This window comes from Leucobacter sp. Ag1 (assembly GCF_000980875.1).
GTDB classification, from domain to species: Bacteria; Actinomycetota; Actinomycetes; order Actinomycetales; family Microbacteriaceae; genus Leucobacter; species Leucobacter iarius.
On record NZ_LAYO01000109.1, the window covers coordinates 1 to 115,343 of the forward strand.

97 protein-coding genes and 1 riboswitch (1 of these 98 running past the window's edge) are annotated in these 115,343 nt (G+C 71.0%); of the genes, 45 read left to right on the forward strand and 52 right to left on the reverse strand.

Features of this window, described 5'->3' with window-relative positions; genetic code table 11:
* Positions 1-224: 224 nt before the first annotated feature.
* Positions 225-692 (reverse strand): hypothetical protein, encoded by a 468-nt coding sequence (locus XM48_RS14260; RefSeq protein ID WP_046456516.1) that lies wholly within the window; start codon positions 690-692, stop codon positions 225-227.
* A gap of 135 nt (positions 693-827) precedes the next feature.
* Positions 828-1,826 (reverse strand): GNAT family N-acetyltransferase, encoded by a 999-nt coding sequence (locus tag XM48_RS17140; RefSeq protein WP_052961542.1) that lies wholly within the window; start codon positions 1,824-1,826, stop codon positions 828-830.
* A 179-nt stretch (positions 1,827-2,005) separates the two neighbouring features.
* Here XM48_RS17140 and XM48_RS14270 point away from each other — a divergent pair, with 179 nt between their 5' ends.
* The gene (locus XM48_RS14270) at positions 2,006-2,404 is read left to right on the forward strand and encodes a nuclear transport factor 2 family protein (protein ID WP_046456517.1); all 399 of its coding nucleotides are present in this window, start codon (positions 2,006-2,008) and stop codon (positions 2,402-2,404) included.
* Positions 2,401-3,552 (forward strand): P1 family peptidase, encoded by a 1,152-nt coding sequence (locus XM48_RS14275; protein ID WP_197074223.1) that lies wholly within the window; start codon positions 2,401-2,403, stop codon positions 3,550-3,552. The genes XM48_RS14270 and XM48_RS14275 overlap by 4 nt, the downstream gene beginning before the upstream one ends.
* 63 nt (positions 3,553-3,615) lie before the next feature.
* Here XM48_RS14275 and XM48_RS14280 read toward each other — a convergent pair whose 3' ends face one another.
* The 3 genes from XM48_RS14280 to XM48_RS14290 are packed head-to-tail and all read right to left on the reverse strand — an operon-like array spanning position 3,616 to position 7,271.
* Positions 3,616-5,370, reverse strand: coding sequence for an ABC transporter ATP-binding protein (locus XM48_RS14280; protein WP_046456518.1), 1,755 nt, complete (start codon positions 5,368-5,370; stop codon positions 3,616-3,618).
* 2 nt (positions 5,371-5,372) lie between these two features.
* A complete protein-coding gene (locus tag XM48_RS14285) occupies positions 5,373-6,251 on the reverse strand; it encodes an ABC transporter permease (protein WP_084821204.1) in 879 nt (292 codons plus the stop codon).
* A gap of 9 nt (positions 6,252-6,260) precedes the next feature.
* Entirely contained in the window at positions 6,261-7,271 is a 1,011-nt protein-coding gene (locus tag XM48_RS14290) for an ABC transporter permease (RefSeq protein ID WP_231580897.1), read from the reverse strand.
* A 263-nt stretch (positions 7,272-7,534) separates the two neighbouring features.
* On the opposite strand from XM48_RS14290, the gene XM48_RS14295 reads away from it, so the two are divergent.
* The 4 genes from XM48_RS14295 to XM48_RS14310 all read left to right on the forward strand — a co-directional run bounded on the left by XM48_RS14295 (position 7,535) and on the right by XM48_RS14310 (position 11,780).
* A complete protein-coding gene (locus XM48_RS14295) occupies positions 7,535-8,407 on the forward strand; it encodes an AraC family transcriptional regulator (RefSeq protein ID WP_046456519.1) in 873 nt (290 codons plus the stop codon).
* Positions 8,397-10,049: an amidohydrolase gene (locus tag XM48_RS14300; RefSeq protein ID WP_046456520.1), complete on the forward strand. Its 1,653-nt coding sequence runs from the start codon at positions 8,397-8,399 to the stop codon at positions 10,047-10,049. The genes XM48_RS14295 and XM48_RS14300 overlap by 11 nt, the downstream gene beginning before the upstream one ends.
* Complete coding sequence (locus XM48_RS14305) at positions 10,039-11,238, forward strand: multidrug effflux MFS transporter (RefSeq protein WP_231580898.1); 1,200 nt, start codon at positions 10,039-10,041, stop codon at positions 11,236-11,238. The genes XM48_RS14300 and XM48_RS14305 overlap by 11 nt, the downstream gene beginning before the upstream one ends.
* A gap of 86 nt (positions 11,239-11,324) precedes the next feature.
* Positions 11,325-11,780, forward strand: a complete 456-nt coding sequence (locus XM48_RS14310) for a hypothetical protein (RefSeq protein WP_197074224.1) — start codon at positions 11,325-11,327, stop codon at positions 11,778-11,780.
* Positions 11,781-11,950: 170 nt separating this feature from the next.
* On the opposite strand, the gene XM48_RS14315 is transcribed toward XM48_RS14310, so the two are convergent.
* A complete protein-coding gene (locus XM48_RS14315) occupies positions 11,951-13,483 on the reverse strand; it encodes an ABC transporter substrate-binding protein (RefSeq protein ID WP_046456521.1) in 1,533 nt (510 codons plus the stop codon).
* Between the two features lie 271 nt (positions 13,484-13,754).
* Positions 13,755-14,219, reverse strand: a complete 465-nt coding sequence (locus XM48_RS14320) for a hypothetical protein (protein WP_231580899.1) — start codon at positions 14,217-14,219, stop codon at positions 13,755-13,757.
* 210 nt (positions 14,220-14,429) lie between these two features.
* Between XM48_RS14320 and XM48_RS14325 the strand changes: the two genes are divergently transcribed.
* Positions 14,430-15,026: a TetR/AcrR family transcriptional regulator gene (locus XM48_RS14325; protein WP_046456522.1), complete on the forward strand. Its 597-nt coding sequence runs from the start codon at positions 14,430-14,432 to the stop codon at positions 15,024-15,026.
* Between the two features lie 53 nt (positions 15,027-15,079).
* On the opposite strand, the gene XM48_RS14330 is transcribed toward XM48_RS14325, so the two are convergent.
* From XM48_RS14330 to XM48_RS14340, 3 genes are read right to left on the reverse strand one after another with little or no spacing between them, the layout of a single operon-like run.
* Complete coding sequence (locus XM48_RS14330) at positions 15,080-16,198, reverse strand: phosphotriesterase (protein ID WP_046456523.1); 1,119 nt, start codon at positions 16,196-16,198, stop codon at positions 15,080-15,082.
* Entirely contained in the window at positions 16,195-17,415 is a 1,221-nt protein-coding gene (locus XM48_RS14335; RefSeq protein WP_046456524.1) for a hypothetical protein, read from the reverse strand. Before XM48_RS14335 ends, XM48_RS14330 begins: the two co-directional genes overlap by 4 nt.
* 2 nt (positions 17,416-17,417) lie before the next feature.
* On the reverse strand, positions 17,418-18,392 hold the full coding sequence (locus XM48_RS14340) for a methyltransferase dimerization domain-containing protein (protein ID WP_046456525.1): 975 nt from the start codon (positions 18,390-18,392) through the stop codon (positions 17,418-17,420).
* 226 nt (positions 18,393-18,618) lie between these two features.
* On the opposite strand from XM48_RS14340, the gene XM48_RS14345 reads away from it, so the two are divergent.
* Together XM48_RS14345 and XM48_RS14350 are read left to right on the forward strand one after the other, a co-directional pair.
* Positions 18,619-19,356 (forward strand): alpha/beta fold hydrolase, encoded by a 738-nt coding sequence (locus tag XM48_RS14345; protein WP_046456526.1) that lies wholly within the window; start codon positions 18,619-18,621, stop codon positions 19,354-19,356.
* 28 nt (positions 19,357-19,384) lie between these two features.
* Positions 19,385-20,056 carry a hypothetical protein gene (locus tag XM48_RS14350; protein ID WP_046456527.1) on the forward strand — a complete coding sequence of 224 codons (672 nt, stop codon included), beginning with the start codon at positions 19,385-19,387 and terminating at the stop codon, positions 20,054-20,056.
* Positions 20,057-20,090: 34 nt separating this feature from the next.
* Here the strand turns inward: XM48_RS14350 and XM48_RS14355 are convergent, their stop codons facing one another.
* Positions 20,091-21,083, reverse strand: coding sequence for an aldo/keto reductase (locus tag XM48_RS14355; protein WP_046456528.1), 993 nt, complete (start codon positions 21,081-21,083; stop codon positions 20,091-20,093).
* A 148-nt stretch (positions 21,084-21,231) separates the two neighbouring features.
* Here XM48_RS14355 and XM48_RS14360 point away from each other — a divergent pair, with 148 nt between their 5' ends.
* Complete coding sequence (locus XM48_RS14360; protein ID WP_046456529.1) at positions 21,232-21,972, forward strand: SDR family NAD(P)-dependent oxidoreductase; 741 nt, start codon at positions 21,232-21,234, stop codon at positions 21,970-21,972.
* Positions 21,973-22,718: 746 nt separating this feature from the next.
* Here the strand turns inward: XM48_RS14360 and XM48_RS14365 are convergent.
* Complete coding sequence (locus XM48_RS14365) at positions 22,719-24,119, reverse strand: amidohydrolase (RefSeq protein WP_046456530.1); 1,401 nt, start codon at positions 24,117-24,119, stop codon at positions 22,719-22,721.
* Positions 24,120-24,254: 135 nt separating this feature from the next.
* Here XM48_RS14365 and XM48_RS14370 point away from each other — a divergent pair, with 135 nt between their 5' ends.
* The 5 genes from XM48_RS14370 to XM48_RS14390 are packed head-to-tail and all read left to right on the forward strand — an operon-like array spanning position 24,255 to position 29,689.
* The gene (locus tag XM48_RS14370) at positions 24,255-25,394 is read left to right on the forward strand and encodes a zinc-binding dehydrogenase (RefSeq protein WP_046456531.1); all 1,140 of its coding nucleotides are present in this window, start codon (positions 24,255-24,257) and stop codon (positions 25,392-25,394) included.
* Positions 25,395-25,420: 26 nt separating this feature from the next.
* The gene (locus XM48_RS14375) at positions 25,421-26,389 is read left to right on the forward strand and encodes an aldo/keto reductase (RefSeq protein ID WP_046456532.1); all 969 of its coding nucleotides are present in this window, start codon (positions 25,421-25,423) and stop codon (positions 26,387-26,389) included.
* A 2-nt stretch (positions 26,390-26,391) separates the two neighbouring features.
* On the forward strand, positions 26,392-27,435 hold the full coding sequence (locus XM48_RS14380) for an alpha/beta hydrolase (RefSeq protein ID WP_046456533.1): 1,044 nt from the start codon (positions 26,392-26,394) through the stop codon (positions 27,433-27,435).
* Positions 27,432-28,439 carry an alpha/beta hydrolase gene (locus tag XM48_RS14385; protein WP_046456534.1) on the forward strand — a complete coding sequence of 336 codons (1,008 nt, stop codon included), beginning with the start codon at positions 27,432-27,434 and terminating at the stop codon, positions 28,437-28,439. The genes XM48_RS14380 and XM48_RS14385 overlap by 4 nt, the downstream gene beginning before the upstream one ends.
* Positions 28,436-29,689 carry a multidrug effflux MFS transporter gene (locus XM48_RS14390; protein ID WP_231580900.1) on the forward strand — a complete coding sequence of 418 codons (1,254 nt, stop codon included), beginning with the start codon at positions 28,436-28,438 and terminating at the stop codon, positions 29,687-29,689. The genes XM48_RS14385 and XM48_RS14390 overlap by 4 nt, the downstream gene beginning before the upstream one ends.
* An 86-nt stretch (positions 29,690-29,775) precedes the next feature.
* Here the strand turns inward: XM48_RS14390 and XM48_RS14395 are convergent, their stop codons facing one another.
* The 5 genes from XM48_RS14395 to XM48_RS14415 form a co-directional block, all read right to left on the reverse strand.
* Positions 29,776-30,216 (reverse strand): MepB family protein, encoded by a 441-nt coding sequence (locus XM48_RS14395; RefSeq protein WP_046456535.1) that lies wholly within the window; start codon positions 30,214-30,216, stop codon positions 29,776-29,778.
* A gap of 37 nt (positions 30,217-30,253) precedes the next feature.
* Positions 30,254-31,090 carry an ABC transporter ATP-binding protein gene (locus XM48_RS14400; protein WP_046456536.1) on the reverse strand — a complete coding sequence of 279 codons (837 nt, stop codon included), beginning with the start codon at positions 31,088-31,090 and terminating at the stop codon, positions 30,254-30,256.
* Positions 31,087-32,970, reverse strand: a complete 1,884-nt coding sequence (locus XM48_RS14405) for a dipeptide/oligopeptide/nickel ABC transporter permease/ATP-binding protein (protein ID WP_046456537.1) — start codon at positions 32,968-32,970, stop codon at positions 31,087-31,089. Before XM48_RS14405 ends, XM48_RS14400 begins: the two co-directional genes overlap by 4 nt.
* The gene (locus XM48_RS14410; protein WP_231580901.1) at positions 32,967-33,896 is read right to left on the reverse strand and encodes an ABC transporter permease; all 930 of its coding nucleotides are present in this window, start codon (positions 33,894-33,896) and stop codon (positions 32,967-32,969) included. Before XM48_RS14410 ends, XM48_RS14405 begins: the two co-directional genes overlap by 4 nt.
* A 97-nt stretch (positions 33,897-33,993) precedes the next feature.
* Positions 33,994-35,526: an ABC transporter substrate-binding protein gene (locus XM48_RS14415; protein WP_052961543.1), complete on the reverse strand. Its 1,533-nt coding sequence runs from the start codon at positions 35,524-35,526 to the stop codon at positions 33,994-33,996.
* A 274-nt stretch (positions 35,527-35,800) separates the two neighbouring features.
* Here XM48_RS14415 and hpaH point away from each other — a divergent pair, with 274 nt between their 5' ends.
* From hpaH to hpaD, 6 genes are all read left to right on the forward strand, one after another.
* Positions 35,801-36,586 (forward strand): 2-oxo-hept-4-ene-1,7-dioate hydratase, encoded by a 786-nt coding sequence (gene hpaH / locus XM48_RS14420; protein ID WP_046456539.1) that lies wholly within the window; start codon positions 35,801-35,803, stop codon positions 36,584-36,586.
* Positions 36,571-37,380 (forward strand): HpcH/HpaI aldolase/citrate lyase family protein, encoded by an 810-nt coding sequence (locus tag XM48_RS14425; protein ID WP_046456540.1) that lies wholly within the window; start codon positions 36,571-36,573, stop codon positions 37,378-37,380. Before hpaH ends, XM48_RS14425 begins: the two co-directional genes overlap by 16 nt.
* A gap of 230 nt (positions 37,381-37,610) precedes the next feature.
* Positions 37,611-39,107 (forward strand): fumarylacetoacetate hydrolase family protein, encoded by a 1,497-nt coding sequence (locus XM48_RS14430; RefSeq protein ID WP_046456541.1) that lies wholly within the window; start codon positions 37,611-37,613, stop codon positions 39,105-39,107.
* Between the two features lies 1 nt (position 39,108).
* Complete coding sequence (locus XM48_RS14435; RefSeq protein ID WP_046456542.1) at positions 39,109-39,783, forward strand: GntR family transcriptional regulator; 675 nt, start codon at positions 39,109-39,111, stop codon at positions 39,781-39,783.
* A complete protein-coding gene (gene hpaE / locus XM48_RS14440; protein WP_046456543.1) occupies positions 39,780-41,276 on the forward strand; it encodes a 5-carboxymethyl-2-hydroxymuconate semialdehyde dehydrogenase in 1,497 nt (498 codons plus the stop codon). Before XM48_RS14435 ends, hpaE begins: the two co-directional genes overlap by 4 nt.
* 115 nt (positions 41,277-41,391) lie before the next feature.
* Positions 41,392-42,534, forward strand: coding sequence for a 3,4-dihydroxyphenylacetate 2,3-dioxygenase (gene hpaD, locus XM48_RS14445; protein ID WP_046456544.1), 1,143 nt, complete (start codon positions 41,392-41,394; stop codon positions 42,532-42,534).
* Positions 42,535-42,624: 90 nt separating this feature from the next.
* On the opposite strand, the gene XM48_RS14450 is transcribed toward hpaD, so the two are convergent.
* Both XM48_RS14450 and XM48_RS14455 read right to left on the reverse strand, forming a co-directional pair.
* Positions 42,625-43,248, reverse strand: a complete 624-nt coding sequence (locus tag XM48_RS14450) for a hypothetical protein (protein WP_046456545.1) — start codon at positions 43,246-43,248, stop codon at positions 42,625-42,627.
* 9 nt (positions 43,249-43,257) lie between these two features.
* Complete coding sequence (locus XM48_RS14455; protein WP_046456546.1) at positions 43,258-44,790, reverse strand: APC family permease; 1,533 nt, start codon at positions 44,788-44,790, stop codon at positions 43,258-43,260.
* Positions 44,791-44,905: 115 nt separating this feature from the next.
* Here XM48_RS14455 and XM48_RS14460 point away from each other — a divergent pair, with 115 nt between their 5' ends.
* The 5 genes from XM48_RS14460 to solA all read left to right on the forward strand — a co-directional run bounded on the left by XM48_RS14460 (position 44,906) and on the right by solA (position 50,954).
* Positions 44,906-46,063, forward strand: a complete 1,158-nt coding sequence (locus tag XM48_RS14460) for a P1 family peptidase (protein ID WP_046456547.1) — start codon at positions 44,906-44,908, stop codon at positions 46,061-46,063.
* Positions 46,064-46,264: 201 nt separating this feature from the next.
* Positions 46,265-47,800, forward strand: coding sequence for an APC family permease (locus tag XM48_RS14465; protein ID WP_046456548.1), 1,536 nt, complete (start codon positions 46,265-46,267; stop codon positions 47,798-47,800).
* A 100-nt stretch (positions 47,801-47,900) separates the two neighbouring features.
* Positions 47,901-48,440 (forward strand): TetR/AcrR family transcriptional regulator, encoded by a 540-nt coding sequence (locus tag XM48_RS14470; RefSeq protein WP_046456549.1) that lies wholly within the window; start codon positions 47,901-47,903, stop codon positions 48,438-48,440.
* A gap of 149 nt (positions 48,441-48,589) precedes the next feature.
* Entirely contained in the window at positions 48,590-49,720 is a 1,131-nt protein-coding gene (locus tag XM48_RS14475) for a tyramine oxidase subunit B (RefSeq protein WP_084821205.1), read from the forward strand.
* 52 nt (positions 49,721-49,772) lie between these two features.
* Entirely contained in the window at positions 49,773-50,954 is a 1,182-nt protein-coding gene (gene solA, locus XM48_RS14480) for an N-methyl-L-tryptophan oxidase (RefSeq protein ID WP_046456550.1), read from the forward strand.
* Positions 50,955-50,967: 13 nt separating this feature from the next.
* On the opposite strand, the gene XM48_RS14485 is transcribed toward solA, so the two are convergent.
* Both XM48_RS14485 and XM48_RS14490 read right to left on the reverse strand, forming a co-directional pair.
* Positions 50,968-51,669 (reverse strand): uracil-DNA glycosylase, encoded by a 702-nt coding sequence (locus XM48_RS14485; protein WP_046456551.1) that lies wholly within the window; start codon positions 51,667-51,669, stop codon positions 50,968-50,970.
* Positions 51,670-51,671: 2 nt separating this feature from the next.
* Positions 51,672-52,469: an SDR family NAD(P)-dependent oxidoreductase gene (locus XM48_RS14490; protein WP_046456552.1), complete on the reverse strand. Its 798-nt coding sequence runs from the start codon at positions 52,467-52,469 to the stop codon at positions 51,672-51,674.
* A gap of 139 nt (positions 52,470-52,608) precedes the next feature.
* On the opposite strand from XM48_RS14490, the gene XM48_RS14495 reads away from it, so the two are divergent.
* From XM48_RS14495 to XM48_RS14515, 5 genes are all read left to right on the forward strand, one after another.
* Entirely contained in the window at positions 52,609-53,937 is a 1,329-nt protein-coding gene (locus XM48_RS14495; protein WP_046456553.1) for a bifunctional o-acetylhomoserine/o-acetylserine sulfhydrylase, read from the forward strand.
* A 251-nt stretch (positions 53,938-54,188) separates the two neighbouring features.
* Entirely contained in the window at positions 54,189-55,241 is a 1,053-nt protein-coding gene (locus tag XM48_RS14500; protein ID WP_197074225.1) for a hypothetical protein, read from the forward strand.
* 2 nt (positions 55,242-55,243) lie between these two features.
* Complete coding sequence (locus XM48_RS14505) at positions 55,244-56,857, forward strand: hypothetical protein (protein ID WP_231580902.1); 1,614 nt, start codon at positions 55,244-55,246, stop codon at positions 56,855-56,857.
* A complete protein-coding gene (locus tag XM48_RS14510) occupies positions 56,854-57,648 on the forward strand; it encodes an ABC transporter ATP-binding protein (RefSeq protein WP_369699858.1) in 795 nt (264 codons plus the stop codon). Before XM48_RS14505 ends, XM48_RS14510 begins: the two co-directional genes overlap by 4 nt.
* Positions 57,645-58,952, forward strand: a complete 1,308-nt coding sequence (locus XM48_RS14515) for an ABC transporter permease (protein WP_231580903.1) — start codon at positions 57,645-57,647, stop codon at positions 58,950-58,952. Before XM48_RS14510 ends, XM48_RS14515 begins: the two co-directional genes overlap by 4 nt.
* A 3-nt stretch (positions 58,953-58,955) precedes the next feature.
* On the opposite strand, the gene XM48_RS14520 is transcribed toward XM48_RS14515, so the two are convergent.
* Positions 58,956-59,627 (reverse strand): DNA alkylation repair protein, encoded by a 672-nt coding sequence (locus XM48_RS14520; RefSeq protein ID WP_046456555.1) that lies wholly within the window; start codon positions 59,625-59,627, stop codon positions 58,956-58,958.
* 61 nt (positions 59,628-59,688) lie between these two features.
* Here XM48_RS14520 and XM48_RS14525 point away from each other — a divergent pair, with 61 nt between their 5' ends.
* Both XM48_RS14525 and XM48_RS14530 read left to right on the forward strand, forming a co-directional pair.
* The gene (locus XM48_RS14525) at positions 59,689-60,894 is read left to right on the forward strand and encodes a homoserine O-acetyltransferase (protein ID WP_046456556.1); all 1,206 of its coding nucleotides are present in this window, start codon (positions 59,689-59,691) and stop codon (positions 60,892-60,894) included.
* Positions 60,895-61,010: 116 nt separating this feature from the next.
* The gene (locus tag XM48_RS14530; RefSeq protein WP_046456557.1) at positions 61,011-61,604 is read left to right on the forward strand and encodes a hypothetical protein; all 594 of its coding nucleotides are present in this window, start codon (positions 61,011-61,013) and stop codon (positions 61,602-61,604) included.
* On the opposite strand, the gene XM48_RS14535 is transcribed toward XM48_RS14530, so the two are convergent.
* Complete coding sequence (locus tag XM48_RS14535) at positions 61,586-62,635, reverse strand: hemolysin family protein (RefSeq protein ID WP_046456558.1); 1,050 nt, start codon at positions 62,633-62,635, stop codon at positions 61,586-61,588. The two genes, XM48_RS14530 and XM48_RS14535, sit on opposite strands and share 19 nt — an antisense overlap.
* Positions 62,632-63,975, reverse strand: coding sequence for a hemolysin family protein (locus tag XM48_RS14540; RefSeq protein WP_046456559.1), 1,344 nt, complete (start codon positions 63,973-63,975; stop codon positions 62,632-62,634). The genes XM48_RS14535 and XM48_RS14540 overlap by 4 nt, the downstream gene beginning before the upstream one ends.
* Positions 63,976-64,249: 274 nt before the next feature.
* Between XM48_RS14540 and XM48_RS14545 the strand changes: the two genes are divergently transcribed.
* A complete protein-coding gene (locus XM48_RS14545) occupies positions 64,250-67,969 on the forward strand; it encodes a multifunctional oxoglutarate decarboxylase/oxoglutarate dehydrogenase thiamine pyrophosphate-binding subunit/dihydrolipoyllysine-residue succinyltransferase subunit (protein WP_231580904.1) in 3,720 nt (1,239 codons plus the stop codon).
* Between the two features lie 276 nt (positions 67,970-68,245).
* On the opposite strand, the gene XM48_RS14550 is transcribed toward XM48_RS14545, so the two are convergent.
* The 4 genes from XM48_RS14550 to XM48_RS14565 form a co-directional block, all read right to left on the reverse strand.
* Positions 68,246-68,452, reverse strand: coding sequence for a hypothetical protein (locus tag XM48_RS14550; RefSeq protein WP_046456560.1), 207 nt, complete (start codon positions 68,450-68,452; stop codon positions 68,246-68,248).
* Between the two features lie 170 nt (positions 68,453-68,622).
* Entirely contained in the window at positions 68,623-69,507 is an 885-nt protein-coding gene (locus XM48_RS18340) for a CE1759 family FMN reductase (RefSeq protein WP_052961544.1), read from the reverse strand.
* A gap of 16 nt (positions 69,508-69,523) precedes the next feature.
* Positions 69,524-69,967, reverse strand: coding sequence for a MarR family winged helix-turn-helix transcriptional regulator (locus XM48_RS14560; RefSeq protein ID WP_052961545.1), 444 nt, complete (start codon positions 69,965-69,967; stop codon positions 69,524-69,526).
* A complete protein-coding gene (locus XM48_RS14565; RefSeq protein ID WP_046456561.1) occupies positions 69,964-71,109 on the reverse strand; it encodes an LLM class flavin-dependent oxidoreductase in 1,146 nt (381 codons plus the stop codon). Before XM48_RS14565 ends, XM48_RS14560 begins: the two co-directional genes overlap by 4 nt.
* 227 nt (positions 71,110-71,336) lie before the next feature.
* Between XM48_RS14565 and XM48_RS14570 the strand changes: the two genes are divergently transcribed.
* Both XM48_RS14570 and XM48_RS14575 read left to right on the forward strand, forming a co-directional pair.
* A complete protein-coding gene (locus XM48_RS14570) occupies positions 71,337-72,362 on the forward strand; it encodes an agmatine/peptidylarginine deiminase (RefSeq protein ID WP_046456562.1) in 1,026 nt (341 codons plus the stop codon).
* 112 nt (positions 72,363-72,474) lie between these two features.
* A complete protein-coding gene (locus XM48_RS14575) occupies positions 72,475-74,238 on the forward strand; it encodes a bifunctional 3'-5' exonuclease/DNA polymerase (RefSeq protein WP_046456614.1) in 1,764 nt (587 codons plus the stop codon).
* 76 nt (positions 74,239-74,314) lie between these two features.
* Here the strand turns inward: XM48_RS14575 and XM48_RS14580 are convergent, their stop codons facing one another.
* The gene (locus tag XM48_RS14580; protein WP_046456563.1) at positions 74,315-76,180 is read right to left on the reverse strand and encodes a VCBS repeat-containing protein; all 1,866 of its coding nucleotides are present in this window, start codon (positions 76,178-76,180) and stop codon (positions 74,315-74,317) included.
* A 340-nt stretch (positions 76,181-76,520) separates the two neighbouring features.
* Here XM48_RS14580 and XM48_RS14585 point away from each other — a divergent pair, with 340 nt between their 5' ends.
* Positions 76,521-78,035 carry an aldehyde dehydrogenase (NADP(+)) gene (locus tag XM48_RS14585; protein WP_046456564.1) on the forward strand — a complete coding sequence of 505 codons (1,515 nt, stop codon included), beginning with the start codon at positions 76,521-76,523 and terminating at the stop codon, positions 78,033-78,035.
* 75 nt (positions 78,036-78,110) lie between these two features.
* Here the strand turns inward: XM48_RS14585 and XM48_RS14590 are convergent, their stop codons facing one another.
* From XM48_RS14590 to purN, 5 genes are all read right to left on the reverse strand, one after another.
* Positions 78,111-78,464, reverse strand: coding sequence for a hypothetical protein (locus XM48_RS14590; protein ID WP_046456615.1), 354 nt, complete (start codon positions 78,462-78,464; stop codon positions 78,111-78,113).
* A gap of 110 nt (positions 78,465-78,574) precedes the next feature.
* Positions 78,575-79,990, reverse strand: coding sequence for an FtsX-like permease family protein (locus XM48_RS14595; RefSeq protein ID WP_046456565.1), 1,416 nt, complete (start codon positions 79,988-79,990; stop codon positions 78,575-78,577).
* On the reverse strand, positions 79,987-80,760 hold the full coding sequence (locus XM48_RS14600) for an ABC transporter ATP-binding protein (protein WP_046456566.1): 774 nt from the start codon (positions 80,758-80,760) through the stop codon (positions 79,987-79,989). Before XM48_RS14600 ends, XM48_RS14595 begins: the two co-directional genes overlap by 4 nt.
* Before the next feature lie 168 nt (positions 80,761-80,928).
* Positions 80,929-82,689: a bifunctional phosphoribosylaminoimidazolecarboxamide formyltransferase/IMP cyclohydrolase gene (gene purH / locus XM48_RS14605; RefSeq protein WP_046456567.1), complete on the reverse strand. Its 1,761-nt coding sequence runs from the start codon at positions 82,687-82,689 to the stop codon at positions 80,929-80,931.
* Positions 82,690-82,702: 13 nt separating this feature from the next.
* Complete coding sequence (gene purN / locus XM48_RS14610; RefSeq protein ID WP_046456568.1) at positions 82,703-83,311, reverse strand: phosphoribosylglycinamide formyltransferase; 609 nt, start codon at positions 83,309-83,311, stop codon at positions 82,703-82,705.
* Positions 83,312-83,415: 104 nt separating this feature from the next.
* On the opposite strand from purN, the gene XM48_RS14615 reads away from it, so the two are divergent.
* Complete coding sequence (locus XM48_RS14615; protein ID WP_052961546.1) at positions 83,416-83,856, forward strand: VanZ family protein; 441 nt, start codon at positions 83,416-83,418, stop codon at positions 83,854-83,856.
* Positions 83,857-83,940: 84 nt separating this feature from the next.
* Positions 83,941-85,437, forward strand: coding sequence for an amino acid permease (locus tag XM48_RS14620; protein ID WP_231580905.1), 1,497 nt, complete (start codon positions 83,941-83,943; stop codon positions 85,435-85,437).
* Between the two features lie 537 nt (positions 85,438-85,974).
* On the opposite strand, the gene XM48_RS14625 is transcribed toward XM48_RS14620, so the two are convergent.
* Genes XM48_RS14625 through XM48_RS14640 form a run of 4 tightly spaced genes read right to left on the reverse strand, consistent with a single transcriptional unit; the run spans position 85,975 to position 90,084 of the window.
* Positions 85,975-86,616, reverse strand: coding sequence for a hypothetical protein (locus XM48_RS14625; RefSeq protein WP_231580906.1), 642 nt, complete (start codon positions 86,614-86,616; stop codon positions 85,975-85,977).
* Positions 86,613-87,323, reverse strand: a complete 711-nt coding sequence (locus XM48_RS14630; protein WP_046456619.1) for an ABC transporter ATP-binding protein — start codon at positions 87,321-87,323, stop codon at positions 86,613-86,615. The genes XM48_RS14625 and XM48_RS14630 overlap by 4 nt, the downstream gene beginning before the upstream one ends.
* Positions 87,324-87,343: 20 nt before the next feature.
* Positions 87,344-89,077, reverse strand: a complete 1,734-nt coding sequence (locus XM48_RS14635; protein WP_231580907.1) for an iron ABC transporter permease — start codon at positions 89,075-89,077, stop codon at positions 87,344-87,346.
* Complete coding sequence (locus tag XM48_RS14640) at positions 89,053-90,084, reverse strand: thiamine ABC transporter substrate binding subunit (RefSeq protein WP_231580908.1); 1,032 nt, start codon at positions 90,082-90,084, stop codon at positions 89,053-89,055. The genes XM48_RS14635 and XM48_RS14640 overlap by 25 nt, the downstream gene beginning before the upstream one ends.
* 18 nt (positions 90,085-90,102) lie before the next feature.
* Positions 90,103-90,211, reverse strand: a riboswitch (TPP riboswitch).
* Positions 90,212-90,262: 51 nt separating this feature from the next.
* Between XM48_RS14640 and XM48_RS14645 the strand changes: the two genes are divergently transcribed.
* Positions 90,263-91,099, forward strand: coding sequence for a LuxR C-terminal-related transcriptional regulator (locus XM48_RS14645; protein ID WP_046456570.1), 837 nt, complete (start codon positions 90,263-90,265; stop codon positions 91,097-91,099).
* A gap of 117 nt (positions 91,100-91,216) precedes the next feature.
* A complete protein-coding gene (fdhA, locus tag XM48_RS14650; protein ID WP_046456571.1) occupies positions 91,217-92,434 on the forward strand; it encodes a formaldehyde dehydrogenase, glutathione-independent in 1,218 nt (405 codons plus the stop codon).
* Positions 92,435-92,486: 52 nt separating this feature from the next.
* Here the strand turns inward: fdhA and XM48_RS14655 are convergent, their stop codons facing one another.
* The 6 genes from XM48_RS14655 to XM48_RS14680 all read right to left on the reverse strand — a co-directional run bounded on the left by XM48_RS14655 (position 92,487) and on the right by XM48_RS14680 (position 101,582).
* Positions 92,487-93,551, reverse strand: a complete 1,065-nt coding sequence (locus XM48_RS14655) for a hypothetical protein (RefSeq protein WP_046456572.1) — start codon at positions 93,549-93,551, stop codon at positions 92,487-92,489.
* 72 nt (positions 93,552-93,623) lie between these two features.
* A complete protein-coding gene (locus tag XM48_RS14660; protein ID WP_046456573.1) occupies positions 93,624-95,555 on the reverse strand; it encodes a DUF6350 family protein in 1,932 nt (643 codons plus the stop codon).
* A gap of 72 nt (positions 95,556-95,627) precedes the next feature.
* Complete coding sequence (locus XM48_RS14665; protein ID WP_046456574.1) at positions 95,628-97,913, reverse strand: glycoside hydrolase family 3 C-terminal domain-containing protein; 2,286 nt, start codon at positions 97,911-97,913, stop codon at positions 95,628-95,630.
* 42 nt (positions 97,914-97,955) lie between these two features.
* Positions 97,956-98,705 (reverse strand): phosphatase PAP2 family protein, encoded by a 750-nt coding sequence (locus XM48_RS14670; RefSeq protein ID WP_052961548.1) that lies wholly within the window; start codon positions 98,703-98,705, stop codon positions 97,956-97,958.
* On the reverse strand, positions 98,702-100,216 hold the full coding sequence (locus tag XM48_RS14675; RefSeq protein WP_046456575.1) for a carboxylesterase/lipase family protein: 1,515 nt from the start codon (positions 100,214-100,216) through the stop codon (positions 98,702-98,704). The genes XM48_RS14670 and XM48_RS14675 overlap by 4 nt, the downstream gene beginning before the upstream one ends.
* A 58-nt stretch (positions 100,217-100,274) precedes the next feature.
* On the reverse strand, positions 100,275-101,582 hold the full coding sequence (locus tag XM48_RS14680) for an MFS transporter (RefSeq protein ID WP_046456576.1): 1,308 nt from the start codon (positions 101,580-101,582) through the stop codon (positions 100,275-100,277).
* A gap of 175 nt (positions 101,583-101,757) precedes the next feature.
* Here XM48_RS14680 and XM48_RS14685 point away from each other — a divergent pair, with 175 nt between their 5' ends.
* Entirely contained in the window at positions 101,758-102,348 is a 591-nt protein-coding gene (locus tag XM48_RS14685) for a TetR/AcrR family transcriptional regulator (protein ID WP_046456577.1), read from the forward strand.
* A gap of 67 nt (positions 102,349-102,415) precedes the next feature.
* On the opposite strand, the gene sucD is transcribed toward XM48_RS14685, so the two are convergent.
* The 5 genes from sucD to XM48_RS14710 form a co-directional block, all read right to left on the reverse strand.
* A complete protein-coding gene (gene sucD, locus XM48_RS14690; RefSeq protein WP_046456578.1) occupies positions 102,416-103,318 on the reverse strand; it encodes a succinate--CoA ligase subunit alpha in 903 nt (300 codons plus the stop codon).
* A gap of 33 nt (positions 103,319-103,351) precedes the next feature.
* Entirely contained in the window at positions 103,352-104,518 is a 1,167-nt protein-coding gene (gene sucC, locus XM48_RS14695; protein ID WP_046456579.1) for an ADP-forming succinate--CoA ligase subunit beta, read from the reverse strand.
* A 170-nt stretch (positions 104,519-104,688) separates the two neighbouring features.
* Complete coding sequence (locus tag XM48_RS14700) at positions 104,689-106,263, reverse strand: coenzyme F390 synthetase (protein WP_046456580.1); 1,575 nt, start codon at positions 106,261-106,263, stop codon at positions 104,689-104,691.
* Positions 106,260-107,345 (reverse strand): hypothetical protein, encoded by a 1,086-nt coding sequence (locus XM48_RS14705; RefSeq protein ID WP_046456581.1) that lies wholly within the window; start codon positions 107,343-107,345, stop codon positions 106,260-106,262. Before XM48_RS14705 ends, XM48_RS14700 begins: the two co-directional genes overlap by 4 nt.
* A gap of 155 nt (positions 107,346-107,500) precedes the next feature.
* A complete protein-coding gene (locus XM48_RS14710; protein WP_046456582.1) occupies positions 107,501-110,113 on the reverse strand; it encodes an ATP-dependent helicase in 2,613 nt (870 codons plus the stop codon).
* A 97-nt stretch (positions 110,114-110,210) separates the two neighbouring features.
* Here XM48_RS14710 and XM48_RS14715 point away from each other — a divergent pair, with 97 nt between their 5' ends.
* On the forward strand, positions 110,211-111,224 hold the full coding sequence (locus XM48_RS14715; protein ID WP_046456583.1) for an asparaginase domain-containing protein: 1,014 nt from the start codon (positions 110,211-110,213) through the stop codon (positions 111,222-111,224).
* On the opposite strand, the gene XM48_RS14720 is transcribed toward XM48_RS14715, so the two are convergent.
* The gene (locus tag XM48_RS14720; protein ID WP_046456622.1) at positions 111,217-112,269 is read right to left on the reverse strand and encodes a glycerophosphodiester phosphodiesterase family protein; all 1,053 of its coding nucleotides are present in this window, start codon (positions 112,267-112,269) and stop codon (positions 111,217-111,219) included. The two genes, XM48_RS14715 and XM48_RS14720, sit on opposite strands and share 8 nt — an antisense overlap.
* 145 nt (positions 112,270-112,414) lie before the next feature.
* On the opposite strand from XM48_RS14720, the gene XM48_RS14725 reads away from it, so the two are divergent.
* Complete coding sequence (locus XM48_RS14725) at positions 112,415-113,278, forward strand: Bax inhibitor-1/YccA family protein (RefSeq protein ID WP_046456584.1); 864 nt, start codon at positions 112,415-112,417, stop codon at positions 113,276-113,278.
* Between the two features lie 86 nt (positions 113,279-113,364).
* Here the strand turns inward: XM48_RS14725 and XM48_RS14730 are convergent, their stop codons facing one another.
* On the reverse strand, positions 113,365-114,093 hold the full coding sequence (locus XM48_RS14730; RefSeq protein WP_046456585.1) for a GTP pyrophosphokinase family protein: 729 nt from the start codon (positions 114,091-114,093) through the stop codon (positions 113,365-113,367).
* A 159-nt stretch (positions 114,094-114,252) separates the two neighbouring features.
* On the opposite strand from XM48_RS14730, the gene XM48_RS14735 reads away from it, so the two are divergent.
* Complete coding sequence (locus XM48_RS14735) at positions 114,253-114,879, forward strand: 1-acyl-sn-glycerol-3-phosphate acyltransferase (RefSeq protein WP_046456586.1); 627 nt, start codon at positions 114,253-114,255, stop codon at positions 114,877-114,879.
* Positions 114,880-114,997: 118 nt separating this feature from the next.
* Here the strand turns inward: XM48_RS14735 and guaA are convergent, their stop codons facing one another.
* On the reverse strand, positions 114,998-115,343 hold the final stretch of the coding sequence (guaA, locus tag XM48_RS14740; RefSeq protein WP_046456587.1) for a glutamine-hydrolyzing GMP synthase. The gene runs 1,238 nt beyond the window's last position; 346 of the gene's 1,584 nt are visible here — the last part of the coding sequence; its start codon lies off the right edge, out of view — the gene reads right to left on this strand; its stop codon occupies positions 114,998-115,000.

Consider the following 115,343-nt stretch of genomic DNA (forward strand, 5'->3'; position numbering starts at 1 on the left):
GGCCCGCACTCCGATCGGAGTGCGGGCCCTGCTCGTGCGTCTGCGGTCCCGCTGGGCGGCATGAGGCGCCCGGTGCGGGTGCCAGATTTCGGAGATCCACCCGATTTCGGAGCGCCAGTGGCAGGCCCGTCCGAATGCCCGCAGATCTCCGCGGCCGTTCAACCGCCCGGAGACGTGAAAGGGGCCCGGGATCGACGATCCCGGGCCCCCTTCGCGGGTGCGCGCTACGCAGCCTGCGCGGCGTCCTTGTTGCTCGTGTACTTCGGCGCGAGCGAGAGCGCGCTGAAGCGGAACGGACGATCGACCCGCACGAAGTCGAGCGGGCAGTGCACCGTGCCGGCCGGGATGTAGACCGAGCCGGAGGTCGTGATGGTGTGCTTCTCGCCGTCGATCTCCATCGTGATCTCAGCGCCGAGATCGCGAGGATCGTCCGGGTTCGAGCCCGTCCAGATCAGGATCTCGTCGTAGTCGTGGGTGTGCGGGTTCACCCAGTGCACCGGCTCCGAGATCTCGTGCACCCAGATGTGGGTCATGTTGATCTGGCTCTCGGGCACCAGCTTGCTGTGCATCAGCCAGAAGCCGTCGCCCAGGTTCTTCGGCTGCTCGAGACCGGCGGCCTCGCCCTCGTTGTCCATCTCGCCGACGATCACCGGCATGTCGCGCACGAAGAGGCGCTCGTACTGATTCCCCATGGTTGCTTCCTTCCCGGGCATCCACGCCGATGCCCGTCTTCGACGCTACGGACCCGGCACGGTGCCGGGCAACGCTCTCCGCGAGCCTCTGCTCGCCGGGTCAAATCTCCTGCGCGAACTGGAGAAGCGCCGCGGTCAGCGGCGCGCGAGCAGCGCCGGACGGCGCTGCCATGTGTTCCAGAGCGGCCGGTACCCCATGCGGCACCAGAACGGACCCGAGCGCGGGTTGAGCGCCGCGTAGTCGAGCAGGATCCGGTCGAAGCCCGCCCCCTCCAGGTGCCCGTGCCCGAACTCGACGACGGCCTCGCCGAGCCCGCCGCCGCGCACTCCGGGCCGCAGAAACATGGCCTGGATGAACGCGATGCTCCCGCCCGGGGCGAGCCGCTCGCGGTGCCGGTCCTTGCCGGTCTCGATGCTCAGGTACCCCGCGGGGGCGCCGTCCTGCTCGAGGATCCAGGTCCACTCGGGATCCGCGGCGAGGCGCTGGGCGATCCCGTCGCGCAGAATCCCGGTCGCGCCCGGGCGCGGGGTCACCCCGCCGTGCTGCGCGTCGTGCGCCAGGAGCTCGGTGTCGAGCTCGGCCAGCAGATCCAGGTCGGCCGGCCCCGCCGGGCGCACCGAGACCCCCGCGGCCCGCAGACGTTCCGCGGCGCCAGCCGCGTCCGCGCCCCGCGCCCCGATCCGGATCCCCTCGACCCCCGTGACCGCGAAACCCCGGGACAGCATCGGCCGCACCAGCGCCGAATCCCGGCTCGGCAGCCGCAGCGACAGCGACGAGTCCCAGTCGCCGGCGCCGGAATCAGCACCGGCATCGGCACCGGCGAGCTCCGGGCCGGCCTCCGCGATCCAGTCGTCGAGCAGCTCCCCGACACCCGCTTCATCGCCGTCCCAGCGCAGCTCGAGGGAGGCGCGGCGTGCCGCACCCCAGATCGCGCCGGGATCGCCCGGCCGCAGGATCTCGACCGTCGACGCGCCCGCCGCCCGGACCGCGCCGCCGTGCTCGGAGACGAGCAGCCGCGCGGACGCATCGAACGAACGATCGGGCAGTTGCGGATCGAGCGCCCGGTCCCGCCGATTCATCGCGTCGAGCGCCGCGGTGATGCCCGAAGTGCCGGTGATTCTGCTGCTGGTCATGCGTCCGCCCCATCGTCCGATTCGCGTTCCGCCTCGAGGCTAGCCCGCACCGGGAGCCCGCCGATTGACTCTGCCGGTAGAACTGTTGCGCGCATCGGCACGGAACCGGAGGACCCTTGAGCCCGGCCCCCCGGCTGCCCGAGACTCGGAGCACACCCACCGTTCGAAAGGATGCGGCAGTGACCCATCGAGACATCGTCGCCGCGCACTACGCGGCCGGAGCACGCGGCGACCTCGCCGGCATGCTCGCCGACTTCGCCCCCGACATCAGCTGGACCGAGTCCGCAGGCTTCCCGCTGGCGGGCACCTACGTCGGCCCCGACGAGATCCGCGACCGCGTGCTCGGCCCCATCGCCGCCGAATGGGACGGCTTCGGCATGCGGGTCGACGAACTCGTCGGCGACGCCGGCACCGTCATAGCCGTCGGGCGCTACGTCGGCACCCACCGCCGCACCGGCCGCCCCCTCGACGCACGCACCGTGCACATCTGGCGCCTCGACGGCGACCAGATCACCGGCTTCGAGCAGATCACCGACACGCGCCTCGTCGCGCTCGCCGCCGAGGGGGACGACGCGTGACCGGGCAGCAGGGCGATGCATTCGCCGGAACGCCGTCGGGGCGCAAGGCCCGTGATCTCGGTCTGCGGATGGGCGCGCTGCCGAGCGGCCCGCGCAACGCGATCACCGACGTCGCGGGCGTCCGGGTCGGCCACACCACCCTCGTCTCGGGCGAGGGCGAGCTCGTGCCCGGTGAGGGGCCCGTGCGCACGGGTGTCACCGTGATCGTCCCGAACGACGCCCCATGGAAGCAGCCGCTGTATGCGGCACCGCACCGGCTCAACGGCAACGGCGAGATGACGGGCCTCGAGTGGGTGCGCGAATCGGGCACCCTCACGAGCTACATCGGCCTCACCAACACGCACAGCGTCGGCGTCGTGCGCGACGCGCTCGTCGCGCACGAGGGATCGACCCGTCCCCCGGGCGAGGACTACTGGTCGCTTCCCGTGGTCGGCGAGACCTGGGACGGCGCGCTCAACGATCTGAACGGGTTCCACGTGCGCCCGGAGCACGTGCGCGAGGCGATCGCTTCAGCGCACGACGGCCACGTGCCCGAGGGCAGCGTCGGCGGCGGCACCGGCATGATCGCCCACGGGTTCAAGGGCGGCATCGGCACGGCATCGCGCGTGGTCGCCGAGGCCGACGGCGGCTACACGGTCGGCGTGCTGGTGCAGGCGAACCACGGCCGCCGCGAGCGCCTGAGCATCGACGGGAAGCTGGTCGGCCCGTCGATCGAGCTGCCCGGCGACGCCGACGGCAGCGCGACGGCGGGCAGCGCGCTGCCCGAGGGGAGCGGATCCATCATCGTGATCGTCGCCACCGACGCGCCCCTGCTCCCCCACCAGTGCGCCCGCCTCGCGCAGCGCTCCGCGCTCGGCATCGCCCGCGTCGGCGGCGCCGGCGAGAACGGCAGCGGCGACCTCGCTTTCTGCTTCTCGACCGGCAACTCGGGGATCCCGGCGGGCTTCGATCCCGGCGCACCCATCGAGTACACCGTCTCGGCGGTCGCGAACGATCGCATCGACCCGCTCTTCTACGCCACCATCGAGGCCACCGAGGAGGCGATCGTCAACGCGATGCTCGCGTCCGACACGATGGTCGGCAAGGGCGGGACCGTGCGTTACGGGCTGCCCCACGACCAGCTGCTGGGGTTGCTCGGGATCGCGTAGCTCGGCGCAGGCGAACGCGGAAGGGCGGGCCCGAATGAGATCCGGGCCCGCCCTTCCGCGTGCTCAGGCCGCCGACAGGTCGAGCGTGTCGGCGAGCAGCCCCTGCGTGTAGAGATCGCGCGGGTGATCGAGCACGCGATCGACGCGCCCCTGCTCGACGATCTCGCCCCGGTTGAGCACGGCGACCGAGTCGGCGATGCTGCGCACCACGGCCAGGTTGTGCGTCACGAAGATCATGCTGAGCCCGTCCTGCAGGAGCCCGCGCAGCAGCTCGACGACCGAGGCCTGCACCGAGACGTCGAGCGCCGAGGTCACCTCGTCGCAGATGAGCACGCTGGGGTCGGCGAGCAGCGCCCGGGCGATCGCGACGCGCTGCCGCTGCCCGCCCGACAGCTCCGACGGGTACAGCTCGGCCATGCGCGCCGGGATCTCGACCCGCTCCAGCGCCTCGCCGACGCGGCGGCGCACCTCGGCGCCGCTCGGGCGCTCGAAGTGGCGCAGGGGTGCGGCGAGGCTCGTGCCGACGTCGAGGCGGGGGTTCAGCGAGCCGTAGGGGTTCTGGAAGATGTACTGCATCCGTCGGCGCGCGGCGGAGCTGCGCTTCGCCGCCGACCGCGCCAGCGATTCGCCGTCGAGCAGCAGTTCGCCCTCCCACTCGGTGTGCAGGCCGATGAGGCAGCGCGACAGGGTGCTCTTGCCCGAGCCCGATTCGCCGACGATCGCGAGGCATTCCCCGGCCCGCACGTCGAGGTCGATGCCGTGCAGCACCTCGACGTGGCCGTAGGAGGCGCGGAGATCCGCGACGCGGAGCACCGAGTCGGGGCGATCCTCGAAGTCGCCGACGGGCGCGACCGAGACGGTGGCCGGCGGGCGCTGCCCGATCTCGACGTGCCGGATGCAGCGCACGAGGCCGTCACCCGAGGGCTCCAGCGGCGGCACCGCCGAGCGGCAGGCGTCGGTCGCGAACGCGCAGCGCGCCGCGAACACGCAGCCCGTCGGCCGGTCGCCGATGCTGGGCGCGCGCCCGGGGATCGGCACGAGCATGTGCCGGTCCTGCGTCGACGGTAGCGCCTGCAGCAGCGCGCGGGTGTAGGGGTGCGCCGGGGCCTGCAGCACCGATGCGGTCGAGCCGGTTTCGACGACCTGACCGCCGTACATCACAGTCACACGGTCGGCGACCTCGGCGACGACCGCGAGGTCGTGCGTCACGTAGATCGCGGCGATCCGGTACTCGGCGCAGAGCCGCTTCACCAGCTCGAGCACCTTCATCTGCGTCGACACGTCGAGTCCGGTGGTCGGCTCGTCGAGCACGATCAATCGCGGCTGCGCGACGACCGCCATGGCGATCGCGATGCGCTGCTGCTGCCCGCCCGACAGCTCGCTCGCGCGCCGCTTCAGGAACGCGTCGTCCGCCGGCAGACCGACGGCCTCGAGCACCTCGCGGATCCGGGCCATCGACTGCTCCCTCGAGCCGTCGATGGCTTCGAGGAGCTGCGTGCGCAGCCGCATCGAGGGGTTCAGCGCCGTTGCGGGATCCTGCGCGACATAGCTCACCAGCCCGCGCCGGGCGGCGCGGAGACCGGCGGCGTCGAGCCGCAGCAGATCGGTCCCCTCGATGTCGACGGATCCGGCACGGATCTCGCCGCCCGAGCGCGCGTACCCGAGCAGCGCGAGCGCGAGCGTGCTCTTGCCCGATCCGGACTCTCCGACGATCCCCATGACCTCGCTCGAACCGAGCTCGAGCGAGACGTCCTCGATGATCGTGGTGTCCTTGCCCGTCAGGCCGACCGTGAGACCGGTCACCGTGATTGCGGCCATGGTTACTTCCCTTCCGTGCGGGCGATGACGCGTGCGCCGCCCTCGGCGATGAGGTTGCCGCCGACCGTGAACAGCACGATCATGACGATCGGCGCGAGCACGGCCCACGGCTGCGTGGCGAGACCGGTGCGGTTCTCGCTCACCATGAGCCCCCAGTCGGGAGTCGGCGGCTGGATCCCGTATCCGATGAAGCTGATCGAGGCGAGGATGCCGACCGCCCACATGAGACGGACGCCCAGCTCGACGAGCAGCGGCGAGGTGATGTTCGGCAGCACCTCGCGCACGATCATGCGCCGGCCGGGGATCCCCACCGAACGGGCCCAGAGCACGAACTCGCGGTCGCAGATGGGGCGAGCGGCGCCGCGGATCACGCGGGCGACGCCGGGGATCAGCGCGAGCACGACGAGCGTGACGAGCAGCCACGGCGACGGACCGAACACGGACACGAACATGAGCGCCATGAGGATGCCCGGGAACGCCAGCAGCACGTCCATCGCCCGCATCAGGATCGTCTCGGTCCAGCCGGCGTAGAAGGCGGCCGCGAGCCCGACCGCCGCGCCGACCGCGACGCTGAGCACCGCGCTCAACGGAGCCATCCACGCGAGCGAGACGCCGCCGGCGAGCACGCGCGACAGCACATCGCGGCCGAGCTGGTCGGAGCCGAGCAGCAGGCCCCCGCCCGGCGGGGCGTACGGCGTCGTGATGGGGTCGGTCGGCGAGTACGGGGCGAGCAGGCCGCCGAAGCAGGCGAGCAGCGTGGTGAGCACCACGAGGCCGATCCCCCAGCGCACCTGGTTCGAGGCGAGGAACCGCGCGAGCACGCGGGACCGCGGTCGGGAGTCGGGCGCCGATGCCGGCAGCACGTCGTTCTGCTGAGTCATGGATCCCACCTATTCCTTGCGACGGCCGGCGCCCGCGTCCGAGAGCAGGTCGGCGATGAAGTTGAAGACGAAGTATGCGGAGGCGATGATCAGCACGACCGCCTGGATCAGCGGCAGGTCCCGGTTGCCCACGGATTCCACGAGCGTGAGCCCGATGCCCGGGTACGAGAACAGGTACTCGACCACGACGGTGCCGCCGATGAGGAACGCCGCGACGAGCGACGCCGCCGGGATGATCGGCGCGAGCGCGTTCGGCAGCGCGTGCCGGTACAGGATCCGGCGGGTGCTCAGCCCCTTGAGCTGGGCCGTCTGGATGAACTCGCTGTTCATCACGTCGATGAACGAGACGCGCACGAGCCGCGACAGGTAGGCGACGCCGCCGATGACGAGCGTCGTCACGGGCAGCACGAGCGCGAGCGGGTGCCACCACGGCATATCGGCGGGCGGGATCAGCGAGACCGGCGGGAAGATCCGGAACACGGTCGTGCCGAACAGCGCGATGAGCACCGTGCCGAGCACGAACTCGGGAACCGCGTTGACCACCATCGACCCGCCCATGAACAGCTTGTCGAAGACGCGGTCCTTGCGCTGCGCCGCGATGACGCCGATCACGAGCGAGATCGGCAGCATGATGATGAGGGCGAGCGCGCCGAGCGTCAGCGAGTTGCGCAGCCGGAGCGACAGCGTGTCCGCCACGGGCGCGCCGTTGGTGAGCGAGACACCCCAGTCGCCGCGCAGGATCCCGCCGAGCCACGTGAGGTACTGCTGCAGCAGCGGCGCATCGAGCCCCAGCTCCTTGCGGAGGGTGGCGAGCCGCTCGGGGGTCGCGTTCACGCCGAGGATCACCTTGGCGACGTCGCCCGGCATCGCCTGCGTGGCGAAGAAGATGAGCAGCGAGACCAGCAGCAGCGTGATGACGCCCTGCAGGAGCTTGCCGCCCCAGCGCATCATCGTGCGCCGCCGTCGGCGTCGCACCGCTCCGCTGCCCCGCTCCCGCGAGAGCGCGATCATCTCGGTCATGGTGGTGGTTCCTTCCGCATCGCGTGCAGCGATGACGACGGGAACCCCGTTCCTGCGTCATCACAGGGCATCTCGACCGAACGAGACATCTCTTGAATGTCTCCATCGTGGGCACCCGCGGCGGGCGGCACAATCGCGCCGCGCCCATTCCTGCTCCCGCCGTCAATCTGCATGCTCCGGATGACAAACCGACCCGCCGTACGGGCGGCAAGACTGAAACGGACAGCCGGTGGACACCGGGCCGATGGAGCGATGGAGGACGCATGCAGACCGCGACGGCGCCGATCTTCCCGGTGCACGACATCGTCCCGCGCGAGGGATCCGCGTGCGGATCGTTCCTCGTCGTCGAGGACATCGACGACCGCGCAGCGTTCCGCTCGCCGCATCGCCACGCCTTCACCCAGCTGGTGCTCGTCGAGGCCGGGAGCGGGATCCACCGCATCGATTTCTCGCCCGTGCCGATCCGCGCCGGCGAGGTGCACCTGCTGGCACCCGGGCAGGTGCACGAGTGGTGCGCCGACCCGGGGCTGCGCTGCACCGCGGTGATGTTCTCGGAGGACGTGCTCGACTCCGTCGGCGCCCTGCCCGATCGGATGCACGAGCTGCTCCTGCTGGGCGCCGCGCCGCTCGCCCCGTCCGAGGCGGCCGCGGACCGCCTGCGCCGGCTCGTCGATGCGCTGCGCGAGGCCGGATCGCCGGGCGGCACCCGGCACCTGCTCGCGGCGCTGCTGCACGAGTGCGCCGAGGCGATCCCCCAGGCGGACGCCCCGAGCGCCCGCTCGCCTCTCACCCGCGCGTTCCTGCGGGAGGTGCTGCGCGCACCCGACGCGAGCCAGACCGTGTCGAGCTGCGCCCGCGCGCTCGGCGTGACCACCGGATACCTGGCCGAGCAGGTCGCCGCCGATACGGGGACGACGCCGGGGCGGATCCTGCGCACGGCCGTCGCCCGGGAGGCGCAGCGGCTGCTCGGCGGCACCGCGCTCAGCGCGGCGCAGATCTCCTTCCGCCTCGGGTTCACCGAGGCCTCCTACTTCTCGCGCTTCTTCCGCCGCGAGGTCGGCTGCACGCCGACCGAGTACCGGGACCTCGGACTCCGCGGCGAGAATCCCCCACGAAAGGACCGACATGCAAGCTGACCTCCTGTTCGAGCAGGCCACCCTCTTCGACGGCGAGGAGCTGCTGGACGCACCGGTATCGATCGCGGTGGCCGACGGGACCGTCATCGGCATCGGCGCCGACCTCTCCCACCTCGTCGGCCCGGCGACCGTGCGCCGCGATCTGGCCGGGGCGTTCGTGATGCCCGGGCTCGTCGACGTGCACAACCACCACGCCGTCGCGGGACGCGCGGAGCTGTTCGAGCTCGTCGTGCCCATCGGCGCGAGTCTCGACGAGGTGCTGGCCGCCGTGGCCGAGCAGGCCGCGGCCACCCCCGCGGACGGGTGGATCGTGGGCGGCCCGTGGGGTACCAACCTCCTGGGCGAACTGAACTCGTCCGCCGCGCTCGCGCGCCTGGACGAGGCAGCGGGCGGGCGCCCGGTGGTGCTCATCGAGGACAGCCGGCACAACCGCTGGGCCTCGAGCGAGGCGCTGCGCCTCGCGGGGATCCTCGACGGCTCGCACGCGGACGGCGCGGGCAGCGCGGGCGTGCTGCGGGATCCCGTGACCGGATCCCCCACCGGCGTGCTGCTCGAGGGCGCGGGCCTCCGCGTCGAGTACGCGATGGCGGAGGCCGGCGGCTTCACCGAGGAGCAGCACCGGGCCGCGTCCGCCCGCGGCGTCGAGATCCTCAACAGCTTCGGCATCACCGCGTTCCAGGACGCGGCCGCCTCGCTCGACATGCTCCGCGCGCTGCACGGGCTCGACACCGCCGGCGATCTGAACGCCTGGGTCGTGACCTCGATCACCATCAACGACGAGATCTTCGGATTCACCCCGATCGGACAGGAGCTCGTCGACCTGGCCGAGCCGTTCCGCAGCGCGCACCACCGCCCCGACTTCGTGAAGGTGTTCCTCGACGGCGTGCCGCCGGCCCGCACGGCCGCGTTCCTCGAGCCCTACCTGCCCGACGAGGAGCACGGGCACGAGTTCACCGGCGCCATGCTGATCCCGCAGGCCGAGTTCGCCGAACTGATGACGAGCATCGCCGGGCAGGGCCTCGGGCTCAAGGTGCACTGCGCGGGTGACGCGGCGGCCCGCGCCGTGCTCGACGCGACGCAGGCGCTGCGCGAACGCGGCGACACGAGCACCCGCGTGCACATCGCCCACGGCCAGTTCCTCTCGGACGCCGACCTGCCGCGCCTCGCCGAGCTCGACGTCACCGCCGACATGTCGCCGTTCGTGTGGTTCCCCGGAGTGATCCCCCAGGCGCTCTCCGAGGTGCTGCCCCAGCCCCTCGCCGGGAAGATCCAGCCGAACCGCGCCCTCACCGATCTCGGTGCCCGCCTCGCGATGGGTTCCGACTGGCCCGTCAGCCCCACCCCGAACCCCTGGTTCGGGATCCACGGGCTCGTGACCCGCGCCGACCCGTTCCGCCAGACGCCGGGCACCCTGTGGCCCGAGCAGGCGCTGACCCTGCTCGAGGCGCTCCGCGTCTGCACCTCGCGCGGCGCCGAGGCCATCGGGCTCGGCGACGTCACCGGGCGCGTGGCACCGGGATTCTCGGCCGACCTCGTGGTGCTCGACGCCGACCCGTTCGAGCGCGACCCGCTCGAACTGGCCGACACGCAGGTCGTCGAGACCTGGTTCGAGGGCCGGCTCGTGCACTCGCGTGCGGACTGACGCGATTCGGCCGAGCGCCGGACTGATCCTGCTGCTCGGGCTGCTGGAGGCCTTCGGCCCGCTGTCGATGGATCTCTACATGCCCGCGCTGCCCGAGCTCGCGCGCTCGCTCGGCATCGGCGATGCGCTCGCCCAGACCACCATGTCGGTGTGCATGCTCGGACTCGGACTCGGCCAGCTGATCGCCGGCCCCATGAGCGATCGCTTCGGGCGCCGGCTCCCGCTGCTCATCGGCGTCGCCGCGTTCGCGGTGTTCTCGGCCGCCTGCGCCGTCGCGCCCTCGGTCGGCTGGCTGCTGCTGTTCCGCGCGCTCCAGGGCGTGAGCGGCGCGGCCGGCATGGTGGTGACGCTCGCGATCGCGCGCGACATCTTCTCGGGCGCGCGACTCGCGCGCATGCTCTCCTGGCTCGCCCTCGTCGGCGCCGTAGCGCCCGTCGTGGCCCCGATCCTCGGCGGGCAGCTCAGCCGGTTCCTCGACTGGCGCGGGATCTTCTGGGTGCTCGCCGGCATCGGCGTCCTGCTGCTCGCGTCGGCGCTCCGCTGGCTCCCCGAATCGCATCCGCGGGAGCTGCGCAGCACGAGCAGCGGGCCTCTCTCGCTGCTGTCCGACGCCCGCGTGCTGCTCGCCCACCCGACCTACCGGGCCGTGCTCATCATCTCCGCCGTCAGCGGCGCCGCGTTCTTCGCGTACCTCTCGATGTCGAGCTTCGTGCTGCAGAACGGCTTCGGCGTCACCCCCGCGGTATTCGGGATCCTGTTCGCCGCCGGGTCGCTCTGCAACGTCGTCGGCTCCCAGACCAACCGCGTGCTGCTCGCCTCGACCAGCCCGGAGCGGCTCTACCTCGTCGGCATGGTGCTCGCGTTCCTCGGCAGCGCCGCCGCTGCGGCGAGCGCGCTGCTCGGCCTCGGCTTCGCTCCGTTCGTCGCCGGCCTGGCACTCTACCTCGCATCGACCGGGTTCACGATGCCGAACGCGAGCGCGATCGGCCTGACCGCGCACGGGGACCGCGCGGGATCGGCGGCGGCGCTGCTCGGCACGTCCTCGCTGTTCCTGGGCCCGATCGTCGCCCCGCTGGTCTCGCTCTCCGGCGTCACCGCCGCGGTGCTCGGCCTGACGATGCTCGTCGGGTCCGCGCTCATGCTCGCCGTCGGTCTCGCGACGTTCGGCCGGGCGCCGCGACGGCCCTGATCCGCCGGACTGCTGTCGTTCGGCCGCTCTTCTGTTTCCCAATTTCACCGCACACCGCACACTCACCGCACCGAAGGAGCCGCATCATGGCGAAGTACGATCACCTGTTCGTCAAGGACATGCCGAACTGCATGGACGAGATGGTCATGGACGACGAGGAGCAGCTGGAATACCCGCTGCCGAACCTGGGCGAGGGGCTGTGGCTGGTGAACAGCGACCTCGTGCCCGGCGCTCAGGCCAACATGACGCACATCTGGATCCACCCGTCCGACGAACCGCAGCTGTGGGTCAACCCGCACCAGCACGACTACGACGAGATCCTGATCTGGACGGGCGGCAACCCCGACGATCCGCGCGATCTCGGCGCCGAACTGTACATGGAGATCGAGGGCGAGCGGCACGTCATCACGACGTCGGGATCCGTCTACATCCCCGCCGGCACGGTGCACTGCCCGCTCGGCTTCACCCGCATCGACCGCCCGTTCCGCTTCAGCGCGCTCTCGCTCGCGCCGAAGTACCGCGCGCAGGACCACTCGGAGTAGCGGCCGGCACCGAGCACCGCAGAATCGACCGGGCCCGAATCGTCCTTTCTCGCTGAAGAAAGAATGCTTCGGGCCCGGTCGACGTTCGTCCCGGGGCGCAGACGCATGCGCACGCACGAAGGGGTGGGAGCGATCCTTCGCTCCCGCCCCTTCGGCGGTGGACGAGCCCGCTAGCCGACCGTCACGTTGGTCAGCAGGAACGAGGTGCGCCCGTAGAGGTCCTTCTCGAGTCCCTTCACGTTGGCACGGTGCACCGTGATGTTCTGGCCGTAGACCGGCACCAGGTATCCGCCCCGCTCGTACTCGATCGTCTGCAGCTGCTGGATGATCTTGCACTGGGCCGAGGTGTCGGTGGTCTGGTACAGCTCCGCCGCGAGCGAGTTGTACTCGGGATCGTTCATGTGGGTGCCGTTCTCGGATCCACCGGGCAGGAAGTGCCCCTTCGCGGTGATCTCGTACGGGCTGGACGTGTAGCTGATGAACAGCGGCCAGTCGAGCCACCGGTCGAGGAACGTGGCCACGTCGAGCTTGCGCACCGAGATCTTGATCCCGGCCTTGCCCGCATCATCGGCGACGAGCTGGGCCATCTCCATCATGCCGGGGAACGCGCCGTCGGTGACGAGCTCCACCTGGGTGCCCTCGGCGCCGGCCTCCGAGACGAGCTGCTTCGCCTTCGCGAGGTCCTGCGTGCGCTGCGGCAGCTTCGGCGGCTCGCACGAGGAGTTCTTGCCGATGAAGTCGTTCGCCACCGTCGCGTAGCCGCCGAAGGCGTTCTTCACGATCCGCTCGCGGTCGACCGAGAGCCGGATCGCTTCGCGCACCTTCGGGTCGGAGAACGGCTTGTCCTGCATGTTCATCGCGATGAGCGGGTAGCTCGCCGTGTCGCTCACCACGAGCCCGAGGTTCGGATCCCCCTTGAGCGCGGGGACCTCGGGGAACGGGATGCCCTGCGCGACGTCGATCTGACCGCCGCGGATCGCGTTGGTGACCGCGTTCTGCTCGGTGAAGAACGACAGCGTGAGGCTGTCGAGCTTCGGCTTCTCGCCCCAGTAGTCCTTGAACTTCGAGAGCTTCGCCTCCTGGCCCGGGGTGAACGAGTCGATGGTCCAGGGGCCGGTGCCCGCCGGCTTGTCGACCGTGGCGCCGCCGCGGATGCTGCGCATGTTGATGCGCGCCATCGAGAACATCTCGGGGACCAGGCCGAACGGCTTCTTGAGGTTCAGCTTGAGCGTCGTGCCGTCGACGACCTCGATGCCGGCTGCGTCGACGAAGTCGAGGTTGGTCGCGTACGCCCAGGCCTTCTTCGGGTCGATCATCGCCTTGATGCTCTCGGCCGCGTCCTCGGCGTTGAAGGTCTCGCCGTTGTGCAGCTTCACGCCCTTCCGGAGCTTGATGGTCCAGACGTCCTTCGCCGCGTTCGGCTCCATGGACTCGGCGAGAACGTAGACGACCTTGCCCGTGCGGTCGCGGGCGGTGAGCCCCTCGTAGACCTGCTTGAACAGCGCATCGCTCGAGACCGAGCCCTGCTGCTGGTAGGGGTTGACCTCGTCGCTGGTGCTGCCGACCATGCCGACCCGGATCGAGGTCTGGCCGGAGGCCCCGCCCGATGAGGGGGGCGCGCAACCGACGAGCGAGAGCGAGAGCGCGACCGCCGCGACTGCGGCGACCCGGGCTCCAGCGCGTGAGCGGAATCGGAAAGTCATGAGTCCAGTCCTCCTGATGCGTATGCGTGGGGTGGTCGGTCCCGCTGCAGTCGCCCTCCCCGATTTCGGGGACCTGCGGCGGTGCGACCGGCTTGCGCGGCGGCCCTCGCCTTCGAGTTCCGCGCTCCCGGCCTCCGCTCGGTGCGGCGGGTACGGGTGCGCACCCTCATGGTCGAGGGGGGCCGGGCGTGCTGGCAAGGCGGGCCCGGCAGTCTGTACGGCTCGGGACAACTCCTCTGCCGGGAACGACAACTGCGGGGCGGAAGCCGGATCAGCGCTCGGATTCGGGCCGGTAGTGACCGTCGCCGCTCACCGCGACCGCGAGGAAGCGGAAGGGCCGATCGACCCGGTTGAAGCCGAGCGGGCAATGCTTGGTCCCGGCCGGGATGTACACCGAACCGGAGGTCGTGATGAGGTGCCGCTCCCCCTCGATGTCGAGGTACACCTCGGCGCCGAGGTCGTGCGGATCCTCCGGATTCGATCCGGTGAACGCCAGCACCTCGTCGTACTCGTGCTCATGCTCGTGCACCCAGAAGGTCTCCTCCTGCGTCGGGTGCACCCAGCTCATGGTGATGTACGCCTTCGCCTCGGGGACGTCATCCGCGCGCATGATCGCCCACGGCCGGCTGAGGTTGGCGGGGAGGGGCCGGCCGGCCGCCTCCGCCTCGTTGGTCATGTCGTCACGGCAGTCCACGAGATCGCGGACGAAGAGGTGCTCGTACTGGCTCGGTGCCACGGTGTCGATCCTTCGTTCGGGGCGGCCTGCGCCGCTCGTCGGGTTCCGGTCGGCCGTCGGCCGCCGTGCAGCGAGGCTATTGCGCGGAGCGCGGGACCGGCGAGGCACTGGGACGGGGCAGGATGGGACTTTCCACGGGCGTCGAATCCCCCGATCCGCGCGTTTTTCCGTCTACACTGGGTGACGCAACCGAGCCCCGGAAAGGCCCCCATGCCGAAGATCATCGACCACGACCAGCGCCGCGACGAGATCGTCGACGTCACCTGGCAGCTCATCGTCGAGGGCGGGATCGAGGCGGCGACCATGCGCGAGATCGCGTCGCGCGCCGGCTTCGCGAACGGAGCGCTGAAGCACTACTTCACGGGCAAGGATCAGATCATCACCGGCGCGTACGAGCGCTCGCTGAACAGCCTGGGCGATCGCCTCACGGCCTACGTCGCCGGCAAGCGCGGCATCGAGGCGCTCGAGATGTTCATGCGGTACACCCTGCCCGTCGAGCAGGAGGATGCGACCGCCGCCCGGGTGCTGCTGTCGTTCTGGGAGCGCTGCGCGTTCAGCGTCGAGGTGCGCGGCGGCTACGACGCCCACCTCGACACCTGGAAGGCGGGATACCTGCGCTATCTCGCCGAGGGCCGCGAGGACGGGGACATCCGATCCTCGACCCCCGACGATCAGCTCGCCGACGAGATCATCATGATGAACATCGGCGCCACGGTCATCAGGGTCGTGAGCCCCGATCACCTGCACGTGGACGTGCTCGAGCGGCAGGTCACAGACTTCGTCGCCCGGCTGCGCCGGGCGGACTGAGCGGCGCAGGATCGGCCGCCGCGCCGCTGGCCGGCGTGCCGCTGCCGGCGCGCCTACCCCGCGGAGCGCGGCGCGGCGAAGGCGAGCAGCCTCGCCGGGTTGTCGATCATGATCCGATCGAGCGCTTCGGCGCCGACCCCGAACTCGGCGAGCGTTGGCAGGAAGTGCTCGACGACGTAACCGTAGCCGTGCCCGCCGTAGCGGCGCAGCTGCACGCGCTGGCAGACGTCGCCGCCGAGCACGAGCCGGTCGCCCCAGCCGTCGGCGACGAGCTCGGCGAAGCCGCGGGCGACGCCGCGATCGGTGAAGGGGAACAGCGTCCCCCACGGGCTTCCGGTGGTCCCGAGGAAGTCGGCCTCGACCGAGACGCCGCGCGCCAGCAGGCGGCGGGCGAAGTCCAGGTCGTCGCCGATGGTACCGGCGTGCCCGAACACCACGCGTCGCGGATCGGCGCCCTCCTCCTCGAGCGCATCGAGCACGCGCAGCCGCTCCTCGCCGAAGCCGCCCATGTGCAGGGTGATCGGCGCACCGGTGAGCGCCGAGGCGCGGCCGGCGGCGCGCACGCTGCGCATCTCCTGCGGATCGACGGGCGCGCCCTCGGCACCGACCTCCCCGATGATCCCGGAGCGGATCCCGGTGCCGTCCGCGCCGACGACGATGTCGCGCACGATCGCTGCGACCAGCGCCTCCAGCGGAAGCTCCGAGAACCCCGCGGGGTGCAGGTCCTTCTGGTACCAACCGGCGCCCATCACGAGGTGCAGTCCGGACGCGCGACTGAGCCGCGCGAGCGCTCGCGCATCCCGCCCGATCCCGGGCGTCGTGACCTCCACCATCGTGCCGCCGCCCTGCGCGACGAAGTCGCCGACCTCGTCGAGCACGGTCGCGAAGTCGCCGATCAGGTCGTTGTCGGTGTTCGGACGACCGCGGCGCACCGCGGCGAGGTTCCCGAGCCCGAGCGGCTCCTGCGCGTCGTCGTCCCACTCGCCCGGACGCGGGTTCGGGCTGTGCGCGGGCCTGCGGATGTCGAGGAAGAGGTGCTCGTGCATGAGCGTCGTCCCGAGCGCCTCGGGCCGCACGGGTCCGAGCACGGTCTGCACGAGGCCTTCGAGGTTCGGGATCTCGAGGCCGTCGAGGTCCGGGATCGGTGCTGCGGCGTTCGCCTTCGCGGTCATCGGGTCTCCTCCGGAGCGGTTCGGGCGAGGATCCTCGCAGCGTTCGCGCCGCCGACCGCGCGCTGCAGGGCCGGATCTGCGCCGAGCATGCCGAGGTAGGGCAGGAACTGCTCGACGGTGAACTCGAGCCCGTTCCCGCCGAACGCGGTGAGGCGGTGCCGGTTGCGGATCCCGCAGCTGAGCAGGATCCGCTCCTGGGCACCGTGCTCGGCGGCACGCAGGATCACGAGCGCGATGTCGTGATCCGACACGACGGTGCGCACGTTCGGGATCCGTCCCAGGTCGTCGAAGCAGAGCGCGGTCCCGCGATCCAGCAGGGCGTCGAAGCGGGTCCCGTCGATGCCGATCCGACCGGCGACGGCGGTCGCGACGCCGGTCAGCAGCACGCGGTGCCGGGGCAGTCCGGCGGAGTCGACCGCGGTGAGCGCCCGGTCGAGGGCCGGCACGGCGTCGGAGTCGGAATCCGCTGCCGCTGGGCCGGAGGGCGTCCCCGGGCCCGACAGGTCGAGCACGAGCGCTGCCCCGGCCCGCCGGGCGGCATCGGCGGCCGCCCGGATCAGGGCGGAGCGCCGATCCGCCGCACGACGGCCGGTGCCGTCGATGCCGCCGTCCGCGTCCACGTCGCGGACCGGGATCGCCCCGACGATTCCGGCGGGGTGAGCGGGCGCGCTCAGCTCCGCGAGGATCCGGAGCCCCACGCTCTCGGGATCCTCGGGTGCGGTGCGCGCTCCGCCCGAGCAGCCGTCGGCGGATCGTCCTGCGGCGCCCCGTACGATCTCGATGCCCGACGCGGCGCTCACCCGGGCGAGGGCGTCGCCCGTGCCAGCTGCTTCCCGCTCGTCGAGCGAGACGAGCAGGCGGATCCCGCCGCCGTCCGGCGACCGCGGTTTCGATGCCGCGGGGGCCCCGGGAAGCGCGGGTGCCGCCGGTGCGGCGGCCGCGCGGAACCGGAGCAGCGCGGCGGTCGCCTCGGGCTCCCCGATGGTGCGGTCCTCGAGGTTCTCGGCTCCCAAGAGGAGGCGTCCGAGCACGTCGATGGTGACGGGGGCTCGCAGGAACTCCGCGTCGCTCGCGGGGATCCCCGCGTTGCCGCGCGCCGGCACCGGCGCGCGAAGGAGGGACTCGGCGGCGAGCACGACGCCGACGTCGCCGGCGGGAACCGGTCCCCGGACCGCGGTGATCGCGGAGGCGGGCCCGGGCCCGGGAACCGATGCCATGCTCAGACCGCCGTCGCGACCAGCACGCGGGGGCTGCCGGGCAGCGCGACGAGGCGCTCCGACTTCCATCCGGTCTCGGCGAGCCAGGCCTCGACCTGCTCGACGGGGTAGACGACCGTGCCGTCGATGTTGAAGTACTCGCCGGCGTGCAGCGCGTCGATCGGGCGCTGGGTCTCGTCAGCATCGAGGAAGAAGTCGAGCAGCATGAGGGTGGCGCCGGGAGCCGCAGCACCGCGAGAGGCGGCCAGGATCGCGCGGTTCTGCGCCTCGTCGAAGCGGTGCAGCACATGGGTGAGCAGCACGAGGTCGTGGTCGCCTCCGGGCTGCACGGTCTCGGTCGGCGCCTCCTCGATCGAGATGCGGCCGAGGAATCCGGCCTCGGTCGCGGCGTCGGTGATCGAATCGGCGAAGCCGGGCGCGTACACGTAGCGGGTGGTGAGCTCGGGGTTCCGCTGCATCGCGGCGAACGAGAATCCGGCCGCGAGGCCGCCGAAGTCGAGGGCGCTGCGGAAGCCCGAGAAGTCGAACGCCTCGCCGAACTGCTCGGCGTGCAGCGCGTTGTAGGTCATGACGCCCGCGAGGAAGTCGGTCCAGCCCGCCTCGTCGAGGTCGAGCGTTCCCGCTTCGTCGGTGTCGACCGTGCGGTCGTAGCCCAGCCACTGCCGGTAGCTGATGTCGTTCAGGAAGGCGAGGAAGGGGCCGAGGTCGATCTCCCCGGTGCCGGCGAGGTACTTCGCGGAGTCCTCGGCGAGCGAGTACTCCCCCGAGGCGCGGTTCAGCAGGCCGAGTCCGTTCATGGCGTCGGCGAGCGTGCGGACCTGGCGCTCGGAGTGCCCGGTCGCGGTCGCGAGGGCGGCGAGATCCTTGGGGCCGTCGGCGAGCGCCGAGAACAGACCGATCCGGCTGGCGGCGGTCAGCTGCTTCGCGCCCATGAAGCCGATCGCGATGTCGATGATGCGTGCTGGTGAGGCGGTCATTGGGTGTCATCCTTCACAGTTCGTGCCGCCCCGAATCGTTGGGGACGACGGTGTCCGGCCGGTGGCCTGCGCGAAACTCTACAAGCGTAGACAAAAGATGTCCAGCGCTTGTATCCTGTTTTTCCACCCTTGGCGAAAAACTTGTTCGCCGGGGCCGCCCTCCTCCGGGCGCCGCACGATCCACCCGCACGATCCATCCGCACCCTTCACCGCCGAAAGGTCCCCCATGGTCCTCGCCACCCGTTCCTTCCCCGCCGAGCCCGGCACCGGATCCGCGCAGCCGCTCCCCCCGGTCGCCCTGCTGCACGGCTTCGCCGCGAGCGGCGACTCGGACTTCGTCGCGACCGGGTGGCCAGAAGCCCTCGCCGCAGCCGGACGCTCGTCGATCGTGATCGACCTGCCCGGACACGGATCGAGCCCCGCGATCGCGGGCCCCGAGGACGCCCGAACCTCGGCCGTGATCGCCGCGATCCTGGAGGCCATCGCCCTGGCCGAACCCGAGGGCCCGGTCGACGTCATCGGCTACTCCCTCGGCGGGCGCCTCGCCTGGGAGCTGCCCGAGGCGTCGCCCCGCATCCGCCGGCTCGCGCTCGGCGGCGTGAGCCCGATGGAGCCGTTCGCAGCGGTGGATCCGGCCGAGCTCGGCCGGGCGCTCGCGGGCGTCGCACCCGAGAACCCGCTGGTCGGCATGATGGCCGCCATGATCTCGGCACCCGGGGCCGATACCGCGTCGCTCGCGACGCTCATCCCGGGCCTCGCCTCCGAGCCGTTCGCCCCGCAGGCGAGCGCGCCCCGGGTGCCGACCCTGCTCGTCGCGGGCGAGCAGGACCCGATGAGCCAGGGCGTCGAAACGCTGCTGGACGCGCTGCCCGACGGGCGACTCGTCCGCGTGCCCGGCGACCACCGCGGCGCGCTCGACAGCCCCGAGTTCCGCGCGTCCGCGATCGAGTTCCTGGCGGGCTGAGACCCCGCCGGGGTCGTATCGTGGTCGTATGCACCACGACGCCCTCATCACGCACGTCGTCGCCGCTTCTCGAGCCGCGGACGGGGCCGCGATCGCGCGGGCCTGGATCGCGAGCCTCGCGTCCAGGGATATGCGGCGACGCAGCGTCTGGCCGCGGTACGTGTTCCTCCGGCACCTCCCGGAACACGCGTTCGCACCGTCGCGAGTGTTCAACGCGACCCGGTGCGCGGTCTGCGGCCTGCGCGCCGAGGCGGACCTCGTCACGCCCGCCGAGCTCGACGACGATGCGTTCTGGTTCCGCCCTCTGAACGTCCCCTGGGCCGCTGCCGCGGTCGAGCACGTCTCGGGCGCCGACGACCCGGCGGACGTCGATCGGGGCCGCGCCGTCCTGGACGCGCTGGCCGCGCGCGTACGAGCGCTTCCGCCGAGCGCGCAGCTCACCGAACTCGAGAAGAGCATCACGGGCGCACTGCCGTCGAACAAGCTCGAGCGCACCGTGCTGCTCGAGGCGCTCGGCACCGCGGGGATCCTTCGGGTCGGCGAGCACCCGAGCTACGCCGAGGAGTTCATCGCGTACGACGATGCGCAATCCCGTATGCCTGCCGAGCGCAACAAGCAGGAGTGGGCCTATCCGCTCCGGTTCTGGACCGGCGGCGACGGCATCTCGGAGAGCGCGCTCGAACAACTGCGCTCCTCGTGAGAGCGGCGCGACCCGCGGTCGGCGCGCTTCGGGATCAGGCGGGCGCCCACACCCCGTCGGCGCGCACCTCGCGGTCCAGCCAGAGCTCGGCGACCGACTCGCGGATCGCGTCCGCACCGACCGCGTCGAGCAGCGAGATCGCTCCGAGGTTGTCGTCGAACTGCCGCACGCTCGATGCCCCGAAGAGCACGTTGGCGGTCGCCGGATTCGCGAGGCAGAACGCGAGTCCGAGCTGCGCGGGCGTCGCCCCGAACGATCGCGCGATCTCGGCGACCCGTGGGTAGGCCGCCACGATGCGCGCACGGATCCCGCCGACATCGGCGCCGATCTTGCGATTCGGCGACAGCTTCCCGACCAGGATCCCGCCCTCGAACGCGTCGGACGCCTGCAGCGCGAGCGTCCCCTCGCGGAACCATCGGCCGTAGAACTCGCCCTCGGCCATGCTGCGGCGGGCGATGCCGTACTTCAGTTGCGCGAACGAGGGCGGAGTGAGCCCCTCCGCGGCCGCGGTATCGAGCGCGAGCTGCAGCGACTCGGCCGGCCAGTTGTTCACACCCCAGCTCGCGAAGCTGCCCCGGTCGATCTCGGCCTGCACGTCGCGCACCACCTGGGCGATGTCGATGTCGCTCATGAAGTCGCCGACGACGACGGTGTCGAAGGATCCGACCTCGGCGCCGCCGCGCGCGATGCGCTCGAGCGACTCATCCATCTGCCCCGCGAACCCGGTCGCCGGGTACTCCCAGAGCCAGAGCTTGCCGCACAGCCGGTAGTCGGAGCGCGCGAGGCCGAGCTCGTGCAGCGCCTCGCCGAACAGCAGATCGGTGCGCGAGGCCTCGGCGTGCGGACCCATGTTGTAGTACGCGACATCGAAGAAGGCCGAGCCGACTTCGACGGCGCGGGCGATCAGCGCACGTCGCTCCGCGGCCTCCATCCGGTCCCAGATGTTCCACGAGCCGAGCGCGAACACGGGCGCCTCGGGGCCGCCGGGACCCAACCGTCGGATCGGAACCTCACCGCTGAACTTCACAACCGCCTCCTCGCAGCCCCGGGTCCGGCGTTTCGCGTGCGCGAGCCTTCCCCTTTATTTTCTACAATCGTATAATAAAGACTGCGCGGATTCCAGATCGGAGTCCCGAAGGGCCGGACCCGCGGCCCGCACCGACGAAGGAGTCACCGTGACCACACCCCGAACCGTGCTCATCACCGGCGGCGCCGGCGGAATCGGCCAGGGCATCGCCCGCGCCTTCCTCACCGAGGGCGAGCGCGTGATCCTCGCCGACCGCGACCCCGACACCGTCGCATCGGCCGCGGACGCGCTCGGCGCCGACGCGTTGACGCTCGACATCACCGACCCCGCCGCGGTCGCCGCGGCGTTCGCATCGCTCGCCGCCGCCGGCACCGCGGTCGATGTGCTCGTGAACAACGCCGGGATCCTCTCGGTGCACGGCGCCGTCACCGAACTCGCGCCCGAGGCGTACCGTTCGATCCTCGAGGTCAACGTGATCGGCACCTTCGCCGTCACTCAGGCGTTCGCGCACCACCGCATCGCGGCGGGCGGCGGCGGATCCGTCGTCAACATCTCGTCCATCGGCGGTCGCCAGCCCACCCCCGGCATGGGCGCCTACGAATCCAGCAAGGCCGCCGTCGACTCGGTGACCCGCTGGGCCGCGATCGAGCTCGCCGCGCACGGGATCCGCGTCAACGCCGTCGCCCCCGGGCCCGTGCTCACCCCCATGCTCGAGATGGGCATGCCCGAGGGATCCCCCGCGCGGCAGGCGTGGGCGAGCCGGATCCCGCTCGGCGACCTCGCGAAGGTCACCGATATCGCCCCGGCCGTCGTGTTCCTCGCCGGATCCGGCGCCGCGCACATCACGGGCGTCAGCCTCGCGGTCGACGGCGGGCAGCTGCTCACCTGAGCCGCGCGCTTGCGCCCTGCGCCCTGGGCCCTGTGCCCGGCGCCCTGTGCCCTGTGCCCGGCGCCCTTGTGCTCTTGCGAAGGAGATTCGGCGCCGGAAGGACGATTCCGTTCAATTCGTCCTTCCGACGCCGAATCTCCTTCCGAGGTCGGACAACCTCCGCCTCCGGTGCGGAGCCGCGGGCCTGCGGGACTGCTGGACCACGGCCACAGCACCACCGGCCCCGCGATTCCCAGCGCTGGACCCCTGCTCGACGACTGGACGGCGAGTCGCACACCATTTCAGCGTCCACTCGTCGACACGGCGTCCAGTCGTCGACAGGACACCGCTCGTCGGCTCGGTGTCCGATCGTCGGCTCAGTGTCCGATCGTCAGCAAGGCACCCATTCGCCTGTTCAGCGTCCGGTCACCAGCTCAGCGTCTCCTCCTCGAACAGCGGGCATCCACCGAGGCGAACCGAGGCGTCCCGATCCGTCGAAACAGTCCAGCCCGCTCCCTGCCCTGCACCAGTGGACCCCATCCCGACGACTGGACGGCGAGTCGCGCACCAATTCAGCGTCCACTCGTCGACAAGGCATCCACTCGTCAGCAAGAGGTCCGGTCGTCGATTCAACGTCCGACCGAGAGCACGGCGTCCGACCGGCGCCCCAACGCACGACCGTCGCCCCAACGCACGAACGGCACCCGGCACCCCCGGCGCCCGGACACCCCGGACACCCAGCACCCCGGGAACGCCGTCCGCACCCCTCAGCTCTCGCGTTCGAAGACCACGTTCCCGTCGAGCACCGTCAGATCGATCTCGACGCCGGGCAGGCCCGCCGCGCCGACCGCGAACGGGTCCTGCGCGAGCACGACGAGGTCGGCGACCTTGCCCGCCTCGACGGTCCCCTTCCAGTCGGCCGCGCGATCCTGCTGCGCCGGCACTGCGGTGTGCGCCCGCAGCAGGCCGTGCAGCCGGGCCGCCGCCGCGGCGGGATCGGCCGGGGCACCGCCGCGCAGGATCCAGGCTTCGGCGGCCGCGACGGTCTCGCGCCAGTCGGGGGCGAGGATCGGCGCGTCGGAGGAGAGCACGAGCACGCCCGCATCGAGCGCCACGGCATAGGGCCAGGGGGCGACGTCCGCGCCCAGCACGCCGGCCATCCAGTCGGCGGTGGTGACGGCGATGCCCGGCTGCGAGTTGAACCACATGCCGAGCTCCGCGATCCGCGCGACCTGCTCGGGCGTCGCGAGGTCGCCGTGGATCACGTAGTGGCCCAGGTCGCGGGGGTGCGGCGCGCCCGGCTCGTCGGCAGCCGAGGCGACCGCGTCGAGCACGACCTCGATCGTGCGGTCGCCGGTGGCGTGCACGCCGACCTGGAGGCCCGCCCGATGCCCGGCGCGCACCATCTCGCGCAGCGCTTCTGTCTGCACCTCGAGGGTCTCGCCCTCGACGAGCAGGCCGCCGTGGGTGCCGTCGTCGTAGGGGCGCGAACTCCACGCCTGTTTCGAGAGCGGGATCAGGTCGCCGAAGATCTTGATGCCGGCGATGCGCAGCCACTCGGGATCGCTGCCGCCCTGCGCGTCGACGAGCTCGGCGATGCCGGCCGTGACGACGTCGAGCCGGCTGGGCCCGTCGAGTATCCCGTACAGCCCGAGCAGGGTCACCCGCTGCCGCAGCTCCCCCGCCTCGGCGAGTTCGCGGTAGACGTCGAGCACCTCTCCGGCGAAGCAGCCGGTCTCGCCGTCGTCCTCGCCGGGGCCGATGCCCGGCTCGGTGAGGCTCGTGACCCCGAAGCGCGACAGCAGTTCGCCGGCGCGCAGGATCGCGGCGCGGCGGGCCGCCCGGTCGCCGGTGAGCACTCCTTCGATCTGCGCTCCGTCGGCGTGCCCGCCGAAGAAGGTGTGCGGCCAGCGCGCCCCGAGCCAGGTGGCGTGCAGGTGGGAGTCGTTGATGCCGGGGAGCACGGCGCGTCCGTCGAGTTCGATCACCCGGGTGGCCGCTCCGATCAGGGGCGCGACGTCGTCGCGGGTGCCGACGGCGAGGATCCGGCCGCCGGCGACCGCGACCGCGTCCGCGCGACTGCCCGCCGCGTCCATGACCAGCACGGGTCCGCCCTGCAGCACCAGCTCGGCGTGCTCCGCCGATGCGCTCGCACCGATTCCTGTCATTGCTCTCCCTCGAGAACGGGCGGGGCCCGGTTCGGATCGAGGGGCTTCCCGTTTTGGTCAACGTATGTAGAATAAAACCACATTCTCGGCAGCAGAGCAACGACGCCGGCCGAGCCCACCGGAACGGAGCCTTCGATGACGATCCCCACCTCCACCCGCGCCGCCGTGCTCGTCGAGCACGGCGCCCCTCTCGAGCTGCAGGACCTCCCGCTGCCCGAGACGGTCGAGCCCGGCGCCGCCCTCGTGCGCATCACCTGCACCACGCTCTGCGGCACCGACATCGAGATCTGGGAGGGCCGCATGACCTTCCCCGGCATGCTGCCGATGGTGCTCGGCCACGAGATGGTCGGCGAGGTGATCGCCGTGGGCGACGGCACTGTGGACGCGCTCGGCGCACCCATCGAGGTCGGCGACCGCATCGGCTGGTCGGAGTCCGTCTGCGGCGAGTGCTTCGGCTGCACCGTGCTGCGCCAGCCGGTCGCCTGCTCGAAGCGCGGTTACGGGTTCCTGCAGCGCTCCGATGTGCCGCCCTACGCGACCGCCGGCCTCTCCGAGTACGCCTACGTCACGCCGGGTGCGCAGAAGCTGCGCCTGCCCGAGGAGGTCAAGGACACGTGGGCCTCGGCCGCCGGTTGCGCGGCGAAGACCGTGCTGCGGGCGTTCGACCGAGCGGGCGGCGTGCGGCCGGGATCCCGGGTCGTGGTGCAGGGCTCCGGTGCGCTCGGCCTGTTCGCGACCGCCGTCGCGAGCATCTCGGGCGCGGCCCAGGTCATCACCGTCGGAGCCCCCGCCTCCCGGCTCGCGCTCGCAGAGCGATTCGGCGCCACCCACACCGTCGACATCGCCGGAGGGTCGGAGGCGACCATCGCCCGGGTGCAGGACCTGACGGGCGGCCGGGGCGCCGACCTGATCCTCGACTTCGCCGGCGCCCCCTCGATCGGCCCGGAGGCCATCGCGATGGCCGCGCAGCGCGGTGTGTTCGCCGTCGTCGGTTCCACGGGCCCCACCGGAGACCCCTTCCCCATCTCGGCGATCATGGGCAAGGAGCTCACGGTCGTCGGATCGCTCAACGGCGACGTCTCCGATTATTTCCGCTCGATCGAGTTCTTCCGCGCCTTCGCCGACCGCTTCCCCTGGGACGAACTGTTCTCGGAGCCGTGCGGTCTCGCCGAGGCGTCCGAGCGGATCGCGAACATGCACGCGCTCGGCGAGGTCAAGGCCGTGATCGATCCGCGCATCACCGAACGCACCGCCGAGCAGTCGGCCGCGCGCTAGACCGAGCACCCGTCAGAGAGGACACCATGACTTCCGTATCCCCCGTCCCCCGCCGCCGCATCGGCACGAGCGAACTCGAGACCTCGGTCTTCGCGCTCGGCTCGTGGCACGTCTACGACCGCATGCACTTCGAGGACACCGTCGCCCTGCTGCGCACCGCGATCGACCGGGGCATCACCCTGTTCGACGTCGGCGTCTATGCGACCCCCGGGTTCCCGCCGGCGTTCACCGACGTGCTCTTCTCCGCCGCGATCCGCGCCGCGGGCGTCGCCCGCGACGAGTACCTGCTCTCCGAGAAGCTCTGGCTCGAGGGGTGGGACGCGGCGACCGGGTTCCGGGCGCAGCTCGAGGCCGCACTGTTCCGCGTCGACAGCCCGAACGCCGACCTCGTGATCCTCGGCGATCTGCGCCGCGACGATCTCGAACTGCGCGACATCGTGCTCAACCTGGCCTCGCTGCGCGACGCCGGCCTGATCCGCGCCTGGGGCGTGAACAACTGGTCGGCGGGCAACGTGCAGCGCCTCATCGACATCGCCTCCGAGGAGGACGTCGAGGGTCCCGCCATCGCGCAGCTCAAGTACAGCGTCTCGCGCCGCTCGATCCCCGACGGGGCGCCGTTCGCGAAGCTCTGGGAGCAGGGGCTCTCGATGCAGGCGTCCGACGTGATGGAGGGCGGCTATCTCGCGGGCAAGATCACGACCGACCGCGAGGTCGGGCGCGATCCGGGCGGGATCCGGCAGCGGATCATCGACGACGTCCCCGGGTTCGTCGCCCTCGCCGAGGAGCTCGGAGCGACCCCGGCGCAGCTCGCCATCGCGTTCACCCTGACCCACCCCGCGACCGCCACGACCCTGTTCGGGGCGTCGAGCGTCGCACAGCTCGAGGCGAACCTCGGCAGCCTCGAACTGCTCGGCCGCATCGGCGCCGAGACGATCCGCGAGCGTGTCACCCCGTTCTGGGCCGACCGCGACGTCGTCGATCCGGAAGGACCGTGAGCATGACCGTGCCCGCAGCACCAGCAGCACCGGTGGCGCACGGTGCCCCCGGCGTCGCTCCCGTCCCCTTCGCAGCCGAACTGCAGCCGCTCGTCGATGCGATGGCCGCGAACCCGATGCCGCCGCTGACCGAGGAGAACCTGCGCGACGGAGGAACCGCCTTCGGGCCGGGCTTCCCCGACGGTGCGGGCGCGGTCGCCGGCCGCGCCGTCTCGGCCGAGGAGCTCGTGATCCCCGGCCCCGAGGGCTCCCCGGATCTCGAGATCACCGTGTTCCGCCCGACCGTGCCGTCGGCCGGGCCGCTGCCGATCCTGGTCAACTTCCACGGCGGCGGCATGATCGTCGGGCATCGCAGCTGGGAGCACGGCCGTCTCGTCGACCTCGTCGAGACGCACGGCGCGATCGGCGTGAACGTCGAGTACCGGCTCGCGCCGGAGCACCCGTTCCCCGCCGGTGTCGAGGACAACTACGCGGCGACGGTCTGGGTCGCCGAGCGCGCCGCCGAGCTCGGCGGCGATCCGGATCGCCTGATCGTGATGGGCGGCAGCGCCGGGGGCGGCTTCGCGGCCGCCGTCGCGCTGCTCGCCCGCGAGCGCCGGGGTCCGGCCATCGCCGGTCAGCTGCTGCTCTGCCCCATGCTCGACAACACCAACCGCACCGTCTCGTCGCTGCAGTACGACGGGATCGGCACCTGGACCCGCGACGCGAACCTGCTCGCGTGGCGGCTCGTGCTCGGCGAGGAGCTCGCCTACTCGAACGCCGCACCGGCCGCCGCTGCGCCCAGTCGCGAGACCGATCTCTCGGGCCTTCCGCCCGCGTTCATCGAGGTCGGATCGGCCGAGATGTTCCGCGACGAGGACACCGCGTTCGCAAGCCGGATCTGGGCCGCGGGCGGCGAGGCCGAACTGCACGTCTGGTCGGGCGGGTTCCACGGCTTCGACGTGTACGCGCCCGACAGCGAGCTCACCCGCGCGGCGCTCGCCGCTCGGGACTCCTGGCTCGCGCGCGTGCTCGGCGCCGCCGGTTCCGACGGGGCCGTCTCGTGAGCGGCGCGCCCTACCGCGCGACGCCGCCGGATCCGCGCCCGGTGCCCGTGCCCTACGACCCCGCGCTCGAACCCGGCCTCGCGTTCTTCCTCGACCTCGTCGAGCGGATCCCGCTCCGCGCGCACACGATCCTGGAGAACCGCGCGCACTTCGCGACCATCATTCCGCCGATGGAGGCGCAGGTCGAGGGTCGCGCCGTGACAAGTGAGGACCGGTCGATCCCCGGTCCCGAGGGGGCGCCCGAGGTCGAGATCACCATCGTTCGTCCCGCCGGCGCGTTCGACGGGCCCCGCCCGATCGTGCTCGGGATCCACGGAGGCGGCTACGTGCTCGGCACCCGCTTCTTCGAGACGTCCGAGCTCGTCGACCTCGCCGAGCGCTACGGCGCGATCGGCGTCGGCGTCGAGTACCGGCTCGCGCCGGAGCACCCCGCTCCAGCCCAGGCCGAGGACTGCTTCGCGGCGCTCGCCTGGATCGTCGCGCACGCGGCCGAGCTCGGCGGCGATCCCGCGCGGATCGTCGTGACCGGCGCATCGGCCGGGGGCGGGCTCGCCGCGGCCGTTTCGCTCATGGCTCGGGATCGCGGCATCTCGCTCGCCGGCCAGCTGGTCGGTGCACCCATGATCGACGACCGCAACGACACGGTCTCGGCCTGGCAGTACGACGGCATCGGCGCGTGGGACCGCAACAACAACGACACCGGCTGGGACGCGATGCTCGGCGCCGATCGCGGCACCGAGCACGTGCACCCGTACCGGGCGCCCGCGCGCGCGACCGATCTGTCGAGGTTGGCGCCAGCCTTCATCGAGGTCGGCGCCGCCGAGGTGTTCCGCGACGAGGCCGTGTCCTATGCGAGCCGCATCTGGGCGGCCGGCGGCAGCGCCGAGCTGCACGTCTGGGCGGGCGGGTACCACGGCTTCAGCGGGTTCTCGCCCGACGCCGTCGTCTCGCAGGCCGCCGATGCGGCGCGCGACAGCTGGTGGCGCCGGGTGCTCGCACCGTGAGCGCGACGACCGCGGCCGCCCCGCGAGCCGGAGTGAAGCGGCCGATGGGCCTCCTGCGCCTCACCCTCGTGCTCGGGGCGCTGGAGGCCTTCGGGCCGCTGTCGATGGACGTGTACATGCCGCAGCTGCCGCAGCTCGCCGCTCAGCTGCAGACCTCCGACGCGCTCGCGCAGGCGACCATGTCGGTGTGCATGATCGGGCTCGGACTCGGGCAGCTCGTCGCGGGCCCGCTCTCGGACCGCTTCGGGCGCAAGCGCCCGCTCGCCATCGGCGTCGCCTGCTTCGCCCTGCTGTCGGCGCTCTGCGCGATCGCGCCCAGTATCGAGCTGCTGCTCGTCGCGCGGTTCCTCCAGGGGCTCGCCGGCTCGGCGGGGGCCGTGATCAGCCTCGCGGTCGCCCGCGACCTGTTCCAGGGGGTCGCGCTCTCGCGCATGCTCTCGATGCTCGCGATCGTCACCGCGAGCACCCCGATCGTCGCGCCCGTGCTCGGCGGACAGCTCGCCCGGTTCATGGACTGGCGCGGCATCTTCTTCGTGCTCGGCGGGATCGGCGTCGCCCTGCTCGCGGTCGCCGCCTTCGGGCTCCGCGAGACGCTCCCGCCCGAGCGCCGGCACTCGGGCGGGAGCGTCGGGGGCACGGCCTCCCACATGTCGGAGGTGCTGCGCGACCCGCTCTTCACCGCGATCCTCGCGGCGTCCTGCCTCGGCGGGCTGTCGTTCTTCTCGTACCTGTCGATGTCGAGCTTCGTGCTGCAGGACGAGTTCGGGATCACCCCGCAGATCTTCAGCCTACTGTTCGCCGTGAATGCGCTCGCGAACCTGGCCGGGTCCCAGATCAGCCGGCTGCTCGTCGGCCGGCTCGGTCCCACCCGCGTGTACCTCACCGGGCAGATCGGCACCGGCCTCGTGGGCGCGGCGCTCCTCGCGGCGACGCTTCTCGGGCTGCCCGCACCCGTGTATCTCGTGCTGCTGGCGCTGTTCCTCTGCTCGATTGGGCTCGGCGGCCCCAACGGCACCACGCTCGCGCTCAGCGGCCACGGCCGCCACGCGGGCACGGCTTCGGCGCTGCTCGGCACCTCGATGTTCACGGTCGGCGCGCTGCTCGTCCCGGTCGTCTCGGCGCTGTTCGGCACCTCGGCCCTCACGATGGCCGCGACCGTGCTCGCGGGTTCCGGCACCGCCGCCCTCATCGGTGCGCTCTTCGTGCGCCGGCTGGCACCCGCGGAGTTCGGCAGGCCCGTGCGCGGCTGAGGCCGACGGGATCGACCCGGCGGTGCTGAGCCGGAGGGGCGGGCGACGGCGACGTCGCCCGCCCCTGTGCCGTCCGCTCGCCGGGCTCAGTACTCGTCGAAGGCGGGCGCCTGGGCGCGCTGCGTCGCCGTCGCGCTCGGGTTCAGCCCCCCGCACCAGCCCGGGTACACGCGGAAACCGCGCTTGCCCGGGCGGGGGCCGGCGGTGATCCCGAGCGCGGAGAGGTGCTCGGCGGTGAAGCGGAACGCGCCGCGGCGGCCCGCCTGCTCGACGAGCACGATCAGTCCGGCACCGACCGCGTCGGCGGCGAAGGGCGCAGTCCCGCCGGTCCCGTCCCGGCGCCAGAACGCCAGGAACGCGCCGGGCTTGGTGGGCGTGGTCCGCGCGGTGCGCAGGTGCCAGGTCCCGCCGTCGATCTCGACGACGCCCGACTCGTAGTCGCTGTTCTGTTCCTCGGGCCGCACCGCACCGACCGATTCGGGCCGTCCGACGGCGACGGCGTACTCGGCGAAGGCACGGAACTCCATGCGATCCACGCTAGCGCGCCCGGCGCCCCACCGGACCCTACGACGCGACGGCGTCCTCGCGGAGCGCGAGCCACTCCCCGCGACGCTCGGCCTGGAGCACCGGATCGGCGACGGGCGACGCCGCCAGCAGTCGCCTGCTGTACGGGTGCTGCGGGTCCCGGGTGACCTGCTCGCCGTCACCGATCTCGACCAGGTTGCCGCGGTACGTCACGGCGACGCGGTGGCAGATGCGGCGCACGACGCCGAGGTCGTGCGACACGAAGAGGTACGAGACCCCGGTCTCGCGCTGCAGGTCGATGAGCAGGTCGAGCACGGTCGCCTGGGTCGTGAGGTCGAGCGCGCTGACGGGCTCGTCGCAGATGATCAGCCGGGGCCGGCGCACGAGGGCGCGGGCGATCGCGATGCGCTGCCGCTGGCCGCCCGAGAACTCGCTCGGATAGCGGTCGACCACGTTCGCAGGCAGGTTGACGCGCTCGAGCATCTCGCCGACGGTCCGCAGCGCCTCCGCCCGGGTGGCTCCGGCCGCCGAGAGCGGTTCGGAGAGGATCTCGCCCACCGTCATCATGGGGTTCAGCGAGCCGTAGGGATCCTGGAACACCACCTGGATGTCGGAGGCGAGCTCGCGCCGCCCGCGCCCCTTGAGGTGCGTGATGTCGCGGCCGTCGAACTCGATGCGCCCACCGGCGACCGGCACGAGGCCCAGGATCGCCTTGCCGAGCGTCGACTTGCCCGAACCGGACTCGCCGACGAGGCCGACGCACTCGCCCGGGCCGACCTCGAGCGAGACCTCGTGCAGCACCCGGTTCGGGCGCCGCTTCGAGCCGTACTCGACGATCACGTTCTCGGCCCGCAGCAGCGGGGTCGTTGCGGTCATGCTCCGGCCTCCTCGGTCTTCACGCGCGCGGCGAGCGCGGCTCCGCCTCCCGGAGCCCCGGCGCTCGCGAGCGCGGCTTCACGGTCGAGCTCGACACGGCTGGCCGCCCCGTCGAGCGATGCGGCGATGAGCTCGCGGGTGTAGGGGTTCTCCGCGTCGGCGAAGATCGGTCCGACGTCGTCGATCTCGACGATCGATCCGGAGCGCATCACGACGACGCGGTCGCAGATATCGGCGACGACGCCGAAGTTGTGGGTGACGATCACGAGCGCCATCTGGTACTCCTGCTGCAGTTCGCGCAGCAGTTCGAGCACCTCGGCCTGCACGGTCACGTCGAGCGCCGTGGTCGGTTCGTCGGCGACGAGCACGGACGGCTTGCCCGCGATCGCACCGGCGATGAGCACGCGCTGCGCCATGCCGCCCGACAGCTCGTGCGGGTACGACTTCATCACGCGGACCGGATCGACGATCCCGACCCGTTCGAGCATCGCGAACGCGCGCTCGCGGGCTTCGGCGCGACTCATGCCGTGCACCGCGCGCAGCGGCTCGGTGAGCTGCGCGCCGATCGTGTACGAGGGATCGAGGTTCGTCATGGGCTCCTGCGGGATGTACCCGATCTCGGAGCCGAGCAGGCGGGCGCGGTCCTTGCGCGACAGCGTGGTCACGTCCTCGCCGCCGATCCAGATCGCGTCGGCCGTGTAGTAGCCGGACTTCGGCAGCAGGTCGAGCATCGAGAACACGGTCTGGGACTTGCCCGATCCGGATTCGCCGACGATGCCGAGCACCTCGCCCGGGGCGACGTCGAGGGTGATGCCGTGCACCACCTCGACCTCGCCCGCCGCGGTCTCGTAGTTCACCCGCAGGTTCTCGAGCCGCACAGCCGAGTCGACGGCGGCGACCGAGATGGATCCGGTCGTGGTGGACTTCGGCGCGGCGCGGTTCGCGGCGTTCGCCGCCTCGACCGCGCGGCGCTGCTTGCGCGACAGCACCGGCTGCTTCGAGTTGATCACGTCGCCGAGGGTCGACCCGAGCACCGCGAACGCGGCGATCGCGACGCCGAGCGCGATGGACGGCCAGAGCAGCAGGAGCGGCGCGGTGCGCATCACCTGGAAGCCCTCGTTCATCGCGGCGCCCCAGCCGGGGGTCGTGCCGCCGCCGATGCCGAGGAACTGCAGGCCGGCCTGCATGCCCATCGCCATACCGGCGGTGAGCGCCGACTGGATCACGATCGGTGCGATCACCTGGCGGATCACGTGGCGCGACATGATGCGCAGGTCGGTGAGGCCCGCGACCCGCGCAGCGTCGACGTACATCTCGCCGCGCACGGCGAGCACGGTGGAGCGCGTGAGGCGGAAGTAGCCGGGGGCCATGAACACGCCGACGGTGACCATGAGGATCGTGAGGTCGTTGCCCGTGTTCGCGCCGACGATCAGCAGGATGATCATGCCGGGCACCGACTGCAGCGCGTCGCTGATCCAGGTGCCGATGCGATCGGTCGCGCCGCCGAAGTAGCCGGCGGCGAGGCCCGAGGGGACGCCCAGCACGAGCGACGTCAGGATCGAGACGAACGCGCCCCACAGCGTGATCTGGGTGCCCCAGATGAGGCGGCTCAGCACGTCGCGGCCGGTGTTGTCGCCGCCGAGCGGGTGCGCCCAGGTCGGCAGGGCCCGCGCCTGCGACAGGATCACCTCGTTGGGATCATGCGGCGAGATCCACGGAGCGAGGATCGCGACGAGCAGGATGAGCGCGAGGACCGCGAGCGAGACGAGGCCGGCGGGGCGGCGGAGCAGCCGCACGAAGACGGATCCGCGGTCGCCGCCGCGGGTGTCGACCGCGTCGACCGTCGTCGCGTCGAGGATGGGGCCTGCGGAAGTGGTCATTTCACACGCACCTTGGGGTTGATCCAGCCGAGCACGATGTCGAGCAGGAGGTTGACGATGACGACGAAGACGACGGTGAGCACCGTCACCCCGAGCAGGGTCGGGATGTCGCCGTTCTGCGAGGCCGACTGGGTCAGCTCGCCGAGGCCCTTGATGCCGAAGATCTGCTCGACGATGATCGCGCCCGAGAGCAGCCCGACGAACATGAGCGCGAGGACGGTGAGCGAGGCCGGCGCCGAGTTGCGCAGCAGGTGCAGGGCGACGCGCCAGAACGGGAGCCCCCGGCTGCGCAGGGTGCGGGCGTAGTCCTGCGAGTCCGCGTGGATGATGCCGTTGCGCAGCTGCTCGGCGATCATGACGATCGCGCCGAGCGCGAGCGAGACGGCGGGCAGGGTGATGGATCGGAGCCAGCCCTGCAGCGATTCCGACGGCGAGACGTAGCCGATGGCCGGGAACCACTTGAGCTGCACCGCGAAGAGCATGACGAGCGCGACCGCGACCCAGAAGCCGGGCAGCGCGAACAGGATCACGGAGCCCGCCTTGACGGCCTTGTCGATCCAGCTGTGGGATCGCAGGCCCGCGGCGGTGCCGAGCACCGCGCCGAGCACGGCCGAGAGGGCGACCGAGGCGATCACCAGCGACAGGGTGATCGGGAACCGGATCCCGAGGGTCTTGCCGATCGGCAGGCCGTTCTTCCAGGAGGTGCCGAAGTCGCCCTGGAACAGGTGGACGAGCCACTCCTGGTACTGCACCAGGATCGGGCGGTCGGCTCCGATCTTCGCGGTGAGCGCCTGCACCGCGTCCGGGGTCGCGTTGCTGCCGAGCAGCCCGAGCGCCGGGTTCGGGATCGCGGCGTGCGCGAGGAAGAAGGTGCCGCTCGCGACCACGAACAGCAGCACGACTCCGAAGAGGAGTCGTTTGAGCACGAAGGGGATCATCGGGTCTCCCGGGTCGAACGATGAGAAGAGATGGGGAAGCGGGGTCGCGGGTCGGGACCGCCGAGGCGGCCCCGACCCGCGGGGGTCACTTGGTCGAGATCTGCCGGAGCGTCGGGAACATGAGGCCGATGACCGGCTTCACGGTGAATTCCTTCGTGCTCACGTAGGTGTTCTCGTTCTGGCCCCAGACCGCGTTGTAGGCCTGGTCGGTGACGAGCTCGTTGAGCTTCTCGATCTCGGTGTTCTGCGCGTCGCCGGGGGCGGCCGCGAAGACCTTGTCGAGCTGCGCCTGCACGCCGTCGAGGGTGTCGATGCCCGGGTTCGGGTTGTACCACTGCGGCTTGGCGATCTGGCGCTCGACGGTCGCGACCGGGTTCGAGTCCATCGCGATCACCGCGATGTACATCGGGTACTTGCCGGCCTTGCCCATGTAGCTCATGAAGTCGGTCGCGTCCCACTTCACCTTGATGCCGAGCTGCTTGAAGGTCTGCTCGGTGATCGCCTGGTAGGGCTGGAACGGCGGGGCCATCGGCATGCTGATCTCGAAGCCGTTCGGGTAGCCGGCCTCGGCGAGCAGCTGCTTCGCCTTCGCGATGTCGTACTTGTAGCGGTCGTTGAGCGACTTCACGTAGCCCGTCTGGTCGACCGGGAAGAACTGGTTGGTGACGTAGCCCTGTCCCTGCGCGATGGAGGTGTGCATCGCCTGCGTGTCGAAGGCGTAGTTGAGCGCCTGGCGCACCTTCAGCTTGCCGATCGGCGAACCCATGGCGCCCGAGCGGTCGGCGAACTGCAGGCCGGCCCACATCGAGAGGCCCTTGGCGACGTTCCAGTCGTTCTTCTTCGCGGCATCGCTGCCGGTCTTATCGGTGTAGATGAGGTTCAGCTGGCCGGCCTCCATCGCGTTGAGCATGGCGGTGCCGTCGCTCAGCGGAGTGATCTTCAGCGGGTCGAACGGGAACTGCTTCGCGTCCCAGTGGTCCTTCACCTTGTCGAAGTCGTACTCGCTGCCCGGGGTGCTGTTCTCCCCCAGCGTGTAGGGACCGGAACCGACGGGCTTCTCGGAGAGCTTGCCGCCGGAGATCGCCTTCGGCGAAGCGAGGTAGCTGCGCCCGAGGCCCATGAGGTACAGCATCGTGTCGTCGCGCTTCTTCATGTGGAAGACGATCGTGTGGTCGTCGGTCTTCTCGATCGACTCGACGTTCGTGTAGGCCTCCTGCGAGGTCGGCCCCTTCTGCAGGTGCTCGAGGCCCGTCACGGCGGCCGCCGCGTCGAGCTTGGTGCCGTCCGAGAACTTCGCGTCGGTGCGGATGTCGAAGGTGACGGTCTTGAAATCGGACGACACCTCCCACTTCTTGGCGATGCCCGGCTGCGGCTCGCCCTTCTCGTTGGTGGTCAGGAGCGCGTCGTAGACCGCGGACAGATAGGGACCGTCGAAGCCGAGGTCCGCGCTCGCGGGATCCCAGTTGGTGACGTCCAGGAAGTTGCCGATGCTGAGCGGCACGCTCGCACCGGCCGCGGCACCGTTGCCGCCGTCGCCGGAGCCGTCGGACGAGCAGCCGGTGAGCGCGAGCGCGACGGCTGCGAGCGCCGCGACGCCCGTCAGAGTTTTCTTCATCATGTCTACTTCTCTCGGTATTCGGACATGCGGGTAGGTATGGGGTGAGGCTCCGCCTGCGTATCCACCTCGCCTGTCCGGAACTCGAGGTTCCCCGGCTGCGATGGACGCCACGTCGGTGTGCCGTCGCGTTTCATTCTACAAACGTTGACAAAAACCACAAGCGGTCGCGAGATCAATTTTCGGCAACGGTTCGAACGGTCGAAAATCCGACTCGCTGGCCCCGGCCGGGCTGGATCGTATACGATCTGATCGACCCCGACGAAGTGGAGGCTCAATGCTCACCCCCGAAGAGATCGAGACGATCGCAGACGAACTCGTGCGCGCGGATCGCGAACGCACCATCGTGCCGAAGCTCACCACGCGCTACCCCGGCATGACCATCGAGGACTCCTACGCGATCCAGAAGATCTGGACCGACCGCCGCATCGCCGCGGGCCGACGCCTCGTCGGCCACAAGATCGGCCTCACCTCCAAGGTCATGCAGCTCGCGACCGGCATCACCGAACCCGACTACGGCGTGATCCTCGACGACATGGTCATCGAGTCCGGATCCGTCGTCGAGTTCGACCGATTCTCGAACGTGCGCATCGAGGTCGAGCTCGCCTTCGTGCTCGCGAAGCCGCTCGTCGGCCCGAACATCACCATCTTCGACGTGCTCGACGCGACCGCCTACGTGGTGCCCGCGCTCGAGATCCTCAACGCGCACATCGAGCTCGAGGGCCGCACCATCGTCGACACGATCAGCGACAACGCCTCCACCGGCGCGATCGTGCTCGGCGGCCGCCCCGTCCCCGTCGGCGAGCTCGACCTGCGCTGGATCTCGGCTCTGCTCTACCGCAACGAGACCATCGAGGACTCGGGCGTCGCCGGTGCCGTGCTCGGCCACCCCGCCATGGGGATCGCCTGGCTCGCGAACAAGCTCGCGCAGCACGGGCAGTCGCTCGAGGCCGGCGAGATCGTGCTCGCCGGATCCTTCACGAAGCCCATGTGGGTGGAGCGCGGCGACACCGTGCACGCCGAGTACCAGGGACTGGGGTCGGTGACATGCCGGTTCCTCTGACCCTCCCCCCGACGTTCCGGGACCGCCTCGCCGAGGCCGACGGGCGCGCGCTCATCGGCCTCTGGACCTGCGCCGGCAGCCCCGTCACCGCCGAGATCGTCGCGGGCTCCGGCTGCGACTGGGTGCTCCTCGACGCCGAGCACTCCCCCAACGGCCTCGAATCGGTGCTCGCCCAGCTGCACGCCATGTCGGCCTACCCGGCGACCCCGCTCGTGCGCCCGCCGTTCGGCGACACCGTGCTCATCAAGCAGTTCCTCGACCTCGGCGCGCAGAACCTCCTGATCCCGATGGTCGACTCCGCCGAGCAGGCCGAGCAGATCGTGCGCGCCGCGCGCTACCCGCTCGGCGGGGTCCGCGGCGTCGGATCGGCGCTCGCGCGTTCGGCACGCTGGAACCGGGTCGACGGCTACCTCGGCCGTGCGAGCGAGACCATCAGCCTCACCGTGCAGATCGAATCCGCCGCGGCGGTGCAGGACGTCGAGCGCATTGCGGCCGTCGACGGCGTCGACGCGCTCTTCGTCGGCCCGTCCGACCTCGCCGCGTCGATGGGCCACCTCGGCCAGCAGAGCCACCCCGAGGTCGTCGACGCCGTGCTGCGCTCCATCGAAGCGGGCCGCGCCGCGGGCACGCCCGTCGGCGTCAACGCGTTCGTCCCCGCCGACGCGGAGCGCTACATCGCGGCGGGCGCGAGCTTCGTCGCGGTCGGCGCCGATGTCGCGATCCTCGCGCGGCAGACCGAGGCGCTCGTCGATCGTTTCGCGGGTGTCGCCGGCGGCGAGCGCTCGAGCTACTGAGCTCCGGTGGCTGCCCGAGGAACGAGCCTCCGTCATCCTGCGCGAGGGACGAGTCGCAGGATCCATCCGAGATTCTGCGACTCGCAGGCTCGCGCAGAATGACGGGGATCCCAGGCTCGCGCAGAATGACGAGGTCTGCGGGCTCGCGCAGAATGACGGCAGCACCCGCCCCTTCCCGAAGCCCGCAAGATCGTATATGATTTGAGATACAACGAAGTGAGCGAGACACCATGACCTACGGAATCGACACCCCCGGCAAGATCATCGCCGTGCACCTCAACTACCCGTCGAGGATCGCGCAGCGCGGTCGCACGCCCGCGTTCCCCTCCTACTTCTTCAAGCCGGCCTCGTCGCTCGCCCCCACGGGCGGCACCATCGAGCGCCCCGCCGGCACCGAGCTGCTCGCCTTCGAGGGCGAGATCGCCCTCGTCATCGGCGAGCCCGCCCGCTGGGTCTCCCCCGAGGACGGCTGGAAGCACGTCGCGCAGATCACCGCGGCGAACGACTTCGGGCTCTATGACCTCCGCGCCGCCGACAAGGGTTCGAACGTGCGCAACAAGGGCGGCGACGGGTTCACCCCGATCGGCCCGGCCGCGATCCCGACCGCCGGCATCGACCAGGACTCCTGGCGCGTGCGCACCTGGGTCAACGGCGCGCTCGTGCAGGACGACACGAGCGACACGCTCAAGTTCCCCTTCGGCCAGCTCGTCGCCGACCTGTCGCAGCACATGACCCTCGAGACCGGCGACGTGATCCTCACGGGTACGCCCGCCGGCTCCTCCGTCGTGGTCCCCGGCGACGTCGTCGAGGTCGAGGTCGATGCGCCGAACGCGCCCGGAGCTCCCACCACCGGCCGCCTCGTCACGACCGTCACCCAGGGCACCACCGCGTTCGGCGACTTCGGCAACCGTCCGAAGATCGACGACCTGCAGCGCGTCGAGGCCTGGGGCGACGAGGCCGCGCACGCGGCGGCCGTCGCGGCCGGCCGCGCGACCCCGCTCGACGGCCCCTCGGCGGGTCCCCTGACCGACGAGATCCGCGCGCAGCTCGACGGCGTTGCCGTCGCCACGGTCTCGGCGGCCCTGCGCAAGCGCGGCTACGTCGACATCTTCATCGACGGCGTGCACCCGAACCACGAGGGCGACCGGATCCTCGGAACCGCCAAGACCCTCCGCTTCATCCCGTTCCGCCCCGACCTGTTCAAGGAATTCGGCGGCGGCTTCAACGCCCAGAAGCGCGCCTTCGACACGGTCGAGGCCGGCGAGGTGCTCGTGGTCGAAGCCCGTGGGATCCCGAGCACCGGGACGGTCGGCGACGTGCTCGCGCTGCGCGCTCAGGTGCGCGGCGCCGCCGGCATCGTGACCGACGGCGGCGTGCGCGACTTCGCCGCCGTGCAGGAGTTCGACATCCCCGTCTTCTCGCAGGGCGCCCATCCGAGCGTGCTCGGCCGACGCCACGTGCCGTGGGAGGTCGACGTCACCGTCGCCTGCGGCGGTGCCGCGGTGCAGCCCGGCGACATCATCATGGGCGACCGCGACGGCGTCATCGTGATCCCGCCGTTCCTGCTCGCCGAGGTCGCGGCCGAGGCCGCAGCGCAGGAGGAGGCCGACGCGTGGGTCGCCGAGCAGGTCGCCGCCGGCGCGCCCGTCGATGGACTGTTCCCCATGAACGCCGAGTGGCGGGCGAAGTACGACGCCTCGCGCTCCGCGAACGGGACCGGGGCCTGACATGGCCGTCGTCCCCAAGAGCGAGCACGCGTACCGCCTGATCCGCGAGCGCATCGAGAGCGGGCAGTACGTGCCCGGCTACCGCCTGGTGCTCTCGCCCATCGCGACCGAGCTCGGCATGTCGGTGGTGCCCGTGCGCGAGGCGATCCGCCGCCTCGAGGCCGAGGGCTTCGTCACGTTCGAGGCGAACGTCGGCGCGCAGGTCTCCCTCATCAAGGAGACCGAGTACCTGCACACGATGCAGACGCTCGCGCTCGTCGAGGGATCCGCGACCGCGCTGGCCGCGCCCACCGTCTCGGCCGATCAGATCGCCCGGGCGCGCAGGATCAATGCGCAGATGCGCGAGACCCTGACCCGCTTCGACCCGCAGGCGTTCACCGATCTCAACCTCGAACTCCACTCCGTGCTGTTCGAGAGCTGCCCGAACCCGCACATCCTCGACCTCGTGCACCGCGGCTGGAACCGCATGAAGGTGCTGCGGAACTCGTCGTTCAGCTTCGTCCCCGACCGCGCAGCGGCATCGGTCGACGAGCACGAACGGCTGCTCGACCTCATCGAGGACGGGGCGTCGCCGCTCGAGATCGAGCTCGCCGCTCGCAATCACCGACTCGCCACGCTCGACGCAGTGCTGGCGCACCAGGACCAACTCACCCATCAGAGGAGGAAGACCGCATGACCCACCAGAAGCCCGAGGGGCTCCCCGAGAAGATCCAGCTCTTCATCGACGGCGAGTTCGTCGACGCCCAGGACGGCGCGACGTTCGACGTCATCGAGCCCGTGTCGAACGAGGTCTACATCACCGCCGCCTCGGCGGGCAAGGCCGACGTCGACCGCGCCGTCGCCGCGGCGAAGCGCGCTTTCGACGAGGGCCCCTGGCCCAAGATGCTCCCCCGAGAGCGCTCGCGGATCCTGCACCGGGTGGCCGACATCGTCGAGTCCCGCGACGAGCAGCTCGCGCTCCTCGAGAGCTGGGACTCGGGCCTCCCGATCACCCAGGCGAAGGGCCAGGCCCGTCGCGCGGCCGAGAACTTCCGGTTCTTCGCCGACCTCATCGTCGCCGAGCACGACAACGTCACCAAGGTGCCGGGTCGCCAGATCAACTACGTGAACCGCAAGCCCAAGGGCGTCGCAGGCCTCATCACGCCCTGGAACGTCCCGTTCATGCAGGAGTCGTGGAAGCTCGCTCCGGCCATCGCGACCGGCAACACGGTCGTGCTGAAGCCGGCCAGCTACACCCCGCTCTCGGCCGCGCTGTGGCCCGAGATCTTCCGCGAGGCCGGCGTGCCCGAGGGCGTCTTCAACCTGATCCTCGGCTCCGGCGGCGTCGCGGGCGACGCGCTCGTCAAGCACCCTGACGTCCCGCTGATCTCCTTCACCGGCGACAGCTCGACCGGCGCGATGATCTCGACCAACGCGGCGCCGTTCCTCAAGGGCCTGTCCCTCGAGCTCGGCGGCAAGAGCCCCTCGGTCGTCTTCGCCGACGCCGACCTCGAGGAGGCGCTCGACGCCACCGTGTTCAGCGTGTTCAGCTTGAACGGCGAGCGCTGCACCGCCGGCAGCCGCGTGCTCGTCGAGCGCTCGATCTACGACGACTTCGTCGCCCGCTACTCCGAGCGCGCGAAGAACATCGTGATCGGCCTGCCCTCCGACCCGGCCACCGAGGTCGGCGCGCTCGTGCACCCGTCGCACTTCGAGAAGGTCATGAGCTACGTCGAGATCGGCAAGAGCGAGGGCCGCCTCGTCGCCGGCGGCGGACGCCCCGAGGGCTTCCCCGAGGGCAACTACGTCGCCCCGACCGTGTTCGCCGATGTGAAGCCCGACGCCCGGATCTTCCAGGAGGAGATCTTCGGCCCCGTCGTCGCGATCACCCCGTTCGACACGGACGAGGAGGCGCTGGAGCTCGCCAACGACACCAAGTACGGCCTCGCGGCCTACGTCTGGACCTCGAACCTGAAGCGCGCGCACAACTTCGCGCACGGCATCGAGTCGGGCATGGTGTGGCTGAACTCGAACAACGTGCGCGACCTGCGCACACCGTTCGGCGGCGTCAAGGCCTCGGGCCTCGGCCGCGAGGGCGGCTACCGCTCGGTGGACTTCTACACCACCGCGCAGTCGATCCAGATCACCCTCAACGAGGCCCACTCACCCCGCTTCGGCGCGGGCAAGTAATCCGATCCCATCCCCCGCCCTCGTCATCCTGCGCGAGGAACGAGTCGCAGGATCCGTCGGGATCCTGCGACTCCTCCGTCGCTCAGGATGACGAGAACCACGCAAGGAAGCGAACATGGCAAAACTCAACGAAGAAGACAAGCAGTCCGCGGGCTTCTGGGTCACCAAGGAGGCCCCCATCGTGGCGGCCAACCCGATCCCCACCGCCACGTCCGAAGCACCGGACATCCTGCGCTGCGCCTACATGGAGCTCATCGTCACCGACCTCGCCGCGTCGCGCGAGTTCTACGTCGACGTGCTCGGCCTCTACGTCACCACCGAGGACGACGAGGCGATCTACCTCCGCTCGACCGAGGAGTTCATCCACCACAACCTGGTGCTGCGCAAGGGCCCGGTCGCGGCGGTCGCCGCGTTCTCGTACCGCGTGCGCACCCCCGAGGACCTCGACAAGGCCGTCGCCTTCTACGAGGAGCTCGGCTGCGAGGTCCGGCGCAACCCCGACGGCTTCGTGAAGGGCATCGGCGACTCGGTCCGTGTCGTCGACCCGCTGGGCTTCCCCTACGAGTTCTTCTACCAGACCGAGCACACCGAGCGGATGTCGTGGCGCTACGACCTGCACATCCCCGGTGAGCTCGTGCGCCTCGACCACTTCAACCAGGTCACGCCCGACGTGCCGCGCGCCGTCGGGTTCATGCAGAACCTCGGCTTCCGCGTAACCGAGGACATCCAGGACAACGAGGGCACCGTCTACGCCGCGTGGATGCGCCGCAAGCCGACCGTGCACGACACCGCGATGACGGGCGGCGACGGCCCCCGCATGCACCACGTCTGCTTCGCGACGCACGAGAAGCACAACATCCTCGCGATCTGCGACAAGCTCGGCGCCCTGCGCAAGTCGGACAGCATCGAGCGCGGCCCGGGCCGCCACGGCGTCTCGAACGCGTTCTACCTGTACCTGCGCGATCCCGACGGCCACCGCGTCGAGGTCTACACCCAGGACTACTACACGGGCGATCCCGACAACCCGGTCGTCACCTGGGACGTGCACGACAACCAGCGCCGCGACTGGTGGGGCAACCCGGTCGTGCCCTCGTGGTACACGGACGCCTCGCTCGTGCTCGACCTCGACGGCAACCCGCAGCCCGTCGTCGCGCGCACCGACGACAGCGAGATGGCCGTGACCATCGGCGCCGACGGGTTCTCGTACACCCGCGACGACGAGGGCGAGAAGGGCTTCAAGCTCGGCAACACGCTGTAGGCCCGGCGCACGCGGAAGGGGCCGGGACGCAGATGCGTCCCGGCCCCTTCCGCGTGCTCGCGCGAACTGCGCGAGCGACGACCGACGGCCTCAGTCCGCGACGTATCCGGGACGCCGCTCGGGCGGGATCCCCAGCGCGAGCTCGGCGTAGCTCCGCACCGCCTCCCGGCACTCCTCGCGCGGCGTCAGGTCGCCGATGAGCGGGTAGAGGTCGTAGGCGTCCTCGAGCGCGACGAGGTTGCGGGCGATGGTCCCCGGGGGCGAGGCGAGCTCGAACTCCCCGACGCCCGCGCCGATCTCGACGAGGGTGCGGTAGAGCATCACCTGGCGCTCGTTGAGGGCGCGGTGCTCGGCGATGTACTTGGAGTGCTCGGCGAGGATCGCCACGCTCTCGTACACCTGGCGCAGCTCGTCGCTGATGGTGTCGGGCACACCGGCCTCGATCATGGCGTAGATGCGCTCGGTCGCGGTGAGCGGCAGGTCGAGCACGCGTCTGCGCTGCTCGACGAACTCCTCGCGAGCGCCCGCGACCGCGGTCATCTGCAGTTCGTCGAGCGTCGAGAAGTAGTGCAGCACGTTGGCCGGGCTCATCTCGGCCTCGGCCGCGACCGCCCGCACGTTGATCGCGCGACGCGGCCGCGACCGCGCGACGCGCCAGAACGCGCGGATGATCTCATCCCGTCGTTCATGGCGTCGTCGCGCGGTCGCATTCACAGGCCCAGCCTATTGCTCGGAGCGGGCCCCGATGGAATCGCGCTCACCTGCGGACTCCGCGACCTCGTCGACCGGCACGACGCGCACCGACTCGGTGAGCCCGGCGTAGTAGTCGGGCTTGCGGGCCTTCAGCACGAGCGCGACGATGATCCCGCCGATGAAGAGGATGGGGGTGGGCAGCAGGAGGATCTGGTTGATCGGCCCTTCGAGGCTCGTGACCACGTCGAAGTTCGTGGCGATCAGGATGAAGCCGACGACGAGCCCGATCGCCCCGAGGATCGGCGCGACGGTCACGCGCCAGACGCTGTGCCCGCGGCGGTCCTTCACGAAGTACCAGACGACGGCGATGGCGGTCACCGCCTGAGCGAACACGAGTCCCTGCACGCCGGTCGCGTAGGTCCAGAGCGCGAGGCCGAGGAACGGGTCGGCGTTCAGCACGATGGCGATGAGCACGCCGAGCGCCGAGAAGGCGCTCAGGGTCAGGCTCGCCACGGCGGGCGACTGTGTGCTGCGGCTGGTGCGGCCGAGCACGCGCGGCAGCAGCCCCTCGCGACCGAGCGAGAACAGGTAGCGGGTGCAGGCGTTGTGGAACGACAGCACGCAGGCGAAGAAGCTCGTGACGATGAGGATCTTCATGACGAACGCCGCCCACGCCCCGGCCAGGTCACCGGTGCCCTCGATCACCATCGTCTCGAACGCGTCGCTGCGCGCCATCTCGACGACGCCGTTCGCCCCGAATGCGACGGTGAGGATCCAGAAGGTGAAGGCGTAGAAGACGCCGAGGAACGCGACCGCGATGATGGTGGCGCGCGGCACGGTGCGCTCCGGCTGCTTCGCCTCCTCGGCGTAGATGGCGGTGCTCTCGAACCCGAGATAGGCGCCGAAGCCCATCACGAACAGCGCGCCCGCGCCGGTGGCGAAGAACACGTTCTTCGGTTCGAACGAGGCGAGGCTCCACGGCTCGGGGCCGCCGTTCGCCATGGCGGCGAAGGCGAGCACGAGCAGGATCGCGACCTCGAGCGTGAGCAGCACCGCGAGCACCTTCGCCCCGACGTCGATCTTGCGGTAGCCGAGGAACGCGACGATCGCGACGGCGATGAGCGACCAGACGCCCCAGGGCAGGTCGATGTGCAGCAGCTCCTTGAATGTGAACTGCGCGAAGAAGCCGATGAACCCGTAGAACGAGATCACGAGCGAGATGTAGGCGAAGACCGTGACGGAGGAGACGCCGAGACCGAACGGCTTGCCGAGCCCGCGCGAGACGTAGGCGTAGAAGGCGCCCGCGTTGCGCACGCTCTTCGACATGGCGGTGAAGCCCAGCGCGAAGAAGATGAGCACGACCGCGCAGAAGAGGATCGCACCGGGTGCGCCGATGCCGCCCATGCGGAACGAGGTGATCGCGCCGCTGGCGATCACGGTGAGGGGCGCGGCCGCCGAGATCACGAAGAACACGATGTCCCACGTGCCGAGGCGGCCGGTCGCGAGACGCCCGCCCGACCCCGCCTCCGGGGCCTGCGACGAGTGCGATGTTGAGGCGGTCATGAGGGCGACTCCTTTGTCCGATGCTGCGAGATCCGCGAGTTGCTGAACGTTGATCAGAACTTTTCCGATTCGTGAATCCTTTGGGTAGTGTAAACACAAACGAGAGGATTGAACAATGTTTGAAGACTCGCTCAGCGCTGACGAGCAAGCCGGCATCGCGATCCGCGCACGGGACCTGGGTGTCCCGTTCGACGGCGAACCCGGCCGATGGAACGCGATCACCGACGTTCCCGGCCTCGAGGTCGGCTTCAGCACGATCGTGTCCGACGGACCGGCGCCCGCCCGCACCGGGGTGACGGCGATCCTCCCCCGCGGGCGCGAGCACGCGGGCCTCCCCTGCGCGGCGGGTGTCGCGGTGCTCAACGGCAACGGCGAGCTCACCGGCCGCAGCTGGATCGAGGAGTCCGGTCAGTTCCAGACCCCGATCGGGATCACCAACTCGCACTCCGTCGGTGCCGTGCACTCCGGGATCGATCGCTGGATGGCCGAGCACCACCCGAGCAGCGCCGCGGCGTGGATGCTCCCCGTCGTCGGCGAGACCTGGGACGGCTACCTCAACTCGATCAACGCCGAGCATGTGCGCCCCGAGCACGCGACGGCGGCGCTCGACGCGGCGAGCGGCGGCCCGGTCGCCGAGGGCAACGTCGGCGGCGGGACGGGCATGAACTGCTACGGCTTCAAGGGCGGCACCGGCACCTCCTCGCGCGTGGTGCGGATCGGCGATCGGCGCTGGACGGTCGGCGTGCTGCTGCAGGCGAACTTCGGCAGCCGCTCGGAGCTCCGCATTGCAGGCCGCCCGCTCGGCCGGGACTCGCAGGCGCCGAACCCGATGGAGACGAGCGGCTGGTTCGAGCGCGAGGCCGGTCCCGGCGCCCGCGCGGTCGCCGGCGCGGGCAGCGTCATCGCGATCGTCGCGACCGACGCCCCGCTCCTCCCGGACCAGTGCGCGGCGCTCGCGCGCCGGGTCCCGCTCGGTCTCGCGCGCACCGGCACCACGGGCAGCCACTTCTCGGGCGACATCTTCCTCGCGTTCTCGACGGCGAACGCGGGGGCCCTCGGCTCGCGCATGAGCACCGCCGGGCCCGACGTCGAAGAGCTCTCGCACCTCGCCTGGGGGCGGATCGACCCCTTCTACGCGGCCGTCGTCGAGGCGACCGAGGAGGCCGTGCTCAACGCGCTGGCGGCCGCCGAGGACACCGTCGGGCGAGACGGGCACGAGAGCTTCGCCCTGCCCCACGACGAGGTGCGCGCGGCGTTCGCGGCGAGCGCCTGAGCCGCCCCGGCCGCCCCGCGGAGCACCGTCAGACGGCCGGGAACCGGATTACTTGAAGCTGAGCGCTTTCGGACATGGCCTGTGCGCGCAGCGACCAGGCCATGCCTTCGCGCCCTTCCTAGACTCGGGGGCACTCGAACCTCATCGGCGACGACGCCGGCGCGCGACGAAGACGCTGCGCGCGGGAAGGATGACCTGCTCATGACCGCTTCAACCACCGACGCCCCGGCGACGCACGATCCGGGGCTCAGCCGCCGGACGCTCGGCGTCCCATCGATCACGCTGATGATCATCGCCGCGTCCGCACCGCTCACCGTGGTCGCGGGCGGCGTCACCACCTCCTTCGCGGTGACCGGCTCCCTCGGCGTCCCGCTCGGCTTCGTCGTGATCGCAGTGATCCTCACCGTGTTCGCGGTCGGCTACACCGCCATGGGCCGCTACATCACCAACGCGGGCGCGTTCTACGCCTACATCTCGCAGGGCCTCGGCCGCCCGATCGGCGTCGGCGCCTCGCTCATCGCGCTCGTCTCGTACAACGCGATGCAGATCGGCGTGTACGGACTCTTCGGATTCCAGCTCTCGATGTTCCTCGAGGCCAAGTTCGGCTTCTCGTCGCCCTGGTGGCTGTGGATCCTGCTCTGCATCGTGGTCGTCGGCGTGCTCGGCGTGAACCGCATCGACTTCTCGGCGAAGGTGCTCGGCGTGCTCGTCGCCCTCGAGTTCCTGGTCGTGATCGTGTTCGACGTCGTCTCGCTCGCCGTCGCGCCCGAGGGCGTCACTGCGACCACGCTGAACCCGGCGGAGCTCTTCGGCCCCTCGCTCGGCATCGTGCTCGTCTTCGGCGTAGCCGCGTTCATGGGCTTCGAGGGCGCCGCGATCTACGGCGAGGAGGCGAAGGACCCGAAGCGCACCGTGCCGCGGGCGACCTACGCCGCCGTCGCGATCATCGGTCTCTTCTACGCGTTCAGCGCGTGGGCGTTCTCGGTCGGCATCGGCCCGTCGAACATCGTCGCGAAGTCGCAGGAGTCGGGCCCCGACCTGATGTTCGTGTTCATGAACAGCCACGTCAGCGTGATCTTCGTCGACATCATGAACATCCTGTTCCTCACGAGCCTCTTCGCCTCGCTGCAGTCGTTCCACAACGCGGTCGCCCGCTACTTCTTCTCGCTCGGCCGCGAGGGCGTGCTGCCCACCTGGTTCGCGGGAACCTCGAAGCACGGCGCTCCCTGGGCCGGCTCGGTCGCGCAGACCGTCATCGCACTCGTCGTCACGATCGGCTTCATCTTCTCGGGCGAGGTGTTCGGCGGCGCCGCGGCGCTCGGCGAGCAGAGCTTCCTCTACCCGGTGCTCACCATGTTCACCTGGCTCACCAACACGGGCGCCATGGGCCTCGTGCTCCTCATGGCGGTCATCGCGGCCGCGGTCATCGGCTTCTTCCGCAGGGATCGCCGCGGGCTCGGCGCGTGGACGACGGTCGTGGCGCCGCTCGTCTCGGGCCTCCTGCTCGCCTGGGTGTTCGTCATGATCATCGCGAACTTCCACGTGCAGCTCGGGCAGAAGGAGCCCACGTTCGGCACCTACGTCCTGCCGATCATCGTGGTCCTGGCCGGCATCGTCGGCGTCGCCTGGGGCCTGTCCCTGCGGCGCCGCAAGCCCGAGATCTACCGCCAGATCGGCCACGGCACCGAGCCGGGTGCCTACGGCACCGAGCTCATCGGCGTCGTCGACGAGCGCTGAGCTCCGCGCCCCTCGTCGTCCTGCTCGAGGGACGGGTCGCAGGACCCTGCGACTCGTCCCTCGAGCAGGACGACGTCGTGCCACCGCTACGCTCGAACGCATGAACGACGCCTCCGGCCGCACCGCCCTGCTGCACGCCACCATCGTGGTGGTCGCCTCGGGCGGCCTGCGCGCGCTCACCTATCGCGCCGTCGCGGCCGAGGCGGGGGTGTCGCACGGCCTGGTCCGGCACCACTTCGGCAGCCGCGATCAACTCATCGCCGAGGCCATGGAGTTCGCGATCGACGAGAGCCTGCGTGGCTCGAACATGCTCGAGAGCGGGCTCACCGTCGACGCGTTCGCCGCCGGCATCGAGTCGCTGGCCGACCGCGACAGCGAGATCCAGTCGTTCCAGTACGAGCTCCTGCTCGAGTCGCGCAGGCGCCCCGAGCTTCGCTCGCTCGCGGAACGCCACTACGGCGCCTACCACGACGCGATCACGCGCCAGCTGGCGCGGCTCGGCGTCGAGGATCCCGAGCTCGCCGAACTGATCTGGTTCGCGCTCGACGGCATCGTCTTCAAGCAGCTGGTGCTGCCCGAGAACGCCGGTGCGGCGCTGAGCCGGATCCGCGCGCTGATCGCCGACGCAGCGCAGCGCTGAGCCGCAGCCGGATCCCGCGGATTCCCAGCCCGAATCCGCACGCGCACCCTTGACTATCCAATTGGATAGTCTTAGGCTGAAGCGCCTCCGTCGCCGCTCGGGCACCGCCCGGCGGGACATCGAGACCAGACCCGAAGGGACACACCGCCGTGCCGAACACCGCCATCGAATTCCTCTACCTGTCGGAACCCGACATGATCGCCGCCGGCGTGACCGACATGGCCGCGTGCGTCGACACCATGAGCGAGATGCTCGTCGAGTTCAAGCGCGGCGACTACCGCATGGCCGGCGTCGAGAACGACCTGCACGGCGCCCAGATCTACTTCCCCAAGGAGTCGCCCTTCGCGGGGATGCCCCTCGACGGCCCCGACCGCCGGTTCATGGCGATGCCCGCATACCTCGGCGGCAGCTTCCAGATGGCCGGCTGCAAGTGGTACGGCTCCAACACCGAGAACCGCAAGCTCGGCCTCCCCCGCTCGATCCTCATGTTCACCCTCAACGACAAGGACACGGGCGCCCCGCTCGCGCACATGTCGGCGAACCTCCTCAGCGCCTACCGCACCGGCGCGATCCCGGGCATCGGCGCCCGTCACCTCGCCCGCGAGGACGCGCACGTCGTCGGTATCGCGGGTCCCGGCCCGATGAACCGCACCTCGCTCGAGGCGCTCATCGCGGTCCGTCCGGGCATCGACACCATCCGGGTGTTCGGTCGCAGCCAGGGCAGCATCGACGCCTACATCGCCTGGGCGCAGCAGCAGTTCCCGCAGATCACCTCGGCCGAGCAGGTCGATTCGCTGCGCGGCGCAGTCGAGGGCTGCGACATCGTCAGCATCGCGATCCCCAGCCCCTCCGGCACCGAGAACTACCCCACCGTCGAAGAGGCCTGGGTCAAGCCGGGCGCGCTCGTGCTCTGCTCGGCGCACCTCGGCGTCGAGGAGTCGCTCGTGCGCAAGGCCCGGCACGTCGCCGACGCGAGGAGCATCTACCAGGCCTGGGCCTCCGAGATCCCGGGCAACGCCCACGACGTCGTCGGCATCTGGGGCATGCACCTCGTCGACCGCGTGCGCGACGGACGCATGACCCCCGAGCAGTTCGAGGACCTCGGCGAGATCATCGACGGCGATACCCCGGGCCGCACGAACGACGACGAGATCTTCATCTACTCGGTCGGCGGCATGCCGGTCGAGGACGTCGCCTGGGCCACCCGCGTGTACCGCAACGCGGTCGAGCGCGGCATCGGGACGAAGCTGAAGCTCTGGGACGAGCCCGCGCTCGCCTGAGCCCGGCCGGACGAACCGAACAACGACACGAGCAGCGGAGAAGAAGGAACGAATGGACCTGCAGAAGACCAACGTCGTCGTCATCGGCGCGGGCACGGTGGGCTCGATGGCCCTGTGGCAGCTGAGCAAGCGCGAGGGCGTCGACGTCGTCGGCATCGAGCAGTACGGGCGCGTGCACTCGCACGGCTCCTACGCCGGTGAATCGCGCGTGTTCCGCACCGCGGTGCACGAGGGCGGCACCTACGTGAGCATGATCCAGCGCTCGCGCGACCTGTGGCGCGAGCTCGAACGCGAGTCGGGTCGCAGCATCTACCTCGAGGCGGGCTGCCTGAGCATCGCTCCCGAGGGCTTCCCCGATCTCGTCACCGCGCTGGGCACGGTGCAGGAGTTCGGGATACCGCACCGCACCCTCACGACCGAGGAGCTGCGTCGCGAATACCCCCAGCACCTCGTGCAGGACGGCGACATCGGCCTGCTCGACGCGCACGGCGGCGGGCTCCGCCCCGAGGTCGCCGTGATGAGCGCCCTCGACATCGCCGAGCGGAACGGCGCGCGCCTGTTCTTCAACACCGCGGTGCTCGGGATCGAGGAACGCGCGGACAGCGTGGTCGTGCGCACCACTCAGGGATCCTGGCTGGCCGACACCGTCGTGGTGGCGTCCGGATCGTGGTCGGGGCGCCTCTCGCCCGAGCTGCACGATCTGCTGCGCCTGCAGGTGCTGGGGCTCACCTGGTTCATGCCGCGCGACCCCGATGCGTTCGTGCCCGAGCGGTTCCCGGCGTTCCTGCGCGATTCGGGCCCGGTGCACTTCTTCGGCGCTCCGAGCTTCGACGGCTACGCGTTCAAGGCGTGCACGAACCCCGAGTGGCCCGTGTTCCGCGACCCCTCCGAGGTGCCGACGTCGCACACCCGCGAGGAGCTCATCAAGATCGGGCAGCGGGCCGCCGAACTGTTCGACGGGATCAACCCCGAGCCGGTGCGCCAGAGCGTGCACCACTGCGCCTACACGCCCGATCGCCTGCCGGTCGTCGACGTGAACGCGAGCGGACGCGTGGTGACGATCGCCGGCCTGTCGGGCCACGGCTTCAAGTTCTCGCCGCGCCTCGGCGAGTTCGCGGCCGCGCTCGCGACCGGTTCGTCGCCGGCCGACGCGGGTATCGATCCGCGCTTCGCGCTCGCGTCGCACCTGGAGCGGCTCGCGGTGCTCGGCGCCTACACGGGCGGCGGGCACTAGCGAGCGCGCCGGCTCAGCCGGCGGCCGGATCCACCCGCCAGTCGACGGGCGCGGCGCCCTGCGCTTCGAGCGCCGCGTTCGCCCGGCTGAACGGCTTCGAGCCGAAGAAGCCGCGCGACGCCGACAGCGGCGACGGGTGCGGGCTCTCGATCCGCGGCACGTCGCCGAGCATCGGGCCGAGAGAGCGCGCATCGTTGCCCCAGAGGATCGCGACGAGCGGACCGCCGCGGGCGACGAGCGCGCGGATCGCATGCTCGGTGAAGGCCTCCCACCCCTTGCCGCGGTGCGACGCCGGGGTACCGGCGCGCACGGTCAGCACCCGGTTCAGCAGCATGACCCCGTGGTCGGCCCAGGCCGAGAGGTCGCCGTGGGGCGCGGGCTCGATACCGAGGTCCTCGCGCATCTCCTTGTAGATGTTCTGCAGGCTGCGCGGGATCGGCCGGACGTCGGGCGCCGTCGCGAAGGAGAGCCCGATCGGGTGCCCGGGCGTCGGGTAGGGGTCCTGCCCGACGATGAGCACGCGCACGTCGGCGAGCGGCCGCTGGAAGGCCGACAGGATCCGGTCGCCCGCGGGCAGCACCTGCTGCCCGTCCGAGCGCTCCGCGTTGAGGAACCGTCCGAGCTCCGCGAGGCGGTCGCCCATCGGTTCGAGGGCCTCGGCCCAGTCGCGCGCCAGGTAACCGTTGTCGGCGAGCTCCGCGAGGTTCATGGCCATGTTCATGCCTCCGCCTTCGGCACCAGCGGCCCGCGGTGGGTGTGGAACACGCTCGACTGCGCGACCGGCCGGATCACGATGAGGTCCTGGTTGACGTGCGGCGGCTGCTCGAACGCGCCGACGAGCACCCGCGCGACGTCCTCGGGCGCGAGCGGGATGACGTCCTCGTAGGGCTTCGCCGCGGCCGCGGCGTCGCCGCGCAGGCGGTTGAGGGTGAACTCCTCGGTGTGCACGAGTCCGGGCGCCAGCTCCATCACGCGGATCGGCTCGCCCGCGAGTTCGAGCCGCAGCACCTCGGTGACGGCGTGCGCCGCGTACTTGGCGGCGTTGTATCCGCCGCCGCCCGGGTAGGCGGCGTGCCCCGCGGTCGAGGTGAGGTTGAGGATCGATGCCCAGCCCGCGCCGTCGGCATCGAGGCCGGCTCGGGCACCGTCGCGCAGCACGGGCAGCAGCGCGGCCGTGACGGTGCGCAGACCGATCACGTTGACCTCGAACATGCGCCGCCAGTCCTCGTTCAGCGCGCGCTCGACGGACTCGGTGCCGAGCGCGCCGCCCGCGTTGTTCACCAGCCCGGTCGCGCCACCCGTCTCAGCCACCTCGGCGGCCATGCGGGCGACCTGCGCCTCGTCGGTGACATCGCACACGATCGGGTGCGCCCCGGTCTCGGCGGCGAGCGCACGCAGGCGGTCCTCGCGCCGCGCGACCGCGACCGTCTGCCAGCCGAGCTCGGCGAACCGCCGCACGGTCGCGGCTCCGATCCCCGAGCTCGCGCCCGTCACCACTACGCGCCGCTCCGCCATGCCGGCCTCCCTCGTGTTCGGCCGCTGCCGGCCCGCTGTGCAGCCTATCGCGCCTGTTACGCCCGGTGTCCGGGAGGCTTCCCTCCTGCGGCGCCGACTCCGTACGCTCTCCCCAACCGATCCAAAAGGGGAGCCTCTCATGACCGATTCCGCCGCCTGGCATTTCGAGACCAAGCAGGTCCACTCGGGCGCGCAGCCCGATCCGACCACCAACTCGCGGGCCGTGCCGATCTACCAGACGACGTCGTACGTCTTCGACAGCACCGACCACGCGAAGAACCTCTTCGCGCTGGCCGAGTTCGGCAACATCTACACCCGGATCATGAACCCCACGCAGGCCGTCGTCGAGGAGCGCCTCGCGGCGCTCGAGGGCGGCACCGGCGCATTGCTGCTCGCCAGCGGTCAGGCGGCGGCGACCTTCGCGATCCTCAACATCGCGCAGGCCGGCGATCACTTCGTCTCGTCGAGCTCGATCTACGGCGGCACCTACAACCTCTTCAAGTACACGCTGGCGAAGCTCGGCGTCGAGGTCACCTTCGTCGAGAACCAGGACGATCCGGCCGAGTGGCAGCGCGCGGTGCGCCCGAACACGAAGGCGTTCTTCGCCGAGACGATCGGCAACCCGAAGATCAACATCCTCGACATCCGTACCGTCGCCGACATCGCGCACGAGAACGGCGTCCCGCTGATCGTCGACAACACGATCGCGACCCCGTACCTGATCCGCCCGTTCGAGCACGGCGCCGACCTCGTGATCCACTCGGCGACGAAGTTCCTGGGCGGCCACGGCACCACGCTCGGCGGCATCATCGTCGACGGCGGCACGTTCAAGTGGTCGGAGAACGTCGAGCGCTTCCCGGGGCTCACCGAGCCGGATCCCTCGTACCACGGCGCCTCGTACACCGCAGCGGTGGGCGACGGCCTCGCCTACATCATCAAGGCGCGCGTGCAGCTGCTGCGCGACCTCGGCTCGGCGATCGCGCCGAACAGCGCGTGGCTGCTGATCCAGGGCATCGAGACCCTGTCGCTGCGCATCGAGCGCCACGTGCAGAACACGCAGGAGATCGCGGAGTGGCTGGAGAACCACCCCGACGTGGCGAGCGTCAACTACGCGGGTCTGCCGACGAGCCCCTGGTACGCGGCGGCGAACCGCTACGCACCCAAGGGCGTCGGCGCGGTGCTCTCGTTCGAGCTGAAGGGCGGCGTCGACGCGGGCAAGGCCCTCGTCGAGAACGTCGAGCTGTTCAGCCACCTCGCGAACATCGGCGACGTCCGCAGCCTGATCATCCACCCGGCGTCGACGACGCACTCGCAGCTCACGCCCGAGCAGCAGCTCACGGCGGGCGTCACGCCGGGCCTCGTCCGACTGTCGGTCGGCATCGAGAACGTCGACGACCTCAAGGCCGACCTCGAGGCCGGCTTCGCCGCGGCCCGCGCCGCGGTCTCGGAGGCGCGCGCGACCGCGTAACCGGTCTCGGTCCCAGATGGGCCCGGGTCGCTCTCGAATCGAGAGCGACCCGGGCCCATCTGCTTTTCCGGATGATTCGCCACCGAAATAGATGACGGGCGACACCTAATTTCGTGCGATATTCACAATTCGGTCACGAATACTAATACCCTGAGTATTCGGCACCGAATTTCGGCCTTTCCGCATCATTCACCGTGATACTTTTGCGCGATGATCGCCCGCCGTTCCCGGCAGCCGGTCCCCCTTCCGACATGACGCACCCCAGGAACGAGGCCGCCATGACCCGCGCCACCATCGCCATCGCCGCCGCACTCGCGGCGACCCTCGCGCTCGCCGGCTGCTCCGGCGACGGCAAGAAGAAGAACGAGCCGGAGGAGGGTCCGCTCGCCAAGTACCTGTCGGCGCTCTACGACGAGTCGGCCTGGACCGAGGACCGCATGGAGGCGGACCACAAGAAGATGGAGAAGGTCATCGCCGAGTGCATGACCAAGGAAGGCTTCGAGTACAAGCCGGCTCCTTACCAGGGCGGCACGGTGTTCAACCCCGAGGACGACGAGGGCCCGCAGATGGGCACGATGGAGTTCGCCAAGCAGTACGGCTACGGGATCATCGATTCCCCCTGGCAGCAGAGCATCGACGAGCAGAACCAGGACCAGCCGCCGGCCGACCCGAACCAGAAGTACCTCGAGTCGCTGAGCGAGTCCGAGCAGATGGCCTATTCCGAGACGCTCTACGGCCCGCAGCCCACCGCCGAAGAGATGGCCGCGATGGAGGAGGGGGACGGCGCCGAGCCGGTTCCGTACGACTGGAAGAAGGCCGGCTGCCAGGGCAAGGCCCAGCACGAGGTGCAGGGCGAGCAGAGCTACGAGGCCGCGAGCAAGGATCCGGCGTACACCGAGCTGCTCAAGTCCGTCGATGAATTCTGGCAGAAGCAGTACGAGAACAATGACGCGCTCGACGCGCTCGATCGCAAGTGGGCCGATTGCATGAGCAAGGCCGGCTTCTCGGACGCCGCGAAGCGGAACGACGCCCAGTCGAAGCTCAACGACGAGTGGAACGAGGCCATGTCCCAGGGCCAGCCCGCCGACGACAGCGGCGAGTGGAAAGAGCCCAGCAAGGCCGAGAAGAAGAAGTTCCAGGAGCGCGAGATCGAGGTCGCTGTCGCCGACATCACCTGCGCCGAGAAGATGCAGTACGACGACAAGGCCGCCGCGCTGAACCTGAAGGCCGAGCAGAAGTTCGTCGACGAGCACGAGAAGCAGCTCAAGGCGCTCGTCGCCCAGTACGGCGTGAAGAAGAAGTAGTCGTGCGGAGTCGGAAGCAGAGGAATTCAGCGGAACAGCACGAAGAGGTCGGCGGGAGCGACGAGTTCTCGCGGGTGCTCGCGGGCGAGCCCGAGGAGCCAGGTGCCGCCGGTGCCGCCGACGCGGATTCACCGGGTGCTGATGCCGCAACGGCAGACGGCACCGACGCCGCGCGTCCCGGCCGCCTGCGCCGCTGGTTCTCGGGCCCGTGGACGGGGTCCCGGCTCGTCGCGCTCATCGCGGGCGTGGCCGTGCTCTCGCTCCTCGCGGGCGTCGTACTCATGCAGTTCATCGTGTCCCCGGCGGAGCTCGCCGCACGCGCCGCTCCGCCGAAGGCCGGCCCGGTCACCGCTCCGATCGAGGAGCGCAAGATCGAGAACACCGTCGTGAGCCGCGGCGAGGTGACCTACGCCGACGCCGTCGACGCGCAGATCGACGCGGCCGGCCTCTCCGAGCGCGCCGTCGTGACCGGGCAGGTCCCCCAGTCGGGCAAGATCCTCAAGGCCGGCGACATCGCCCTCGAGATCGCGGGACGCCCGGTCATCGTGCTCGCCGGGGAGCTCCCCGCGTACCGCAGCATGAGCATCGGCCAGCGCGGACCCGACGTGCTCCAGCTCAAGCAGGCGCTGACCGCGCTCGGCCTGTCGGCGGGCGACACCTCGAACAACGTCTTCGAGGGCGACACCTCGAACGCGATCGGAGCGCTCTACGAGCGGCTCGGCTACCCCGCACCCGTCGCACCCGACAGCGCGCAGGGAGCGACCGACGCGGAGTCGGGCGTCCGCAACGCGGAGCTCGCGCTCACCCAGGCCCAGGTCACCCTGTCGCAGGCGATCGAGGCCAAGTCGAAGGACGTGCGCGCGGAGCAGGCCGGGGTCGATTCCGCCGCCGCCGAGCTCGAGAAGGCGCGCGAAGCGCTCGTGAAGGCGCAGGAGGCGGCGATGCCGACCATGCCCTCGGCCGAGGTGCTGTTCCTCAGCAGCCTGCCCCGGCGCGTCGACGAGGTCCGGGTGAAGCGCGGCGACGTGCTCCAGGGCACCGCGATGACGGTGTCCGGCGCGACGCTCACGGTCACGGGCACCGTCGCGAAGCAGGACGCCGAGCTGCTCTCGAAGGGTCTCCCGGCCACGTTCGCCCCGGCGGGCGGTGCCGAGCTGAAGGCCACCGTGACCCGGATCGACAAGCCCGGCACGAAGACCGAGGGCTCGGGTCAGAACGGTTCCGCGTCCGCCGATGCCGGATCCGGCGGCGGGGACAGCAGCGGCTCGGGCGGCGAAGCCCCGAAGTCGAGCGACCGCTACACCGTGTTCCTCGACCCCGGCAAGCTCACCTCCGAGCAGATCGAGCAGCTGCGCGGCACCAACGTACGGCTCAAGATCCCGGTGGCGTCCACCAAGGGCGAGGTGCTCAGCGTCCCCATCGCGGCGCTGTCGACGGGCTCCGGCGGCGAGAACCGGGTCGAGCTCCTCGTCTCGTCGAAGCAGAACGGCAAGGATCGCACCGACGAGACCGCCACCGTGACGGTGAAGGCCGGACTCGCGGCCGACGGCTACGTCGAGATCAGCTCCTCGGATCCCCGGATCAAGGCGGGCGCCAAGGTCGTGGTCGGCCGGTGATCCTCGAGAGCGCGGAGGATCGGCGCGTCCGCTCGCGCGCCCGGTCCCGCGCGGCGAAGCGCGCCCGCGAGCAGCGGCGCACCGAGCGGCCGACGACGGTCGGCGATCCCGATTTCGCGGGCCCCATCGTGGAGCTCGCCGACGTCACCCGACTCTTCCCCGGGCCGCCCGCGGTGCAGGCGCTGCGCGGGGTCGATCTCGTGCTCGAGCGCGGCGACTTCCTCGCGATCGTCGGCCCCTCGGGCTCCGGCAAATCCACGATGCTCAACACCCTCGGCCTGCTCGACCGGCCGAGCAGCGGCGCTTTCCGCTTCGAGGGCATCGACACCTCGGAGCTCACCGAGGACGAGCGCGCGGCGCTCCGCGGGCGGGCGCTGGGCTTCGTCTTCCAGTCGTTCCACCTCATGCCCACGCGCAGCGTCCTCGAGAACGTGATGCTGGCCACCGTCTACGCCGGCGTGGATCCGAACGACCGCGAACGGCTCGCGCGCGAGGCGCTCGATCGGGTCGGCCTCGCCCACCGGGTCGGGTTCTCCCCCGCGACCCTGTCCGGCGGCGAACGGCAGCGTGTCGCCGTCGCACGGGCCGTGAGCACCTCGCCCCGTCTGCTGCTCGCGGACGAGCCGACCGGCAACCTCGACCGGGAGAACTCCGAGGCCGTGCTGCGGCTCTTCTCGGAGCTCGGCGCCGACGGTCTGACGATCGTCATGATCACGCACGACTCAGCGGTCGCGGATGCGGCCCGTCGCCGCGTCCGCATCAGCGACGGCCGTCTCTCGGAGCTCGCGTGAGCCCCCGCGCGGCCCGCGACGGGCGCACCGGGCGCGAGGGGCGACGCCCGCGACGGTTCGGCATCGCCCGACGCCCCGCGGGCTGGGCGCACACCGGACTGCACTGGCGCGACCTCGCGCACGAATCGCTCGAGGGCATCGGATCGCGGCCGTCCCGGCTCGCGATCACGCTGATCGGAACGGTGCTCGGCATCGCTTCGCTCATCGTCACCATCGGCCTCTCCCAGACCGCCGCGGGCCAGATCTCGCAGCAGTTCGACTCCGTCGCGGCGACCCGGGTGACGGTCGAGCCCGGCACCGCGAAGGCCGCGGGCGGCAAGGAGCGCGCCCAGAGCCGGATTCCCTGGGACGCCGCCGATCGCGTGAGCGGCCTCGCGGGCGTCGAAGCCGCCTCGGTCTATGCGAAGCTGCCGAACACCCCGACCGTCGAGGCCGTCGAGGTCCACGACCCCGCCGAAGCCTCGCAGGCGCCGCCGCCGGTCATCGCCGCGTCCGGCGACTACATCGACGTCGTGCAGGGGCACATCCGCACGGGCCGGTTCTTTGACTCTGGCCACGACGAGCGCGGCGATCGGGTCGCCGTCCTCGGTTCGAAGGCCGCGAAGCAGCTCGGCGTGAACCGCGTGAGCGGTCAACCGGCGATCTTCATCGACGGCCGCGCCTACACGGTGATCGGGATCATGGATCGCGTCGGCGCCCGCGAGGCCACGCTCGACTCCGTCATCGTGCCCGCGCGCACGGCGCGAGCCGCGCTCGGGCTCACCGCCCCCGAGAGCCTCGATATCCGGATCGCCGTCGGGGCGGGACCCGTGGTCGCCCGGCAGGCGCCGATCGCGCTCGATCCGAACGCTCCCAAGACCTTCAAGGTGGCGGCGCCGCAGTCCGGCAGCGATCTGCAGGGCAGCGTCGAGTCCGACATCAACGTCATCTTCGTCATCATCGGCGGCGTGGCGCTGCTGGGCGGCGGCGTGGGCATCGCCAACGTGACCCTGCTCTCCGTCTCGGAGCGGCGCGGCGAGATCGGCCTCCGGCGCGCGCTCGGCGCTCGCACCCGGGACATCGCGCGGCAGTTCATCCTCGAGTCGCTCACCACGGGCGTGCTGGGCGGGCTCATCGGCGTCGCGATCGGGCTCTTCGCGATGCTCGGTGTCTGCCTCGTGCAGGAGTGGACTCCGACGATCGCGCCCTGGGCGGCTCCCGTCGGCGTGCTCCTGGGAGCGCTCGTCGGTCTCGCCGCAGGGGCCTACCCGGCGCTCAAGGCCGCCCGGATCGAACCGGTGGACGCCCTGCGCGACGCCCGCTGAGCGTCAGCTCTCGTTCCGTCGCACGATCTCGGGCACCCAGATCGGCACGTAGGGCGAGACGCATCCGGGCGACGTGGGATAGTCCTCGAGCACGCCGAGGCGCTCGCCGATGTCGAGCACTCGCGCACGCCGGCTCGCGTCCCGGATCCCGATCTCGCCGAGGCAGGAGTTCATCGCCCACTGCAGGCGGTCGGGCGCATCGCGCATCTCGGCTTCGATCGTGTCGAGCAGCCCGTCGAGATCGAGGCCTTCGGGCTGCTTCGCCACGCGCTCGGTCGTCAGCGCCCATCCGGCGCTCGCGACCACCGGGTCGGGATCCGCGATCCAGCGCTGCCGCAGCGGCTCGGCGCTCGGGCTCTTCTTGACCAGGTAGGCCACCAGCCAGTCGTGCGCCTTCGGCGATCCGGCCTCGCGCAGCATGGCGTCGTAGCCTTCGGCGTCGCGATCCTTGGGACGCAGCATGAGGATCGCGACGAGCTGGGCCGCGACGTCCCCGGACGACCACAGCTCGGCCGCCGCGGCTTCGTCACGGCCCGCGGCCTTCGCGACCGCGCGCAGCTTCGTGAGGTTCACCCCGTGCGAGTCTCCGTGCCGCTCGTTCACGGCCCGGACCCTGGGGTCCTCCAGAGCGGCGAGCTGCTCGCGCACGGTGATCGCGGTGTTCGTCTCGGTCATGCCGCCCAGCGTACGCGTAACATTCGCTCGCGCGCCCGGGAAGCCGGGCAGGATGGAGGACATGGACTGGCAGACGCCCGAGGACTCGTTTCCGACGGACTTCATCACCGACGCGCAGCTGCGCGCCCTCATCGGACGCCCGCCGATCTCGGGAGCCTGGCGCGACGGCGACCCCGTCGGCTCCCGGAAGTTCCTGCCGATCGGCGATTTCGTCACGGAGGCCGGCGATACGCTGCCCGGCGCCCGCATCGCCTACGAGACTTTCGGGGAGCTCACCCCCGCGCGCGACAACGCGATCCTCGTCTTCCACGCGCTCACGGGCGACAGCCACCTCGCCGGTCCCGCGGGTCCGGGGCACCCGACCGACGGCTGGTGGGCCGAGATCGTCGGGCCGGGCAAGGCGCTCGACACCGACCGCTACTGCGTCATCGCCCCGAACGTGCTCGGCGGCTGCCAGGGATCGACCGGACCCGCATCGCTCGACCCGAGCGGACGCGAGTGGGGCGGCCGGTTCCCCTACCTCACGATCCGGGACCAGGTGAACGCCGCGGCACGCTTCGTCGACGAGCTCGGCATCGCGCGCTTCCGGGCGGTCATCGGCGGATCGGTCGGCGGCATGCACGCGCTGGAGTGGCAACTGAGCCACCCGGATCGCGCCGACCGCCTCGCGGTGATCGCCGCCCCGCCGGTGACCACCGCCGACCAGATCGGCCTGAACCTCGTGCAGCTGGAGGCCATCCGCTCGGATCCCGCCTTCCGCGGCGGCAACTACTACGACGCGCCCGACGGGGTCGGCCCGCACCACGGCCTCGCCACGGCTCGGCGGCTCGCGCTGCTCAACTACCGCAGCAACACCGAGCTCGACGAGCGCTTCGGGCGCGCCTGGCAGTCGGCGGTCAGCCCGCTCGGCGGCGGCGGCCGCTTCGCGGTCGAGTCCTACCTCGATTTCCACGGCAACAAGTTCACCCGCCGCTTCGACGCCGGCAGCTACGTGGCCCTCGTGCAAGCCATGAACTCGCACGACGTCGGCCGCGGGCGCGGTGGCGTCGCCGCTGCGCTGCAGCGGCTCGAGCTCCCCACTCTCGTGCTCGGGATCCCCAGCGACCGGCTGTTCACGATCGACGGCCAGGACCTCATCGCGGAGCACGCCCCGGGCAGCCTCGACGGCGACCGCGCGACCCGCATCGACTCCCCGTTCGGGCACGACGCGTTCCTGATCGAGTTCGGGCTCGTCGGCGCTCAGCTCGAGCGGCTGCTCGCCGCCTGAACCGCCGTCCATCGGCGGCCGCCCCCTCGGCCGGGTGCGGGAGCGGCGCTCAGCACGCTCCCACCTCGCCCGCCTAGGCTTCCTGAGTCGGTCCCACAGGGAGAGAAAGAGGAGAGATGCGTCGTTCTGCGCGCACGTCCCGTGCCAAGGTGGCTGCGACGCTCGCGGTCCCCCTGTGCCTCGTCGGCTGCGCGGCGGCCCAGGCCCCGTCGCACTCCGTCAGTCCCCCGCTGCGGGCCGAGAACGGATCGGGCATCTTCGACGAGCAGGCGGCGACCGAGCACCGGGTCACCGGCCTCACCATCACGAAGCCCGAGAGCCTCAAACTGCTGAGCGAGCACGGCGTGACGGTCAGCGGCAGGATCACGATCAGCTCGAGCGAGATCACCGCGGCGACGGTCGACGCCCGGCTCGCCGACGGTCCCGAGCTGACCTTCTCGCTCACCGAGGCCGTGGTGCTCCGTCGCGCGGGCGACGAGGATCCCGTCACCGTCTCGGGCAGCCTCGCCATCGCGGGTCAGAATCCGGTGGGCACCAACGTCTCGGTCACGCCGCACCTGGTCGGCGAGGGGCACGATCGGCTCGACCTGTCGATCGAGATCCCGAAGACCCTGCCCCCCGCGCTCCAGCTGATGCTCGGCTCGACCAGCAGCATCGACGCGTCCGTCCAGCTGTCGACGGAGCACGAGGTTCAGTCGGCGAACCGCTGACGCCTCGTGGCGTCGTGCACCTCTCCGACCAGCTCCTCGATCACGTCCTCCAGGAACACGATGCCCAGGATCAGGCCGTCCCGATCCCGAATCTGAGCGAGGTGCACGCCGCGCGCCTGCATGCGCGCGAGCACGTCCTCGAGCTCCGCTTCGGGGTGCATGGTGAGCAGCTCGCGGATCCGCTTCGGCGGGATCGGCTCCGCGATGCGGTCGGCCCCGAGTCGCAGCAGATCCTTGATGTGCACGTAGCCCACCAGCGCATCGTCGGCGTCCCGCATCGGGTAGCGCGAGAAGCCGTGCTTCGTGACCGCGGCCTCGACGTCCTCGGTCGTCGCGCCGATCGGCAGTGAGACGAGCCGGTCGAGCGGCACCAGGATGTCCTTCGCCTGCTTCGTCGTGAACTCGAAGGCGGCGGAGAGCGCCCCGCTGCGGTCCTCGAGGACTCCCTCTCGGGTCGAGTGGCTGACGATGTTCGCGACCTCCTCGAGCGTGAAGGTGCTGTTGGACTCGTTCTTCGGCTCGACCTTGAAAAGGCGCAGCACCCCGTTCGCGGTCGCGTTCAAGCCGGCGATCACGAAGCGCAGGATCCGCGAGATCCAGACGAGCGGCGGCGCGAGCAGCAGCACGGCCTGGTCGGGCATCGAGAAGGCCGCGTTCTTCGGGATCATTTCGCCGAAGACGACGTGCAGGTAGGACACCACGAGCAGGGTGATGACGAACGCCGCGACGGAGACGACCTCGGTCGAGAGGCCGGTCCAGCTCAGCGGCCCCGACAGCAGGTGGTGGATCGAGGGTTCCGAGACGTTCAGGATCAGCAGCGAGCAGACGGTGATGCCGAGCTGGCTCGTCGCGAGCATCAGCGTGGCGTGCTCCATCGCGTAGAGCGCGGTCTTCGCCCGCTTCGAGCCGGCCTCGGCCTTCGGTTCGATCTGCGATCGTCGGGCCGAGATGACCGCGAACTCCGCCGCGACGAAGAAGGCGTTGGCGATGAGCAGCAGCACCAGCCAGAGGATTCCGAGCCAGTCGTTCATGCGCGGGCCTCCCCCTCGTCGGTCGCGGATCCGGTGTCGGTCACCGGCGCGGGCGCGAAGTACCGCAGGCGCGCGATGCGACGCCCCTCCATGCGCTCCACCCGCAGGCGGCCGCCCTCGGGCAGCAGCACCTCGTCGCCGACCACGGGGATCCGCTCGAGCTGCTGCAGCACGTAGCCGGCGACGGTGTCGTAGCTGTCGTGCTCGGGGATCTCGATCCCGGTGCGATCGCGGACCTCGTCCGGCCGCAGGTCGGCCGGGAAGGTGAGCTCCGTCGCGGTACCGACCACGCCGGCCTGCGCTCGATCGTGCTCGTCGGCGACCTCGCCGACGAGCTCCTCCACCAGGTCCTCGAGGGTGACGATGCCGGCGGTCCCGCCGTACTCGTCGACGACGAGGGCGAGCTGGTAGCCGGAACCGCGCAGTTCGCCGAGGAGCTGGTCGAGCCGCATGGTCTCGGGGACGCGCATGGCCTCCTCGGCCAGCGCCGCCGCTGGCACCTCGCCGCGCTTCTCGCGCGGCACCGAGACCGCCTGCTTGACGTGGACGACGCCGACGACGTCGTCGCGGTCGCCGTCGATCACGGGGAACCGGGAGAATCCGGTGCGGCCCGCGAGCTCGAGCACGGCCTGCGCCGGTTCGAGGCGCTGCACGCTCTCGACCTTGAGCCGCGGGGTCATCACATCGGCCGCGGTGAGCTCCGAGAAGCGCAGTGTGCGGTCGAGCAGCGTCGCGGTGTCGGCCTCGAGCAGGCCGGCGCTCGCCGAGTGGCGCACGAGCGAGGACAGCTCCTCGGCCGTGCGGGCGCCCGAGAGCTCCTCCTTCGGCTCGATCCCCATGGATCGCAGCACGCCGTTCGCGCTGCCGTTCAGCACGAGGACGGCGGGCTTGAACACCGCGGTGAACGCGGCCTGCATGGGGACGACGAAGCGCGCGGTACCCAGGGGCTTCGCCAGGGCGAAGTTCTTGGGCACGAGCTCGCCGACCACCATCGAGAAGAGCGTCGCGAGGGCGACCGCGAGCGGCGCGCTGATCGCGCGGCGCAGCGACTCGGGGACTCCGAGCGCGCCGATGGGTCCGTCGAGCCAGGCGCTGAGCACCGGCTCGAGCAGGAAGCCGGCGAGCAGCGTCGTGAGCGTGATGCCGAGCTGCGCGCTGGAGAGGTGCGTCGAGGTGTGCCGGAGGGCGTTGATCACCCGGTCGAGCCCGCGCTCGCCGGAGTCGCGGCGCCGCTCGAGTTCGTGGCGATCGAGCGCGACGAGCGAGAATTCGGCCGCGACGAACACGCCGGTTCCGAAGGTCAGCAGTATGCCGAGTGCAAAAGCGATGGCGTCGTTCATCGACGGCCTCGCACGGGGTTCCGCGCCTCAGCGCGGTTGGTACTCGGAGGGTCCGATTGAGAGTGGGCTGGGGCGTCCATTTGCGCTCATCCTAGCAGGGGGACCTTCTCGACCGACAGGTGTCCGGGATACCGGATGAACGCCTGTCCGCGCACCGCGGACGGATCCACGGCGCCCAGGGAATAGGCGTAGGGTATTCGGGTGAGCGCCCCCATCGATGCGAGGCGCTTGCGGGCCTTCCCGCGCGCGCTACAGAAAACGAGAGGAATTCGGTTTGGCTGAGCGGACTCCGGTTACCGAGAACGGTAACCCCGCAGGAGATTTCGGTGCGAACGCCTGGCTGGTCGAGGAGCTGTACAAGCAGTACAGCGCCGACCCCAACTCGGTGGACCGCTCCTGGTGGCCGATCCTCCAGCGCTTCGCCGCAGGAGACAGCGCTCCGGGAGCCGCCGCTCCCCCGCAGACCGCAGCCCCCGCCGCGCAGGCGGTGACGCCGCCCCCGGCTCCCGCAGCCGCGGCCGCGAGCCCCGCCGCCTCGACGGGCACCCAACCCGCGCGCACCACCAACGTCGCACCGCGCTCCGCCCCGATCCCGGCGGAGGCCCCCCGCACGACGCCCATCACGGGCGTGATCCCGGTCGACGAGGACGCCGTCACCCCGCTCCGCGGCATGGCGCGCACGCTGTCCAAGAACATGGACCAGAGCCTCACGATCCCGACCGCGACGAGCGTGCGCACGATCCCGGCGAAGCTCCTCATCGACAACCGCATCGTGATCAACAACCACCTCCGCCGCAGCCGCGGCGGCAAGGTGTCGTTCACGCACCTCATCGGCTGGGCGCTGATCCAGACCCTCAAGGACTTCCCCAGCCAGAACGTGGCCTACGCCGACGTCGACGGCAAGCCGTCCATCGTGGTGCCCGCGCACATCGGCCTCGGCATCGCGATCGACATCCCGAAGCCCGACGGCACCCGCTCGCTGCTCGTCCCCTCGATCAAGCGCGCCGAGACCCTCGACTTCAACGACTACCTCGTCGCCTACGAGGACCTGGTGAAGCGCGCCCGCGACAACAAGCTCGGCGCCGCCGACTTCCAGGGCACCACGATCTCGCTGACCAACCCCGGCGGCATCGGCACCGTGCACTCGGTCCCCCGCCTCATGCAGGGCCAGGGCGCGATCATCGGTGCCGGCGCGCTCGAGTACCCGGCCGAGTTCCAGGGCGCCTCCGAAGAGGTGCTGACCCGTCTCGGCATCTCGAAGACCATCACCCTGACCAGCACCTACGACCACCGCGTCATCCAGGGCGCGGGATCGGGCCAGTTCCTCAAGATCGTGCACGAGCGCCTCACCGGCGGGCACGACTTCTACGAGGAGATCTTCGCCGCGCTCCGCATCCCCTACAAGCCGGTGCAGTGGGCCTCCGACATCCACGTCGACATCTCGGGCGCCATCGACAAGTCCGCCCGCGTGCAGGAGCTCATCAACTCCTTCCGCGTGCGCGGCCACCTCATGGCCGACGTCGATCCCCTCGAGTACGTGCAGCGCACGCACCCCGACCTCGAGATCGAGAACCACGGACTCACCTTCTGGGATCTCGACCGCGAGTTCGTCACCGGCGGCATCGGCGGCAAGCGCACCATGCTGCTCCGCGACATCCTCGGCGTGCTCCGCGACTCCTACTGCCGCAAGATCGGCATCGAGTACATGCACATCCAGGATCCCGAGCAGCGGCTCTGGATCCGGGGCAAGGTCGAGGTCCCCTACGAGAAGCCCAGCCACGACGAGCAGCTGCGCATCCTCGATAAGCTGAACGAGGCCGAGGCCTTCGAGACGTTCCTCCAGACCAAGTACGTCGGGCAGAAGCGGTTCAGCCTCGAGGGCGGCGAGTCCGTGATCCCGTTCCTCGACGCCATGCTCATCGACGCGGCCGAGGACGGCGTCGACAGCGTCGACATCGGCATGGCGCACCGCGGCCGCCTCAACGTGCTCTCCAACATCGCGGGCAAGACCTACGGTCAGATCTTCCGCGAGTTCGAGGGCGCGCAGATGCAGAAGGCCGGCTCGGGCGACGTGAAGTACCACCTCGGCACCTCCGGCGTCTTCACGGCACCGAACGGCACCCAGGTGCCGATCCACCTCGCCGCGAACCCCTCGCACCTCGAGACCGTCGACGGCGTGCTCGAGGGCATCGTCCGCGCCAAGCAGGATCTGAAGCCGATCGGCTCGTTCACCACGCTGCCGATCCTCATCCACGGCGACGCGGCGATGGCCGGACAGGGCGTCGTGTACGAGACCCTGCAGATGTCGCAGCTGCGCGGCTACCGCACGGGCGGCACGATCCACATCGTGATCAACAACCAGGTCGGCTTCACGACCCTCCCCCGCGACTCGCGCACCGGCATCTACTCGACCGACGTGGGCAAGACGATCCAGGTGCCCATCTTCCACGTGAACGGCGACGACCCCGAGTCGGTCGTCCGCGTCGCGAAGCTCGCCTACGAGTTCCGTCAGCGGTTCCACATCGACGTCATCATCGACCTCGTCTGCTACCGCCGCCGCGGGCACAACGAGGGCGACGACCCCTCGATGACCCAGCCGCTCATGACCGACCTCATCGAGGCGAAGCGCTCGACCCGTCGCCTGTACACCGGCGCGCTCGTCGGTCGCGGCGACATCACCGAGGAGGAGTACGAGAAGTCGAAGCTGGACTTCCAGGACCGCCTCGAGCGGGCGTTCATGGAGACGCACGCCGCACAGACCGGCTCGATCCCCGTGATCGACCAGAGCGGCGTCGGGACCCCGCCGAGCGCCGAGACCGCGACGACCGCCGTCGAGACCGCGGTCAGCCGCGCCGTGGTCGAGCGCATCGGCGACGCACACGCGAACAAGCCCGAGGGCTTCACCGTGCACCAGAAGCTGCAGCAGCTCCTCAACAAGCGCGTGCAGATGAGCCGCGAGGGCGGCATCGACTGGGGCTTCGGCGAGCTGCTCGCACTCGGCTCCCTGCTGATGGAGGGCACCGCGGTGCGCTTCGCCGGCCAGGATGCCCGCCGCGGCACCTTCGCGCAGCGCCACGCCGTCTTCCACGACCGCGCGAACGGCCAGGAATGGCTCCCGCTGCTCAACCTGTCGGAGGATCAGGCACGCTTCTGGATCTACGACTCGCTGCTCTCCGAGTACGCGGCGCTCGCCTACGAGTACGGCTACTCGCTGCAGCGCGAGGACGCCCTCGTGCTGTGGGAGGCGCAGTTCGGCGACTTCGCGAACACCGCGCAGGCCGTGATCGACGAGTACATCGCGGCGGCCGAGCAGAAGTGGGGCCAGCGCTCCTCGGTGGTCATGCTCCTGCCGCACGGCTACGAGGGCCAGGGCCCCGACCACTCGTCGGCCCGCATCGAGCGCTACCTGCAGCTGTGCGCCGAGGACAACATGACGGTCGCCCGTCCCTCGACGCCCGCGAACTACTTCCACCTGCTGCGCCGCCAGGCGTACGCGCGTCCTCGCAAGCCGCTCATCGTCTTCACCCCGAAGTCGATGCTGCGCCTGCGCGGCGCGACCTCCAGCGTCGAGGAGTTCACGACCGGAGCGTTCCAGCCCGTCATCGACGATCCGAAGCTCGAGAGCAAGAGCCAGGTGCGCCGGGTGATCCTGGTCTCGGGCAAGACCTACTACGACCTGCGCGCGGCGCTCGACAAGAACCCCGATCCCCGCGTCGCCGTGGTGCGCATCGAGCAGTTCTACCCGATGCCGACCGCCGAGCTCACCTCGGTGCTCTCCGGGTACCCGGGCGCCGAGCTCGTGTGGGTGCAGGACGAGCCCGAGAACCAGGGCGCGTGGCCGTTCATCTCGCTCGAGCTCGCGAAGAAGCTCGCGAACGACAAGATCCGCCTGGTCTCGCGCGCAGCCTCTGCGGCGCCGTCCACCGGTTCCGCCAAGGTGCACGCGGTCGAGCAGGAGTCGCTGATCAGCCGCGCGCTGACCTTCGACAGCTGATCCCCCGGTTCACCGCACCGTGAGGGCCCGCGCTTCGGCGCGGGCCCTCACGCGTTTCGAGCGTTGCTCGTGTCGGCTCGATCCTCGAGGGCCGGGCCCGGTGCCGAGGGCCGGGCTCGGTGCCGAGGAACGGGCGAACTCCTCAATCCGGTGCCGTTCCTCGAGAGCAGCACCGCTCCTCGAGGGAGGGACCGGTCCTCGATAGGGCACCCGGCCATCGGGAGCACGACCGGCTCCCGAGCCCCGGCAACTTTGCCTCGGCGCGCGTCCGGCGGTTCAGACCCCGGTACGCGGCCGGATCGCCAGCACGACCGCCGCTGCGGACGCCGGGATCGCGACGAGGAACAGTCCGAGCGCGGGATCCGATGAGGTCGTCGATTCGGGGAGCAGCAGGCAGGCGCTCGCGGCGGCGAGCAGCGCGACCACGGTCGCGGGCAGGATCATCGGGTGACGACGGGAGAAGCGGCTGCGGTGCGGGGTCACGGTGGCCTCCGAGGCGCTGGATGCTGCGGGATGAACGCACTCAGTCTCGGCGATCCTCATCGCGCCCGCACCCGACGCGCGCGCGGGACCGCCAAGCTTCCGCTCGGCGATCCCGCTCGTTCACCGCGTCGTCACCCGCGCGTCACAGACGCCCGACGGGACGCCTCAGGTCAGGAGTCCCCGACCTCGGTTCCCGCGAACTTCGACATCAGGTCGGCGAAGGCATCGTGCTCCTCGCGCTTGGCCTGGTCCTGGAGCGAACTGCGGCTGAAGTCCGCCGTCGTGGCGGCGATGGTCGGGGCACCGGCCGCCGCCGGGTCGTCGTCCATGCGCGCGGTCGAGTCGTCGCCCGGCGCGGAAGCCGCCGCCGACGCATCGGCACCGGCATCGGTCGTCTCGCCTCCCCCACGGACCGGAAGCGCGGAGAGCACGGCGTCGCCGCCCGAGGAGCGTGTGCCCCCGCCCGCCCAGAGGCGGTGCCGGATCGCGTCGACGAGTTCGCGAGCGACGCGCGCCGACCGCTCGTCGATCCCGTCGCTGCCCCGGGCCGATCCCCACTCCTCGGTGGCCGCGAAGATGCCGGTGGGCATGGGGATGGATCGCAGGTAGGCGAAGAGCGGCCGCATCGCGAACTCGATCACGAGCGAGTGCCGGGCGCTGCCGCCCGTCGCTCCCATCGCGACCGGGATCCCGCGCAGCTCCCCGGGTTCGACGAGGTCGAAGAAGGACTTGAAAAGCCCGGCGATGGAGGCGTTGAACACGGGCGAGACCGCGATGACGCCGTCGGCCGAGCGCACCGCGTCGAGCGCTGCGCGCAGCCGGGGTTCGGCGAATCCGGTGACGAGGTTGTGGGCGATCTCGACCGCGAGCTCGCGGAGCTCGACGACCTCGGTCTCGGCCACGATCCCGTGCGCCTCGAGCGAGCGCTGCGCGTGCGAGACGATCCGGTCGACGAGCAGACGGGAGCTGGACGGGCTGCCGAGCCCGCCCGAGACCGCGACCAGGCGGACCCGCTGCGGGGTCGCTGCCGGTGCGAGGTGCTGGGTGGCGTTCACGATGGTTCTCTCCGGTCTATTCTTCGGGTGCCACAAGGCGTTCGGTGAGGCCGCGCAGGGTCTCGATCTCGTCGGCCGTGAGTCGTTCGCGCATCGCCGCGGCGACGTCGCGTGCGTGGCCTGCGCCGATGCGGCGCTGCAGTTCGAGTCCGGTGGCGGTCAGCGACAGGATGGTGCCGCGCCGGTCCTCGGGATCGGGACGGCGCTCCACGAGCTCCTCCTTCACGAGCCGATCGATCAGCCGGCTCAGCGAGGGCTGCGAGATGAGCAGCAGCGAGGTGAGGTCGCACTGGCGCAGCCGCTCGGCGCCCGGCTTGCTCAGCTGGTAGAGCACGTCGTACTCCTGCATGGTGCGGCCGTGCCAGACGGGTGCCGCCGCGAACCGGCGCGCCAGGGTCGACTGGGCGACGAACAGCGCCTCCCAGGCGGCGACCGCCGCCCCGGAGCTCCCCGCCCTCACCAGCGGTCCTCGTCGAGAGCGGGATCCACCGGAGCCTCGGCGGCCTGCGCCTCGGCCTCGGCCGTCGCCGCTCGCGCCGCCTCGAGCCGGGTGGCGTGCTTCGGGGTCTCGGGCACGTCGGCCGGACGGCCCTTGGCGAACTCCTCGCGGAGCACCGGCAGCACGAGCTCGCCGAACAGGTCGAGCTGTTCGAGGACCGTCTTGAGCGGCAGCCCGGCATGGTCGATGAGGAAGAGCTGGCGCTGGTAGTCCCCGGCCCACTCCCGGAACGAGAGCGTCCGGTCGATGACCTGCTGCGGGCTGCCGACGATGAGCGGCGTCTGATTCATGAAGTCCTCCATCGAGGGCCCGTGCCCGTAGACGGGGGCCTTGTCGAAGTAGGGACGGAACTCGTTCACCGCGTCCTGCGAGTTCTTCCGCATGAAGAACTGCCCGCCGAGTCCGACGATCGCCTGGTGCGCCTTGCCGTGCCCGTAGTGCTCGTAGCGCTCGCGGTAGATCGCGATGAGGCGCTGGTAGTGCTCCTTCGGCCAGAAGATGTTGTTCGCGAAGAACCCGTCGCCGTAGAACGCGGCCTGGTGCGCGATCTCGGGGCTGCGGATGGATCCGTGCCAGACGAACGGAGGCACGCCGTCGAGGGGGCGCGGCGTGGAGGTGAAGTCGCGCAGCGGGGTGCGGAACTGCCCCTCCCAGTCGACCACGTCCTCGGTCCAGAGGCGGCGCAGCAGCGCGTAGTTCTCGATCGCGAGGGGGATCCCGGTGCGGATATCCTTGCCGAACCAGGGGTACACCGGACCGGTGTTACCCCGGCCCATGACGAGGTCGACGCGGCCGTCTGCGAGGTGCTGCAGCGTGGCGTAGTCCTCGGCGATCTTGACGGGGTCGTTGGTGGTGATGAGCGTGGTCGCGGTCGAGAGCGTGATCCGCTCGGTCACCGCGGCGATGTAGCCGAGCGTGGTGGTGGGCGACGAGGGGAAGAACGGAGGGTTGTGGTGCTCGCCGGTCGCGAACACGTCCATGCCGATCTCCTCGACCTTCTTCGCAATCGCGACGTGCGCCTTGATCCGTTCGTGCTCGGTCGGCATGATGCCGGTGGTGGGATCGACGGTGAGGTCTCCGACGGAGAAGACTCCGAACTCCATGACGGGCTCCTTCAACTGCTCTCGCTCCGCGTTCTGCGGGGCCTGCGATACCCCAACTATATTCACTTGAATACATTTTCGCAAGGAGCGCGGCTGGGAGTCCGCTGCGCACGAACGCGGGCCGCACCGCAGGGTCTGCGGCAGAGGCGCGGCCGAGGATCACGAGCGCTCCGGTGACCCGTAGACTGTTCCGACACACCACTGACACGATGAAGGACGAGGGTGCGATGAGCGCTTGGCGCATGCCCATCGAGGGGCACGAGCAGGATCGACTCTGGCTGGCCTGGCCGACGACCGGCTACACGCTGGGAGACACCGAGGCGGAGGCCGAGGAGGCCCGCACGACCTGGTCCGCCGTGGCGAACGCCGCGAGCGAGTTCCAGCCGGTGACGGTCGTCGTGAACCCGGGCGACGAGGCCGTCGCCCGCCGCTACCTCTCGGGGCAGATCGAGCTGCTGACCGCGCCGCTCAATGACGCGTGGATGCGCGACATCGGCCCGAGCTTCGTGCTCGGCGAGAACGGCCGCCTCGGCGCCGTCAACTACGTCTTCAACGGCTGGGGCGGCCAGAGCTGGGCCCAGTGGGACAAGGATCAGCACATCGGCCGCATCGTCGCCGAGGCCGCGGGCGCCGAGCTGATCGATTCCGAGATGACCAACGAGGGTGGCGGCATCCAGGTCGACGGCACCGGCCGCGTCGTGCTCACCGAGACCGTGCAGCTCGATCCGGGCCGCAACCCGGGCTGGAGCAAGGCGCAGGTCGAGGCCGAGCTGAACCGCACCATCGGCACCGAGAGCGCGCTGTGGCTCCCCCGCGGCCTGCACCGCGACCACGACACCTTCGGCACCCGCGGCCACTCCGACATCCTCGCGGTGTTCCCGAACCCCGAGGTGCTGCTCATGCACCGCCAGGACGCCGAGAGCCACCCCGACCACGTCATCGCGCGCGAGAACCGCGCCGTGGCCGAGCGCTGGAACACCGAGACCTCGGCCGGCCTCGAGATCCTCGACCTCCCCGCGCCCGAGGCGCTGCGCGACGAAGAGGGTTTCGTCGACTACAGCTACATCAACCACGTCGTGATCAACGGCGCCGTGCTGGCCTGCGCCTTCGCGGATCCGGCCGACGATCGCGCCCAGGGCATCCTGCGCGAGGCCTACCCGGGCCGCGAGATCATCGGGATCGACGCGCGCCCGCTGTTCGCGCGCGGCGGCGGCATCCACTGCATCACGCAGCAGCAGCCCAAGGTCGGCTGAGCCCGAACCTCCCGAAGCACGGCCCCGGATCCCTCGCGGATCCGGGGCCGTTCTCGTGCGCGCGGGCCTTCGTCCGCCGGCGATGTCGGTGGTGCGGGATACCGTTGTCGGCATGCCCCCTCGAGAACCCCTGTCGACGCCCCGCTGGTGCGTCGTCGGGCGATCGGCAGCCGCAGGCGGGTTCGCAGCGGTCGAGATCGACGATCAGGGTGCGCGTTCGCCCGAGATCCCGATTCCGGCGGACGGGCTCGCCGAGTTCGTGTCGGCCCGCGAGGCCGAGGCGCCGCGCAGGTGGGTGTGGGCCGACACCCCCGCGGTCTACCCGGGACTCCTCTCCGCCGGCGTCCGCGTCGAGCGATGCCACGATCTGCGGCTCTGCCACCAGATCCTGCGCAGCTCGGAGCTCGTGGGCGATCGCTCCGCGGTTCGCGCGGCGACGCAGTGGGCGGTGCCCTCCGAGGCCGCCGAAGAACCGCGCGCACCCCTCGCACCCGCCCTGTTCGAGCTCGAGGCCGAGGCGAGGTCCGTGCGACGCCCGTCGGTCCCCGAATCCCTGCCGGAGGCGCTCGCCGAGTTCGACCGGCAGCGTGCCGCCATCGACTCCGCCGCCGAACCGAACCGCATCGCGCTGCTGCTCGCCGCGGAATCGGTCGGAGCGCTCATCGCGGTCGAGCTGACCTCGGCCGGGGTCCCCTGGGACGCCGAGGAGCACGACCGCATCCTGAGCGAGGCGCTCGGTCCCCGACCGGCACCCGGCGCGAAGCCGGCGGCGCTCCTCGCCGTCGGCGAAGAGGTCCGCGCCGCGCTCGGCGACCCCGCGGCGAGCCTCGACTCGCCGCCGAAGCTGCTGCGCGCCCTGCGCGCCGCGGGCGTCGAGGCGTCCTCGACGTCGCGCTGGGAGCTCGCCGAGCACGAGCACCCCGCGATCCCGCCGCTCCTGCACTACAAGAAGCTCGCGCGCCTGCTCTCGGCGAACGGCTGGAACTGGCTCGACGAGTGGGTGCGCGACGGCCGATACCGGCCGGTCTACGTGCCGGGCGGCGTGGTCACCGGGCGCTGGGCATCGAGCGGCGGGGGCGCCCTGCAGATCCCGCGCAGCCTGCGTCCGGCGCTGCGCGCCGACCCCGGCTGCCTGCTCGTCTCGGCCGACGTGTCGCAGCTCGAACCGCGCGTCCTCGCGGCGATGTCGGGCGACCGCGCCATGGCCGCCGCGGGTGCCGGACGCGACCTCTACGCGGGAATCGTCGAGAGCGGGGCCGTCGCCACCCGGCAGGACGCGAAGATCGCCGTGCTCGGTGCGATGTACGGCGGCACGAGCGGCGACAGCGGCCGTCTGGTCCCCCGGTTGCGCCGCGCGTTCCCCGCTGCGATGCGGCTGGTCGACGATGCGGCCGCGGTCGGCGAGCAGGGCGGCATCGTGACGACCTGGCTCGGACGCAGCTCCCCGCCGCCCGGCGAAGAGTGGCGGGGCGTGCAGGCCGCAGCGAGCCTGCCGGGAGCCGGACGCCGCGAGGAGGAGCACGCGCGCCGCATCGCCCGCGACTTCGGCAGGTTCACCCGCAACTTCGTCGTGCAGGGCACCGCCGCCGAGTGGGCGCTCGCCTGGATGGGCGAGCTGCGCCGGCGGCTCTTCGCGTTTGAGCCATCGCCCGGCGAGGCTCCTATGGCGGCGTCCGGCCCGGTGTTCTCGGCGCGCCCCCACCTCGCCTTCTTCCTGCACGACGAGGTGATCGTGCACGCACCCCGAGCGCACGCCGAGGCGGTCGCGGGCGCGATCGAAGAATCCGCGCAGGCGGCCGGGCGGCTGCTCTTCGGGGACGCGCCCGTCGACTTCCGGCTCGACCTGCGCATCTCGGAGCGCGCGCTCAAGGACTGAGCGCGGCGGCCCGGTTCGCACCGGACCGTCGCGCCCCGCTTCTCACTCGCTCACGCGAGGTCGCCCTGCGGCAGGATCACCCTTCCTCGTGATCCGCGCGGCGCCTGCGCACCGCGACCAGCCAGACGGCTCCGATCCCGACGACTCCGAGGCCCGTCGCGACGACCGCAGCCCAGACCAGCCCGAACGGGGACTCCGCACCGGTCTCGGCGAGCGGCCGCTTCGCGCCCGCCTCGCCGGAGGCGCCTGCGGAACCCGCGCCGTCGGAGCCGGCACCGGCGCTGCCCGGGGTTCCCGTCGTCGGCTTCCCGGTCGGCGTCGGCTGCACCGTCGGTTTGGGGGTGACGGTGGGCTTCGGCGTGGGCTTCGGGTCCGGTTCCACGGGAGCCACGGTGTCGAGGCTCAGGATCCGTACCGCGGGATCCTCGCTGTCGCTGAAGATCGCGGGAGCGCCCACGGCGAAGGTGACCCGCTTCCCCGCGGGGTCGCCGGTGAGGTCCGCGAAGGCGCGGCCGAGTCGCTGCCCGGCGCGCTCGCCGGCGATGAGTTCGACTCCGGGAACCGACGCCGACGCCAGCTCGGAGGTCTCGAGCACGCGGTTCGCGCCGGCCGCCTTGCCGGCCGCGAGGAAGCGGGAATCCACCGCCACCGCGTAGCCGGACCCCTCGCGGGCGGGATCGGGCGATCCGTCCATTCCGCCGACGAGCAGCATCGACCAACCCTGCATCCGGACCGCGCCCACGCCGTGCCCGAAGTGGTCGCCGGACGCCATGCCGTTGATCCACCAGCCGCGCGCGCGGGGCGCCGCAGCCGTCGCCGCCGGAGCCGCGGCTGCCGCATCGTTCCGCGGAGCGGCCTCGCGAACGGCGGGTCCGTCGGTCGCGAGCGGGTCGGTTCGCACGTCGACGCCGTCGGGACCGCCGGTGATGACCACCGCGCTGCCCGGCTTCGGCTCATCCGACTCGCCGCCGATGAGCAGGTCGTCGTACCCGTCTCCGTCGATATCGCCGAGCCCGACCGTCGCCGTTCCGAGCAGGTCGTAGCCGCGCGGCGGCCCGTCGATCCGGAAGCCGGGGATCGGGTCCGCGCCCACTCGCACGTCGGCGCTCGAATCCGTGATCACCCAGACGGCTCCCGTCGCGAAGCGCTCCGCGCCGGGGGCCTTCCACGAGGAGGCGCCGACGGCGAGGTCCTCACGGCCGTCCCCGTTCATGTCGCCCGCTCGGCTCACCGAGACCAGGTCGATCCCCTTCCCCGAGATCCGGGGGCCCGGCGCATCCGCGAGACGCGACTGGGGCGGCAAGTGCTCGGCGTGCAGGATCGTGACGACACCGCTCGTGTCGGTGACCGCGACCTCGTCGCGGCCGTCCCCGTCGATGTCGCCGACACCGTTGCCGCGGGTGATCGATCCAAGCACGGTGCGGCCCCGGTCGCCGAGCGAATCGAGCCGGACCTCCGAGAAGTCGGGCGATCCGAAGACGATGAACACCCCGACCGCTTGCGCCACCACCGCGAGGTCGTCGATGCCGTCGCCGTTCACGTCGCCCGCGCAGCGCACGTCGACACCGCCCATCATGTTGCGGGCCGTGTCGATGATCCGCACGGGGCGTTCGTCCTCGACGCGGGTCGTGCCGCCGGTCGCCTGTGCCCCGGCGTCGAGCAGTACGTAGGCACCCGTGGCGCCCGGACTCGTATCGAAGGTCGCGTAGGTGCCGACGGCGAGATCGGGCGCTCCGTCCCCGTTGACATCGCATCGCGCCTGCGACGCGGTCGAACCGAAGGCAGTGCCGGTGGGGCCCTGGACCGTGCGGTCGGCGGCGGGGGCGGCGGCGGCTGGGGTGGGCGTCGCGAGCAGCGCGACCCCGGGGATAGCCAGGGCGAGCGCGACGACGGCGCCGAGCGCCCTCCCGGCTCCGCGTCTCGACGGAGGAGTGATGGACACAGTGCACCTTTCGAACGTGTGCGGCAGAAGCCAAAAGATCAGACGTTCATTAACTTAGCCTAACCTAAGTATCGTCTGATCATACGAGCCGGGGGCCACTCCCACCCCCGCCGGGAGCCCTTCGCTTCGCCCACGATGCACATCCGCTCGAGGATGAGCAGGTCAGAACGGCCACCCTCCCATCCGGGTAAACCTGGAAGACTGGGCGGCGGGCGCGCCGAGTCGCGCACGCGCGAGGACTTCACAGTACAATTGCACATGCCACAGCACGGCCCGTGCTGCGCTCCGAACCCGCCCACCAGACGCCGCCGTCGATCAGACCCCGTGGAGGAACCCAGCAATGACCGAAACCCTCTCCCCCGAGCTCGAGGCAGTCGTCGCGCGCGCCGCGGCCGCTGCTCCCGCTTACGCCGCCGTCGCGCCCGAGGATCGCGCCCGCGCCATCGTCGCGGTCGCCGACGCGCTCGAGGCGAACAAGGCGGACCTGGTCGCGATCGCGATGCGCGAGACCGGCCTCACCGAGGCCCGCCTCAGCGGCGAGGTCACCCGCACCGCGGTCCAGCTGCGCCTCTTCGCCGACACGCTGGTGACCGGCGTCCACCTCGACGCCCGCATCGACGAGGCCGACGGCTCATTCGCCCTCGGCGTCCGCCCCGATGTGCGCCGTGTGCTCCGCCCCCTCGGCCCGATCATCAACTTCTCGGCCTCGAACTTCCCCTTCGCCTTCTCCGTCGCCGGCGGAGACTCTGCCGCGATCCTCGCGGCCGGCTGCCCGCTGATCGTGAAGGCGCACTCGGGTCACCCCGAGCTCTCCGACGCTACCGCGGCCGTCGTCACGGCGGCGCTCGCCGGCGCCGGCATGCCCGATGGCACCTTCCAGCTCGTGCACGGCCGTGAAGCCGGCGTCGCGATCCTCAAGGACCCCCGCGTCAAGGGCGGCGCGTTCACCGGCTCCATCGCCGTCGGCCGCCTGCTCGCCGACATCGCGGCCGCGCGCCCGGCACCCGTGCCCTTCTTCGGCGAGCTCGGCAGCGTCAACCCGGTGTTCGTCACCGAGGCGGCGATCGCCGAGCGCGGCGACGACATCGCGAGCGGCTTCGTCACGAGCGTCTCGGGATCCGCCGGGCAGCTCTGCACCAAGCCCGGCTTCGTCTTCGTCCCCTCCGTCGAGGCGCTCGAGGCGCCCATCGCGGCGGCGGCGCAGGGCATCCCCGAGCACCGCCTGCTCGACCCGCGCATCGCGAAGAGCTTCGCCGAGCGCCGCGACACGATCCTCGGCACCCCCGGCGTCCGTCCCGTCGTCGAGGGCGGCGTCCGCTTCGACGCGGACGGTCAGGGCTGGGCCACTCCGACCATCGTCGCCGTCTCGCTCGAGGACTTCCGCGCTGGGCACGAGCGCCTCGTCCACGAGGCCTTCGGGCCACTGTCGATCCTCGTCGAGGTCCCCGCGGGCACCGATCTCGCGGCGCTGCTGCCCGAGTTCTTCGAGGGCAACCTCACCGCGACCCTGCACCTGAGCGAGGCCGAGGGCGCGGGTTCCGCGAACGCCGAGGCGATCGCCGCGCTGGTCGAGGCGATGAGCCTGCAGGTGGGCCGCGTGCTCTTCAACGGCTGGTCGACCGGCGTCGCCGTCACCCCGGCCATGCAGCACGGCGGCCCGTGGCCCGCCACCTCCAACGATTCGAGCACCTCGGTGGGCACGGCCGCGATCCAGCGCTTCGTACGCCCGGTCGCCTACCAGAACGTCACCCAGGCGTTCTTGCCCGCGGCGCTGCGCGACGACAACCCGCTCGGCGTGCCCCAGGCGCGCACCGGCGCGGGAGAATCCCAGGAGTGGGGCGCCCGCTGGCGCTGATCCGCACCGGAACAACGCGGAAGCCCCGCCGTCCCGAGGGACGGCGGGGCTTCCGCGTTGCCGGAGGGCTCGGGCTCAGTGCCAGAGCACCGCGAGTGCGACGTTCAGCGTCGCGAGGCCCGCGATCGCGCCGAGCACGCCGCCCGAGATCTTCTCCTTCTTGCGGTTCACGAGGATCAGCACGATGAGGCCGATCAGCACGATGAGCTTCACACCGATCTTCATGTTGTTCGGGTGGCCGCCGACGCCGTAGATGGTGCCGACGAGCGCCAGTCCCGTGACCAGCAGACCGAGCGAGCCGTGCAGCAGCCCGTTCGAGATCTTCGCGCGGCCCTCGCGCACCGCCGGCAGCTGGGCGAGCGCGCCGCCCATGACCACGCCGAAGCAGACGATGTGCAGCACCACGAGGATCGACTTGAGGATTTCCATACCCCCATCGTATCCGGCGCTCCAGGCCAGCAGCAGCCTCGGCACGATCATCGTTCAGCCCCTTCCTCGATCACTCTGCTACTCGGTTCCCGACCCGAGGATCCGGCCGCTCAATCCACCGCGAGCGCGGCGACCGGCGAGACGCGGATCGCGCGGCGCGCGGGTGCGGCCGAGGCGATCATCGCGAGCACTGCGCCGAACACCGCGACCCCGGCGATCATGCCCCACGGGATCGACGGCGGCATGAGCCCCGCCTGCTGCCCGAGCATGCTCTGCGCGGCGACCCAGCCGTAGAACGTGCCGAGCAGCAGCCCGAACACGAGCGCGGCGAAGGTCATCTGCGCGCTCTCGGCGGTGATGGTGCTGCGCACCTGACGCCCGGTGAAGCCGAGCGCCCGCAGCAGGCCCAGCTCGCGGGTGCGCTGCAGCACGCTGAGCGAGAGGGTGTTCACCATGCCCACGGCCGCGATCACCGCGGAGAAGCCGACGAGACCGGTGAGGATCGCCATCGTGACGGCGAAGGTGCTCTCGAGCGCCTCCTTCATCGCGGGGTTGCCGTCGAACACCTGCATCGTCATCTGCTGGTACGTCTGCAGCGCGACCGCGAACATCGTGACGAGCGTCACGCCGATCACGAGCCCGATCGTCGCGCGGGCGCTCCGCTCGGGGAACCGCACCGCGTTCGCCGCGGCGAGCCGGCCGGTGACCCCGCGCCCGAGCAGCCGGCCCGAGAGACGGAGCAGCGGCGGCATGATCCAGTGGGCGCCGATCGCGATGCCGGTGAAGGAGGCGAGCCCGCCGAAGAACGCGACGAGCAGCCCGAGCGGCGACACCAGGCCGACCAGCACGCCGAGCGCCAGCACGCCCGCGCCGAGCACGAGCAGGATCACCGAGAACACGGTGCGCCCGGTGCGGCGCTGGGCCGACTCGGGGTCGAGTTCGACCGACGCCCCGGTCGCCGCGATGGGCGACACCGCGCCCACGCGCCGCGAGCCCACCCAGGCCGACACCCAGGTGGTGAGCGCGACGACGGCGACGCCGACGAGCGCGAGCGGATCGAACAGCGGGTAGTCGTGCCCGGCCGGCAGCCAGCCCTGCCCGGGAGCGACCGCGACGAAGACCGTGCAGAGCAGCCAGGAGGCCGCGAAACCGATGGCCGCGCCGATGAGGCCGACCATGAGCCCTTCGAACGCCACCCGGGAGCGCACGCGCCGCGAGCTCGCCCCGACGAGGCGCAGCAGCGCGATCGTGCGCGCCCGCCCGGCGATGATCGTGGAGAACGTGTTGGCGGTGACGATCGACCCGACGTAGAGCGCGATCAGGATGAACACGGTCGCGACGATGAAGAGCATCATCCGCATGGTGCCCGATTCCTCGACGAGGCGCGGGTCGATCGCCGCGGTCAGGATCCCGACCGTCTGGATCAGCGTCGCCGCGAACATGGCCGAGAGCGCCGCCACGACGACCGTGGCGCCGTGGTCGCGCGCCGACCCTCCGGCGGCAGCGCCGAAGCCGCGCCCGCTCATCGCGCCACCGCTTCCATGCCGAGCATCGTGCGCGAGATGTCCTCGGCGCTCATGGGGCCGCGGTCGTCGACGATGCGGCCGTCGGCGAGGAACAGGATCCGATCGGCGTGGCTCGCCGCGATCGGATCGTGCGTGACCATCGCGATGCTCTGACCCGAACGGTGCGCCGCGTCGCGCAGCAGCGCGAGCACCTCGCGGCTGGTGCGCGAGTCGAGCGCGCCGGTCGGCTCGTCGGCGAACAGCAGGTCGGGGCGGCGGGCCAGGGCGCGCGCGATCGCGACGCGCTGCTGCTGCCCGCCCGACAGCTGATGCGGGCGGTGGGTGAGGCGCTCGCGCAGTCCGAGCGCGTCGACGATGCTGTCGATCCACTCGCGCTCCTCGCGCGTCGGCCGGCGGCCGTCGAGCTCGAACGGGAGCGTGATGTTGTCCTGCGCGTCGAGCGTCGGCACCAGGTTGAACGCCTGGAACACGAAGCCGACCCGGCGGCGGCGCAGCACAGTGAGCTCGGCATCGCGCATGCCGGTGATCTCCTGATCCCCGAGCCAGACGCGTCCGCCGCCGTCGGCGTCCGCGGTGTCGAGGCCGGCCATGACGTGCATGAGGGTGGACTTGCCCGAGCCCGACGGACCCATGATCGCGGTGAACTCACCGCGCCGGATCCCGATCGAGACGTCGTCGAGGGCGACCACGCGGTGCTCGCCCGAACCGTAGTGCTTGCTGAGGTGAGTGACGCGGGCGATGAGCCCGAGGTCGCTTGGCTGTGTCTCCATACCTCAGACGGTACGGATCGACGCGGGCGCTCCGCGTCGTCCCTGGGTGCCTCCCGGGTCAGCCGACGGTACCGTCGGCCGGCCCGGGAGATGGAACGCCCGAGGGGCGCCGGATCCGCTCGGATCCGGCGCCCCTCGGGCGTTGCGCTTCGACTCTGCCGGTGCGGCTCAGTGGAAGAAGTGGCGCTCCCCGGTGAAGTACATGGTGATGCCTGCCGCCTTCGCGGCCTCGATCACCTCGGGATCGCGCACCGAGCCGCCCGGCTGCACGACGGCGCGCACGCCGGCGTCGAGCAGCACCTGCAGACCGTCGGCGAAGGGGAAGAACGCGTCGGACGCGGCGACCGAACCCGTGGCCCGCTCACCCGCACGCTCGACCGCGAGGCGGCACGAGTCCACCCGGTTGACCTGCCCCATGCCGACGCCGACCGAGGCGCCTCCCTGCGCGAGCAGGATCGCGTTCGACTTCACGGCGCGGCAGGCGCGCCAGGCGAACTCGAGCTCGGCGAGCGTCCCGGCGTCCGCCGGCTCGCCGGTGGCGAGCTCCCACTCGGAGGCCGGAGCGAAGGAACGGTCGGCGTCCTGCAGCAGGAAGCCGCCCGAGACCTGGCGCAGCTCGAGCGGGCTCGGCTCGAAGTCGCCGGGCAGCACGAGCAGACGCAGGTTCTTCTTCTGCGTGAGGATCGCGAGCGCCTCGGGATCGAAGCCGGGAGCGATGATCACCTCGGTGAAGATGCCCGAGACCGTCTCGGCCATGGCCTTCGTGACGGTGCGGTTCGCGGCGATCACGCCGCCGAACGCCGACACCGGGTCGCAGGCGTGCGCCAGTTCGTGGGCCGCCGCGATCTCGTCGGCCGCACCCTCGGGCGCCACCGCGATCCCGCACGGGTTCGCGTGCTTGATGATCGCGACCGCCGGACGGTCGTGGTCGTAGGCCGCGCGCAGGGCCGCGTCGGCGTCGACGTAGTTGTTGTACGACATCTCCTTGCCGTGCAGCTGGGTCGCCTGCGCGATCCCGGTGCCGCCCGGCTCGGTGAAGAGCGCCGCGCGCTGGTGGCTGTTCTCGCCGTAGCGCAGCACCGCGTCGCGCAGGCCACCGACCTCGAGGCCGACGGTCGTGCCGGTCGGGTCCTCGGGGTCGATCGCGAAGATCGCGTCGATCGAGCCCACGGTCCCGTCCTCGCCGTCGAAGTCCGCGTCGTCGTCCAGCAGCACCTCGGCACCCTGCTCCGCGCCGAAGTCGGCGTCGAAGTCCGCGTCGAACCCGGCCTCGTCGAGCGTCTCGCCCGTCCAGCCGACGAACTCCTGCTCGAGGAAGTAGGTCGCGACCGAGGCGTCGTACGAAGCGGTGTGCGTGAACGCGTCGGCGGCGAGCGAGCGACGCAGGTCGAGGGTCGTACCGCCCGCCTGCACCGCCTCGATGACCTCGTCGTAGCGCTCGGGCGACACGACGATCGCCGCGTTGGCGTGGTTCTTCGCCGTTGCGCGCACCATCGCCGGGCCGCCGATGTCGACGTTCTCGATCACGTCGGCGACGGGCTTGCCCGCGGCCACCGTCTCCTCGAACGGGTAGAGGTTCACGACGACGAGCTCGAACGGTTCGATGCCGAGCTGCGCGAGCTGATCGCGGTGATCGGCGAGGCGGAGGTCGGCGAGCAGGCCGGCGTGCACCGAGGGGTGCAGCGTCTTGACGCGCCCGTCGAGCGCCTCGGCGAATCCGGTGACCTCGGCGACGTCGGTGACCGGGTGGCCCGCGTCGCGGATCGTCGACGCCGTGGAACCGGTCGACACGATCTCGACGCCCGCGGCGGCGAGCGCCCCGGCGAGTTCGAGCAGGCGGGACTTGTCGCTCACCGAGATGAGCGCCCGGCGCACCGGGATCAGATCGCGGTGCTCGTACAGGCTGGGGTCGTGGCTCTGGACTGCCATCAGGTTCGGTCTCCTATTCGGCCGATTGGGGAAGGTTCAGGTCTCCGGTCGCGATGTCGCGCACGACATCGACGAGCAGGGGGCGCTCGAGCTGCTTGATCCGCTCGTGGAGCTCGTCCTCGGTCTCGCCGTCGCGCACGACGACGGAGCGCTGGCGCAGCACGGGACCGGTGTCGACGCCCTCGTCGATCACGTGCACGGTCACGCCCGTCTCTGCGGCGCCGGCGGCGAGCGCGTCGCGCACGGCGTGCGCTCCGGGGAAGTTCGGCAGCAGCGCGGGGTGGGTGTTGATGAGGGCGGGCGAAAAGAGGCGTACGAAGCCGGGCGGCAGGATCCGCATGAGCCCGGCGCTCACGACGAGGCTCGGTTCGGGGCCGGTGCCGACGCCGTGCTCCTGGATGGCTGCTGCGAGCAGCTGGCCCCATTCCTCGCGGGTGTCGGAGTCGGCGGGCCGCACGACGAAGGTCGGGATGCCCGCGGCTTCGGCGTGGGCGAGTCCGGGCGCCTCGGTGTCGGATCCCACGACCGCGATGCGGGCGGGGAAGCCGGGTTCGGAGGTCGCGTCGATCAGGGCCTTGAGGTTGCTGCCCCCACCGGAGATCAGCACCGCGATGTTCAGCACGCGGCAAGTCTAGCGGGGCCGCGGAGCATACGCTCTCGAAACAGTCGCTGCGGTCTCATTGGAGTGGGCGCCCCGCGCGTCCGCCCGAAGAAAGCAGGTTCCGCATGTCCGCTCACGCCCCGACCGTCCGTTCCGAGTACGCTCCCCGCCCCGCAGCGGTCGTCTTCCTGCTGCTCGTCGTCGCCGGGATCGGCGTCGTCACCCTCGGACCGCGCGGTCTCGTGCTGACGGCGCGCATCGAGGCGGTCGACGCGATCAATGCGGTGCTCGGTCGCTTCGACGCGTCGCTCACGACAATGCAGATCGAGGATCTCGCCAACATCGCGCTGTTCGTGCCGCTCGGCCTCGCGGTCGCCGCGGTGCTCCCCCGCCGTGCGTGGTGGTTCGCACTGCCGATCTGCGTCGCGGCGACCGCGGCGATCGAGCTGAGCCAGACGGTGATCCCCGGTCGGGTCCCGGATCTGTCCGACGTCGTGCTCAACGCCGCCGGCGCCGCGATCGGTTGCGCGATCCTGGGGGTCTCGCGAGCGGCCCGGCGCAACTGATATCCCAATTTCGTTTCGCGCTGCCGCGCGGGTACCATGCCACACGGCGAACCCGCCGCCGTCGAACCGAAAGAGGCATCACCCGTGCAGGAACCGGCTTCCGCTCCGTCCCCGTCGAACGGAGCCAAGCTCCGCCCGCGGCACGTCACCATGATCACGCTCGGCGGCATCATCGGTGCGAGCCTCTTCGTCGGGTCCGGCAACATCATCCGCTCGGTGGGTCCGGCCGCGATCATCTCCTACCTCATCGGCGGCCTGCTCGTGTTCCTCGCGATGCGCATGCTCGGCGAGATGGCCGCGGCTCGGCCTGCGATCGGCTCGTTCATGGAGTACGCCCGCGTCGGGCTGGGCGACTGGGCCGCCTACCTCGTCGGCTGGCTCTACTGGTACTTCTGGGTCGGCGTGCTCGCCTACGAGGCGGTGCTCGGCGGCGAGACCCTGCACTCCTGGTTCGCATTCCTGCCGGGCTGGGCGTGGTCGCTGATCCTGATCGCCGTGTTCATCGGCGCCAACCTGATCTCGGTGCGCACCTTCGGCGAGGTCGAGTTCTGGCTCGCCAGCATCAAGGTCATCGCGATCGTCGTGTTCCTCGGCGCGGGCCTGCTCTTCGCGCTCGGCCTGTGGCCGCAGTCGACCTTCTCCGTTCCGAACCTCTGGGAGCACGGCGGATTCGCCCCGAACGGCTTCGGCATCGCGTTCACGGGCGTCGCGCTCGTCATCTTCTCGTACTTCGGCACCGAGATCGCGGTGATGGCCGCGGCCGAGTCCGAGAACCCCGCGAAGGGCATCAAGCAGGCCACCAGCACCGTCATCTGGCGGATCCTGCTGTTCTTCGTCGGCGCCGTGCTCATCATCACGATGGTCGTGCCCTGGGACGAGCTGCCCGAGCCCGTGAACGTGGCGACCGCGCCCTTCACCTACGTGTTCTCGCTGCTCGGCGTCCCCGGCGCCGCCGCGATCATGCAGATCATCATCTTCACCGCCGTGATCTCGGTGCTCAACTCGGGCCTCTACTCGGCGTCGCGCATGTTCGCAGCCCTCGCCGAGCAGGGGTACGCCCCGCGCATCATGACACGTCGGACCCGCTCGGGCGTCCCCGCCTTCGCACTGTTCGCCTCCACCATCGGCGCGGTCGCTGCGACCATCGTCAACTTCGCGGCGCCCGAGTCCGGCGTCTTCGACTTCATCATGAACTCGGCCGGTCTCGTCGCCCTCTTCGTCTACGTCTTCATCGCACTCACGCAGATGCGGATGCGGCAGAAGATGTCGGCCGAGGAGGTCGCCGGGCTGAAGCTGAGGATGTGGCTCCACCCGTGGCTCAACATCCTCCTCATCGCCGCGATCGCCGCGGTGCTCGTCGTGATGCTGAGCTCCGAGACCGGCCGCACGCAGGTGTGGACGAGTCTCATCGCGACCGGTGCGCTCGTCGCCTGCTGGCCCCTGGTACGCCGCTCGCTCGCGAAGCGCCGCGCTGCAGCTGCAGCTGCGGGCGCGGGCGCGGGCGCGGGCGTCGATCCCGCGGCCGAAGCCGAGCAGATCGCGGCCGACGAGGCCGCGGGCTCCGAGGCGCACGGGCACTGATGGGCAGGCGCGCCGTGACCATCGGCGACGGCACCTAGCTGCACCCGGTCGTGTGGTTGGCGAAACGCGACTGTTTAGGGCTGGTCTCCGCAAGCGGTGCGGGTGAGGCCACCCAGGCCACCACGTTCGTGGCGGTGATTCGTGCCCGTACCCCTTCCCCGTGCGGGAGCGCGAGCCTTCCTCCCCGATTGCGACGCATCGACCGATCCCAAATCATCCTTATCCCCTCGCGAAAAGGATGATTTGGGACCGGTCGATGCGCGTTCGAAGAGTCTCGGCTGCTGGGATCACCGTCCACAGCTGGCGTCGCCTGTCGAACTGCCTCGCAGGCAGGGGATAACCCGGGAATCAGCCTTCAGCTCCAGCAAACTGCTTCCATGACACCACGACGAATCCCACTTCCCGACAACCTTCTCTCGATCTGTCGGGCGCCAACGCCCCAACCAGGTACAGCGAGCGAACGCGTCGACGCGAGGAGGCCGCGCATGCTGGCACATCGATGAACGCCCGGCCCACCGAAGCGATCCACGCCCGAAGTCAGCCACCGTGCAGGATCTCGCGCGCGAGCGCGGTCGGATGCGTGCGGGCGGCGAGCGCATCCTCCTGACTCGCCCAGCGGTCCCAGTACGGTCGGAACGTCTCGCCGTCGCGCGCGAGCGCCCTGCGGCGGCGCTCATCCGCGGGCAGCTCGATCCAGACCGGCAGCACGGCACCGGCAGCGGCACGAGCACCGGCATCGACACCAGCACCGGCACCGGCACCCGAACCCGCCGCCCATGCCCGTGCGGCCGCCAGGTTCTCGGCGCTGAGCGCGCCGCAGCCCTCGATCACGAGCGGTCGTCCGCGCTCGATCCCGCACTCCTCGGCGAAGTCCCCGGCGATCCAGTCGTAGCGTCGGTAGCGTCCCGTGCGCAGCGCCGCGGGCACCGAGGCAGCTCCCGCCGCGAGCCCGTCCCAGCCGGGGTACAGGTCCTCGACCCGCAGCAGCTCGGCGGGGGCGCCGAGGGCGTCCCCGAGCAGCGGCACCAGTGCACCCGCGATCGTGGTCTTGCCGGATCCGGAACGGCCGTCCACGAGCACCACGCGCGGAAGGCGTCCGCGCAGCAGGGCCGCCCGCGCCAGAAGGGCGCGCGCGGCCGTCTCCGCGCCGGAGTCCGGCCCGGTCGCAGGCCCGCTCACGCCGCGCTCCCCTCCGCGAGGACGCGGCCGTCGCGCATGCGGACGACACGGTCGGCGATCGCTTCGGCCTCCTCGGGGTCGTGGGTCACGAGGATCGCCGTGGTGCCTGTCTCGCGCAGCAGCCGTGCCAGATCATCAGCGAGACGCGTGCGCAGCTCGCGGTCGAGCGCCGAGAGGGGCTCGTCGAGCAGGAGGAGACGCGGTCGAGGTGCGAGGGAGCGCGCGAGCGCGATCCGCTGGCGCTCTCCTCCGGACAGCTCGGTCACGCGCCGCCCCTCGGTCCCCGGCAGGCCGACCAGCTCGAGCAGCTCGGCGACCCGCGCGGCGCGCTCGGGCTTGGGCATCCGCTGGGATTCCATCCCGTAGGCGACGTTCGCCCCGACGTTCCGGTGCCCGAACAGCTGTCCGTCCTGGAACATCAGCCCGAATCCGCGCCGGTGCGGTGCGACCCCGGCGAGGTCCTCGCCCGCCCACGCGATGCGCCCCCGGGCGAGCGGCTCGAGCCCCGCGATCGCCCGCAGCAGGGTCGACTTGCCGCAGCCGCTTGGCCCGAGGAGCGCGACGATCTCGCGCTCGTCGACGGCGATGCTCGCACCGTCGACCGCCGGCCGCGCGGACGCGTCGGTTCCCGGGTACCGCACCGTCGCGCGATCCACGGAGAGTCCGCGCGTTCCGATCACCCGACCCGTCCCGTCCGCTTCCGCCATGCGCCGCTCCTTCGTCTCGGTCACCATTCTGCCGCCGCCTCTCCTCGCCAGCGCTCCGCCAGCAGCATGATCCCCGCCGTGATCGCGCCCAGCACGACCGCGCCCGCGAGCGCGGTGCCGTAGCTGTCGCTCCCCTGTCTCCCGATCAGCTGTGCGATCACGACGGGCAGGGTCTGCGTGTCGGGGCGCACCAGGAACGAGGTCGCGCCGAACTCGCCGAGCGAGGCCGCGAGAGCGAAGCCCGCCGCGAGCCCGGCCGATCGGCCGAGCAGCGGCAGGTCGATCGTGCCGAGCACCCGCAGCGGGCCCGCACCGAGCATGGCGGCGGCGTCCCGCTGCCGCGGGTCGATCCCGCGCAGCACGGGCAGCAGCGTGCGCACCACGATGGGCAGCGCGACGAGCGCCTGCGCGATGGGGATCAGCACGGTCGAGGTGCGCAGGTCGAGCCCGATCCCGAGCGGCCGGTTCATCGTCAGCAGCAGACCGAAGCCGAGCGTCACCGCGGAGACTCCGAGGGGCAGCATGATCGCTCCGTCGAACCACTCGATCCCCCGGGCGAGAACGCGGGATCTCGGGCGCCGCGAGGCCACGAGCGCGACCAATCCGCCGAGCAGCAGCGCGATCGTCGCGGCGAGCGCGGCGATGCCGAGGCTCGTCGCGAGCGCGTCGGCCACGGATCCGTCGATCGGGGAATCCGCGGGCGGCACGAACAGGTTCGTGTAGTTCTGCAGGGTCCACTCGGCGGCACCGTCGGCGCCGGCGGTGCGGCCGCGCAGCGACCCGACGAGCAGCGCGATCATGGGCAGCAGGTGCAGCAGCAGCACGGTCGCCGCGAGCACCGCGATCACGGGTGCGTGGGCCCGGCGGATCCGCTCGGCGGTCGGCCGCAGCGAGACGGTCTGCTCGCGCCGACGGCGCAGCCGGGCCGAGACCACGAGCACGGCGGCGACCAGCGCGAACTGCAGCAGCGAGAGCACGGCCGCCGAGCGCAGGTCGAGGAACTGCACGGTCAGCCGGTAGATCTCGGTCTCGACATTCGACAGGCTGCGACCGCCGAGGATCAGCACGATGCCGAACGAGGTGGCGCAGAACAGGAACACGAGCGACGCCGCGGAGGCGAGCGCGGGCGCGATCTGCGGCAGCGTGACGGTCCACCAGACTCGGACTGGGCCGGCGCCGAGCATGCGCGCCGCCTGCTCGGGGCGCGGGTCCAGCTGCGACCAGAATCCGCCGACCGTGCGGGCGACGACCGTGACGTTGAAGAACGCCAGCGCGAGCACCACGACCAGCAGGGTGCGGTCGAGTCCGAGCGCGGCGAGCGGACCGCCCTCGCCGAACACCGACTCGAAGGCGACGCCCACCACGACCGTGGGCAGCACGAACGGTACCGTCATGAGGCCCCGCAAGGCCGCGCGGCCGCGGAACCGGAGCCGGTAGAGCACGAACGCGGCGGGCACGCCGAGCACGAGCGACAGCAGCGTGCCCAGCGCGGCCTGGGCGAGGGTCTGCCCGACGACGCTCCAGGTGCGGGGCTCGCCGAGCACCGCGGGGATCCCGGACGCGTCGAAGCGTCCCTCGGTCGTGAAGCCCGTCGCGATGAGCGACACGACGGGCAGCAGGAAGAAGACGGCGAGGAACGCGAGCGGGATCGCGGCAGCGGCGGTCCACGCCGCGATCCCCCACGCGCGGCCGGTGCCGACCGCGCGTCCCGCTCGCCGGGTCGAGCGGCTCACCAGCCGGTCGCCGTGCTCCACGTCTTCAGCCAGGACTCGCGCTTCGCCCCGATCTCGGCGGCGGGCAGGTCGTTCGGCTTCGCGGGCTTCGGCGCGAACTTCGTCCAGTCGGCGGGCACGTTCGCGCCGGCGTCGACGGGGAACATGTACATGGAATCCGCGATGGTGTCCTGGAACTCGCGCGAGACGAGGTAGTCGACGACCTTCTTCGCCCCCTCGGGGTTGGCGGCGCCCTTCAGCACGCCCGCGTACTCGACCTGGTTGGAGCAGGTGTCGAGCAGCGCGGCCGTGGTGGTCGCCGAGCCGTCCTTGGTGAGGGTCCAGGCGGGCGAGGTCGCGTACGAGACGACGATCGGCCGGGTGCCGGTGCCGCCGCCCTGGGTGAACTGGCCGTTGTACGCCTCGGTCCAGCCTTGCTCGACGCGGGTGCCGTTCTTCGCGACCCGCTTCCAGTAGTCGGCGAAGCCGTTCTCGCCGAACTTCGCGACGGTGCCGACGAGGAACGAACCGCCGGTCGACGAGGCGGTGGGGTCGAGCACGACGGCCAGATCCTTGTACTTCGCGTCGGTGAGCGCATCGTAGCCCGTGGGGGCCGCGATACCGTGCTTCGCGAACCAGCCCGTGTCGATGTTCAGGCAGGTGGCGCCGTAGTCGACGGCGGTCAGCGATCCGCGGTCGTCGGCCGCGAGCTGCTTCGCGCCCTCGGGCAGGCCCTTGGGCGTATACGCCTCCGTGATCCCGCCGTCGATGAGCCGGGACGCGAAGATCTGGTCGACGCCGAAGAACGCGTCGGCGATCGGCGCGCCCTTGGTGAGCACGAGCTTGTTGGTGAGCTCGCCGCCGTCGCCGGCCGAGACGACCTTCACCTTCAGGCCGGTCGCCTTGCTCGCGGCCTTCGCGAACTCCTTGTTCGGGAACGAGCTGTGCACGACGAGCGTGACCTCGCCCGAGGCGGCCTTCTCGCCGGAGCCGCCGGACGCGGCGCACCCGGCCGCGGTGAGGGCGAGCGCTCCGGTGAGAGCGAGCACGGCGAATGTACGGGCATGCGAACGCATAGGGTTCCTTCCTCCGCTGGTATGACCCAGATCAGGTTGACGGTCGGAGCTCGCGTGCTCCCTCTCAGCCCCTCGCGCAGGGACTCCCGTGGATTCGATTCAGCCTAGCGCACTCCGCATCCCCGACTCTCCCGACGGGTAGGCTGACCGCATGACGGACCACGGCGCGGTGCCCGCATCGGCCACTCGGGCGATGCTCCTCGAGCACGCGCAGACGGTCGAGGAGCAGGCGGCGCAGCACGCCGTGACGCTGGAGTCCCTGCTCGCGGTCCTGCGCTCCTCGCGCCTCGACGACCGGGCGGCACGCGCGACGGCGGTCGACCTCGCGGTCGAGGCGCTGATCGGGCTCCGCTCCGGCGTCGACGAGCAGCAGGCGGGCCTGCTCGAGCCCGTGACCGCCGCGTTCACCCGCCTGCGCGAGGATCTCCGCCCGCTCGTCCGCTTCGGCGATCTCGAGATGCAGTTCGTGGATCCCCCGCGCTCCGGACGCGCGCTCCCCGGTGAGGTCGCGCACACGGCCCGCTCGATCGTCCGGATCGCCGTGCTCGCGCTGATCGACACGGGCGATGCGCGGCGCGTGCGGATCCAGTGGGACTGCGACGGCCTCCACCTGCTCATGAGCATCCGCGACGACGGCCGGGGCGATCTCACGGCGAACCACGACGCCCTCCGGCCCATCGTCGAGCGCGTGATCGCGCTCGACGGCGCGCTCGACGTCGACTCCACCTCCGGCTGGGGCTCCACCCTCGGGATCCGGATCCCGCTCGATCCGCCCGCGCCGCGGGATTCCCCCTCGGGGACCGCCGATCTGACGGCCCGTGAGCGCGAGGTGCTGGGGTTCGTCGCTGCGGGGCAGCGCAACAAGGCCATCGCGGAGGCCTTGGGGATCAGCCCCAACACGGTCAAGTACCACGTGTCGAAGCTCCTGCAGAAGACCGGATCGACCTCGCGCGCCGAGCTCGTCGCGATCGGTGTCGCGTCGCTCTGACCGAAGCACCTCCCCAAACGGGTGGTCCGGCCCAGCCCTCGGGACGGTTGAGCGCAGCCCGGTGCGGGGAGAGGCTCGGGGTGGCGGGAGCCGCCGAAATCTGCAGAGAGGACGAAGATGTCTGGAAACCGAGCAGTCGCGTATCAGGGGCCCGGTGTCGTCGAAGTGGTCGACACCCCCTATCCCGAGTTCGAGCTCAAGGACGGGCCGGGCGTCAACCCGGCGAACGTCGGACGCAAGGTGCCCCACGGGGCGATCCTGCGGACCGTCAGCACCAACATCTGCGGCTCGGACCAGCACATGGTCCGCGGCCGCACCACCGCGCCGGAGGGCCTGGTCCTCGGCCACGAGATCACGGGCGAGGTCGTCGAGGTCGGCCCCGACGTCGAGTTCATCAAGGTCGGCGACATCGTCTCCGTCCCCTTCAACATCGCCTGCGGGCGCTGTCGGAACTGCAAGGAGGGGAAGACCGGGATCTGCCTCAACGTCAACCCGGACCGTCCGGGCAGCGCCTACGGCTACGTCGACATGGGCGGCTGGGTGGGCGGCCAGGCCGAGTTCGTGCTCGTCCCCTACGCGGACTGGAACCTGCTCAAGTTCCCCGACCGCGATCAGGCGCTCGAGAAGATCCTCGATCTCACGATGCTCTCCGACATCTTCCCGACCGGTTTCCACGGCGCCTACACGGCGGGGGTCCGGCCCGGGTCGACCGTCTACATCGCCGGTGCGGGCCCGGTCGGGATCGCGGCGGCGGTCGGTGCGCAGCTGCTCGGTGCGGCCTGCGTGATCGTCGGCGATCTCAACGAGGAGCGGCTCGCGCAGGCGCGATCCTTCGGCTGCGAGACGGTCGACGTCTCGAAGGGCGATCCGCGCGATCAGATCGAGCAGATCCTCGGGGTGCCCGAGGTGGAGTGCGGCGTCGACGCCGTCGGTTTCGAGGCGCGCGGGCACGGGGCCGGTTCGGCGACCGAGGCCCCGGCGACGGTGCTGAACTCGCTCATGGATCTCACCGAGGCCGGCGGCGGGCTCGGGATCCCCGGCCTCTACGTGACCGGTGATCCGGGCGGCGTCGACGAGGCGGCGAAGGTCGGCTCGCTGTCGCTCCGGCTCGGACTCGGCTGGGCGAAGTCGCTGTCGTTCACCACGGGCCAGTGCCCGGTGATGCGCTACAACCGGCAGCTCATGCAGGCGATCCTGCACGACAAGGTGCAGATCGCGAAGGCGGTGAACGCGACCCCGATCTCGCTGGAGGACGCACCCCGCGGCTACGCGGAGTTCGATCAGGGCGCGGCGCGCAAGTACGTGCTGAACCCGAACGGCTACATCAAGGCCTGACCGCGGAGCGGAGCCGGTGGGCCCGGGCGGGGAGCGCCCGGGCCCACCCGGTTCACCAGGCCGCGGCGACCGCCCGGTGGGTCTCGAACAGCGGCACCGCGGTGCCCTCGGGGGCCCGCCCGAAACCGCACTCGGTGGCGACGCCGAACGGGCGCACGACGTGCTGCTGCGCAGCGGCGATCCGGCGCGCAGCGCCCTCGGTGCCGTCCTCCCGGTGCACGAGGCCCAGGTAGAGCTCCGTGTGCTCGGGAAGCGCCAGCTCGGCGAGCGCGGCGAAGTACTCGGCGTCGTCCCGCTCGATCGGCACAGGCAGGTGCAGCCAGGTCAGGGGGCGCGCGGCGGCGCCCACGAGCAGGTTCGCGAACCGGACCAGGTTCGCGCTGTCCGAGGGCTCGACGAAGTGCTTCTCGGCGACGTCGCCGTAGCAGAGGTGCACGCCGACCTCGACGTCCGCGGGCACGCGGTCGATCTGGCGCGCCAGGCGCTCGCTCGTGCCCGCCCAGGCGTCGTCGAACCATCCGTAGCGCTTGCCGCCGCGCTCCGCGTAGGCGGCCGACTCGATGATGGCGAACTCGAGCGCGGCGTCCCACTGGATCGCGAGCCGGTCGTGCGGGATCGCGTCGAGGATCCGCTGAAGCTCGGCCGCGAGCGCCGCTTCGTAGACCGGCTCGAACTCGGCCCGATCCGCCTCGGCGACGAAGCTGCCGACGACGCCGAGCGGGCTGGGCAGGGAGACTTGGAACCGGGTGCCGGCCGGGATCGTGCCCTCGCGCTGCAGCCGGTCGAAGACGGTCCACGATTCGAGCGCGGCGTCCGCGTACCCGAGCGGTGGCAGCGCGATGTCGGCCGCGCGCACGCCCTCCGCGAGCGCGACCGGCCGCAAGTCGAGCATGCGGAGCGGGATCGGGGTGTCGCCGACCCGCACGATGCCCGGAGCCTGCGCGATGCGGTCGGGCTGGAACGCGATCCAGTGGAACCGTTCCCCCACTTCGCCGTCGGGGATCCGCTTCAGGTGGGAGCCGAGGTGCTCGGCGGCGACGCGCATGGTCGACTCCGCGTCGTCGAAGTTGATGCTTCCCACCAGGTGGGCGCCCTGGACCGTGCCGGGCTGGCTCATGGATTCACTCCCGCTCGCTGTGCTCGGCGTCGCGTGGCGCGCCGGATCGCGCGAGGATTCCGCGCGTCGGCCCTACCGTACTCCGTCGCCGTCACCGCCGTGCGGCGATGCGTCATCGTCCTCAACACTGTCGCGACGCAGCCGGGAACGGAGCCCCTTCGGCAGCTGGAACGGTGCGCGCGGCCCCTTCTCGGGTCCGAGCTCGATCGCGTCCGGGACGGATCCACCCTCGGGCGATTTCGCGTCCCAGGAGAAGGCGCGCAGCAGCGGATCGACGTGCTCGTCCTCGGCGCGCTCCTCCGCGAGGTCGGCCGGCTCCGGGGCGTCGTCCGCCTCGGGCTGATCCTGCGCGGCGGCGACGACCTCGTCCGAGATCTCGACGGTCGCCTGATCCGCGGCGCCGGAGCCGACGGGCACGGCTTCCTCCGCAGGATCCGGGTCGGCGCCCGTCTCCGCGTCCGTCGCGAGGAGATCCTGCGGCTCGATGGATCCGTCGGGGCCGAGCGGATCGAGCGGCGCGGTCTCCTGCTCTTCGAGCGTCCCGGCGGCGATCGCGGCTTCGCTCGCGGCGAGCTCGTGCGCGTCGATCTCGGGCAGCGGCAGATCGAGGGGCCCTGTGGCATCCGCACCGGTCGTCCTCGGTCGGGTGGTGTCCGCCGGCGTCGGATCCGATGCTCCCGCGCCTTCGGCCGTGCCGTCGGCGACGGCCCCGGCGCGCGCGGAGCGCCCGGGGATCGGCAGCGCCGAGAGGTCGGGCACCCGCAGCTCGCCGACCGCCCGCACCAGCACCTCTCGACGGCCGATCAGCACGCCGAGCAGCAGGCCGATACCGAGTTCGAGCGCGGCGAATCCACCGGCCGCCCACGCGTCGGGGCCGGTGACCGAGAGACGGTCTGGCCCCACCGCGCCCGAGGCGAGGACCGAGAGCAGCGCGATGACGCCCCCGGCGAGGATCCCGCCGAGCACCGGCACCGCGACCGTCGCCGCGAGCCCGCGGGCGCGACCGGCGAGACGCGGGGCCGCGAGCAGTCCGATCACCAGGCCGAGCACGAGCACCACGGCGGGGGCCGCGGCGCCGATGGCGGCCCACTCCGGCGGAAGCGCGCCGAGCAGCGGGAGCTGCGGCAGCGGGCCGAGGTAGGTGCCGAACGGGGAGACCGAGCTCCCCTGGCCGATCGCGAAGCCGGTCCCGGTCCACCAGGTCGCGCCCCAGATCACGGCGACGGGCAGGAGCGCCAGCTGGAGCACGAAGAGCAGGATCGCGCCGAGCGGATCCAGCTGCAACTGCTGGCTCAGTGAGATGCTGTCGACGTAGCCGGCGATGAGCCCGACGGCCACACCGAACGCGCCCAGCCCGAGCAGCGCGACGGTCGACGCGGTAGCGATCCGGATCGCCGCACCGATGGCCCAGCCGAACGAGGGCAGGCTGCGGACGCCGAGGTACTCGCGGACCCTGCCGAGGCCCCGGGCCGCGGCGAGCCACCAGTCGTGCGGCTCGGTCGCCGCCCGCACCAGGAACGGGACACCGCTCGAGATCGCGTAGACGGTCGTGGGCAGCGCGATCGCGATCCAGCGCGGCGCGTCGAGCACGGGTCCCGCGAACGCCGCCGCGACCGCGGCGACGGCGCCGAATCCGATGCTGCCGCCCAGCACCGCCGCGACCCCGACACCGCCACGGGCCGAGAACCGCCAGCCCGAGCGCGCGGCCAGCACGGCGGTCAGCGCGGTCAGTCCGAGCGGCGCCAGCGAGAACGGGATCTGGAGCGCCTGCGCCGGGAGGCCCAGTCCGAGCGCGGCCTGGGCGCTCACTGAAAAGTGCAGCGGCACGAAGTGCGCGAGCAGCCAGCCGCCGGCCACCGCCCCGCCGACGTCGCCCGGGTCGGCCGCGAAGCCGAAGCCCGCGCCCCAGAGGAGCATGGCGAATGCCGCGACCAGGAGGCCGCCCGCGAGCGCGACGGCGACTGATTCGATGGCTGCGATGATCGCCGTCAGAATTGATCTCATGCTGGGTGCAGTCTAACGAGCGCGGCCCGCGCGCCCCCTGAGGGCGCGCGGGCCGCGTGCACCGGCCGGGCCTCAGCCCTGCGGCGCGTTCGCGAGCGCGATCAGCTGGGCGACCTGCTCGCGGTCGATCCCCATGCCGGGGAACCCGGCGATCCTTCCGATCGGGAAGGACTCCATCATCTTGTCGATCGCTTCGTCTCCCATGACCCCGGCGTCCATCGCCTCGTCCATCTGCCCGCGGGTTCCGGCGAGCCGGGCCTGGACGATGGGGCCGGCGACCGGGTGGGCGAGCACCTCGGCGATGGAGGAGTCCTCGCTGAGCGGGAGCAGGATCGGCTCCCCCGCGAGCTCGATCGCCGCGCTGCTGCGGATATCCCGACTCGATGCCCCGACCTCGAACCGGTAGATCCCCGGTTCGACGACGAAGCGATCGACCCGAGTGTCCCAGTACGCGAGGTCCTCGGAGCGCACCACGAGCTCGACCTCGCGGGTCTCGCCCGCCACGATCTCGACGGAGGCGAACGCCTTGAGCTCGCGCGGGGCGCGCACCACGGCCGACTCGTCGATCGACGCGTAGACCTGCACGACCTCGCGACCGTCGCGCGCTCCCGTGTTCGTGACGGGAACGACCACCCGCAGGTTCCCGTCGCCGAGCTCGGCGACGCGCGCGCTCCCGTACTCGAAGCTCGTGTACGAGAGCCCGTGGCCGAACGGGAAGGCCACGTCCATGCGTCGGGCGTCGTACCAGCGGTAGCCGACGAGGATCCCCTCGCCGTACTGGACCCGCCCGAAGGAGCCCGGGAAGTTGCCGAACGCCGGGGTGTCCTCGATCCGGTGCGGCACGGTCTCGGCGAGGCGGGCCGAAGGGTTCACCGTACCGAGCAGCACGTCGACCGTCGCGGATCCCCCGGCCTGACCGAGCAGCCAGGCCTCGAGGATCGCGGGCACCCGGTCGGCGAACGGGAGCGCCACGACCGAGCCGTTGGAGAGCACCACGACCGTGCGAGGATTCGCTGCGAGCACAGCGTCGAGCAGCGCGAGCTGCACCGGCGAGAGGTCGATGTGCTCCCGGTCGAATCCTTCGGACTCCTCGGGGTCGGTCAGACCGAGGAACACCACGGCGATGTCGCGACCGGCGGCGAGCGCGGCGGCCTCGTCGCGCAGCCGCGCCTGTTCCTCGACGGGGGTCCGCGGGTCGAAGGCGAAGCCCGCCGCGAAGGCTGCGCGGTCGCCCGCCTCCGCCGAGAGCGCGTCCCACGCGGTGTCGACGCGGGTCGGGTTGATGTGCGAGGATCCGCCGCCCTGGAAGCGCGGGGTGCGCGCGAACTCGCCGATCACGGCGATGCTGGCATCGGGAGCGAGCGGCAGCAGCGGCTCCGCGCCGTCCACCGGGTCGTTCTTGTGCAGCACGATGGAGCGGCCGGCCGCCTCGCGCGCGAGTGCGTGGTGGGCGTCGACGTCGAGCGGGCCCGCGACCGACGGGCGCTGCTGCGCCCGACCGACGAGGTCGAGCATGCGTCCCGCAGCCGTGTCGAGCGCCTCGATCGGGAGGGCGCCGCTCTCGACCGCCGTGACGACCTGCCGATCGGTGTGCCCGCCGCTCGACGGCATCTCGAGGTCGAGGCCGGCGGCGACGCCGGCGACCCGGTTCTGCACCGCTCCCCAGTCGGAGACGACGAGTCCGTCGAAACCCCACTCGTCGCGGAGCACGTCGGTCAGCAGCCAGCGGTGCTCGGAGGCGTAGACGCCGTTCAGGCGGTTGTACGAGCACATCACGGTCCACGGCTGCGCGTCGGTGACGACCCGCTGGAACCCGCGCAGGTAGATCTCGCGCAGCGTGCGCGCGTCGATCTCGGCGGAGACGCGCATGCGGTCATCCTCCTGGTTGTTCGCCGCGAAGTGCTTGAGCGAGGCGCCGACGCCCCGGGACTGGATTCCGCGGACGAGTCCGGCACCGATCTCGCCCGAGAGGATCGGGTCCTCCGAGACGTACTCGAAGTTGCGTCCGCACAGCGGCGAGCGCTTGATGTTGATGCCGGGGCCGAGGATCACCGCGACGTCCTCGATGGCGGACTCGACGCCGAGTGCGACGCCGACGCGTTCGGCGAGCTCGGGGTCGAAGCTCGCGCCGAGGCCCGAGGCCGGCGGGAAGCACGTGGCTGGCACGCTGCCGTTCAACCCGAGGTGGTCGCTCGCCTCCGCCTGCTTGCGCAGTCCGTGCGGTCCGTCGGTCAGCATGATCGAGGGCAGTCCGATCCGCTCGATCGGCTTCGTGGTCCAGAAGTCGGCGCCGCTCAGCAGCGACGCCTTCTCCTCCGTGCTGAGTTCGGGGAGTCGGTCGCGCGGTGATTCGGTCATGTCGTGTCCTTTGCGAGTCGGGGTGGATCGAGGAGGGGTGGGTCAGGTCGCCGGGTGCTCGGCCCGGGCCCGGCCGCGGGCGAAACCGGGCCTGCGCGCGAAGTCGCGCTGCAGGCCGGGCCAGAAGGCCCACTGCAGCAGCAGGCCGACGCCGAGTCCGGCGAGGATTCCGGCGATGGTGTCGCTGAACCAGTGCGCGTTGATCAGCGTGCGCTGCCAGACGATCCCGATCAGCAGGATCGCGGCGACGACGAAGCCGACCGCGCGCAGCCCGCGCCTGGCCGGCGGAATCAGCGCGAGGATCGTGACCGCGGCGACGGCGGCGCTCACCGCGTGCCCGGAGGGGAAGGACCCGTGGTCGACGGTGAACAGCGGCCCGAAGAGCCCGGCGGCCTCGTCCGCGGCGGGTCGGGGCCGGTTCACGAGGTTCTTGGCGAGCTGCGAGACGAGGCCCGGCCCCGCGAGCTGCAGCAGGAACACGAAGATCGCCGAGCGCCAGCGGCCCAGCGCGACGAGCACGATGGGGAGCACGAGCGCGAACACGATCATGCCCGGCAGCTGACCGAGCTGCTGGAAGAACATCGCGACCGGGGAACCCGGAAGCGGTGAGTCGGGGCCGACGCCCACCGCCGAGCGCCAGGCGTCGTCGATGCCCTGGCTCCACGGTTTCGCGGGGTCGGCGAGCACCGCCGCTCCCATGCCGACGAAGACGACCAGGAAGGCGATCCCCGCGATCAGCAGCGCCCGGGGCCGCGCGGTCGACGCGGGCCGCACGGCCGACGCGCCCCTCACAGCAGCGGCCTGACGGAGGCGTACGCGTCTCGTGCGTCCCGACTGGGGACGTCGAAGACGCGCGCGATGCAGTCGGCCCCGCCGTGCGCCGGCCAGCCGGGATCCCCGTTCGCGATGAACGCGACCGCCGCCGCGTGCACCTCGTCGGCGAGCGCCTGCGGCGGGTTCGGCCCGGCCAGCGGCTCGATGGCCGGCCCGTCGAGGCAGTCGAAGAAGAACGGCACGTCCAGGCAGTGCTCGGCGAATCCGAAGGCGCCGGACGGCCACGAGAAGCGGTACACCCAGGTGGGGGCGGTTCCCCGGTCCTCGGCGATGCGCAGGATCGCGGTGCGGAACATCCGGTCGGTGAGCACCCGGCCGGCGAGCCGCGCCTTGCCCGCGGCGACGACATCGGCGTTCGCCGCGAGATAGGCTCCCCGCGCCGACTTCGGCACGCCGAGTTTGCCGAGCAGGATCCCCTTCGGCACCCAGCGCAGGGCCTTCGCCGCGTCCGTCATGGCCATGCTGAACTCGTCATCGGTCGCGCCGAGGACGAGCGGCTTGTCGGATCCGACGCCGAGCCGGAACGACTCGGGCGTGGGGCGCAGCAGCAGCTCGCCGTCGACCGCCGGACCGAGCGGGAGCCCCTCGTCGATGATCTCGCTCATCGAGTCCGACGTCATGGCGGTCGCGGCCTTCTGCAGTTCGAGGACCTGATCCTCGGGGATCGCGGACCAGCCGGCCCGGGTGGGTGCCGCGCCCGCGGACTCCGCGAGCTTCCGACCGAACGCCTCGGACCGCTCGGCCGACACGTCGGCGAGCGCCCCCGAGATCGCGTACACGCCGTGGAACAGGTGCTGCGCGCGCTCCATGCCGAGCAGCGTCATCACGGCTCCGCCGCCGGCCGACTGCCCGGCGATCGTGACCCGCGCGGGGTCTCCCCCGAACGCCGCGATGTTGCGCTGCACCCACTCGAGCGCCAGCAGCCAGTCGCGCACGCCGCGGTTCGAGGGCGCGTCCTCGATCCAGCCGAAGCCGTCGAAGCCCAGGCGGTACGAGATGGTGACGGTCACGACGCCGTCTCGGGTGAAGTTGCGGCCGTCGTACCAGACGCTCGCCGGAGACCCGGCGAAGTATCCGCCTCCGTGGATCCAGACGAGCACGGGCAGACCGGTTCCCGGATCCGCCGCGACGGGCTCGGGCGTGAACACGTTGACGTTGAGCGTCGAGTCGCCCGGAATGCTCGGCTCGGGGATCAGCGTCACCCCGGGATCGCCGCGCTGCGCCGTCGCGCCGAACTCGGCGGCGTCGAGCACGTCGCCCCAGGGCGCCTTCGGCTGCGGCGCCGCGAAGCGCAGCTCGCCGACCGGCGCCTCGGCGAACGGGATCCCGAGGAACGCCGCCGAGCGCGCGTTGCCCCGCCCGCCCGTGGTCGGACGCCAGCGGCCGCGGACGAGGCCCTCGGCGATGCGCACCTCGGGATGCTCCGTTCCGAGCAGCGCACCGTTCGATGCCGGGTGTTCCAGGGTCATGGGGTCTCCGTTCCTTCGAGGACGTTCGCGAATCGACGGTCGGGCCGGTACCGCGCGATCATCGGGCGCTCCGGATCGGGATGATCGCGAGGGCGGCGATGACGACGAACACGATCCCGAATACGAACAGCATGGCGTATCCGCCGAAGAGCGTGATGATGAGCAGGGCGACGCTCGAGCTGAGCGCCTGCGGGATGTTGGTCGCGACGTTGAGGATCCCGAGGTCCTTGCCCGCCGCGGTGCCCTCGTTCGGCAGCACCTCGGTCATGAGCGCCGCGTCCACCGACATGTAGAGGCCGAAGCCGACGCCGTTGACGATGTTCATCAGGATCATCCCTGTCATATCGGGCATGACGAGGGGGAAGACGAATCCCACGACCATGACCGCGGACGCCGCGTAGATGAACACCTTGCGCTTGCCGATCCGGTCGCTCCACCAGCCCGAGAGCACGATCGCGATGAGAGTGGGGAGGAACGAGACGAGCGTCAGCATCACGGTGGCGTTCGTCGCGTCCTCGAGCGACATCCCGATGTAGTCGGTGAGCATGTACATCGAGTAGGCGGCCACCACGAAGTATCCGAGCATCAGCAGGAAGCGGGCGGCGAAAGCCCAACCGAAGTCGGGGTACTTCCTCGGGTCGATCCAGAATCCGACGAAGAAGCGTCGCCAGCTGAACAGTTCGACGGCGGCGTCCTTCGACGACCAGTCGGTGTTGAACACCACGAAGAGCACGGTGATCACGAGGACGGCAGCCCCGAACACCGAGTAGCCGAGGCCGAGTCGTGCACCGAGCTCCCCGGCGAGCATGACGCCGAGCAGGCCGCCCAGCTGCATGCCGACGCCCATCATCGCGCTCGCTCCGCCGCGCTTCGCACGCGGGAAGCGATCCGCGGTGATCGTGGTCAACGGCGCCTGGAGGAAGTTCAGCGCGACCTGGATCACGGTCCAGAACACCGTGATCCACAGGATGTCCGTGAGCGAGCCGATCCCGAACAGGAACACGGCTCCGACGACCGCGCCCATGAGCATCCACGGTGCGCGTCGGCCGAACCTCGACCGGGTCCGGTCGCTCAGGGCACCGGCGAGCGGCTGCGCGAAGAGCGTGAACACGAAGGAGACCGTCGTGACGATCGCGAGATTCGCCTCCTTGCGGGACTCGTCGAGCAGCGCCACCTGGATCGGGAGCAGGATCGCGATGAGCCCCGCGTAGGTGCCGTAGAGGGTGAGCGAGCCGAAGAGCAGGCTCGGCAGCAGCCTCCGGTTCGCGGGTGGGCTGGCGGCGGGTTCGCCGGCGCCGGGAGGCGCGGTCGTGATGGTTCCGGTCGGCGCGAGGCCTGCGGCCGGGTCCGTGGGCGGCATGGTCATGATGCTCCTCGTTGAGCGGGTCGAAGGGGAATCCAAAACCAAACATCGTTCGCATTTGAGGATTCGGCGACCACTTTGTCACCTTCGCGTCGGCCGCGCAAGAGCACAGCGCACAATTTCCGAACAATGATCGGCTTTCGTGATCCGATGCCCGCGAGTCCGCTAGCCTGAACCCATGGCTCGGCGAGGTGCGTACGCGAAGGGCCTCGCGAAGCGCGAGGAGATCCTTGAGGCCGCCCTCCGCGTCGTCGCCGAGCACGGCTACCGCAAGGCGTCCGTCCGCGAGATCGCCGATGCGGTCGAGCTGAGCCCCGCCGGTCTGCTGCACTACTTCGGAAGCAAGGAGGAGCTCTTCGTCGCGATCCTCGCCGCCCGCGACGCCCGCGACGAAGACCGCGTCGTCAGCGAGGACATCGTCGAAGGCCTGCTCGAGATCGTCGGCCGCAACACCGCGGTACCCGGGCTCGTGCAGCTCTACGCCCAGCTCGCGGCCGAAGCCGCGGATCCCGAGCACCCGGCGCGCGCATTCTTCGCGCACCGCACCGCCCGGCTCGAGGGATATGCGATCGCTGAGCTCGAAGCCGCTCAGCGCGCCGGACGGATCCGCAGCGACCTCGACCCGGCATGGATCATCCGTTCGGTGCACGCCATGGCCGACGGCCTGCAGACCGCTTGGCTGATCGACCGCGAGATCGACATGGCCGCCGATCTCCGTCGGTTCATCTCGCTGCTCGCACCGAGTCCCGCGCCGAACCACGCGACCTGAGTCGCAGAAACGCAGAGGGGGTGGGTGCCGATCGGCACCCACCCCCTCTGCGTGAGGATCGCTCGGATCAGAGCGCGTTGTATGCAGCGCGCAGCAGCTCGGCCGCCTCGGTCGGCGTCTTGCCGACCTTGACGCCCGCGGCCTCGAGGGCCTCCTTCTTGGCCTGCGCAGTACCCGCCGAGCCCGACACGATGGCGCCGGCGTGGCCCATGGTCTTGCCCTCGGGCGCGGTGAAGCCCGCGACGTAGCCGACGACCGGCTTCGTCACGTTCGCCTTGATGTACTCCGCCGCGCGCTCCTCGGCGTCGCCGCCGATCTCGCCGATCATGACGATCGCCTTCGTCTCGGGATCGGCCTCGAACGCGGCGAGCGCGTCGATGTGGGTGGTGCCGATGATCGGGTCGCCGCCGATGCCGATGGCGGTCGAGAAGCCGAGATCGCGCAGCTCGTACATCATCTGGTAGGTCAGGGTGCCCGACTTCGAGACGAGACCGATCGGGCCCTTGCCCGTGATCGTCGCGGGAGTGATGCCCGCGAGCGCCTCGCCCGGGGTGATGATGCCGGGGCAGTTCGGCCCGATGATGCGGGTCTTGTTTCCGGTGGCCTTGGCGTGCGCCCAGAGCTCCGCGGAGTCCTTGACCGGAACGCCCTCGGTGATGATCACGAGCAGGCCGATGCCCGCGTCGATGGCCTCGACGGCCGCGTCCTTGGTGAAGGCCGGGGGCACGAAGGCGACCGAGACGTCGGCGCCGGTCGCGGCCATCGCCTCGGCGACCGACGCGAACACGGGGAGCTCGACGGCGTTGCCGGTGGCGTCGGTGTGCGACACGGTGGTGCCGGCCTTGCGGGCATTCACGCCGCCCACGATCTGGGTGCCCGCGGCGAGCATGCGCGCGGTGTGCTTGGTGCCCTCGCCGCCGGTGATGCCCTGGACGATGACCTTGGAATCCTTGTTCAGGAAGATCGACATTCTGTTGCTTCTTTCGTCAGTCTCGTCGTCGGATCAGCGGGCGTTGGCCAGCTCGGCGGCCTTGTCGGCGCCCTCGTCCATGGTGGCGGCCTGGGTCACGAGCGGGTGCGCGGCCTCGTTCAGGATCGCGCGGCCCTCTTCGACGTTGTTGCCGTCGAGGCGCACGACGAGCGGCTTGTTCGCAGCGTCGCCGAGCTTTGCGAGCGCGCCGACGATGCCGTTGGCGACGGCGTCGCAGGCGGTGATGCCGCCGAACACGTTGACGAACACCGACTTGACCTGCGGATCGCCGAGGATCACGTCGAGGCCGGCGGCCATGACCTCGGCCGAGGCGCCGCCGCCGATGTCGAGGAAGTTGGCGGGCTTCACGTCGCCGTGCTTCTCGCCCGCGTAGGCGACGACGTCGAGCGTCGACATGACGAGGCCCGCGCCGTTGCCGATCACGCCGACCTCGCCGTCGAGCTTCACGTAGTTGAGGTCCTGCGCCTTGGCCTTCGCCTCCAGCGGATCCTCGGCGGCCTTGTCCTCGAGCTCGGCGTGGCCGGGCTGGCGGAAGTCGGCGTTGGCGTCGAGCGACACCTTGCCGTCGAGCGCGACGATGTCGCCGGCGCCGGTGAGCACGAGCGGGTTCACCTCGACCAGGGTCGCGTCCTCGCCCGCGTAGACCTCGTAGAGCTTCTGGAACACGGGGACGACCTTGCCCACGAGCTCCTCGGGGAACTTCGCGGCGCGCGCGATCTCCTCGGCCTTGGCCGCGTCGATACCCGCGATCGGGTCGACCTCGATGCGCGCGAGCGCCTCGGGCTTCTCGACGGCGAGCACCTCGATCTCCATGCCGCCCTCGACGGAGCACAGCGAGAGGTAGGAGCGGTTGGCGCGGTCGAGCAGCACGGAGAAGTAGAACTCCTGCTTGATGTCGGCGCCCGCGGCGACCATGACCCGGTTGACCGTGTGGCCCTTGATGTCGAGGCCGAGGATCGCCTGCGCGGCCTCGAACGCCTCGTCGGGGGTCTTCGCGACCTTGACGCCGCCGGCCTTGCCGCGCCCGCCGACCTTCACCTGGGCCTTGACGACCACCACGCCGCCGATCTTCTCGGCTGCCGCGCGCACTTCCTCGGGAGTATCCGCGACGATCCCGGGGAGCACCGGCACCCCGTATCGTTCGAAGAGATCTCGTGCCTGGTACTCGTACAGATCCACGTACTGTCCTTACATGCTAGGAGTATTGGGGGTCCGAGGCAGAAAAATGTCTCGATGTCGAGATAAGTCGACCAGTGCCCGAGTCTACCATCGCAGCCTGTCCGTCCCGCGACCGCGCCACCCCGCCAGGGCTTCCGATTCCCTCGGTCCGCGCCCCGGCCGCACGCGCCTCAGCGTTCGGCGATCCGGCCCAGATCCAGCCCGGAGGACGCGGCCTGGGCCGCGTCCAGCTGCGCCACGTACTCGTTCTTCAGCTTCTTGCCGTCCCCCGCGAACGGTCCGGTGCGGAAGCCGTAGAAGGCGAGCGTCGGCAGCATCGCGTCGGCCGAGGTGAGGATCGCGTTGTGGAAGTCGCCGTTGCCGCGCCGCAGTTCGGCGAAGATCCCGGCGGCGAGCGCATCCTCGTCGAGCGCGTCCCGATCCGCGTCGGCGGTGAGCTGCAGGGCGAGGTGCAGCTGCCGATCGCCGTTCGCGTCCTCGAACGAGATGAGCCGGTGGTTCTCGATCGCGTGCAGCAGCACCGGATCGGCGTTGATCACGTCGCGCAGCGAGTCCGGCCCGATCACCGCGCCGTTGAAGTCGACCGAGAGGTCGCTGCGCCCGTAGTGGAACAGCAGGGGCAGGTCGAGCATCTGCCGCTGCTTCAGGTGCTGCAGTCCGAGCTCCTCGAGGACCGGTTCCAGCTCGCGCAGCCGCAGCACGTGCCCGCGGTCGTGAATGTTGTAGCGGATCCGGGGGTTCAGGTTCTCGGCACGCGCGATCGTGACGAGCAGTTCGCCCGCCGCGTTGGTCTCGATCTGGTAGTTGAAGGGATTGAACTGGAAGATCATCGGCAGCACCCCGTACTCGTGGCGCTTGCTGATGCGGTGAGCCAGTTCGGGGTGCTCGACGAGCGCGCGGCGCAGATCGACGGTGAGGTCGGTCTCGATCGCCAGGTTGATCTCGAGATCGCTCGCCCCGTAGCTGCCGTACGCGGCGTGCGCCGTGCGCAGGATGTGGTCGCGCATGCTCTCGCTGATGCCCTCGCCACCGAACGCCGCGACGATGTCGTACTGCGACCAGTCGAGGCGGTCGTCGTCGAACAGCGCTTTGAGGAACGGCGGGTAGCTGAGGATCACGTAGGTGAAGCCGGTGCCGAACTCGCGCATCGTGGCGATGATCTTCGTCGCGTCCGGCCCGATCGACTTGATCATGGTGACGTCGGTGAGCGACGTGGTCACGTTCATGCCGGTCGCCCACGCGCCGAGCGAGAACGCGTTGAGCACGAACGGGGGTTTCGTCATGCTGCTCTCGGTGTTCGAGAAACCGAGCTGCAGCAGCTGCCGCGTCGCGATCCGCTCGCGCGGCCCGCGCACCCAGCTCGTCGGCGTGCCCGAGCTGCCGCTCGACTCGTCGACCACCACGCCGCGGCGCGGGATCCGGCCGTCGACGCAGCGCTCGGGGATCGACCACCGCTTGATGTAGCTGTCCTTGTCCATCTCGGGGATCGTCCGCAGCGCGGCCGCGATCCCACCGCGGGTGCGCAGCCGCGTCGGGAACCCCCGTTCGCCGAGGAACGCCCGGTAGGCGGGCACCCGCTTCGCCGTGCGTTCGAAGGTGCGCCAGGCCCGCCAGCGCCCCAGGGTCCAGCGCAGCGGCTCGATCCCGGGTGCGAGCAGGATCTTGTGGGTGTTCACGCGCGGCATGAACAGGCGGACCAGGTGGTCCTGGATCCAGACGAAGGTGAAGACGGCGGCGCGTTTCATGCGGGTGCCCCTTCCAGGGTCATGGCGGCGGCCGGCCTGCGGTGCGCGAGCGGCGGGGTCTCGCTGTAGCCGAAGCGGAACAGCATCCAGGCCAGTCGCTCCCCCGCTTCGTCCGCTTGGACCGCCTCGGCGAACAGGGCGTGCGAGCGCGGGTTCGTGATGACGGTGCCGAAGGGGTGCAGCACGACGCCGTGGCGGTGCAGCTCGAGCCAGATCCGCATGAACGTGCGCCCGGCCTCGATGTAGTCGGCGGGGCCGCCGAAGGGCCCCTCGATCCAGCCGAGCTGGTGCACGCCGCGCATGGTGCGCAGGTACACGCTGCGGATCAGCGCGCCGATGACCGGTGCGCGCCAGAGCCCGCGGTGCGCCATCGCGTAACGCAGGATCGGGCCGGGCATGAGCATCGCCTCGGCCGAGAGCCCGTCGGCCTTCGCGGCGGCTTCGCCCTTCGAGAAGCGGAGCCAGTGCATGATCTCGCCGTAGACGGCATCGTTCTCGAGGTCGTCGAAGAGGGTCGCCTGGTTGACGTGCACGATCCGGCGCACGAGCGCGGCGTCATCGGTCGAGCGGAACTCGTAGCCGGCGTCGGTGCAGATGCGTGCAGCCTCGGCGCGGACCTCGGCCGGCACCGCCCGGCGGTCGTAGGGTCGGCGCGAGGTGCGGCGGGTACGGAACCGGTCGAGGGCGGCGCGGGCCTCGGCGTCGCGCTCCGTCTCGCCCGGGTCGTCGGGATCGCGGGGCACCAGTTCGACCTCGGCGATGCGGTGCTGCCGGTCCGGGCTGTCGAAGTCCATCTCGGTGTGGTCGAGCGTCTCGCGCACGTCGTAGCCGTGGGCCGCGGCGACCACGGCGAGCGATTCGAGGAAGACGCCGGCGCAGACGTGCCCGAACGGGATCCCGAACGATTCGGCGGGGAGCCCGAGGTCGAGGTCGTAGCTGACCGTGGCACGGAGCACCGCGCCGGATCCGCCGTCGACCGCGGCGTGCGGCCGCACCTTGATGGGCTGGGAGTTGTGCGGGCTCGGGTAGTTGCGGGCGTCCTCCAGGATCGCCGGCCACGGATTCAGCGTCGAATCGCTCATGCGGCCGAGTCTAGGTGCGGCTCATGCGGGGTGCGACATATGGGCGGTCCGAACGCTCGGCCGGATAGGAACCGTCGGCCGGATCCCCGCGCCGGATTCGTCCGACTGGGGCTGGATACCCGGTTGAGCGCACACGCCCCTCGACGGCGCCCGCGCTACTCTTCGGCGCTGTCGAGGCCGGCATCGAGCTTGGCGATGGGGGCGAGCTTGACCAGCAGCTTGCGCTCCCCCACCGTGTCGAACACGACGTGGGCGATGCGCTTCGAACCGGCACCGGTGACGCCTGTGACCCGGCCCGCGCCGTACTCGTCGTGCCGGATCCGATCGCCCGGGGCCAGCTCGAGGTCGCCGTTGTCGCGGACCGAGCCGACGATCGTGTTCGGGAATCCGCCGCCCGCGGCCTGCGCGGCCTTGGCCTGCCGTTTGCGTTCGCGCCACTGCTCGAGCGCCGACTGCATGTTGCCGCTCGCCGGTTCGGAGACCGCTGCGGCACCCGATCCGCCGCGTCCGTAGCCGCCACTGCCCGAGCCGGATCCGAACGAGACCGAGGACTCGACGCCGCGCCCGGCGCCGCCTCGACTCGGGCGGGCGCCCGAACGGGGTGCGTTCAGCGCGCGCGACTCGGTGCCGCCGCGGCCCGTGACCTCGCCCGGCGACTGGCGCCAGTCGATGAGGGACTCGGGGATCTCTTGAAGGAACCGCGAGGGCATCGCCACCTGCACGTCGCCGAACTGGGCGCGCGTGCTGGCCAGGGTCAGGTAGAGCTGCTTGCGCGCACGGGTGATGCCCACGTACATGAGCCGGCGTTCCTCGGAGATGCCGCCGATCTCATCGACCGACATCTGGTGCGGCAGCAGTCCCTCCTCGACGCCCGTGATGAACACCGCTGGGAATTCGAGGCCCTTCGCCGTGTGCATGGTCATGAGTGAGACCGTGCCGCTCTCGTCGTCGAGCTCGTCGACCGCGGCGACCAGGCTCACCTCGGTGAGGAACTCGAGCAGCCCGACGCCCGGGTGCTGCACGTCGTATTCCTTGGCGACCGAGACGAGCTCCTCGAGGTTCTCGGCGCGGGCCTCGTCCTGCGGGTCGCGCTTCGCCCGCAGCTTCTCGATCATCTGCGTCTCGTCGAGGATCAGCTTCAGCACGTCGGCGACGGGCGCCGGCTGCTTCCGGGTCTCGGAGTCGTCGGTGGCGCCGCCGCCCGCGGCCATGCGCGCCGCGCGCTGCAGCAGCTGGCCCAGGCTCTCGATCGCCGCGCGCACCTTCGGCCCGAACGAGAGCTCGCCCGCGCGGAGCATGGCGTCGTGGAAGGAGATGCCCATCGCCTCCGCGTAGTTGGCGAGCTGCGCCTCGGCCATGGGACCGATGCCGCGCTTGGGAGCGCCGATGAGGCGCGACCAGGCGATGGGATCGTAGGGGTTCGCGAGGCTCGTGAGGTACGCCATGGCGTCCTTGATCTCGGCCCGCTCGTAGAACTTGGTGCCGCCGAGCACCCGGTACGGGATCGCGGCCCGGATCAGCAGCTCCTCGAGCGCACGGGTCTGCGAGTTGGTGCGGTAGAACACCGCCACGTCGCCGTAGGCGAGGCCCGAGCGGTGCAGGTCCTCGATCTCCTCGGCCACGAACCGGGCCTCGTCGTGCTGCGAGTAGCCCGTGAACCCGACGATCTGCGGGCCGTCGCCCTCCGAGGTCCAGAGGCTCTTGTCTTGTCGGTCGAGGTTGTTGCCGATCACGGCGTTGGCCGCCGAGAGGATGTTCTGCGTCGACCGGTAGTTCTGCTCGAGCTTGACCACCTCGGCACCCGGGAAGTCGCGCTCGAACTCGACGATGTTGCGGATGTCGGCACCGCGGAAGGCGTAGATGGACTGGTCGGAGTCGCCCACGACGGTGAGGCTCGCGGCCGGGATGCAACCGAGGCCGTCGAGCTCGCGCTCGCGCACGGGCGGAACGAGGCGCTCGACCACGTCGCGCTCGACGGGCCGCGTGAGCTCGCGGATCAGCGAGTACTGCGCGTGGTTCGTGTCTTGATATTCGTCGACCAGCAGGAAGCGGAAGCGCCGTTGGTAGACGGCCGCGACCTCGGGGAAGGTGCGGAAGAGGTGCACCGTCTGGCCGATGAGGTCGTCGAAGTCGAAGGCGTTGGCCCGGCGCAGCTCCTGCTCGTAGCTGCGGAAGATCTCGATGAACAGCCGCTCGCGCGGGTCGTTCGCGTTGGCCGTGGCCGCGTAGCTGTCGGCGTCGGAGAGCTCGTTCTTGAGCCGCGAGATCTTCGAGCTCGCGTTGGCCGGGGTGAAGCCGTAGCTGTCGGCCTCGAGGTCTTTGATGATGCGCTTGAGCAGCGCTCGGGAATCGGCCGAGTCGTAGATGGTGAAGCCCGAGACGTAGCCGAAGCGCTCCGCCTCGCGGCGCAGGATGCGCACGCAGGCCGAGTGGAAGGTCGAGATCCACATGCCCTCGGCCGCGCTGCCGAGCAGGCCCTCGACGCGCTCGCGCATCTCGGCGGCCGCCTTGTTGGTGAAGGTGATGGCGAGGATCTGGCTGGGCCAGGCCTCGCGGTTGCGGATGAGCTGCGCGATGCGGTGGGTGAGCACGCGGGTCTTGCCCGAGCCCGCGCCCGCGACGATGAGCAGTGCGGGGGAACGCGTGCTGACGGCCTGCGCCTGGGGCGGGTTGAGGCCGTCGAGCAGCGGATCCGGCGCGCCGGAGGCGCCGGTGCCCGGGTCGCCGAGGGGAACGCCGGACGGGTCGAGAAGTTCGAATTCGCTCATCGTGGTTCCAGTCTAGGAGCGACCACCGACATACTCCCCCGGGGAGCCGGGCTAGCATGGCTGGGGTCCGACCCGAGGCCCCGATGAACGGAGACCGATGCCCACCGATCCGAGGCTCCTCGTGCTCGCCACCGGCGGCACGATCGGCATGCGCGAGACGCCGGCGGGCATCGCCCCCGACCCGGACTTCCCCGAGATCCTCGAGGACATGCTCGCCGAGATCTGCGAACCCCTCGGGATCGAGTGGCGGGTCAATCACCTCCAGCCCCCGATCGACAGCGCGAACGCCGATGCCGACACCGCACCGCGCATCGCGCGCACGCTGAGCGCCCGGGTGCGCACGCAGCAGCCGCGCGGCGTGGTCGTGCTGCACGGCACCGACACCCTCGCCTACACCGGCGCGCGCCTCGCATTCGAGCTCTCGGGCCTCGGCTCGCCGGTCGTGCTCACCGGCAGCCAGCTCCCCCACGGCGCCGAAGGATCCGACGCCCGCGACAACCTGAGCCTCGCGGTCCGCGCCGCGATGCGCGCGTCGCGCACGGCCCCGGTCTCCATCGCCTTCGGCGGGGCGATCGTGCCCGCGGTGCGCGCGACCAAGCACCACAGCTCCGCGCTGGAGGCGTTCCGCGCCGAGCTCCCCCTGGGCGCGAGGCCCGCGGGGATCCCGAAGCTCGACGACGGCTCCCGCGGAGCCGCTTCGGCCCGCGTGATCTCGTTCCGTTTCGTCCCCGGCGTCACCGCCGACGACCTGCGCGGCGCCGTCGCGGGCGCCCCCGACGGCCTCGTGCTCGAGTGCTACGGCAGCGGCAACGGCCCCATGGACCGCCCCGGCATGCGCGACGCGCTCCGCGAGATCAGCTCGCGGATCCCCGTCGTCGCGATCACCCAGTGCACGGCCGGCGGCGGGGTCGACCTCGCACGGTACGCGGTCGGGCGCGAACTGGCGCGCACGGGCGTGATCACCGGATCCGACCTCACGCTGGAGGCCGCGATCGCGAAGCTCGGCTGGCTCGTCGACCGCGGCGCGGTCGGCAACATCCTGCGGGATCTCGTCCCCATCAACCTCATCGGCGAGTGCGCACCGCCGGCCGCCGAGGACCCGATCAGCTGAGGCGCGCCGCCGCGGCCCCGAGCTCGGGGTGGTCGACGAAGATCCCGTCGACACCGGTTCCCACGATCGCGCCGAACGCGGCGCGCCAGTCGCCCCACGCGCTCGCGGTCGCGGGATCCTGCGGATCGCCGATGCGGAACGGCGCCGCGAGGAACCGGTTCTCGGGACGCAGCGTCCACGTGAACACCGCGAGCCCGCGGGCGTGGGCGCGCTCGACCAGATCGGAGGCCACCGCGGCGCCGTCGGATCCGACGCCCACCAGGTCGCAGGTGTCGACGCTGATCCCCTCGACCCGGCCGGCCAGCGCGTCGAGCCCCGCGTCGCTGCGGTACCAGGCGTAGCTCGCGGCGGCGGATCCGCCGGCCGCCTCGCGCGCCACCTCGTCGGCGCCCGATCCGTCATGCTCCAGCAGGAATACGAAGTCCGCGGCCAGGCCGTCGGCGCGCAGCCGGTCCAGGATCCCCAGCTCGAAGCACTCGATCACGAGCCGCTCCCGGCGGTCCGCCCAGCCGGCCTCCGCCAGCACCGGCGGCAGCAGCTGCTCGAAACAGTGCCCCAGCTCCGAGAAGTACTGCGCGTGCTTCACCTCGAGCACGACACCGATCCCGCGGTCGCTCGCCGCGCTCTCCTCGTCGATGATCGCGAGCACGTCCGACAGCCGGAGGATCGGCTCCCGTCCGTCGAACTCCCGGTTGTCGGGGCGCACCTCGGGCAGGCGCTCCCGGCTGCGAAGGATCGCGAGCTCGGCCCAGTCGAAGTCCTCGGTGAACCAGCCGGTCAGCTCGACGCCGTCGACGGTCTTCGTCGTGCGCCGCTCGGCGAACTCCGGGTGATCCGCGACGTCCGTGGTGCCCGAGATCTCGTTCTCGTGCCGTACCACCAGCACGCCGTCGCGGGTGACGACCACGTCCGGCTCGACCGCGTCGACGCCCTGCCTGCAGGCGAGCCGGTATGCCGATTCGGTGTGCTCGGGGCGGACGCCGGAGGCTCCGCGATGGCCGATGACCAGGGGACGGGATCGGCCGGCGCCGGAGGTGTCGAGCATGCCGACCATGCTAGGTCCGCCGGGTGAACGATCGGGGTGACGGACCGGGTGAGCTGCGGGCGAACACCCAGTGGATTCCTATACTGGCGTGGGAATCCGCCGATAGGCTGGTGTGAAATCCCGTCGAGAAAGGATCCCGACGCACATGAGCAATCCCGCGCTCTCCAACAACCCGGCGCTCAACGGCAAGACGCTGACCGCCGAGGAACTGCACCGCATCTACGATCAGCCGGCGGCGCAGCCCCAGCGCCCGGGCATCGACGTGCCCGCCGGTCAGCCCGCGCAGCAGGGCTTCGGCGCGCAGCCGGGCGCCCAGCAGCCGCCCGTCATCACCCCGTCCGACAAGCCGATGACCTACGAGAACACCATCTCGAAGACGGTCATGCTGTTCCTCATCGTGCTCGCCTTCGGCGCCGTGGGCTGGTTCGTGCCGGTCCTCATGCTCCCGGGCGCGATCGCCGGTCTCGTGCTGGGCCTCGTGAACGCCTTCAAGAAGGAGCCGAGCGTTCCGCTGATCATCGCCTACGCCGCCGCGCAGGGCCTGTTCCTCGGCGGCATCTCGGGCACCTTCGAGGCGATGTTCAACGGCATCGTCGCCCAGGCCATCATCGGCACGCTCGCCGTGTTCGCCATCACGCTGCTGCTGTTCCGCAGCGGCAAGGTGCGCACCAGCCCCCGTGCGACCAAGATCTTCATGGTCGCGATCATCGGCTACGCCGCGTTCTCGCTGGTCAACGTCGTACTCATGCTCACCGGTGTCAACTCCGATCCTTGGGGCATGTACGGCACGAAGCTGTTCGGCTGGCTGCCGCTCGGCCTGGTCATCGGCGCTCTCGCGGTACTCCTCGCCGCGTACTCGCTCGTCATGGACTTCGAGCTGATCCAGAACGGCGTGCGCAACCGCGTCCCCGAGAAGTGGGCCTGGTCGGCCGCGTTCGGCCTCATGGTCACGCTGATCTGGCTGTACGTCGAGATCCTCCGCATCATCGCGATCTTCCGCAGCAATTAGCGGCTGACGCGACACCGACGCCGAAGGGCGGGGAACCGAACGGTTCCCCGCCCTTCGGCGTCTCTGGTGCGTTCGAGTTCCCCGGGTCAGGCGGAGATCGAGCGAGGCGGCTCCGGCGATTCGATCGGCGGCACGGGCACCACCGTCACCGGACTCGTCGGCAGGCCGCCGTGCAGCGCGCGGTGCAGCCGCTCCATGCGCGCGTCGAGCTCGGCCGCGGTGTCGGCGGCGTCCTTGAGGCTCGCCAGCAGGCCCTCGGGCACCTGGCGCTCGTACTTGTAGTGGATCTTGTGCTCGAGGCTCGCCCAGAAGTCCATCGCGATGGTGCGGAACTGGATCTCGACGGGCACGCGCACCGCACCCGTCGAGAGGAACACGGGCACCTCGACGATCGCGTGCAGGCTCTGGTAGCCGTTCGGCTTCGGCTGCGCGATGTAATCCTTCACGAGCAGCAGCGTCACGTCGTCCTGCTGCGTGAGCAGTTCGAACAGCCGGTAGACGTCGGCGGTGAAGCTGCAGGTGATGCGCACGCCCGCGATGTCGGTGATGTGCTGGCGCACGACGTCGAGGCCCGGCGGCAGACCGCGCCTGCGCACCTTGTCGAGCAGGCTGTCCGTCGACTTCACCCGGCTCGACACGTGCTCGATCGGGTTGTAGTCGTGCATGTAGAGGAACTCGTCGCGCAGGATCTCGATCTTGGTCTCGATCTCCTTCAGCCCGAACTCGTACTCGAGCAGGAACCGCTGGAACTCGTCGCGGACCGCCCGGGCCTCGGCCGCGGACATCGAGATGCGTTCGTCATCGGCACTGTCCATGTGCTCGACCCTAGCCGCGCAGTCTCGGCGCGGGCTGCGAGTCCCCTGCGCCGCTCCCCCGTCGGCACGGCCACCGCGCCGGCCGCCGCGCCGGTCCTCGCCGCGACTCGAACCGCAGCCCGAACCGGGGAGGCATGCGCCCCCGGCTAGTCTTGACGGATGATCCTCGAGTCGATTCGCGCCGGGCTCGCCAGAGCCTTCTGGTGGCTGTCCCCGTGGCGACTCGTCCCCGAGAGCGATCCGCCCGCCGGGCCGCGCCTGCTGATCGGCGCACCGCACACCTCGAACGTCGACTTCGTGCTGATGCTCGGCATCGCCTGGAGCGCGCGCATGCGGATCCACTGGCTCGGCAAGCGCGAGCTCTTCCGCGGCATCGCCGGTCCGATCATGCGCGGACTCGGCGGGATCCCCGTCGACCGCGCGAACGCATCGGGCGTCGTCGACGCCGTGGTCGCGCGCGCCCGCGCGACCGACCGCTTCCTCCTGGTGGTCACCCCCGAGGGAACCCGCTCGGGCAGCGGCTGGCGCAGCGGCTTCTATCGGATCGCCCGCGCCGCCGGGCTGCCCGTCACGCTCGGCTTCGTCGACCGCACCACCCGCACCACGGGCCTCGGGCCGACGCTCGCGCTCACCGGCGACGTGGTCGCCGACATGGACGTGATCCGCGCGTTCTACGCGGACAAGGCCGGAGTGCGTCCCGAGCGACGCACCGAACCCCGTCTGCAGGACGAGGCGGGGCTCACCGCACTGCTGGCGGGCGACTCCGCGGAGCCCGGCACCGTCTGAGCGCGCCGTCGCCGAACGCAGCGCGACGCAGGGGGCGTGCCGCCGCACAGCGGAACGGGCCGGGGAGCTTCGCTCCCCGGCCCGTTCCGCTTCCGTCAGCGCCGAGACGCCGGACGGATCACTCCCACTCGATGGTCCCCGGCGGCTTCGACGTCACGTCGAGCACCACTCGGTTGACCTCGGGCACCTGGTTGGTGATGCGGTTGGAGATCTTGGCGAGCACCTCGTAGGGCACGCGGGTCCAGTCGGCCGTCATGGCGTCCTCGGACGAGACGGGGCGCAGCACGATCGGGTGGCCGTAGGTGCGGCCGTCGCCCTGCACGCCCACCGAGCGCACGTCGGCGAGCAGCACGACCGGGCACTGCCAGATCGTCTGGTCGAGGCCGGCGGCGGTGAGCTCCTCGCGGGCGATCGCGTCGGCCTCGCGCAGCACGTCGAGGCGCTCGCGGGTGACCTCGCCGACG

What these genes read in the sequence shown, in the direction of transcription:
- XM48_RS14645 (WP_046456570.1), top strand. Translation starts at nt 90,263, where the DNA reads ATGACGGACCACGGCGCGGTGCCCGCATCGGCCACTCGGGCGATGCTC.
- XM48_RS14470 (WP_046456549.1), top strand. Translation starts at nt 47,901, where the DNA reads ATGAACGACGCCTCCGGCCGCACCGCCCTGCTGCACGCCACCATCGTG.
- XM48_RS14675 (WP_046456575.1), bottom strand. Translation starts at nt 100,216, where the DNA reads ATGACCCTGGAACACCCGGCATCGAACGGTGCGCTGCTCGGAACGGAG.
- XM48_RS14465 (WP_046456548.1), top strand. Translation starts at nt 46,265, where the DNA reads ATGACCGCTTCAACCACCGACGCCCCGGCGACGCACGATCCGGGGCTC.
- XM48_RS14530 (WP_046456557.1), top strand. Translation starts at nt 61,011, where the DNA reads ATGCGTCGTTCTGCGCGCACGTCCCGTGCCAAGGTGGCTGCGACGCTC.
- XM48_RS14370 (WP_046456531.1), top strand. Translation starts at nt 24,255, where the DNA reads ATGACGATCCCCACCTCCACCCGCGCCGCCGTGCTCGTCGAGCACGGC.
- XM48_RS14325 (WP_046456522.1), top strand. Translation starts at nt 14,430, where the DNA reads ATGCCGAAGATCATCGACCACGACCAGCGCCGCGACGAGATCGTCGAC.
- XM48_RS14435 (WP_046456542.1), top strand. Translation starts at nt 39,109, where the DNA reads ATGGCCGTCGTCCCCAAGAGCGAGCACGCGTACCGCCTGATCCGCGAG.
- XM48_RS14285 (WP_084821204.1), bottom strand. Translation starts at nt 6,251, where the DNA reads ATGACTCAGCAGAACGACGTGCTGCCGGCATCGGCGCCCGACTCCCGA.
- XM48_RS14300 (WP_046456520.1), top strand. Translation starts at nt 8,397, where the DNA reads ATGCAAGCTGACCTCCTGTTCGAGCAGGCCACCCTCTTCGACGGCGAG.
- solA (WP_046456550.1), top strand. Translation starts at nt 49,773, where the DNA reads ATGGACCTGCAGAAGACCAACGTCGTCGTCATCGGCGCGGGCACGGTG.
- XM48_RS14570 (WP_046456562.1), top strand. Translation starts at nt 71,337, where the DNA reads ATGAGCGCTTGGCGCATGCCCATCGAGGGGCACGAGCAGGATCGACTC.
- XM48_RS14595 (WP_046456565.1), bottom strand. Translation starts at nt 79,990, where the DNA reads ATGAGCGGGCGCGGCTTCGGCGCTGCCGCCGGAGGGTCGGCGCGCGAC.
- XM48_RS14730 (WP_046456585.1), bottom strand. Translation starts at nt 114,093, where the DNA reads ATGGACAGTGCCGATGACGAACGCATCTCGATGTCCGCGGCCGAGGCC.
- hpaD (WP_046456544.1), top strand. Translation starts at nt 41,392, where the DNA reads ATGGCAAAACTCAACGAAGAAGACAAGCAGTCCGCGGGCTTCTGGGTC.
- hpaE (WP_046456543.1), top strand. Translation starts at nt 39,780, where the DNA reads ATGACCCACCAGAAGCCCGAGGGGCTCCCCGAGAAGATCCAGCTCTTC.
- XM48_RS14700 (WP_046456580.1), bottom strand. Translation starts at nt 106,263, where the DNA reads ATGAAACGCGCCGCCGTCTTCACCTTCGTCTGGATCCAGGACCACCTG.
- XM48_RS14365 (WP_046456530.1), bottom strand. Translation starts at nt 24,119, where the DNA reads ATGACAGGAATCGGTGCGAGCGCATCGGCGGAGCACGCCGAGCTGGTG.
- XM48_RS14715 (WP_046456583.1), top strand. Translation starts at nt 110,211, where the DNA reads ATGCCCACCGATCCGAGGCTCCTCGTGCTCGCCACCGGCGGCACGATC.
- hpaH (WP_046456539.1), top strand. Translation starts at nt 35,801, where the DNA reads ATGCTCACCCCCGAAGAGATCGAGACGATCGCAGACGAACTCGTGCGC.
- XM48_RS14290 (WP_231580897.1), bottom strand. Translation starts at nt 7,271, where the DNA reads ATGACCGAGATGATCGCGCTCTCGCGGGAGCGGGGCAGCGGAGCGGTG.
- XM48_RS14330 (WP_046456523.1), bottom strand. Translation starts at nt 16,198, where the DNA reads ATGACCGCGAAGGCGAACGCCGCAGCACCGATCCCGGACCTCGACGGC.
- XM48_RS14310 (WP_197074224.1), top strand. Translation starts at nt 11,325, where the DNA reads ATGGCGAAGTACGATCACCTGTTCGTCAAGGACATGCCGAACTGCATG.
- XM48_RS14460 (WP_046456547.1), top strand. Translation starts at nt 44,906, where the DNA reads ATGTTTGAAGACTCGCTCAGCGCTGACGAGCAAGCCGGCATCGCGATC.
- XM48_RS14735 (WP_046456586.1), top strand. Translation starts at nt 114,253, where the DNA reads ATGATCCTCGAGTCGATTCGCGCCGGGCTCGCCAGAGCCTTCTGGTGG.
- XM48_RS14655 (WP_046456572.1), bottom strand. Translation starts at nt 93,551, where the DNA reads ATGAGCCAGCCCGGCACGGTCCAGGGCGCCCACCTGGTGGGAAGCATC.
- XM48_RS14600 (WP_046456566.1), bottom strand. Translation starts at nt 80,760, where the DNA reads ATGGAGACACAGCCAAGCGACCTCGGGCTCATCGCCCGCGTCACTCAC.
- XM48_RS14495 (WP_046456553.1), top strand. Translation starts at nt 52,609, where the DNA reads ATGACCGATTCCGCCGCCTGGCATTTCGAGACCAAGCAGGTCCACTCG.
- XM48_RS14345 (WP_046456526.1), top strand. Translation starts at nt 18,619, where the DNA reads ATGGTCCTCGCCACCCGTTCCTTCCCCGCCGAGCCCGGCACCGGATCC.
- XM48_RS14335 (WP_046456524.1), bottom strand. Translation starts at nt 17,415, where the DNA reads ATGGCATCGGTTCCCGGGCCCGGGCCCGCCTCCGCGATCACCGCGGTC.
- XM48_RS14395 (WP_046456535.1), bottom strand. Translation starts at nt 30,216, where the DNA reads ATGGAGTTCCGTGCCTTCGCCGAGTACGCCGTCGCCGTCGGACGGCCC.
- XM48_RS14680 (WP_046456576.1), bottom strand. Translation starts at nt 101,582, where the DNA reads ATGACCATGCCGCCCACGGACCCGGCCGCAGGCCTCGCGCCGACCGGA.
- XM48_RS14455 (WP_046456546.1), bottom strand. Translation starts at nt 44,790, where the DNA reads ATGACCGCCTCAACATCGCACTCGTCGCAGGCCCCGGAGGCGGGGTCG.
- XM48_RS14425 (WP_046456540.1), top strand. Translation starts at nt 36,571, where the DNA reads ATGCCGGTTCCTCTGACCCTCCCCCCGACGTTCCGGGACCGCCTCGCC.
- XM48_RS14585 (WP_046456564.1), top strand. Translation starts at nt 76,521, where the DNA reads ATGACCGAAACCCTCTCCCCCGAGCTCGAGGCAGTCGTCGCGCGCGCC.
- sucD (WP_046456578.1), bottom strand. Translation starts at nt 103,318, where the DNA reads ATGTCGATCTTCCTGAACAAGGATTCCAAGGTCATCGTCCAGGGCATC.
- XM48_RS14685 (WP_046456577.1), top strand. Translation starts at nt 101,758, where the DNA reads ATGGCTCGGCGAGGTGCGTACGCGAAGGGCCTCGCGAAGCGCGAGGAG.
- XM48_RS14490 (WP_046456552.1), bottom strand. Translation starts at nt 52,469, where the DNA reads ATGGCGGAGCGGCGCGTAGTGGTGACGGGCGCGAGCTCGGGGATCGGA.
- XM48_RS17140 (WP_052961542.1), bottom strand. Translation starts at nt 1,826, where the DNA reads ATGACCAGCAGCAGAATCACCGGCACTTCGGGCATCACCGCGGCGCTC.
- XM48_RS14710 (WP_046456582.1), bottom strand. Translation starts at nt 110,113, where the DNA reads ATGAGCGAATTCGAACTTCTCGACCCGTCCGGCGTTCCCCTCGGCGAC.
- XM48_RS14280 (WP_046456518.1), bottom strand. Translation starts at nt 5,370, where the DNA reads ATGGCCGCAATCACGGTGACCGGTCTCACGGTCGGCCTGACGGGCAAG.
- XM48_RS14540 (WP_046456559.1), bottom strand. Translation starts at nt 63,975, where the DNA reads ATGAACGACGCCATCGCTTTTGCACTCGGCATACTGCTGACCTTCGGA.
- XM48_RS14520 (WP_046456555.1), bottom strand. Translation starts at nt 59,627, where the DNA reads ATGACCGAGACGAACACCGCGATCACCGTGCGCGAGCAGCTCGCCGCT.
- XM48_RS14405 (WP_046456537.1), bottom strand. Translation starts at nt 32,970, where the DNA reads ATGACCACTTCCGCAGGCCCCATCCTCGACGCGACGACGGTCGACGCG.
- XM48_RS14295 (WP_046456519.1), top strand. Translation starts at nt 7,535, where the DNA reads ATGCAGACCGCGACGGCGCCGATCTTCCCGGTGCACGACATCGTCCCG.
- XM48_RS14525 (WP_046456556.1), top strand. Translation starts at nt 59,689, where the DNA reads ATGGACTGGCAGACGCCCGAGGACTCGTTTCCGACGGACTTCATCACC.
- XM48_RS14500 (WP_197074225.1), top strand. Translation starts at nt 54,189, where the DNA reads ATGACGCACCCCAGGAACGAGGCCGCCATGACCCGCGCCACCATCGCC.
- XM48_RS14575 (WP_046456614.1), top strand. Translation starts at nt 72,475, where the DNA reads ATGCCCCCTCGAGAACCCCTGTCGACGCCCCGCTGGTGCGTCGTCGGG.
- purH (WP_046456567.1), bottom strand. Translation starts at nt 82,689, where the DNA reads ATGGCAGTCCAGAGCCACGACCCCAGCCTGTACGAGCACCGCGATCTG.
- XM48_RS14615 (WP_052961546.1), top strand. Translation starts at nt 83,416, where the DNA reads ATGTCCGCTCACGCCCCGACCGTCCGTTCCGAGTACGCTCCCCGCCCC.
- XM48_RS14665 (WP_046456574.1), bottom strand. Translation starts at nt 97,913, where the DNA reads ATGACCGAATCACCGCGCGACCGACTCCCCGAACTCAGCACGGAGGAG.
- XM48_RS14350 (WP_046456527.1), top strand. Translation starts at nt 19,385, where the DNA reads ATGCACCACGACGCCCTCATCACGCACGTCGTCGCCGCTTCTCGAGCC.
- XM48_RS14590 (WP_046456615.1), bottom strand. Translation starts at nt 78,464, where the DNA reads ATGGAAATCCTCAAGTCGATCCTCGTGGTGCTGCACATCGTCTGCTTC.
- XM48_RS14375 (WP_046456532.1), top strand. Translation starts at nt 25,421, where the DNA reads ATGACTTCCGTATCCCCCGTCCCCCGCCGCCGCATCGGCACGAGCGAA.
- XM48_RS14430 (WP_046456541.1), top strand. Translation starts at nt 37,611, where the DNA reads ATGACCTACGGAATCGACACCCCCGGCAAGATCATCGCCGTGCACCTC.
- XM48_RS14660 (WP_046456573.1), bottom strand. Translation starts at nt 95,555, where the DNA reads ATGAGATCAATTCTGACGGCGATCATCGCAGCCATCGAATCAGTCGCC.
- XM48_RS14630 (WP_046456619.1), bottom strand. Translation starts at nt 87,323, where the DNA reads ATGGCGGAAGCGGACGGGACGGGTCGGGTGATCGGAACGCGCGGACTC.
- fdhA (WP_046456571.1), top strand. Translation starts at nt 91,217, where the DNA reads ATGTCTGGAAACCGAGCAGTCGCGTATCAGGGGCCCGGTGTCGTCGAA.
- XM48_RS14705 (WP_046456581.1), bottom strand. Translation starts at nt 107,345, where the DNA reads ATGAGCGATTCGACGCTGAATCCGTGGCCGGCGATCCTGGAGGACGCC.
- XM48_RS14535 (WP_046456558.1), bottom strand. Translation starts at nt 62,635, where the DNA reads ATGAACGACTGGCTCGGAATCCTCTGGCTGGTGCTGCTGCTCATCGCC.
- XM48_RS14380 (WP_046456533.1), top strand. Translation starts at nt 26,392, where the DNA reads ATGACCGTGCCCGCAGCACCAGCAGCACCGGTGGCGCACGGTGCCCCC.
- XM48_RS14415 (WP_052961543.1), bottom strand. Translation starts at nt 35,526, where the DNA reads ATGATGAAGAAAACTCTGACGGGCGTCGCGGCGCTCGCAGCCGTCGCG.
- XM48_RS14340 (WP_046456525.1), bottom strand. Translation starts at nt 18,392, where the DNA reads ATGACCGCCTCACCAGCACGCATCATCGACATCGCGATCGGCTTCATG.
- XM48_RS14565 (WP_046456561.1), bottom strand. Translation starts at nt 71,109, where the DNA reads ATGGAGTTCGGAGTCTTCTCCGTCGGAGACCTCACCGTCGATCCCACC.
- XM48_RS14485 (WP_046456551.1), bottom strand. Translation starts at nt 51,669, where the DNA reads ATGGCCATGAACCTCGCGGAGCTCGCCGACAACGGTTACCTGGCGCGC.
- XM48_RS14315 (WP_046456521.1), bottom strand. Translation starts at nt 13,483, where the DNA reads ATGACTTTCCGATTCCGCTCACGCGCTGGAGCCCGGGTCGCCGCAGTC.
- XM48_RS14400 (WP_046456536.1), bottom strand. Translation starts at nt 31,090, where the DNA reads ATGACCGCAACGACCCCGCTGCTGCGGGCCGAGAACGTGATCGTCGAG.
- XM48_RS14725 (WP_046456584.1), top strand. Translation starts at nt 112,415, where the DNA reads ATGAGCAATCCCGCGCTCTCCAACAACCCGGCGCTCAACGGCAAGACG.
- XM48_RS14260 (WP_046456516.1), bottom strand. Translation starts at nt 692, where the DNA reads ATGGGGAATCAGTACGAGCGCCTCTTCGTGCGCGACATGCCGGTGATC.
- XM48_RS14720 (WP_046456622.1), bottom strand. Translation starts at nt 112,269, where the DNA reads ATGCTCGACACCTCCGGCGCCGGCCGATCCCGTCCCCTGGTCATCGGC.